Origin of the sequence: Blautia sp. OM06-15AC (assembly GCF_003481425.1) — a bacterium.
GTDB lineage: Bacteria > Bacillota > Clostridia > Lachnospirales > Lachnospiraceae > Fusicatenibacter > Fusicatenibacter saccharivorans.
Genome location: NZ_QULD01000001.1, coordinates 546,412 through 661,754 on the forward strand (window position 1 = coordinate 546,412; position 115,343 = coordinate 661,754).

The window sequence follows — 115,343 nt, forward strand, 5'->3', positions numbered from 1 at the left end:
TTCCGCGACGCCTCTTTTATCGGTGAGGATACCTTAATTATTGTAGAAGCATCGCTGAATACTGATTTCGACTGGGCGGAGGATGCCGGATACGAAATTCTGAAGAAAAAAATCTATAAGACAAATGTCCATGTATTCCTTACCCCGAAAAGCAAACACGAAGGAGTAAAAGAATCATGAAGACAGCCGTATACCCGGGAACTTTTGACCCTGTAACGTATGGTCATCTGGATGTCATTCTGCGTGCATCCAAGCTTTTTGACTGCGTAATCGTGGGAGTTTTACATAATTCCTCAAAATCTCCGTTGTTTTCTGTGGAAGAACGTGTTAATATACTAAAGAAAGCGACCCAGGACATTCCAAATGTCGAAGTCCGTTCTTTCAGCGGGCTCGCTGTTGATTTTGCGAAGGAATGCCAGGCGCATACGATCGTCCGCGGACTCCGCGCGATCACAGACTTTGAATATGAACTGCAGATGGCACAGACGAACCGCGTTCTGGAACCGGAAGTAGATACCACGTTTCTGATTACCTCGCTGGAGTATGCGTACCTCAGCTCCACGGTAGTAAAAGAAGTAGCTGCTTTTGGCGGCGACATTCACAAATTTGTTCCGGATTTTGTGGAAAAAGAAATCCGCGCAAAATATGCCGCCCGAAATTCAGAAGGAATGCCGCAGGATAAAAGATAAGGAGAATTAAAATGAGCAGCAGAATTGAACAGATCATCGAAGAAATTGAGGAGTATGTAGAGAGCTGTAAATATCAGCCGCTGTCTACCACCAAAATCGTTGTAAATAAAGAAGAATTAGAAGAGCTTCTCCGTGAGCTCCGTCTGAAAACACCGGACGAGATCAAACGGTACCAGAAGATCATCAGCAACAAAGATGCGATTCTGGCAGACGCACAGAACAAGGCAGATGCCATCATTGCAGAGGCACAGGCAAAGGCAAGAGAGATGGTAGAGCAGAGTGAAGTGATGCAGACAGCATACGCACAGGCAAATGAGACCGTCAACAATGCAAACCAGCAGGCACAGGAAATCCTGGATGCTGCAACCAACGATGCCAACAGCATCCGTCTCGGTGCCATCGGATATACCGATGATATGCTTGCCAACTTAAGCAATATTATGACGACTGCATTAAACGATGCAGGAGAGAAATACAACAGCTTTGTAGAATCCCTGACAAGCTGCTACAATACCGTTGTTCAGAACAGAAGTGAGCTCTCCCCGCAGGGTGCTCCGGAAGAAGAGCAGCCAGAGGAAGAAGTTGTCGTACCGGAATATGATCCGGCATCAGAAGAGGAAAGCGAAGAGGAATAAACCAAGCGTTCCTGCGAAAGCAGCACAGCAGAGCTTCCCGGCAAGATAAGGCCAGAGGGGCAGACCGCTGTTATGGATCATACAGTTTGTCTGGGCAGCGACAGAGAGACCGCCGAAGGCGGCGCAGGTAAGGATAGCAGAGACTTTTCCGGCGTAAGGAAGAGAGGACGCGGCAAGCTGTGCGATTCCCGTCGTGATTTCCAGCACGCCGCAGAGCAGGGGCGAGGCGGAACCAAACGGATGCAGATCCATCAGAAGTCCGGACAGAATGGAAAACAGGATGATGTATCCGCCAAGCTGTGTAATGATTTCAAATCCGTTCATGATAGAGGTGTCCAGCAGGTTTCCTTTGGAAGTCTGTTTTGACATCTCTTTTTTTTCCACGGAATGTGTCCGATGGGCGGTGTGCCGGTGCAGGCGGAAGCGGCGGAAAACAAGCCGGAACAGAAAACCAGTTAGAAAATTGGAACCGTAGAGCACGCCGAAGACGAACCCGGGATGGATCTGTCCGGAAAACGCAGTTAAGATAACATAGGAAGACAGAAAAGCAGGACTCGGACTGCTGCAGAAGGTTAAAAGATAGCACGCTTCGTTCCGGTCAATTTCTTCTGCCTCATAGAGCTGGGCAGTGATGCGCGCTCCCATGGGAAAACCGCAGAAAAGACCGAGAAAAAGTGCATAAAACCCAGCCGGGGAAAGACCGAAAACCGTTTGAAAAAAAACTTCTGCACGGGCAGAGATCCGCCGCGCGGCTCCTGTTTCCAGAAGAAGAGATGTCAGAATCAGAAACGGCAGAAGTGACGGAAGAATGGTATGAAACCAGAGATTGACACCCTCGCAGGCATAGAAAAAAGTCCGCGCGGGAAAGATAAGAAGACAGAAAAAAAGAAGCAGGGAAGAGAGAAATAAAAGTGATTTTTTCATGACGTTCGAACCTCCTCCCGCTTTCTAAAATAGAGTATGATGAAGCTTTGAAAAAAAGAAGATGGGAGAAGAAAAAATGAGCGTATTAGCAGGATTAAAACCGGAACGGGTATTTTATTATTTTGAAGAGCTCTGCCGCATTCCGCACGGCTCCGGAAACACAAAAGAAGTGAGCGACTATCTGGTTCAGTTTGCAAGGGACCATGAATTATCCTGGTATCAGGATGCGTCCAACAACGTGGTCATCCGCCGCCCGGCATCGAAGGGATGTGAATTGGCTCCGACCGTGATTCTGCAGGGCCACTGCGATATGGTCTGCGAGAAGAAGCCGGGCAGCAGCCACGATTTTACGAAGGACGGCCTTGAGCTTCACATCGACGGCGATGAGATTTATGCCAGGGACACGACGCTTGGCGGAGACGACGGAATTGCCGTTGCCTATATGCTGGCTGTGTTGGAATCGGATGATCTGCAGCTTCCGGCCATCGAGGCACTGATTACGACGGATGAAGAGATCGGACTGCTCGGCGCAGCAGCATTAAACGGGAATGAATTAAAGGGAAGAACACTGTTAAATATGGATTCTGAAGAGGAAGGCATTCTCACCGTATCATGCGCAGGCGGTATGACAGCCATGATGGATCTGCCGGTGCGCAGAAGCGAAGTGATGGGTGAGCAGATGGAAGTGACGATTTCCGGTCTTGCCGGTGGCCATTCCGGTACGGAAATCCACAAAAACCGTGCCAACTCCAACATTCTGGCGGGCCGTTTCCTGTACGAACTGGCAGGAAAGATGGATTATGCCCTGATCGAGCTGGAGGGCGGTTTAAAAGACAACGCCATTCCGCGGACAACCCGCATGCTTCTTGCCATCGACGGCGGAGAGAAAGAGATCTTAAAAGAGGAAGCATCACGCTTCACCGAAAATCTTTGCAGAGAGTACAGCGGAACAGATGACGGTATTACCGTTACGGTAGAGAAAACAGGCGAGGGCGCTGCACCGGCGCTTCATCCGGTCAGCCTGCAGAAAACCGTCTTTTTCCTGATGAATCTTCCGAACGGGGTACAGAAGATGAGCGGCCAGATCCCGGGACTGGTGGAAACATCCCTGAACCTCGGTATTCTGAAATTAGAGCCGGATCACCTGCATGCGTGTGCAAGTGTGCGGAGCTCCGTGGGAAGTGCAAAGGAAGCCCTTTCCGACAAGCTGGAGTATCTGATCGGTTTCCTGGGCGGTGAGTTCCACGTAGAGGGCGCGTACCCGGCATGGGAGTATAAAGAGGATTCTGCCCTCCGCGATCTGATGGTGGCGGAATATGAAGCCATGTATGGACAGAAACCGGCAGTGGAAGCGATTCATGCCGGACTGGAATGCGGTCTGTTCTATGAAAAGCTTTCCGGTCTTGACTGTGTATCTTTCGGCCCGAACATGAAAGCAATTCACACGACCGAGGAGCGGCTTTCGATTTCCTCCGTGGAGAGAACGTATCAGTACCTGTGCCGCGTTCTGGAGCAGCTTTCGAAACGGCAGGCATAAAAAACTGCCCGTGTCTATTTCAAAAAAGTTTCTGAAAAACAGTCATAAAACAGAAAAGACAGGCATAAAGTAACAGGGTGGGGATTGAATTTCCAAAGCGTTTACCATCCGATAAGAAAAATGGCTGAAAGCAGGAGCAAAAAAGGAGATTAGGGGACATGGATATACTGTTATGGCATGAGATTCTGGAACCATACGAGCTGGCTGTCAAGGAATTACAGGTGAAATTCCGGCATCTGATCAAGGAGCACCACGGAAAAGGGCTGTACTCACCGATCGAGAGCGTGAGCGGCCGTGTGAAGAGTGTTTCCAGTATTCTGGAAAAAATGCAGAGAAAGGGCATTGTGCCCGAAGAGATGGAGGAGCAGGTGGAGGATATCGCGGGCATCCGCATCATCTGCCAGTTCGTTGAAGATATCGAAAAGGTTGCCGACCTGATCCAGAAGCGGTCGGATATTGAGATTAAGAGCGAGAAAGACTACATCCGCCACATGAAGGACAGCGGTTACCGGAGCTATCACCTCATTGTTTACTATACCGTGGAGACGATGAACGGCCCGAAGCGCATCCAGGTGGAAATCCAGATCCGCACGATGGCGATGGATTTCTGGGCGACGATTGAGCACTCGCTGCAGTACAAATATAAGGCAAACATTCCGGATCACATCCGGGAGCGCTTAAGCGCAGCTGCAAAGGCGATTATTGTGCTGGATAATGAGATGTCCTCTGTGCGGAGTGAGATTATGGATGCACAGAATTCCTCCCAGATACAGCGGAATCTGATCACGGATATCCTGAATAATATCGAGAATCTTTACAAGGTGACGAACAAACGCGAAGTAGAAAAAATTCAGGATGAGTTTTATCACATCTATGCGCAGAACGATCTGCAGGAGTTAAAACGGTTCCACAAAGAACTGGATCTGATTGCAGAGGGATACCGCGCACAGGCAATTACAGACGAACTTTAGAACAAAAGGGGATAAACGGATATGATCACACTGCCGGAAGCCTTTGAGCAGGAGATGAAACAGCTGCTCGGTGAGGAAGAATATGAGGCATACCGCAAGACATTTGACGAGGCGGTACATAGAGGACTGCGGGTAAACAACGGAAAAATTTCGACAGAAGAGTTTCTTAGGCGGACCGATATTCCGCTTAAGAAGGTTCCGTGGATCCCAAATGGATTTTATTACGATGAAGAGAGCTGCAATCCGGCAAAGGATGCCGATTACTATGCGGGCCTGTATTATCTGCAGGAGCCGAGTGCGATGACACCGGCATCCCGCCTTCCAATTGAGCCGGATGACCGTGTGCTCGATCTCTGTGCGGCACCGGGCGGAAAGGCAACGGAGCTGGGAAGCCGGATTGGTGAGGGCGGCATGCTGCTGGCAAACGATATCAGCAATTCGCGGGCGAAGGCGCTGCTGCGCAACCTGGAAATCCAGGGAGTTGGACGTCTTCTCGTGACGAGCGAGGATCCGGAAAAACTAGTAACCTTGTATCCGGCCTTTTTTGACAAGATCCTTCTTGACGCGCCGTGCTCTGGGGAGGGCATGTTCCGAAAAGAGAGCTCAATGCTGCGCTACTACAGTGAAAATGGGCCGGAGCATTATGTGCCGATCCAGAAAAAACTGATCGAGCAGGCGTATCAGATGCTTGCAGAGGGCGGAGAGCTGCTGTACTCTACCTGTACGTTTTCTGTAAAGGAGAACGAAGAGGTCATCGCAGGGCTGCTGGATGCGCATCCGGATATGGAAGTGCAGGAAATTACCCCGGGTTACGAAGGGTTTGCGCCGGGAGTATCCGTGAATGGCCGCGATCTTTCCCGGTGCGTTCATATTTTCCCGCAGCGGATGGAGGGAGAAGGCCATTTCGTGGCGCTCCTGAAAAAGCAGGGAGAGAGCCGGAAACGGCAGCCTTCCCGCCTTTTGGAAACGACAAAGAAGCTGCCGAAAGAGGCGGAAGAGTTTCTTGCTGGCGTGCGCATGGACTGGAAGAATGGTTCGTTTGCCCTTGTGAAAGACCAGCTCTATTTTCTGCCGGAAGGTGTCTGTGCGGCAAAGGGTCTGCGCTATCTGCGGACCGGACTTTCGCTTGGCACCGTTAAGAAAAACCGCTTCGAGCCGTCCCAGGCGCTGGCGGCGTATCTGAAAAAAGAAGAATACGTTTCGTGTTTGACCATTCCCAAGGGAGATGACCGTGTCATGCGCTACTTAAAGGGTGAGACACTCTCGTTTTCCGAGGAAGAGTGTCAGGGGAAAAAGGACTGGGTGCTTGTGTGCCTGGATGATTTCCCACTTGGCTGGGGAAAAATAAACAACGGAACGTTAAAGAATAAATATTATGCAGGATGGCGGATGGTATGAGTAAATTACGACTCGATAAATATCTGGCGGACATGGGTGTGGGAACACGCCAGGAAGTAAAGGCCCTGGTCCGGAAGGGACGGGTGGCCGTAGACGGAATTACGGCAAAAGCCCCGGAACTGAAAGTCGACCCGGATGAAGCGCAGGTGACTGTGGACGGAAACAGCATTTCCTATGTGAAAATGGAATACTGGATGCTCCACAAACCGGCGGGTGTCGTCTCTGCGACGGAGGACCGCCGTGACCGGACCGTACTCGATCTTTTAAGTGGTGCGGCAAGAAAAGACCTCTTTCCGGTCGGACGGCTCGACAAGGACACCGAAGGGCTGCTGCTGATTACGAACGACGGAGCCCTTTCCCACCGGCTGCTCTCTCCGAAATCGCATGTCTCGAAAGTGTATGAGGCCGTGATTGACGGAAAAGTGACAGAAGAAGATCGGCAGGCATTTGCCGAAGGGCTCGACATTGGGGACGACAAACCGACACTTCCGGCCGAGCTTACCATTCTGGAAACGACAGAAAAAGAGCCTGGCATTTTTGAAAGCCGGATCCGCATTACCATCTGTGAGGGCCGCTTCCACCAGATCAAGCGCATGTTTGAGAAGGTCGGAAAAACGGTCGTCTATTTGAAACGGCTGTCGATGGGGAGCCTGGAACTTGATCCGGCGCTGCAAAAGGGCAGTGCCCGTCTCCTGACGCAGAAAGAAAAAGCGGCGCTTGGCATAGCGGACGCCGAAACACAGAAAGGAAAGTAAAGCATGCCTTTTTTACCAATTACAAGAGAAGAGATGAAGGAACGGGGAATCGAACAGTTTGACTTTGTCTATGTCATCGGAGATGCCTACGTGGACCATTCCTCGTTCGGCCCGGCAATCATCAGCCGTGTGCTCGAGGCGAACGGCTATTCCGTCGGCATCATCTCACAGCCGGACTGGAAGGACGAGAACAGCATTTCGATTTTCGGTGAACCGCGTCTTGGCTTTCTTGTCTCTTCCGGAAATATGGATTCCATGGTCAACCATTATACCGTGGCGAAAAAGCACCGAAAAACAGATGCCTTTACGCCGGGCGGTGTCATGGGAAAACGGCCGGACCGCGCGGTTACCGTGTACGGCAATCTGATCCGGAGAACGTATAAACATACACCGATGATCCTCGGCGGCATCGAGGCATCGCTCCGGCGCCTTTCGCATTACGATTACTGGTCTGACCAGGTGCGCCGCTCCGTCCTTCTCGATTCCGGTGCGGATCTGATTTCGTACGGAATGGGAGAACTTTCGATCGTAGCGATTGCAGATGCACTTGCGGCCGGCATTGACGTTCATGATGTCACCTTTATTCCGGGAACCGTTTATCGGAGCAAAACGCTGGATCACCTGATTGACCCGGTGGTGCTGCCGTCATTCGAGGAGGTGCGGGAGAGCAAGCGGACGTATGCGGAGAGCTTTGCGATTCAGTATAAAAATACCGATGCCATCAATGCGAAGCCGATGGCAGAGCCGTATGAGGGCCAGGGCTACATTGTACAGAATCCGCCTTCCCGTCCTTTGACAGAGCAGGAGATGGATGATGTCTATGCGCTTCCATACATGCGCGCCTATCACCCAAGCTATGAAAAAGACGGCGGTGTGCCGGCGCTTGGAGAAATCAAATACAGTCTGACGAGCAACCGCGGCTGCTTTGGATCCTGCAGTTTCTGCGCGCTGACGTTCCACGAGGGACGCGTTGTGCAGACAAGAAGCCACGAATCCATTCTGGCGGAAGCGCGGCAGATGGTTCAGGAAAAAGAATTTAAAGGCTATATTCACGATGTCGGCGGCCCGACGGCGGATTTCCGCGGTCCGGCATGCAAAAAGCAGCTCACCAAAGGCGCCTGCCCGAACCGGAACTGTCTCTTCCCGGAGCCGTGTAAAAATATGGTGGCAGATCACAGAGATTATGTGAAGCTGCTGCGGGAATTAAAAGACATTCCGGGCGTGAAGAAAGTCTTTATCCGCTCCGGCATCCGTTTTGACTATGTCCTGGCCGATAAAGACCAGACGTTCCTTTCCGAGCTGGTAAAGGATCACGTCAGCGGTCAGCTCCGCGTTGCGCCGGAGCACGTTTCGAACCGTGTGCTTTCCTATATGGGAAAACCGCGCCACGAAGTATATCAGGAATTTATCCGCCGCTTCGATGCGTGCAACAAAAAGACGGGGAAGCAGCAGTACGCACTTCCGTATTTTATGTCGTCCCATCCGGGGTGTGACTTGGAGGATGCGGTGGAGCTTGCCGAGTACATCCGCGATATGGGATTTATCCCGGAGCAGGCACAGGACTTCTATCCGACGCCTTCCACACTTTCCACCTGTATGTACTATACCGGTCTTGACCCGCGGACGATGGATCCGGTTTACGTGCCGAAATCGCCGCATGAGAAGGCGATGCAGCGTGCGCTGATTCAGTACCGGAATCCGGAGAACTATGAGCTCGTCTGCGAGGCACTGCGCCGGACACACCGGGAGGATCTGATCGGATTCGGACCGAAATGTCTCGTACGACCGAGAAAGATGGCCGGGGAGGCAGGAAAACCGTCAAGAGGAAAAGGGTCCAACGGAAAAGGCTTTGGCCAGAAGACGGCGAATGACCGTTCCGGACAGGGAAAAGCCAAAACAGGCGGACGGCCGAAAAAGACGCTCCGCAACGTGCACAAAAAGAAATAAACACGCAGAAGATGAGCGGGGATCTTATCGAAGAAGGGAAATGACAGAAGAATGAAGATCAGAAAAGGGGATTACGGCTATATCCGCCGGGAAAAGAAAAAAAGACTGCTTGTGACACTGGGACTGTTCGTCCTTCCGGCCATCGTTTTTATTGTCGGGCTTGTGCTTGCAGACGGAAACAAGAGCAACATTTTTACGGTTGTCGCCGTAGTAGGCTGTCTGCCGGGCTGCCGCGCCGCCGTCGGTTTTATCATGATGGTTATGCAAAAGCCAGTGGACAAAGCAGTGTACGATGCCATTGAGGCAAAAAAAGGAAAACTGCTGATGGGATATGAAATGTATATCACACAGGAAAAATCGAGTCTGATGATCGAAGCAGCGGCGTTCTGCGGTGAGGAGATCGCCTGCTACACCACGCGCGCCAAAGACCAGAAACAGATCGAGGACTGCACTACGTATCTGAACAAGATCATCCGTGCCAACGGCTACAAATGCCATGTGAAGATTTTTGATCGGGAAAAAGCATTTCTGGAGCGCCTCGATTCCCTGAACCGCAACTACGATGAGCTGGAAAAGAGCGCCAGTGAAAACTTCAAACCGGATGAGCGGTACCCGGATCTGTCCCGCACGGAACTGGTGAAACACACGATGCTGGCGCTGGCACTGTAGGAGACCATTGCTATGAGAGAACTGACCGTGACAGAAAAAGACTGCGCGCAGCAGCTCATCAAATATCTGTCCAAATATATGGAGGAGGCGCCAAAGAGTTTCTTCTATAAAATGCTGCGAAAGAAAAACATTGTGCTGAACCAGAAAAAGGCGGACGGCAGTGAAAAGCTGAAAACAGGCGATACGATCCGGCTGTATCTGGCGGAAGAGACCATCGAAAAATTTCGGAAAACACCGGAAAAACCGGCGGCTGGAAAACAGGTAAAGTATCCGAAGCTGGATATCGTCTATGAAGACGAAAAAGTAATTTTCCTGAACAAGCCGGCAGGTGTCCTCTCACAGAAGGCGAAAGAGACGGATGTGAGCCTTACCGAAGCGCTCGGCGCCTATCTTTCGGAAAAAAATGCCGGGGAGGAGACCATGTTCCGCGCCGGACTCTGCAATCGTCTGGACCGGAACACCAGCGGTCTGATTCTTGCCGGAAAAACCGTTGCGGCGACGCAGCAGCTTTCAGAACTGATCGCAGAGCGGGCTGTTGGAAAATACTATCTGACGGTTGTAAAAGGAACCGTGACAGAGACAGAGCGGATACGCGGATATCTCACAAAAAATGAGAGGACAAACCGTGTTTCGATTCAGAGAGAGCAGCAGGGAGATGCTGTTTACATAGAAACCGCATACCGGCCGCTCTGTGCCGGAAGAGGCTGTACGCTGCTGGAGGTTGAGCTGGTGACCGGAAAGAGCCATCAGATCCGCAGCCATCTCGCGAGCATCGGTCATCCGCTTGCGGGAGATACGAAATACGGGGATGCGGAGTTTAACCGCCGCTTCCGGGAAAAATACGGACTGAAATACCAACTTCTCCATTCGTGGAAGGCGGTATTTCCAGAGCTTACGGGCACCTTATCGGATCTGTCCGGAAAAACCTTTACAGCGCCCCTGCCATCATCCGTGCGCCGGATTTTACAGGGAGAACATTTGACGGGAGAAGGATTATGAGCCGAAAAGACAACGAAAAGAAAGAAACAAAACCAAGAAAAACGGAGGAGACGAGCATCGGACGGGAAATCTGGGAATATGTAAAAATGATCGCTATTGTCGTGGCAGTCGTTGTTTTTGTGGAGCAGGTCATTGTCATCAACGCAAGAATCCCATCTCCTTCCATGGAAAACACGATTATGACCGGAGACCAGATCTTCGGTAACCGCCTTGCTTATGTAAAGAGCGATCCGCAGCGGTATGACATCGTTATTTTCTATTATCCGGACGACGAGAAGCAGAAGTTTATCAAGCGCGTCATCGGACTGCCGGGAGAGACGGTTACGATCCGCGACGGAAAGGTGTATATCAACGATTCCACCGATCCGCTGCGCGATGATTTCTGCCCGGAAACACCGGTCGGCGATTTCGGACCGTATGAGGTGCCGGAGGGCTGCTACTTTATGCTCGGCGACAACCGGAACGTATCAAAGGATTCCCGCTACTGGCTGAATCCGTACGTAGAGAAAGACAAGATCATCGGCAAGGCCTTTCTGCGCTACTGGCCGCTGAACAAAATTTCTCTGATTGAATAAGAACAGAACAAAGACGAGGACAGGAATTATGGCATGGACATCGAGGGGACTCCGCGGATCAACGCTGGAGGAAATGATCAACCGCACAAACGAGCAGTACCGTGACAAGCATCTGGCACTGATCCAGAAGGTGCCGACGCCGATCACCCCGATCAAAATAGATAAGGAGAGCAGACACATCACGCTGGCTTATTTTGAAAAGAAGAGTACCGTTGATTACATCGGCGCTGTACAGGGCATTCCCGTCTGCTTCGATGCCAAAGAGTGCAAAACGGATTCCTTTCCGCTCGCAAACATCCACGAGCACCAGGTCACGTTTATGAAAGATTTCGAGCAGCAGGGGGGGATTTCCTTCCTGCTGCTGTATTTTACGGCGCGGGACGAATATTATTACCTGCGGTATGAGACGATGAAAACCTTCTGGGACCGCGGACAGAACGGCGGAAAGAAGCATTTTTCCTACACCGAGCTTGAAACGTCATTCTTCCTTCCCAGAACGGGAAGCAGCGTTCTCGTCCCGTACCTGAACGGAATCCAGAAGGATCTGGAGATACGGGATTCGAAAGCGGATTAAAATTTTGAGTTGACAGGGAAAATGTTTTCCGATATACTAACCATAGTTTTAAATTCAATATGGTAATATGGTAGTGGACTAAAGCGAAAAAGTGAGGACAACAAAACATGGATCGATTAATTCATACCCCGGAAGGCGTCCGGGATGTCTACAATCAGGAATGTACGAAAAAATTATACATGGAGAATCAGATTGAGCAGGTATTTCATGCGTTTGGATATCAGGATATTGAAACACCGACGTTCGAGTTTTTTGATGTATTCGGAAGAGAAGTGGGAACAACACCGTCCCGCGAGCTCTACAAATTCTTTGACCGCGACGGCAACACCCTTGTGCTCCGTCCGGACTTTACCCCGTCGATTGCACGCGCAGCCTCCATGTATTTCATGGAAGAGACGATGCCGATCCGCCTTTGCTACAGAGGAAGCAGCTTCGTCAACAGCAGCAGCTATCAGGGCCGCTTAAAAGAGTCCACCCAGATGGGCGTCGAGCTCTTAAACGATGATTCCGCAATGGCAGACGCAGAGATCATTGCGATGACCGTAAAAGTTATGCTGGATGCCGGTCTTACCGATTTCCAGATCAGCATCGGCCACGTAGGTTTCTTCCAGGCGCTCGCCGAGGAAGCTGCGCTCGCCGAGGATGTTCTGAACGAATTAAAAGAACTGATTTCCATTAAAAATCATTTTGGCGCCGAGGAGCTGCTGGCAAAACAGAACCTTCGAAGTGATCTGTTTGAAGCACTCCGTGATGTTCCGCAACTGTTCGGAAATGCAGAGATTCTCGAAAAGGCAAAAGGCCTTACAAGAAATCCGGCGGCAAGAGAGGCACTCGATCGTCTGGCTACGATCTATGAGATCGTTAAAGATTACGGCTATGAAAAATACGTCTTCTTCGATCTCGGCCTTTTAAGCAAATTCCATTACTACACCGGTATTATTTTCCAGGCCTACACCTACGGCACCGGCGAGCCGATCGTAAAAGGCGGCCGCTACGATGCACTGCTGCAGCACTTCGGAAAGAAAGCGCCGGCGATCGGATTCTGTACTGTCATGGAATCTCTGATGAATGCACTGGAGCGCCAGAAAATTTCTCTTCCGATTGCCAATACGAAAACGATGCTACTCTACCCGGATTTTCTTCAGCCGCTGGCCGTAAAACTTGCTAACGAGCACAGAAGCAAGGGCATGGATGTCGCGCTGGTCTGCTTTGCAAGGGACAAGGTTCTTGCAGATTATGAAGAATACGGCAGAAAGAACCAGTTCGGCGGCATTGTCTATATTCAGAAGAGCGATTCGGTGCTTGCTATCGATTTGTCGACAGGAGAAGTACAGCCGGTGGAGCTGTAGGAGAGGAAGGGTACGAAAAAGATGAGATATTTGACCATTGCACTGACAAAAGGACGCCTGGCGTACCAGACGCTGGAGCTGCTGGAAAAAGTCGGCATCACCTGCGATGAAATGAAAAATAAAGATACGAGAAAGCTGATTTTCACGGACGAAGAGCATAAGCTCCGTTTCTTCCTCGCCAAAGGTCCGGATGTGCCGACCTATGTGGAGTACGGCGCAGCGGATATCGGAATCGTCGGAAAGGACACGATTCTGGAGGAAGGAAGACGCCTCTACGAGGTATTGGACCTTGGCTACGGCAAGTGCCGCATGTGTGTCTGCGGACCGGAATCCGCGCGTGAGCTGCTGCAGCACAACCAGCAGATCCGTGTGGCAACGAAGTACCCAAACATTGCCAAGGATTACTTCTACAACCGCAAGCACCAGACCGTTGAGATGATCAAGCTGAACGGCTCGATCGAGCTGGCACCGATTGTCGGACTTTCCGAAGTGATTGTGGATATTGTAGAGACAGGAAGCACTTTACGGGAAAACGGCCTGACCGTTCTCGAGGAGGTCTGCCCGCTGTCTGCGCGCATGGTTGTCAACCAGGTGAGCATGCGGATGGAAAATGAGAGAATTACCAAATTAATTCAGGATCTGAAAGGAGCACTGGTATGAGAATCGTAAAACTGACAAAAGAGACCACAGAAAATATTCTGGAGAATATGCTGAAACGAAGCCCGACACAGTACGGAACGTACGAGGCTTCCGTGCAGGAGATCATTGAGAATGTAAAAACAAGAAAAGACGCAGCCGTTTTCGAATATACCGAGAAATTCGACCACGCGGTACTCGATGCTTCTACCGTAGAAGTAACACAGGAAGAGATTGATGAAGCGTACAATATCGTAGATCCAGAGCTGATCGGTGTCATCCGCAGATCCATGAAAAATATCCGTGAGTTCCACGAAAAACAGAAACAGAACAGCTGGTTCACCTCTACCGAGAACGGAACGATGCTTGGCCAGAAGCTGACCGCCCTGAACCGTGTCGGCGTATACGTTCCGGGAGGAAAGGCAGCGTATCCGTCCTCCGTTCTGATGAACATTCTTCCGGCAAAAGTGGCAGGAGTCAAAGAAATCTGCATGACAACGCCGTGCGGCAGAGACGGAAAAGTCAACCCGGTTGTCCTTGCGGCAGCAAAAGAAGCCGGTGCGGACCGCGTCTTTAAAATCGGCGGTGCACAGGCAATTGCAGCCCTTGCTTACGGAACCGAGAGCATTCCGAAAGTCGATAAAATCGTAGGACCTGGAAACATCTACGTTGCCCTTGCAAAGAAAGCCGTATACGGAAATGTCAGCATCGACTCCATCGCAGGCCCAAGTGAGATTCTTGTCCTTGCTGATGAGACTGCAAATCCGCGGTTCGTGGCAGCCGATCTCTTAAGCCAGGCTGAGCATGATGAGCTTGCAAGTGCGATTCTCATTACCACCTCCCAGGAACTGGCAGAGAAGGTAAGTGAAGAGGTAGACGGTTTCTTAAAAGTCCTCTCCAGAAGCGACATCATCTCCAAATCACTGGACAACTTCGGCTACATCCTTGTCACCGATTCGCATCAGGAAGCGATCGACACCGTAGATGCCATCGCACCGGAGCACCTCGAGATCGTGACGAAGAACCCGTTTGAGGATATGATGAAGGTACATAACGCCGGTGCTATTTTCCTCGGCGAGAACTCCAGCGAGCCTCTCGGTGACTATTTTGCCGGCCCGAACCATATCCTGCCGACGAACGGAACCGCAAAATTCTTCTCACCGCTGTCCGTAGACGATTTCGTGAAGAAATCCAGCATCATCTATTATTCCAGAGAAGCCCTTTCCGAGATCCACGAGGATATCGAGAGCTTTGCAAAATCAGAGAGCTTGACGGCACACGCCAATTCGATTGCCGTCCGTTTTGAGGGGGAAGAGTAAGTGGAGAACAGAACAGCCAGCGTAGAACGCGTGACAAAAGAAACAAAGATCCGCATGACATTAAATCTGGATGGAACGGGAAAGAGCGACATCCACACCGGCATCGGCTTTTTTGACCATATGCTCGACGGCTTTGCCCGCCACGGTCTTTTCGACCTTTCCGTTTCTGTAGACGGAGATCTTGATGTAGACGGCCACCACACGATCGAGGACACCGGTATCGTGCTCGGAACTGCAATCCGCGAGGCAGTCGGCGACAAACAGGGCATCCGCCGCTACGGCGACAGAATCCTTCCGATGGACGAGACACTGGTGCTCTCGGCCGTTGACCTCTGCGGCAGACCGTATCTCTCTTTCCAGGCAGAATTTACACGGGAGAAAGTAGGAGAGATGGAGACCGAGATGGTAAAAGAATTCTTCTACGCCGTTTCCTATGCGGCGCAGATGAATCTGCATATCAAAGTGCTTGACGGCGGAAATAACCACCACATCATCGAGGCGATGTTCAAAGCATTTGCGAAGGCACTCGATGAGGCAACTTCCTTCGATCCGAGAATTGCCGGCGTGCTCTCGACCAAGGGCAGCCTGTAAGAGCAGAAAAAGAGGAGAACAAGAGATGAAACAAGCATTAAAATGTGATTTTACCTGGGCGGATTTTAAGACAAACAGCGACGGCATGGTTCCGGTTGTTGTACAGGATGCGGAAAATGACGAAGTGCTGATGCTCGCCTACATGAATGAAGAAGCGTTTGAGACGACACTGCGCCTTGGAAAAATGACGTACTGGAGCAGAAGCCGCAATGAGCTCTGGACGAAGGGACTGAGCTCCGGCCATGTGCAGTATGTAAAACAGCTTCTGATCGACTGCGACAACGATACAATTCTTGCCAAAGTAGAACAGGTCGGCGCAGCGTGCCACACCGGAAACCGCACCTGCTTTTACCGGACCCTGGCAGAATAAAAATTTTTGATCCAGAGCATAAAAAGAGCTCCTGTTTCACAGAATAAAATCTGTGGGACAGGAGCCTTTTTATGCGGTTCTGTATCGTTAAAAAGCCATTACAGAAGAAGGTATTTTAAGATAAACAGAACAGCCAGGATGTACATGATCACGCTGATCTTTTTTTCTTTTGCTTTTCCGCTCAGGATCTGGATTGCAACGTAGGAGATAACTCCCATGGCAATACCTTCGGAAATGCTGTAGAAGAACGGCATAGCTCCGATGCAGATGTAGCACGGAATCGCCTCGGAAAGATCGCTGAAATCAATGTTGACTACGTTGGTCAGCATGTAGAAGCCTACCACGATCAGTGCCGGAGCCGTTGCAAAGGACGGGATGGCAAGGAAGATCGGGGAGAGGAACAGAGCGAGGCCGAAGAGGATTGCAGTGGTAACAGCGGTAAGACCGGTACGGCCGCCTTCGGAAACGCCGGAAGCACTCTCAACGAAAGTTGTTGTGGTAGAAGTACCAAGAACAGCACCTGCGCAGGTAGCAACAGCATCTGCCATCAGCGCGCCCTTGATGTGCGGAAGTTTTCCGTTTTTGTCGAGCATGTTTGCCTTGGAAGATACACCGATCAGAGTTCCGATGGTATCAAACATATCGACAAACAGGAATGCAAACATGATCACGAAGAACTCGCCTGTTTTCAGAATGGAGAAATCCAGTTTTCCGAAAATCGGGGCAAGGCTTGGAATGGAAAGTCCGTTGGAAAAATCCGGGAACAGGCTGTAGAAGCCGTTTGCCGGGTTCGGAACGTAGAGACCGCATGCCTGGCAGATCATGCCGAGGATCCAGGTTGCAAGAATTCCCCAGAGGATGTTTCCTTTTACATTGCGTATGACAAGAACGGCGGTGAGGATAACACCGATGACTGCGAGCAGAACGGTGATTCCGACATCGTTAAACGTTCCTGCCACATACTCTGTTCCGTTTAATGTGGCTGCAGACTGCAGGTTGGCATTGTAGGAAGACAGGGAATAGAGGCCTGCCACGGTTGAAGAGTTCGGCAGTACAATTTTTGCATTCTGAAGTCCGATGAATGCGATGAACAGACCGATGCCGACGCTGACTGCAGATTTGAGGCTGACCGGAATGGAGTTGAAGATCGCCTCACGGACGTTGGTCAGAGAAAGTACAATAAAGATGATACCTTCTGCAAAAACGGCGGTCAGGGCTGCCTGCCAGCTATATCCGTAGCCGAGAACAACGGTGTAGGCGAAATAGGCGTTGAGGCCCATTCCTGGTGCCAGAGCGAATGGATAATTGGCGAAAAGTGCCATGAGCAGGGTGCCAAGGAAGGCTGCCAGAGCCGTTGCGGTAAAGACAGCGCCGTGGTCCATGCCGGTGGAGGAAAGGATGTTCGGGTTGACGGCAAGAATGTACGCCATCGTCATGAACGTGGTGACACCGGCGATGATCTCGGTTTTGACCGTTGTTCCATTTTCCCGCAGCTTGAATGTGTTTTCCATCAGCTTGCTAAACTTTTCCATAGTTTTCTCTCCTTTTGAATTTTGTAGGCGGAAATGTCGCCTCATAATATGGAAACATCCTAAATGTTACAATATTATCAAGTAGAATGCAAGAAAGAAACGAAAAGAATCTGAAAATTTCTTGTCGAAATTTTTAATTTTTCTATAGACAAATGTCATGATTTCTTTTATGATAAAAAAGGTGTCTTGTAAAATCTGCGTTAAGTAAATGTAAAATATTGAGACCAAAACACGAAAATACTTTGACAGGGATTTTGAAAAGACATCAGAAAAAGACAAGGAAGAAAAAAGAATATGAGTGTAATAGTGTCTTTGATGGGCGGTCTGGGCTTCTTCTTATATGGAATGAAGCTGATGAGTGAAGGACTGCAGAAGGTTGCCGGATCCAAGATGAGAAGCATTCTGGAGGTATTTACGAAGAACCGTGTGATCGGTCTTCTGGTCGGTATTTTCTTTACCGCACTGATTCAGTCCTCCAACGCTACAACCGTTATGGTGGTCAGCTTCGTAAACTCCGGTCTGATGAAACTGGCACAGGCTCCTGGAATTATCCTCGGAGCAAACATCGGTACGACAGTTACCGGACAGCTGATTGCGTTTGACCTTGCGGATATCGCGCCGCTGTTTGTCATCATCGGTGTTCTGATGGTTATGTTCGTAAAGAACAATCTGACGATCAGCCGTCTCGGCGAGGTTATCTTGGGATTTGGTATTCTGTTTATGGGTATCTCCGGTATCTCAGGAGCCCTGAACGAAGCAAAAGAGATCCCGGCAGTCGTCAACGCCCTTGGATCCCTGACGAATCCGTTTCTTGCGTTCTTAGTCGGCTGGGTGGCTACCGCGATTCTGCAGAGTAACTCTGCAACGGTCGGAATCATCATGCTTCTTGCAAGAGAGGGCTTGATGGGACTTCCGATCTGTCTGTTTATGATGCTTGGATGCAACATCGGATGTACGATGTCCGCTATTCTTGCCAGCTTCGGCTGCAAAAAAGATGCAAAACGTGCGGCATGTGTCCACCTGTTGTTCAACATCTCCGGAACGATTGTCTGCTCCATTATTTTCCTGTTGTTTGGGAATCAGGTAGTTGACTTCTTTATGGGTATTTCTGGAAACGAAGCAGGCCGTATGATCGCAAATGCAAACTCGATCATCAAAGTATGCCAGGTACTCCTGATGCTGCCGTTTACCCCGCTTCTGGTGAAGGCAACGTACTTTATCATCCGCGGAAATGACGAGGAAGACAAAAAGTTCGAGCTTGCCTACATCAGCTCGAAACATGCGATGTCCCCGACGACTGCAGTTCTGCAGGCTGTCCGTGAGATGGAGCGTATGGCACAGATGGCAGAGACCAACCTGATTCGCGCGATGAATACGCTGGTGACCCGCGATCAGAAAGAAATCGACGAGGTCTACCGTGTCGAGGAAAATATTAATTTCCTGAACAAAGAGATTACGAACTATCTGGTTCACTTAAATCAGGCATCGCTGCCGACATCAGACGTTATGCGCATCGGTGCGCTGTTCCATGTGGTCAATGATATCGAGCGGATTGGTGATCATGCCGAGAATGTCGCAGATTCTGCTGTGCAGATGACGAATGACAATGTGACCTTCAGCAAACAGGGCGAACTGGATCTTTCCGAGATGCTGGATATGGTATTAAAAATTCTCGATGAGTCGATCGAAATGTTTGCAAAGAATGATCTGCAGCACCTGCAGGAGATCATTGATATTGAAAATTCCATTGATCAGGAGGAGCGGGATCTGCAGCAGAAGCATGTAGAGCGTCTGACCCGCAACGAATGTACGCCGGAAGCCGGCATGATCTTCTCCGATCTTGTATCCGGACTCGAGCGTGTCGCGGACCATGCAACCAATATTGCATTCTCCATTCTGGATGAAGACCCGGAAGAGAAAGCAGCCCGCGAGGCAGTTGCAGGAGCAGAAAAATAAGAAATGGATTAAGAGAATAGGAGAAAGGCCCCGAAACATTGGAGTTATGTTTCGGGGCCTTTCTTTCATGCTTATGATGTTTTTTATTTATGGATTTCTTTCACGGGAGAGCGGGCAGTCAGATCGAAGGAGTAGCGGAGGTCAGGGTATTTCCACCCTCTGCAGAGCGGGATGAACCCGCATTCTGCTGGGAATCGCTCTGCTGATCATCTGAAGAGCTGGTGCTCGTTCCGAGGGTCAGGGAGAAGGTCTTTGTCTCATAGGATCCGTTGTCTGGAACCTGTACTTCCACCTCGACGGTTTCGCCGGCAGAGTAATACTGCAGCAGGGATTTCAGCTCGCTGGTGGAGGTGATGGAATGTCCGTCAAAGCTGGTCAGAACGTATCCTGATTTCAGACCTGCATTTTCAGCGGCACTGCCGGAGGTTACTTCGGAGATATAGATGCCGGCCGGCATATTGTATGCCTGCTGGATCTGGCTGCTGACATCGAGGCATTTGATGCCGATCGTTCCCTGATCTTCTGCGGCAACCTTTGTTCTGGTCTGCTCATTCATCAGATTTTCAATGATATCGGAAACACGGGAGACCGGGATTGCATAGCCCATGCCCTCTACCTCTGTAGAAGCAAGTTTTGCGGAGTTGATACCGATGACCTCTCCGTTCATGTTCAGAAGAGCGCCGCCGCTGTTGCCAGGGTTGATGGCTGCATCGGTCTGTAAGTAGGTCTTTCCGGTTGTATCGGTGGAAGAAGTATCTGCCGTTGTTCCATCGGAGCTTCCGTCAGAAGAGGAATCGCTGTCGATCACACGGTTTGCAGCACTGATGATACCGGTCGTAACGGACTGGCCGTAGCCGAGTGCGTTGCCGATCGCAACGACCTGCTCGCCGACCTCAACGGAATCAGAATCGCCCATCGTGGCAACAGCGATGCTGCTCATCGTGTCATCCGGGATCTCGGAGAGCGGAACGGCGATGACGGCAAGATCGTTATCGGCATCGGTACCTTTGATATTTGCTTTGCAGACCTGATTGTTTACAAAACTAACAGAAAGAGTATCGGCATCTTCTACTACATGGTTATTGGTGACGATCAGAAGCTCGGTGTCATTCTTTCCGATGATGATACCGGAACCGCAGCTTGTGGTCTCCTCGGTCTGCGGAGTCTGGGCACCGTAACCGAACATGCTGAAGTAGTTCTGTACTTCCTGTACGGACTGGTTTGTGATGGAGACGATCGACGGCATTGCGTTTTTCGCAATCGTGGAAACATCCATCGTTCCGGTGGAAGTGGAGCTTGAGGATGTGGCAGCGGCTTTTAAGAGGCTGCTGTTGGAAGTCGTCTGCTGTGCAGTGGTTGTTGTTGCAGTGGCTGTCGTGCTTCCGGCAAAGTGGTTGACTGCCTGGAAGGTACCGCCGGCAACACCGCCGAACAGAACTGCGCTTAAGGCGATGGCTCCGATTTTTTTTGCAAGCTTAGCAGCTTTTTTATTTTTGGAAGAAGGTTTCTTTCCGTTGAAGCTGTTCTGCTCTGCTGCCATCATGTTCTCATTATTGGTTTCGTTTTCGTTATTGTAGTTGTTTCTGTAGTCCATCATAATAAATACTTCCTTTCTGGTATCTGTATTTTAAACTGTGTTCCGGAATCAGCTTCCGGTTTTGTTTGCTTCCTTTTTTGTTTCTATGCTTTGCAGTATAATGGGAATCTGTGATGGAAATGTAGTAAAAATGTGAAAAAAATAAGTTCTCTGGAAAAGAGAAAAGTGCTACAATAAGAAACAGAAAAATGATCAGGAAATGAGGAAGTAATAATGAATAGAGGAATAACACAGAAACAGTATCTGGAGTTGGTCCCGCCGACGGAGGAGGACGCCCGCTCCAGCCAGATGCGGATACTGGATGCATTAAAAGAGAAAGGAATCACCGCATCATTTACCCTTCCAGCGCTGCAGAAACTGTATCCCATCTGCGATGAGGCAGACTATAACATAACGGTTTCCCTCGCATGGAATGGAAGCATCTGGCAGGCGGTTGATCTGGAAGCGGGCGATACAGCAGCAGAGCATTACGGCTATGCCGCTGATCTTGGAAGTACGACCGTCGTTGTGCGCCTGGTAAACTGCAGCGACGGTACCGTGCTTGCCGAGGAGAGCGAATACAACCGCCAGACTGCCTATGGAACCGATATTCTGACGAGAATCTTTGCCTGTAAGGATAAACCGGAGGTACTGCAGGACATCCGTGCGTGTACGATGGAGACATTTACACTGCTCTTTGAAAAACTTCGCCAAAAGACAGGAATTGTGCCGTCGGATGTTCTCTCAATGGTCGTATCCGGCAACACAACGATGATCCATTTCCTGCTGGGACTGGATCCGTTCTGCGTCTTTTCATCCCCGTACGCCGTGCGCGCGGACCGCGTCGGATTCCTTCCGGCGAAAGAGATGGGATTTCCCATGAAGGGATGTGTCTACTGCGTGCCGGGAAAATCCAATTACCTGGGCGGTGATATATTAAGCGGTATGATCGCAACGGAACTCTATAAAAAAGAAACGATCAGCGTTTTTTTTGATATCGGAACGAACGGCGAGCTTGTCGTCGGAAACCGGGAATTTCTGCTCTGCGGCGCAGGCGCTGCCGGTCCGGCGCTCGAGGGCGGCGTGGTCAAAACCGGCATGCGAGCTGCAGAAGGCGCTGTTGATACGGTAAAAATAGAAGACGGGAAAATCCAGTGCCATGTAATCGGAGAGGGTAAGCCAAAGGGCATCTGCGGTTCCGGCATTATCGATCTGCTCGCGGAATTATTCCTAAATGGATGGATCAACCTGTTCGGCACCCTGCAGCCGGAGCGGTCAGAAAAGATCAAAGAAGATCCGGAGACGGGAGAATGGTGTGTCGAGTACAGGGAAGGACTGAACTTTTATCAGAGCGATATCGCCGAATTTCTGCGGACGAAATCGGCCGCCTACACGATGGTTGAGTACATGATGCGTGAATCCGGCATTTCCATGGAAGAGATTGACCGGTTTTACGCGGCGGGCGCGTTTGGAAAACACGTCTCGAAGGAGTCTGCCATCACAATCGGCATGTACCCGGATATGGACCGGGAACGCCTCATCTGTGCTGGAAATACGTCGTTAGAGGGAGCGGAAAAAATTCTGCTGGACAGAACCCGAATCGAAGAGATTGACCGGATTCTCGAGGAGATGGTTTATATTCAGTTTGGTCAGGTCTCTGACTTTATTTCCATGATGGCAGCCGCCCAGGCAATTCCACACACGGATCTCGAGCGGTTTCCAAGTGTACAGAAAAAACTGGAAGAAAGAAAACAGTAAATAGCGGCAGGCGCTTGACCGCAGTCGAATCGTGTCATATACTTGTTAATGATAATGAGAATCAACAAGGAGAGACAGATATGACATTGAAAGAACTGCCGATCGGAAAAACGGCGACTGTCCGTACCGTAGGAGGAGAGGGTGCGCTGCGGCAGCACTTCCTCGATATGGGAATCATTCCAGGTGCGGAGGTAACAATGGTAAAGTATGCACCGATGGGAGATCCTGTGGAAGTACGGATTCACAGCTATGAGCTGACACTTCGCCTTGACGATGCCGGACGGATTGAAATTGATGAGGTGCGGGATACCGTAAAAGAAAAGGAGCAGCCGGATGCCAGAGCGATTCCGCATCCCGGCTTTGGAGAGGGCGGAAAGTACCACAATAAGGCAGAGGAGCATCCGCTGCCGGAAGGAGAGCTGTTGTCCTTTGCGCTGGCCGGAAACCAGAACTGCGGCAAGACCACCCTGTTCAACCAATTAACGGGATCCAACCAGCACGTCGGAAACTTCCCCGGCGTGACCGTAGACCGGAAGGACGGTGAAATCCGCGGCCAGAAAAACACGCTGGTCACCGATCTTCCCGGCATTTATTCGATGTCGCCGTATTCAAGTGAAGAGATCGTCACCCGGAATTTCGTTCTGAACGAGCATCCGCGCGGCATCATCAATATTGTAGATGCGACAAATATCGAACGAAACCTGTATCTGACGATGCAGCTGATGGAACTCGACGTTCCGATGGTACTGGCCCTCAACATGATGGATGAGGTACGCGAAAACGGCGGTTCTGTGCTCGTGAACCAGATGGAAGAGAGACTTGGCATCCCGGTTATCCCGATTTCCGCTGCAAAAAACGAGGGAATCGATGAACTGGTTGCCCATGCTGTTCATGTGGCCAAATACCAGGAAAAACCGGGCAGAAAGGACTTCTGTGAGGCGAATGACCACGGCGGTGCCGTCCACCGTGCGTTGCATGCGATCATGCATCTGATCGAGGATCACGCCGCAAGGGCGGATATTCCGGTGCGGTTTGCGGCGAGCAAGCTGGCAGAGGGCGATGCGCTGATCCTGGAGCAGCTGGCCCTCGATGAAAACGAGAAAGAGATGCTCGAGCATATCGTCTGTCAGATGGAGACGGAGCGCGGCCTGGACCGCGCGGCGGCGATTGCGGATATGCGTTTTAATTTTATTGAAAAAGTCTGCCGTGAGACCGTGGTAAAACCAAAAGAGAGCCGCGAGCATGTGCGGAGCACAGAAATTGACCGTGTGCTGACCGGAAAATATACGGCTCTGCCATGTTTTGCTGGGATTATGGCGGCTGTCTTTTTCCTGACCTTCCATGTGATCGGAGCATCGCTGCAGAGTGTGCTGGAGATTCTGATCGGAAAACTGACCGAGCTCGTGGACAGCGCCATGAAAGCATGGGGCGTCAATCCGGTGCTTCATTCCCTTGTGATTGACGGTATTTTTAACGGCGTCGGAAGTGTCTTAAGCTTCCTTCCGATCATCGTCACCCTGTTTTTCTTCCTGTCCATTCTGGAAGACAGCGGCTATATGGCGCGCGTGGCATTTGTGATGGATAAGCTGCTCCGGAAAATCGGCCTCTCCGGCCGCAGTATCGTGCCGATGCTGGTCGGTTTTGGCTGTACCGTGCCGGGCGTCATGGCGAGCCGCACCCTGCCTTCCGAGCGTGACCGGAAAATGACGATCCTATTAACTCCGTTTATGAGCTGTTCGGCAAAACTTCCGATTTACGCGTTCTTTACCGCCGCATTCTTCCCGAAATACAGTGCCCTTGTGATGGTTCTTCTGTATTTCGGTGGCATCTTCATGGCTGTCCTGATGGCGATGCTGATGCAGGGAACTTTATTCCAGGGGGAAGCCGTTCCGTTTGTCATGGAGCTTCCAAACTACCGCATGCCGGGGGCAAAAAATGTCGGACAGCTTTTGTGGGATAAGGCAAAAGACTTCCTGCAGCGGGCATTCACCGTCATTTTTGTTGCCACGATTGTGATCTGGTTTTTACAGACCTTTGGAACGCATCTCAATGTCGTGGAGGACTCCAAGGACAGCATTCTCGCCGTTGTCTCCGGCCGTCTCGCCCCGGTTTTTCGGCCGCTTGGATTTGGAGACTGGAGAGTATCGACCGCCCTTCTAACCGGATTTATGGCAAAGGAGAGTGTCGTCTCGACACTTTCCGTACTGTTCGGCACAACCGCGCAGCTGACCGAAATCCTGACACCGGTTTCCGCATTAAGCCTTCTGGTTTTCTGCCTCCTCTATACGCCGTGTGTGGCGGCAGTCGCTTCCATCAAGCGGGAGCTTGGCGGCAGATGGGCAGCCGGTGTTGTCGTTTCACAGTGTGTGATCGCCTGGCTGGCAGCTTTTGTCGTACATGGCTTTGCACTGCTGTTTGGCATGTAAAAAAGAACGTTAAATAAGAAAAGCTCTGCAGAACAGAAAATGCAAAATTCTGATCTGCAGAGCTTTTGATATATGGCTGGTAAAAAAATGCCGGTTTTAAATTTTTCGTATCACATGCTTTAAAATTCCTGTCTTGTGGAGCAGAAAGATCGAGCAGTCCATAAACAGATGGGCAAGAAAGGTGCTCAAAATGACACCATTTGATTTCAGCAGAAAGCCGACATGGAACCCATACCAGCACACGAAACCGGAGTAGGCGCTCATGATGACAAGAAGCGGTAGATTTTCCAACACGCCCCGCATCGTTTCAAGAAAACTCTTGACCGTAAAGTCGAAATACAGGAAGCGGCCGACCGTCAGTGTCAGGAAATAGAGAATCAGGCCGTCGTAATTCGTGTCCTCGTAGATAAAGCGGATGTACAGAAGAATCAGTACAATATAGAAGACCGAAATCAGCCGCACCGACGCCTTCTGCTCCGGGTCAAGGTGCGTGAGCTTTACCAGAACCACATCGAGCCAGCTCGTCAGAAAGACGGAGAGCACGATAAAGACAAGAAGCACCACATCCTGATATTTCTCCCAGTACATCGAAATCTGCGGCAGACGCTCATCGATAATGTAGTAGAGGGAGAGGAAGAGAAGAATCGAAGTGCCGGAGAAAACCAGCTCATAAAAGCTTTCCACAACTTGATACTGCCTGCGCTGGTGTTTCTTCCGGCGTATTTTTTTCGCTTTTTCCTCTGTCTCCTCTTTTAGCTGCCGCTGAATCTGCAATTTTGCAATCAGAAGCACAAGGGTAAGCACCAGAATCAGGCCGAGCAGTGAGACAAGCAGAAAACTGCCCACATTGGCGGGATCAAAATAGTGAAGAATATAGTATCGTTTCAAATAAAATCACCTCTTCTGGAAATTCTTTTTTTAGTTCTCTTCACTTTAGTACCAAATCCGGAAAAAGTAAAGTACAAAAATGAGAACAGAAAGAAAGTGTCTGATAAAAAATGACCGAAATGGAGAGAATAAAGTGATCGATGCGTGACAAGGAAGAAAAGATGACAATCAGTCAAACTCGGTCAAAACAGGGCGATAAAACGGGGAAATCCGTCATAAAACTCTAAACTTATGCAAATGCGACAAAAAGAGAAGGTAAAATTCATGAAATATTGATGATTGATTTTGAATGAATATGACGATATAATAAGCTCATCAAAGCAAACACGATCAAAATAAAGCAGGAGGGAAATATGATTTACACAGTGACATTCAATCCGTCTCTGGACTACATTGTATCGGTGGAAGACTTCAAGCTCGGCCTTACCAACCGCACAAGCTCCGAGCTGATGCTTCCGGGCGGAAAAGGAATCAACGTATCGACCGTACTTGGAAACCTTGGAATTGAGAGCACAGCGCTCGGATTTCTGGCAGGCTTTACCGGAAAAGAAATCGCGGGACGGCTCGACCAGATGGGAATTAAAAACGGCTGCATCTGGCTGGAAGAAGGATATTCCCGCATCAACGTCAAATTAAAGAGCATTGACGGAACTGAGATCAACGGACAGGGACCCGAAATCCCGGAGAAAAAAGTGGAAGAGCTGATGAAACAGCTTTCCGCACTCGGCGAGGGCGACGTTCTCTTCCTCGCAGGCAGCATCCCGTCATCCATGGCAGATGATGCCTATCAGAAAATTATGGAAATGCTCGACGGCAAGGGCGTCCGCATCGTCGTAGACGCGACCCGTGATCTGCTGATGAAGGTTCTGCCGTACCACCCGTTCCTCATCAAACCGAACAATCACGAGCTCGGTGAGATTTTCAGTGTGGAATTAAAGACAAGAGAGTCGGTTGTTCCGTATGCAAAACAGCTGCAGGAAAAGGGCGCACAGAACGTTCTGGTTTCCATGGCAGGCGAAGGAGCCGTTCTCGTTGCCGCATCCGGTGAGGTCTTTGAAGCTCCGGCCCCGAAAGGAAAGCTCATCAACGGCGTCGGCGCAGGCGATTCGATGGTAGCCGGATTCATGGCAGGCTACATGGAAAAAGAAGATTACCTCCATGCGTTCCATATGGGAATCGCAGCGGGAAGTGCAAGTGCTTTTTCTGAAAACCTTGCAACCCGGGAGGAAATTGCATCTGTCTACGAACAGATTACAAAATAAAAGGGAGGACGTCTCATGAGAATCACAGAGTTGCTGGACATCCGCAGTATTGCACTGGATGCCGCACCGAAAAGCAAACAGGAAACGCTTGACGCAGCCGTAGCGCTGATGGTCAAAAGCGGAAAGATCACAGACGAAGATGCGTACCGTGCACAGGTTTACGCAAGAGAAGAAGAGAGCACCACAGGAATCGGAGAGGGAATTGCGATTCCGCACGGAAAATGTGATGCAGTAAACAAACCGGGCCTTGCAGCCATGGTGATCCCGAACGGCGTTGATTTTGATTCTCTCGATGGAGAGCCGGTCACCCTGCTGTTCCTCATCGCAGCGCCGAACACAAAAGACAACGTTCACCTCGACGTCTTAAGTAAACTTTCCATGATGCTGATGGATGAAGAGTTCACCAAGAGCCTTCGAAACGCAAGAACACCGGAAGAGTTCCTTGCCACTATCGACCGCGCCGATGAAGAGAAAAAGAGCGTAGATGAGCGTCTTGCAGAGCCGGTGGAAGCAAAAGAAAATCAGGTGAAGATTCTCGCCGTTACTTCCTGTCCGACCGGTATTGCCCACACTTACATGGCAGCCGAGGGAATCGAGAAAGCAGCGAAAGCAAAAGGATGCTTCGTAAAAATCGAGACACGAGGCTCCGGCGGAGCGAAAAACGTGCTGACTGCACAGGAAATCGCCGATGCGGACTGCATCATCGTTGCAGCCGACGCACAGGTTCCGATGGATCGTTTCGACGGAAAGAAAGTCATCCAGCGCCAGGTATCCGACGGTATCAGCAAAGCAGATGAGCTGATCGAGCTTGCGATGTCCGGAAACGCACCGGTTTACAAGAGCGGCAATGCGCAGACAGCCGCAGCAAGCACGAAGAAGAACAGCGGCGGTATCGGCCACCAGCTGTACACCCAGCTGATGAATGGTGTTTCCCATATGCTTCCGTTCGTTGTCGGCGGCGGTATTCTGATCGCAATTGCATTCCTGATCGACGGACTTCTTGTTGATATGAACTCCCTTGATGCCGCAGCCAGATCAAACTTCGGTACGATTACCCCGGCTGCAGCGATGTTCAAACAGATCGGCGGCGTGGCATTCGGCTTCATGCTCCCGGTTCTTGCAGGCTACATCGCCATGGCAATCGGCGACCGGCCGGCACTTGCCCTTGGTTTTGTCGGCGGTATGATGGCATCGAGCGGAACCTCCGGTTTCCTTGGAGCACTTGTTGCCGGTTTTGCAGCAGGCTACATTATCCTTGTCCTCCGCAAAGCATGTGAGAAACTTCCGGAAGCACTCGAAAAGATTGCGCCGGTTCTGATTTACCCGGTAGTCGGCATCCTTGCGATGGGACTTCTGATGCTCTTCATTGTAGAGCCGATCATGGGAACCGTCAACACGGTACTGAACAATGGTCTTGCTTCCATGGGCGGATCCAGCAAGCTGATCCTTGGCATGATCCTCGGCGGCATGATGGCCATCGACATGGGCGGCCCGTTCAACAAAGCAGCTTACGTATTCGGAACAGCAGCCATCGCAGCAGGAAACTACGACATTATGGCATCCGTTATGATCGGCGGTATGGTTCCTCCGTGTGCGATTGCACTTGCAACCCTGCTGTTCAAAGATAAATTTACAAAAGAAGAAAGAGAATCCGGTCCGACCAACTTCATCATGGGACTCGCCTTCATCACCGAGGGTGCGATTCCATTCGCAGCAGCAGACCCGATCCACGTTCTTCCGGCCTGCATCATCGGCTCTGGCCTCGCAGGTGCGCTCTCCATGGCATTTGGCTGTACCTTAATGGCACCGCACGGCGGCATCTTCGTTGTACCGGTTATGGGAAATGCGCTGCTTTATCTGGTGGCAGTTGTCATCGGAACAGTGGTATCCGCAGTTCTGCTTGGAGTTTTAAAGAAAAAAGTTGCATAAAAGAGTAGAAAAAAGACAGAAAACAAAGTAAAATAAAAATATCAAAGATCCTATGGGAGGAAAAAATCATGAAAGAATTTAAGTATGTTGTAACAGATCCAGAAGGAATCCACGCTCGTCCGGCAGGAATGCTGGTAAAAGCAGTCAAAGAATTTTCCTGTGATATCAAGATCGCAAAAGACGGAAAAGCCATGAACTGCAAAGCCATCTTCGGCATCATGGGACTGGCTGTAAAACAGGGCGAAGAAGTTACCCTGACCTTCGATGGAGCAGATGAAGATGCTGCATACGAAGCAATCAGCAATTTCATGAAAGAGAACTTGTAATTCTACAGAGCCATGCGGAATGGAAGAAAAAAGTGCGAATCATGCTTGCATGAATGAGTGCTTTTTTCTGGAATTCCATATGGCGAGAAGCCACATCGAAATGGAGCGTAAGCGGAATTGAGATGGGGCTCTGGAGAATTACAATATAGTAATCGGCAGGAGCGTGTTTGAAAAACTTTCTGAAACTAAGAAATCCTTTTTGAACACGCTCCGGCTGTCTGGACAGAAAATTCGGATATCGAGAACAAAGGTGGAGAAAACTTATGCAGATTTATCAGGGAAAAAGCGTATTTTCCGGCACTGCGATCGGAAAGATCCGCGTATACAAAAAGAATGAGCGTCAGGTAAAACGTGTGAAAGTAGAAAATCCGGATGCGGAGATGGCACGGTTTGAGGAAGCAAAGGCAAAAGGAATCGCACAGCTTGGCGTTCTGTATGAAAAAGCATGCAAAGAGGTTGGCGAGGCCAATGCAGCGATCTTCGAGGTACATCAGATGATGATGGAGGACGACGGCTACAACGAGTCCGTCGAGAATATTATCAAGAGCCAGGGCGTCAACGCTGAGTATGCCGTTGCAACGACAGGCGACAACTTTGCGCAGATGTTTTCTGCCATGGACGATGATTACATGAGAGAGCGCGCGGCAGACGTAAAGGATATTTCCGAGCGTCTGATCTCCATCTTAAACGGAGACGACACCGACGCATCCTTAAACGACGAACCGGCGATCATCGTGGCAGATGACCTTGCGCCGTCTGAGACGGTACAGATGGATAAGGACAAAGTTCTTTCTTTTGTTACCGTACACGGTTCTTTAAATTCCCACACCGCTATCCTTGCAAGAACCATGGCGATTCCGGCACTGGTCGGAACACCGCTTCCGCTGGATGAGAGCGTAGACGGAAAGCTCGGCATCGTGGACGGATCCGATGGAACCATCTATGTTGATCCGGACGAGGAGACTCTTGCTGCCATGCAGAAGCGTCGCACCGAGGAGGAGGAAAAGAAAAAACTGCTCCTCACCTTAAAGGGAAAAGAAAATATTACACTGGACGGACAGAAAATTCTGCTGTATGCTAATATTGGAAACATCAAAGACCTTGCGGCTGTCATGCAGAACGACGCGGGCGGCATCGGCCTGTTCCGAAGCGAGTTTATCTATCTTGAGCAGGATCACTATCCAACAGAGGAGGAGCAGTTCCGTATCTACAAACAGGCAGCAGAGACGATGGCGGGAAAACGCGTCATCATCCGTACCCTCGATATCGGTGCCGATAAACAGTGCGATTATTTCGAGATGGAAAAAGAGGAGAACCCGGCACTTGGCTGCCGTGCGATCCGCATCTGCCTGACGCGGCCGGAGATCTTCAAGACACAGCTTCGCGCGCTGTTCCGCGCAAGCGCATATGGAAAAATTGCCATTATGTATCCAATGATCACAAGTGTCGGCGAGGTTCGCCAGATCAAAGCGATTGTGGAGGAAGTAAAAGCTTCTCTCGCTGAGCAGGGCATTGAGTACGGAAATCCAGAGCAGGGTATCATGATCGAGACCCCGGCGGCTGCCATCATCAGCGATGAGCTGGCAAAAGAGGTTGATTTCTTCAGTATCGGAACGAACGACCTCAGTCAGTACACCCTCGCGATCGACCGCCAGAACACAAAGCTGGATCCGTTCTTTGATCCGCATCACCCGGCGATCCTGCGCATGATTCAGATGGTTGTGGAGAATGCACACAAAGCCGGCATCTGGGCCGGTATCTGCGGCGAACTCGGCGCTGACCAGGAGCTGACAAAAGAGTTCCTTGCGATGGGCGTAGATGAACTTTCCGTTTCTCCGGGAAGCATCCTTCCGCTCCGCAAGATCATTCTGGAAACAAACGTGGCAGAATATAAGGCAGGAAAGAAATGTTAACACAGCAGAGACATGAGATAATTTTGAAACTGTTAAAAGAAAAGGGAAGCATCACCGTGACGGAAGTCCGGGATCTTCTCGATACATCGGAGTCCACGGTACGCCGCGATATCACAGCGCTCGACAAGGAGGGCAAGCTGGAAAAGGTATTCGGCGGCGCCGTGGAAGCCGGCCAGAAGGTGACGGCACACGAGTACACCGTTGCACAGAAAAATGAGCTGAACTGCGATGCCAAACGGAAAATCGCAGAATATGCGGCATCCCTCATCGAGCCGGACGATTTCGTCTTTCTCGACGCGGGAACGACAACGGCGCATATGATCGATTTCATCCGGGCAACCTCCGCCGTTTTCGTGACAAACGCCGTTGACCACGCACGGCGGCTGGCATCACGCGGGTTTAAGGTCATTCTGGTAGGCGGCGAGCTCAAAAGCTCCACAGAAGCCGTCGTCGGAAACCAGGCAATCCGCACGATTCAGGAATACCACTTCACCAAAGGCTTTTTCGGCACCAACGGTGTCACAAGAAGAAGCGGCTGCACAACGCCGGATGTCAATGAAGCAGTAATCAAAAAGACCGCCATGGAGCAGTGCCGCCAGTGCTACGTCCTCTGTGACGCAAGCAAATTTAACAGCATCAGTTCCGTTACCTTCGCAGACTTTGAAAAACCGATTTTTATCACGGACCGGAAAGTTCCCGGGTATGAGAAGAGCAAACATATCATCGTATGCGAGACGGAGCGAAAATAAAAAGCCAACATCTTACACGCACATAAATTGCAAAGCGCCCCGGCCCTGCAGATCATTTGGATGCAGGACCGGGGCGCCGTTTACAGACTTATTCTTTGATTTCCGCCAGCGTTACATCTGGATGATGATACTGCGGACGATGTTTCAAAAATGGAACTTTAAGCAGGGTAGCATTCTTGGGACACCAGTGAAGACAGGCATAACAGGCTGCACAGGAATGTCCTCCATAAAAATACGATGCAGTAACAAAATCTTCTTTTGGCAGACTTCCGTCAGATGTAAAGTTTGTTTTTTGTTCTTTTATAAAAGATATGATAGATTTTAACCGTTCCGGTGCTTTTTTCAGTCGTTCCAGATTTTCCTGCTCTGAGCTGATTAAACAGTTGCCTGGCATCTGCAGATCAAAGACAGCCGACAGGTTTGCACCGCTGCGGGAAAGTGCCTGACTTAGGCTGACAAAAGAATTTCCGCTTTTTCCATTGTTAGAAGTCATGACGACAAAAGTATAGCAGTCAGGATTGACCGTTAACTTCAATAAAAATTCTTTTACAATCCATGGCAGATCGCTCATGTAGGTAGGAAAGACAAAACCGATTATATCGTTTTTGCAGAAAAAATTGCTTTCTGTTTTATAATATTCTCAACAGGCTGATTCAGCTCTTTTCCAATTTCTTTTGCAGCCCAAAGCGAATTACCAGTTCCGGTAAAATAAAAAATCATAAGTTTTTCCCTCTCTTTTTGAAGTTTATGACGGAGAAAATATTTTTATCCGTTTGCTTTATATTATTTTAAAACTATGATGTTGGGGTCAAAAGCCCCTCTATAGTACCTTGAAAAGTTCATATATTTTGTAGTAAATACAAGCCTAAATGGTTTACTTGCTGTATAATAGAGATATCTTAGTAGGAAAGAAGGCAATCTCTATGTCATTCAAAGAAAATACTTACCAGCAAATGTCATTTACAGATAGTTTTTCTGGATTAACTGCCAGAGAACAAAAAGCATTGGAAAAATCCTGGGCAAAAGTCTTTGCCGATGAAATATTTCCTGCCATTGATGAAAAGCGTTTTTCTGTCTTATACAGCGATAAGGCATCCAGACCGAATACTCCGGTCAACGTGATTGTTGGTGCGCTCATTATCAAAGAGCTTTTTGATTATTCCGATGACGAGATGGTCGAAAATCTTATGCTGGATTTTCGAATTCAGTACGCACTGCACACAACAAGTTTTGAAGAACAGCCTTTGAGTGACAAGACCTTAAGCCGTTTCCGCAAGAGGTGCTATGATTATGAAACACTTCACAACAAGGATCTTTACCATGATTGTGTGAAAGATTTAAGTGCTTCGATTGCAAAACTGATGGGAATCAGCGGTAAAGTCAGACGTATGGATTCCATGATGATCGAATCCAACGTCCGCAGGCTCAGCCGAATGGAACTGATATACACCTGCATTGTAAAGCTGGCGATGTATGTGAATAAAATCAATGGTTCCGTTCTGTCTGACGATTTAAAACATTATATCGATCCTAACGATTTTAACAGAGTGATTTATCATCAGCGCAGTACCGATGCAGATGAGCGCATGAAGCAACTCTTAACGGATGCGGATAAACTTCTTGCCCTGTGTGAGTCTGATTACAATGATTCAACAGAGTATGATCTGTTTGTCAGATGCCTGTCAGAACAGACCATTGTTGAAAATGAAAACCGAAGACTCCGCACGAAAGAAGACGGCGGCATGAAATCAACCATGCTGCAGAATCCTTCTGACCCTGAAGCGACATTCCGGAATAAAGCAGGAAAAGAGCATCGAGGATATGCTGCTAATCTTGAAGAATCCGTTGGAGCCGATGGTTCTGTTGTAACAGAGTACCAGTATGAGCAAAACAACCATAGTGACAGTCAGTTTATCCAGGAGCACCTTGCGCAGATGGATAACCAGGAAGAACGGACTGTTATAGTCACGGATGGAGCATATAGTGGAACAGAAAACACACAACTTGCAGCTCATAAAAACGTAGAACTGATTACCACAAGTCTGACGGGGAAACCGGCTCCGGATATCCTTGCTGATTTTGAATTCAACGAAGAGGGAACAAAAGTCCTCCGATGTCCAGCCGGCCATGCACCGAAAAGCTGTTCTTATATGAAACCAAGCAATCAGTGTGCCGTTTCCTCTCTGCATGAGCAGTGTGCCAACTGTCCGTAGCAGGATCAATGCAAGCCGAAGATCTTTAAGAAGGTTGCAAAAATAGTAACATCCAAAGCAGCGCATGAACGTGCGAAAATCCAACGGAACATGAATAGCAAAGAATTCAAAAATTATGCAAGGCTGCGTAATGGAGTGGAAACTGTTCCATCGAATATACGCAAGAATTACCACTTGGAAAAGATACCTCGTGGGAAACAGCGGGGCAAGTTCTTTTTCGGTTCCAAGATAGCAGCATTGAATTTCAGAAAACTCTTTATAGAAATAGAGGACAAAGTTATTTATGGTTTTGCCCCCAACATCAAAACTATTGTAGTATAACATAGAAAGAAAAACTTACGGTAAACGACGCAGATAAATCAATTTTTATATATTGTACGAGGAGCACGAATATGGAAAAAGAAACCGTCATTTTGACTTGCAGTTCGCTGGAACGTTATGTGAAACGGGCACAGGAGAAGATGCATACCAATTATCCGATTATAGTCATTGATCGGATCTATCACGTAGAGCCGGCGACTATGAAAACGGTGATCTGGCAGGAACTGGAAAAAAGAAAAAGGAAGCCGGATACGATTCTGGCTGCCATGGGATTTTGCGGAGGAGTTTGGGACCAGGTGCGGGCACAGGTAAGGACTGTGATTCCAAGAGTAGATGATTGTGTGTCCCTGCTTTTAGCCACAGATGACCGGTACATCCCCAACCGCAAGGAGAGCGGGCATCTGTATCTTTATGAGGATGAGCCCGAAAAATTTTCTGTGTTATCACTATTGAAAGATTATCGGAAAGCATCCAAGGAATTTCAGGGACTAGATGAAGAAACGTTGTTCCACATGTGGTTTGACCAGTATTATTTTCTGGATATCATTGATACCGGGTATAATGATTGTTATGAACTTGCGTATGCGGAGCAGGCGCAGAAAAATGCAGATATGATTCATGCAGCGTTGGACTATGTGCAGGGAAGTAACCGAATCCTGGAAAAACTGGTGTCGGGAGAATGGGATGAGCAGTTTCTGGTAGCTGAACCCGGGCATTTGATCCGGCATGGGGATTTTTTCTGAGTGGAAAAGGATGTTCCAGCCCAGAGATCTGGCATTTTTGGAAGGTCTTGTACTATTTTTATGTAAAATGGAAAGATGCTGAGAAATTAGTTTGGCATTGACAGATCAGCAAATCTGTGATATTGTCCAACTATGCATAGAGCATATTTGAAAAATGCTTTTCGAAGACGCTTTAAAGCATGAATAGAAAAAAGAAAGAACATGAACGTGTAAAGGTGAGGGAATGTATCTGAAATAATTTAAGCTGGAAAACACAATTGTATTTTGGTAAGACCTGTTTGAAACGGGTTATTTTGTGTACGCTTAAATTAGATACTTAGACGATTCGTTATGTTCCGACACCAGTGCCATGCACGCTGTGTCTGTTTAGGATGCGGGTCTGTTTTGCGTACGCAAAGCGGGCTCGCTTTTTAAATACTCTAGGCAGAATTTTTTATGCCGTGAGAAAAAGAAAAACAGGCAGAAGGGAGTTTTTATGGCACAGATCAATGTCAGTAATCTAACCTTTGGGTATGAAGGAAGTTATGATACAATCTTTGAAAATGTATCGTTTTCAATCGACACCAGCTGGAAGCTTGGTTTTGTGGGAAGAAACGGAAAGGGAAAGACAACGTTTCTTCAGTTACTCCTGGGAAAATACGAATACCAGGGAGCGATCACCCGATCGGTTGTCTTCGATTATTTTCCGTATCCGGTGAAACAAAAAGATCTGGAACGGACAGCAGCGGAGCTGATGGAAGACTGGAAAGCGGGAGTAGAGAGCTGGAGAGTTCTTTGTGAATTGGAAAAAGTGGATATGGACGCAGAACTTTTGTACAGACCATTTGGTACGTTAAGCTTTGGGGAGCGGACCAGGGTCATGCTTGCAGTCCTTTTTTCCGGTGAAAATGATTTTCTGCTGATCGATGAACCCACCAACCATTTGGATCAGGACGCCAGAGAGATTATCAAAAAATATCTGGCGTCAAAAAAAGGATTTATTCTGGTATCCCACGACAGGGATCTGCTGGACGCCTGTATCGATCATGTGCTGGTTTTAAACCGGGCCTCGATCGAAGTGCAGAGCGGCAATTTTTCCAGCTGGTGGGAAAATAAGGAAAAAGCAGACAACTTCGCCAGAATGGAACATGAAAAACATGTAAAAGAAATTGGAAAACTAAAGGCAGCCGCCGACCGTTCTTCGCGCTGGGCAGAAAAAATGAAAATACCAAGATTGGGTATGATCCAGCCAAAGAACATGACAGATCGATATCGACACGATCGTATATCGGAGCAAAGACGAAGAAAATGCAGTCGCGCGTCAAAGCGTACGAGGAGAGAATGGACCGGGAGATCGAGAAAAAGGAAGGGCTGTTAAAAGATATCGAAACGGTAAAAGATTTAAAGATTATGCCGCTTTCCCATTACAAAGAACGGCTGATCGAATGCAGGGATTTTTCCTTAAAATATCGGGATGGAAAAGAACATGTGATCACCGGATTGAATTTTGAACTGAAACAAGGAGACCGTGTTTTTCTGAAAGGAAAAAATGGCTGTGGAAAATCCAGCCTGATCAAGTATATTCTGACGCAGAACCTGCAAAATTCTTCCAATGGCGGAATCGAAAAGCGGAAAATTACGATGTCCGGATGCGAAAATCTTTCCGGCGAAAATATAATGGCAACGGGTACCTGTTCGATTGCCTCAAATCTCGTTATTTCCTATATCAACCAGGATACCTCGCATCTGTCCGGAACGCTGAAAGAATTTGCCAAAAAGCAGGAAATTGATGAGCCAATGCTCCTTTCCATGTTGCGCAGCCTGGATCTGGACAGAGAACAGTTTGTAAAAAACATGGAGGAATTTTCCGAGGGACAGAAGAAAAAAGTATTGATTGCTGCCAGCCTTTTAACACCTGCGTATCTCTATCTGTGGGATGAACCGCTGAATTATATTGATGTATTTTCACGGATGCAGATTGAGAAACTGATTGCGCAGTTCCAGCCAACGATGCTGATCGTGGAGCATGATGCAAGGTTTGCCAAAAAGCTGGCAACGAAAGTGGTAGAGCTTTGACCAGAAGAATAAACGGAAAGGTTACGACTGAAAAAAAACGAGACTTCTTATGGAGGTCTCGTTTTGCTATGATTAAAAATAGTAAAAAAAGGAGGAATTCACATTATGACAAAAAGAAAAATAATGCTGCTTACGGTTTGCTTTGCTATTTTTGCTATATCGCTTCTGCTATCCAGACAGTTTTTTAAAAGCGCTGGAAAAAGGAATATGGATGTTCCGGCAGCGGGATCTGAACAGATAGAGGATTCAAAGGATACAGAAGAAAAAAGAAACACAGAAGAAATGACAGAGCTGGAAGAAACAGAAAGAACAGCAGCATCAGAAGGGGCAGCAGAACCGGAAAAAGTATATAGTAACGGCTATTCCGGCGGAGGAGAAACGCTGGCGCTGATCCTGGGGAAAAAGCCGGAACTGTTTACTGCAGCGCTCATGTGCAGCTCCAAATGGGATGGAGCATATGAACCGGTGACAGAGGCAAAAACACCGGTCTATTTTGTGATTGGCGAAAGTGATGAATATTATGGATCAGAACCGTTTAAAGAAGCGTATCAGATTTTATATGAGCTGTATGCAGAGCAGGGTTTAGCAAAATCCGAAATAGACAATTTGCTGGTACTGGATATAAAAGAGAAAAATTACTTTGCAGGAACGAAAGTGACTTATCAGCACGGAGGCGGTTATCTGTTCTGTCGGGATGAAAAAATTATGGGATGGCTGTTTGGACATTAAGAGTCATGGAAAAATATATTGCAAAATTCCAAAGAAGTCTATGGTATGATAGTAGAGCGCGTTTGAAAAATCATTTCCGCATTCTGTGCGTTCCATTTTGCGGTATGTTTCACTCTTTTGCCGGCATGATGGCAGCAAAAAGATAAAATAAAAAAGGAGTCGACATGGAAAGAAAAAATCGTGGCATCTTAAAAAACAAGTTGTTTTTGTATCTGACAGAATTTTTTTCAGGAATGTCTGTGATGGCGGTAGAACTTGGTGCGAGCAGGCTTCTGGCACCATATTTTAGTTCTTCACAGATTGTATGGACGATCATCATAGGAACCATCATGATCGCTATGGCACTGGGAAATATCTATGGAGGCAGAACGGCGGACAAGTCACCCAATCCGGACAAGCTTTATGGCCGTATCATCGTAGCTGCTTTATGGATTGCGTTGATCCCTGTGGTTGGAAAATATATCATTGTTGGCATTTCTGCGGTTCTGATTTTTTCTGTAAATAACAATTTTCTGATCCTGGCTGCGTTTGTGGCCTGTATGGTAATTTTTGTGTTCCCATTGTTTTTACTGGGCACGGTAACTCCGTCACTGGTCAAATATTCGGTGAGCAATCTGGATGATAACGGAAAAACGGTGGGAACACTGGGAGCATTCAATACGATCGGCAGCATTATTGGTACCTTTGTGCCGACGTTTGTTACGATCCCTGCGGTTGGAACATCGATCACTTTTCTGATCTTTGCGGGAATTTTACTTGCGTTATCCATCGTGTATTTTGTGATGGAAAAAGCAGGGAAAAAGAAAGTGATTGCATCGGTACTTATTTTCGCGTTCTGCTGTGGAACAGGTTATTCCGATTCCTTCGCATTCTGGGAAAACAACCTGACATATGAGGGAGAGTCTGTATACAACTATCTTCAGGTGTACGAAAATGATAAGAGAGTAGCATTGTCTACCAATGTTCTGTTTGGCGTACAGTCTGTCTATATGAAGCAGGATGAACTGACCGGAATGTACTATGATTATGCGATGGCGGCGCCGCTTATGATCAAAGACAAGCCGACAGATCAGATGGATGTGCTGATCCTTGGCATGGGTACGGGAACCTACGCCACACAGTGTAAGAAATATTTTGGGAACATGAACATTGAGGGTGTAGAGATTGATGAAAAGATCACGGATCTCTCGCGGAAATATTTTTCACTTTCCGAGGATATTCCGGTGACTACTTACGATGGAAGAGCGTTTTTAAATGCATCGCAGAAAACGTATGATGTGATTATGGTCGATGCATATCAGGATATCACAATTCCATTCCAGATGTCCTCCAAAGAGTTCTTTGAACTGGTCAAATCACATCTGAAGGACGATGGCGTTATGGTGGTAAACATGAATATGCGTGGAATGAAGGAAGGAAACATCAATCAGTACCTTTCGGATACGATTGGAAGTGTCTTTGATACAGCGGTTACAGTGGATGTGGCAGGATCGTCCAACCGGGAACTCTTTGCGTCGGACGATTCGGACATCGTAAAGAATCTGACGAAACATACGGGGGAACTTACAAACGTAAACCTGAAAAATATGATGCAGGAAGTTACGTCAAATCTTACAGAATATCAGAAAGGAAATTATATCCTCACAGATGACCAGGCACCGGTGGAGCTGCTTGGCATGCAGGTGATCGATGAGCTGATCAAGGATGAAGTCCAATACTATAAAGATATCTATAAAGAGCAGGGAATCAAAGGACTGATCGAGTCTCTCTGAGCTCTGGAAAAAACATAAATCATGGGAATGAGAAAGAGGAACAGATACACCATCACAGTTTTAAAAAAAAGTTGTACGAAATAACATGGTTATGTTAGCAAATGATATACAGAAAAAATGGTTATAAAGGAGAACTAAAAATATGAAGCTACAATCTATTTTTGACCAGACAGATTTTGTACATGCAAGCGGTACAAAAGAAGAATTGCAGGTTGCAAACTATTTAAAGGAGCAGTGTGAAACATTAGGAGTCCCGGCAAAACTGGAAGGTTTCCGCGTTGCGATGGGCGAAATCGAAGAGGCACATTTGTATGCAGACGGGATGGAAATTTCATGCAAAGCTCTCACATGCTGCGGAAGCGGAAGTGTCGAAGGCGAACTCTACTATATGCCGGGAACCGATCCGGTTTCCGTTGCCGGTGCAAAAGATAAAATTGTGCTGATGGATACGCAGGGAATCGGATTTTTTGCGTACCAGGATTTGATGAAAGCAGGCGCGAAAGCGATTCTGTTCCAATATGGAAACAGCTATTACCCACATACAGACATTGATCAGAGAGATCTTCGGGAAGCCGTTGTCGGAGAGGAAAAGAAAGTGCTCTGCGCTATGATTCACTCCGCACAGGCAGTAGAACTTGTGAAAAATAAAGTAAAACAGATCCGTCTGGAAATCCGGCAGAAGGAATACGATGGAGAATCCCATAATGTGATTGCAGAATTGCCGGGAAAAAGAGAAGAATGGATCGTTTTAAGCGCGCATTATGATACGACATCGCTTTCGCATGGTGCATATGACAACATGAGCGGATGCGCAGGGCTTCTTGGAATCATGGAGCAGATGAAAGGGAAAGAGCTGAATTATGGTCTTCGGTTTGTATTCTGCGGAAGCGAAGAAAGAGGACTTTTAGGATCGAAAGCGTATGTCAGAGATCATGAAAAAGAACTGAGACAAACAGTACTGAACATCAATCTGGACATGATCGGAACGTATATGGGAAAATTTATCGCCTGTGTATCGGCAGAAGAAAAGCTTACCCATTACATCAGCTATATGGCTGCAGAAGTTGGATTTCCAATTGCGGCAGAAAACGGCGTCTATTCCAGTGATTCCACACCATTTGCCGATCATGGGGTTCCGGCTGTTTCGTTTGCGCGTATTGCCAACGGAAATGTCGCCCCGATTCACTGCCGCTACGATGTCAAAGATGTGATGTCGATGGAGCAGCTGCAAAAAGATATTGATTTCCTGACAGTATTTACCGGAAGATTCGCAAACGCAGCGGTCTGCCCGGTGGCAAGAGAAATACCGGAAACGATTCGGAAACAATTGGATGAATATTTGTTTCGCAAGAGAAAAGAAGCCTGATATACTTCGATCACGGATATGAGCAGCGAGACGAATTGCAAATAGGAAAAAGAACGACAGTGGCAGGAGAGAGAAACCATGAAAAAAATAGAACTGGTAGAAATCAGGCAGGTAAACGATGCCCTTGCAGAAATGGTTGCGCTGTTTCGAGTAGAACTGCGTTCCTATAAAGGAATTGCATCAAAACCGAACGTGGAAGACGGACGGGAAGAAATGAAGGAATACCTTTTAGCAGGATTTCCAGTGTTTGCCGCCACGGTGCATGGCGAATACGCAGGTTATGTTGTCTGTCGTATTGAGAGCGAGGTGGTGTGGGTGGAATCCATCTTTGTCAGAGAAGAGTACCGCCGGCAGGGAGTTGCTGCCGCACTGCATGGCAAGGCAGAAGAAATTGCAGCTTCTTATGGAAACGATACGGTTTACAACTATGTCCATCCCAATAACCACAGGATGATTGAATTTTTGAGAAAGCGTGGTTACACCGTTCTGAATCTAATTGAGATCCGTAAACCGTATCTGAATGAAAAACTGACGCAGACGATTACGGTTGGGGAACATGAATTTGATTATTGAGGGAGTCATTTTTATCCCACAATTCCAGAAAAGCCCGAAGTTCAGACGGAAGGCGCCCCTTGCGCCAGGCAAGCAGGATTTCGGTTGTAAGGTCTGCATCTGTGATGGTGCAGGCCTTTAATTTATGGGTAAGATTCAGCATGGAGGCCGGCAGAAGAGCGATGCCAAGGCCTTTTTCTGCCATTGTCATTGCCGTGCGGGCGTCCTCGCAGGTGAGATAGATATCGCAGAACAGACCTGCCTGCTCGAAAGCGGAGAGCATGTATTTCCGGTAGCGGTTCGACAGAATCAGCGGCTGCTCGGCAAGTTCTGTAAGCGAAAGGGTTTCACGCCCGGCAAAAAGCGGGTGAGAAGGGAGTGCCATGGCGGTGATGCTCTCTTTTAAAAGGGTCTTCGTCTCACAGCCATTTAAAACGATTGGCGTACGGAGCGTGGTGAGATCCACCATGTGATTTTCGAGCTGGTCTTTTAAAGCAAAGGTAGAACCCTCGTGGACATCGAAATGGATGTGCGGGTATTTCCGGGAAAATCGCAGGAGATAGTCGGCGAGCAGTGAAACGGTGGATGGCGTCATGCCGATGTGGAGTGTCGCAGACTGACTGGATTTTACGACTTCGCGCCTGGTGAGATCCGCAAACATCAGAAGCGTTCCTGCCTGTTCATACAGTGTTTTTCCTGCCTCGGTCAGAGTGATTTTCTTTGTGCCGCGGATGAGAAGAGGCACCTGAAGCTCTTCCTCCAGCATTTTGATCTGATAACTTAACGGCGGCTGTGTCATATGCAGCACCCGTGCCGCCCCGCTGATGGTTCCCGCGTCCACGATGGCGCGGAAGTATTCGAGTTGTCGAAGTTCCATAAAAATCCTCCTGAAAAAACTATATAAAAATTATTTAATATCAATATAAAAACAATAATTTACATATAGAATACGCCATGCTATACTGAAAAGCAAGTGAAAAAGAAGGGAATGAGGGAACAAATGAAACGAATTGATTTCGAACATGGAACCGTAACCGGAAACATCCTCGGGGCAGCGCTCCCAATGCTGGTTGCTCAGATTTTGAGTCTGCTGTACAATATTGTAGACCGCGTCTACATCGCGCGGATCCCGGAGGTAGGAACGGCGGCACTCGGTGCAGTCGGTCTGTGCTTTCCGCTGATCGTTATCATCACAGCATTCAGCAACTTGTTTGGAAGCGGCGGCGCTCCGCTGTTTTCGATTGAGCGTGGAAAGAATGATCAAAAAAAGGCGGAACGTATTATGAATACGTCGTATTCCATGGTATGTGTCTGTGCTGTCATACTGATGGTGATCGGCTTTTTGTTTGCCCGTCCACTGCTGTCACTGTTCGGTGCATCGGCAGATGCGATGGTATACGCGTATCCTTATATGATGATTTATCTGATCGGAACTTTGCCGTCAATGGTGGCAACCGGCATGAACCCGTTCATCAACGCGCAGGGCTACTCGACCGTTGGCATGCTTTCCGTCACGATCGGAGCGGTCGCAAACCTGCTGCTTGACCCGCTGTTTATCTTTGTGTTTGGCTTTGGTGTGCAGGGGGCTGCGATTGCAACTGTGATTTCCCAGACACTTTCCGCAGTGTTCGTTCTGTATTTCCTGACCCGGAAATCGGAACTGAAAGTGCGCTTTGTGCGGAAAGATGAAATTTCTGAGTGTGCAGGCTATGCGAAAAATATTGTCAGTCTCGGTACCGCCGGATTTATCATGCAGCTGACCAACAGCCTTGTCACGATCTGCTGCAACAATGTACTTTCTGTGACCGGCGGTGATATTTACATCTCTGTTATGACGATCGTATCGAGCGTGCGTCAGCTCGTCGAGACACCGATCTATGCAATGAATGAGGGAACTTCTCCAATTTTGAGCTATAATTACGGTGCACGCCGTCCGGCCCGCGTGCGCAAGGCGATGTGTGTCATGAGTGCGATGATCCTCGGCTATACCGCAGTGATGTGGAGCGTGATTGTTCTGGCGCCGCATGCGCTGATCGGTATTTTCAGTTCGGATGCGGTACTGACCGCAGATGCGGTTCCGGCTCTGAAGCAGTACTTTGCAGCATTCATTTTCATGGATCTGCAGTACATTGGACAGACCGTATTCAAATCTCTGAATAAAAAGAAACAGGCGATCTTTTTCTCCCTGCTCCGAAAAGTCTTCATTGTTGTACCGCTCACCTATCTGATGCCGTACGTACTCCACATGGGAACGGACGGTGTATTCCTTGCCGAACCGGTATCAAACGTAATCGGCGGAAGTCTCTGCTTTATCACCATGCTGATTCTGGTTCTGCCGGAATTGAAGCGAATGGAGCAGCAGAAGTAATAGTTTTGAAAAGTTTTTGGAAAAAGTACAGGAAGATATTTACCGAAACCGTTTCGGCAGATATCTTTCTGTTTTTGTTGCGATACATACGATAAAAAGGGTTAGATTCCCCTTTTTCGCTGCGCTGCATTCGAAGAGAGCTGCCGGTGGCAGTTTCTGCAGGTGAAAAAATTATAAAGTATAGCTAAAAACTATTTTGTTGTATCGAAGATAAGTATTTGATCTTTCCGGAAATTCACGCTACACTGGAAACAGAAAAAACAAAAGAACAGGAGAGGGTTTTTATGGAAGAAAACAAAATGGGAACGATCCCGGTCAGCCGTCTGGTGATTTCCATGGCGCTGCCGCTGATGCTGTCACTTCTGATTAATTCGCTTTACAACTTCGTAGATTCCGTGTTCGTTGCGCGGGTTTCTGAGGATGCACTGACGGCAATTTCCCTGGCGGCTCCGATGCAGCTCATTGTATCATCGCTCGGTCTTGGAAATGCGGTCGGCCTGAACGCCGTCATTTCCCGGGCACTTGGAGAAAAGAATCAGAAAAAGGTAAAAGATGCAGCGAGCGCCGCGCTTTTTCTTGCATTCTGCTCGTGGATTTTAAACAGTATTTTATGTATCGCATTTGCCCGGATCTATTTTGAAAGTCAGTCCGGCGGCAATGAAGCCATCGCAGCGTATGGCATCCAATACTTAAGTATCTGTATGATCGCGTCTCTCGGCCAGATGGGACAGTGGGTCTTTGACCGGTTTGTTATGGCAAGCGGAAAAGCGCACCTTTTTATTTTTACACTTTCCGCCGCATCGCTGACAAATCTGATTCTCGATCCGATCTTTATTTTCGGCTGGTTCGGCCTTCCGCGGATGGAGACGGCCGGAGCTGCGCTGGCAACCGTCATCGGCCAGTTTGTGGGCTGTCTTGCCGGAATGATGATTAATAAAAAGTGGAACCCGGAAATCCCGTTTGCCTTTACGCTGAAACCGGACTGGGTGAGTGTGCGTGAGATCATAAAAGTCGGTTTTCCGTCCACGCTGGTACAGATTCTGACCTCGGTTGTCAACATGGCGATGAATGCGATTATTATTACCTTTTCTTCGACGGCAGTTGCTGCTTTTGGTGTGTGCACAAAGATTCAGAATATTACAACCGTCGGTGTTCACGGTATCACAAACGGTCTGATTCCGATTGTAGCGTACAATTACGGCGCAAAGCAAAAAGAAAGAATCCGTCAGTCGATCCGGTACGGCATTCTTTACGGCGGCGGACTGTTTCTTATCTTTTTTGCCGTGCTGGAATTCTGTCCTGGCGTTGTACTGAAACTTTTTGATGCCTCGGACAATCTGATGCGCATCGGAGTTCCGGCGCTCCGCATTCTGGCAGTGGCCTATCTGCTTTCGATTCCAGGCCTGATCTATCAGGCGGCGTTGCAGGGACTTTCCCTTGGAAAAGAAAGTATGTACATATCCATGACACGCCAGGCGATTCTGCCGCTGGTGTTTGCATTTCTTCTCAAAGGATCTGGAAACCTGAATCTGATATGGGGCGCCTTTGTCCTGGCTGAGCTCTGCGGCATCCCGCTTGCAGCAGCTCTCTGGAAACGGAAAGGGGAAAAGCAGATTCAGTTTTAAGTATAGAAAAGAAAAACAAAAAGGCTGTTCTTTGCGAAAGGCAGCCTTTTTTGCATACCATAAGATAAGAATACACAGGGGCTTATGGATGAAAGAGCAGGAAAATCTGACAGGAAAAGGAATTACAGCCGCCGTGCTGGATACAGGGATTTTTCCCCATATGGATTTTGACGGCCGGATTGTAGCCTTCCGGGATCTTGTGTACGGGCGGGAGACGCCTTACGATGACAATGGACACGGAACGCATGTCTGTGGTATCCTTGGCGGAAGTGGAAGAGCGTCCGGCGGAAAATACCAGGGTGCGGCACCGGGATGCCGGTTTGTCGTAGTGAAGATTCTGGACCGAAGGGGAAATGGAAGAAAGCAGGATATCCTCGCGGCGATTGACTGGGTGTGCAAAGAGCGAATAAGACTTAATATCCGCATTTTAAATATTTCAGTGGGAACAACAGAGCAGGAAAAAACGGTGGATGATCTGCTAGTACAGGCGGTGGAGCGCGCCTGGGATGACGGGATCACTGTTGTGACAGCGGCCGGAAATCTGGGGCCCGCTCCGGGCAGTATTACGGCGCCGGGGAACAGCAGAAAAGTGATCACCGTGGGAGCGGGCGATCTGCTGGAGCCAAGAAGAGGAATCTCCGGATGCGGCCCGACACGGGACTGCGTCTGCAAACCGGATCTTGTCGCGCCTGGAAAACGTCTCATTTCCTGCGCGCCTGGAAGAAGCAGGAAGGAATATGTGGTGAAGAGCGGCACCTCGATGGCGGCACCGCGGGTGTCCGGAGCCGTGGCTTTGGCACTTGAACGGGTTCCGGATCTTACAAATGTCCAGGCGAAAATGCTGCTTTGCGAATCGGCGAGAGACCTTGGCCTTCCGCGCAACCGTCAGGGGCATGGGATGCTTCAAACAGACCGTTTTCTGTCTCTTCTGTGAGACACTGTGCGGCAGCATAAAAAAAGAAAAATGAAGGAAAACACCTCTCATCCTGCAAAAATTGTGTGAATTTATGGGAAAATGCCAAAAAATCAGGCGAATTTTGACTTGACAAGCTATAGGATACTTTATACAATAAACGGGAATAGAAAAAGGAGGCCTACTATGGAAAAAATTCAGATGACCACTCCTCTGGTAGAGATGGATGGAGATGAGATGACCAGAATTCTCTGGAAAATGATCAAAGATGAGCTGCTTCTCCCGTTTATTGACCTGAAAACGGAATATTACGATCTGGGACTGGAACACAGAAACGAGACGAACGATCAGGTAACCGTAGATTCCGCAAACGCTACCAAGAAATACGGTGTAGCAGTCAAATGTGCCACCATTACGCCGAATGCAGCGCGTATGACCGAGTACAATCTGAAAGAAATGTGGAAGAGCCCGAACGGAACGATCCGTGCCATGCTCGACGGAACCGTTTTCCGTACCCCGATTGTCGTAAAAGGCATCGAGCCGTGCGTGCGCAACTGGAAAAAACCGATCACGATTGCCCGTCATGCATACGGAGATGTCTATAAAAATGCAGAAATGCGCATTCCGGGACCGGGAAAAGCAGAGCTGGTTTATACGGCTGAGGACGGCACCGAGACAAGAGAGCTGATCCACAACTTCACCGGCGCCGGTGTCATTCAGGGCATGCACAATCTGGATAACTCCATAGAAAGCTTTGCGAGAAGCTGTTTCGAGTACGCACTGTCCACGAAACAGGATCTGTGGTTTGCAAGCAAGGATACGATTTCCAAGAAGTATGATCACCGCTTCAAGGATATCTTCCAGGAGATCTTCGATGCAGAGTACAAAGAGAAATTTGCAGAAGCAGGCATTACCTACTTCTACACTCTGATCGACGACGCCGTTGCCCGCATCATGAAAGCAGAGGGCGGCTTTATCTGGGCCTGCAAGAACTACGACGGCGATGTCATGAGCGACATGGTATCCTCCGCCTTCGGTTCCCTTGCGATGATGACTTCTGTTCTCGTATCCCCGCACGGATATTACGAGTACGAGGCTGCGCACGGAACCGTACAGCGCCACTATTACCGTCACTTAAAAGGTGAGGAGACATCCACCAACTCCGTGGCCACCATTTTTGCATGGACCGGCGCACTCAGAAAACGCGGGGAAATGGATGGAAACGCAGAACTTTCCGCATTTGCAGACCGTCTGGAAAAAGCAACGATCGCAACGATCGAGAGTGGAAAAATGACAAAAGACCTTGCGCTGATCACCACCATGGAAAATCCGACCGTATTAAACAGCCGTGATTTCATCCTGGCCATCCGCGAGGAGCTGGAGAAATAATTAAACGAAGCAAAAAAGAAAGCCGATCCGGCATTCCCGCAAAAAGGGATGCGCCGGACCGGCTTTTTCTGTTTTGAATTTTTCCGGGGAAAACCAGGTCTATTCGGCAAGCTCTTCCCATTTTTCATACAGCTCTTCGAGTTCCGCGGCAATCTCTGCTTTCTCTTTGCTTAATTTCACACACTCTGCCACATTCGTTGCGACTTCCGGTTTCGACATTTCCTCATCAATTTCCGAATCGCGTGTCTCAAGCTCTTCAATTCGTTTCTCCGTCTTTTTCAGCTCGTTTTCTTTCTTGCGGAGACGTGCCTGTTCTTCTTTCTGCGCTTTCCAGTCCAGCTTTGTGGAGGAGGCTTCGGAAGGAGCCGCTGTTTCTTCCGGAGCGGCGGCATCGGCAGCAGGAGCATAGATGCGGGTCAGCTCTTCTTTTTTCTCCAGATAGTAATCGTAATTTCCGATATAGTTGACGAGTGTCTGTCCCGTCAGCTCCAGAATCCGGGTTGCGGTCTGGTTAATAAAATAACGATCGTGGGAGACATATAGCACCGTTCCGGTGTAGTCCTTCAGTGCATTTTCCAGAATCTCTTTAGAGACGATATCGAGGTGGTTGGTCGGCTCGTCGAGGATCAGGAAGTTGGCGTTCGAGAGCATCAGCTTGGCAAGGGAAATTCGTCCGCGCTCACCGCCGCTCAAGGTATGAATCGGTTGGAAGACATCGTCGTTTGTAAACAGGAAGGCGGCCAGCACATTTCGGATTTCGGTGTTTGTCAGATATGGATACGCGTCGGAAATCTCCTGGAAAATGGTCTTTTCCATGTGGAGCACCTGATGCTCCTGATCGTAGTAACCGATCTGTACACGGCTTCCAAGTGTAAAAGAGCCGGCATCCGGGCGGATGACTTCGTTTAAGATCTTTAAGATCGTCGTTTTTCCCGTTCCGTTGTTTCCGATGATTGCCACGCGCTCGCCGCGCTTGATTTCGAAATTCAGATCCTGGAAAAGCGTCTGTCCCGGGAAGGCTTTGGAGAGGTGCTCGACGGTCAGCACATCGTTTCCGCTTGTGATGCGCGGTTCCAGACGGATCCGCATATCGGAGCGTACTTCGGTCGGCTTTTCCAGCACATCCATTTTGTCCAGCATTTTTTCACGGCTCTCGGCGCGTTTGATGGATTTCTCGCGGTTGAAAGATTTCAGCTTTGCAATGACTTCTTCCTGATGGTGGATTTCCTGCTGCTGGTTGACCCAGGCATGGTAAGCGGCTTCACGGAGCATTGCTTTTTTCTGACTGTAGGCGGTATAGTTTCCCTCAAAAGTTGTTACTTTTTTATTGTCCACTTCAACGACTTTTGTGACAACGCGGTCGAGAAAGTAACGGTCATGGGAGACGATCAGGACGGCTCCGCTGTAATTTAAAAGATACGTTTCGAGCCAGGAGATCGAGTCCATATCGAGGTGGTTGGTCGGCTCGTCGAGCAGAATGATGTCCGGTTTGGTAAGCAGCAGTTTACCAAGTGCCACGCGGGTCTTCTGACCGCCGGAGAGGGAGTCCACCTGTTTTTCAAAATCGCTCTCGGAAAAGCCAAGACCTTTTAAAACACCGACGACTTCACTGCGGTACGCGTATCCGTTTTCCAGTTCAAAGGTATGGGAGAGGCGGGTGTAGGTGGAAAGAAGTTCATCCAGCTCTGCACCGGATTTTGTATTCATATCACTTTCCATCTGACGGAGGCGTTCCTCCATATCGATCAGATTCTGTTTCGCGGTCAGCACTTCCTGGTAAATGGAAAGGTGTCCGGTCAGATCCTGATGCTGGGCGAGATAGCCCATCGTCTTTCCTTTGGAGAGGATGACCTCTCCCTCATCGGCCCTCATTTCGCCGATGATGATTTTTAACAGCGTCGATTTTCCAGCGCCGTTGATGCCGACCAGTGCGGCTTTTTCGCGTTCTTCTATATGAAAAGATGCATTTTTGATAATTTCCGTTGTCCCGAATGCTTTCGAGATATTCTGACATGCAAGAATCATGTGGTTCCTCCAGATAACATATTTCTGTATTTTGACATAACACACCATCCTTATTATAGAGAGTAATACACAAAATTTCAAGAAATCTTTGACAATTTTCTATCAACCATATATAATATGAATATATGCAGGTGTAAATAAGGAGGAATTTATCTTGGAAGAAAAAGGAATTTCGCGGGCAGTTATCAAAAGACTTCCTAGATATTATCGTTACCTGGGCGAATTGCTGGAGGACGGAGTAGAACGGATCTCTTCCGGTGAGCTGAGCGAGCGGATGAAAGTGACAGCTTCCCAGATTCGCCAGGACTTAAATAATTTCGGCGGCTTTGGCCAGCAGGGGTATGGTTATAACGTGCGGTATCTGTACAGCGAGATTGGAAAAATCTTAGGTCTGGACAGAGTCCACAATATGATTTTTGTCGGAGCCGGAAATCTGGGACAGGCGCTTGCCAATTATGCGGCCTTTGAAAGAAGCGGATTCAAAACGGTCGGTATTTTTGACGTCAACCCGGTATTAAAAGGAATCTCCGTGCGCGGAATTGAAATCCGCATGGCGGACGAGCTTCCGGAATTTATCAAGGAACACCATGTAGAGATTGCGGCTTTGACACTGCCAAAAGCAAAAGCGGTAGAGATGGCAGAGATTCTCGTGGACAACGGTGTAAAAGCAATCTGGAATTTTGCACATACCGATCTAAACTTAAAACTTCCGAAAGATGTGATCGTCGAGAACGTCCATCTTTCCGAAAGTCTGATGCGTCTCTCCTACAATCTGACCAGATATGAGGCGGAGCATCCAAAGAACAATTAAGAAACCAAAACAAAAGCAGGAGAGTCTTCGGGAAACCGGAGACTTTTTCTGTTCACTTTCCGGATAAGGAAGGAAAAGGAGGAAAAGCGATGAAACGGATTCTTACAGCAGCACAGATGAAGCAGGCAGACCGCAATACGATCGAAACCATGGGGGTACCGTCCCTGGTACTGATGGAGCGCGCAGCGCTGTCCTGCGTGGAGGAGCTTCAAAATGGAACATGGGATACAGGAAAAGTCCTTGCTGTGTGCGGTCCCGGAAATAATGGAGGGGACGGTGCGGCAATTGCACGGATTTTAAAGACGAAAGGGGTGGATGCGGAACTGTTCTGTCTTGGAAATCCGGAAAAATACAGTGAAGGCATGAGAGCACAGAAGAAAATTGCGGAAAATTATGGGGTCCGTGAGGTTAAGAATCCGGATTTCCGGGAATATACTGTTATCATAGATGCCATCTTTGGAATTGGCGTATCCCGTCCGCTGGCAGGGGAGTACCGGAGGGCAGTGGAAGCAATCTGCGCAAGCGGTGTTCCTGTTCTTGCCGTGGACATCCCTTCGGGGATCCACACGGATACCGGAGAGGTCCTTGATGCGGCGGTGAAAGCCAGAGCCACGGTGACATTTGCCTGTGCAAAGCCAGGGCTTCTCTTTGATCCCGGAAAACGATATGCCGGAGAGGTCCTGGTCCGTGATATCGGAATCGGCTTTGATGCAGGAGAAGAGGAGACGCCCTGGTACGGTTCAGTGGAAAAAGAAGATCTGGACCGGTTTCTTACCCGCACGCCGATGGGAAATAAGGGAACCTTCGGAAAGGTGCTGGTACTTGCCGGTTCCGGTGCCATGTGCGGAGCCGCTGTTTTGTGTGCCAGGGCAGTCCTTGCATCCGGTGCCGGCATGGTAAAGGTTGTGACAGAGGAAAGAAACCGTACGCCGCTTTTCTGTGCCCTGCCGGAAGCAATGGCGGATTTCTGGAAGGAGGATGAGCCGCTTCCGGAAGAAGCCCTGCTGCAGGATCTCGCCTGGGCGGACGCTGTTGTTGCGGGACCGGGACTTTCCAAAAGCCGGACGGCAAAAGAACTGCTCGTTTTTACGGTGCAGCACACAGAAGTTCCTCTTGTTCTGGATGCAGATGCGCTGAACCTGATTGCAGAAGATGCAGAGATTCTTTCGGGCTGCCGGGCAGAAAAAATTTTAACGCCTCATGTAGGAGAGCTTGCACGGCTGCTGCACATGACCATTGCAGAATGCCAGCGTGACCCGGCAGGAAGCGCCGGAAGGGCAGCCGAAAAATACCAGGCCTGCTGTGTACGAAAGGATTCCGTAACCGTGACAGCAGAGGAAGGGCGTGAGCAGTATTACATAAACACAAGCGGAAGCAGTGCGCTTGCGACGGCGGGAAGCGGCGATGTGCTCGCGGGAATCACAGGCGCCTTTGCAGCAAAACGTCAGTGTGAAAAAAACGAGAAAAAAATCAGCCTTGCCAAAACAGCGGCACTGGCGGCATATGCGCATGGAAAGGCGGGAGAGGCTGCGGAAGAAAAAAGCAGTGCTTCCTATGTAACAGCATCCGAGATTATCAGAGGATTGCAGTCAATCTGAGCAAAGCAGATCAGAATCACGGGTTCCCAAAAAAACTCCGGGCGGACTTTTTTGAAGCGCCGGATGAAATTTGTGAATACCTCCGGAAAAACAGGCAATATTAAATACATGGAAACGATTTTAAAAGGCGTAAAACGCCGGATCGTTATCGTATGGGAAAGCAAAACGGAAAGAATCGGAGAGTGAGCACAAGTGGTAATCAAGCGTGGCGATGTATATTATGCCGACCTGCGGCCCGTTGTGGGAAGTGAGCAGGGCGGTGTCCGTCCGGTGCTGATCATTCAGAATGACATCGGCAACCGGCACAGTCCGACGGTGATCTGTGCGGCGATTACATCGAGGATGAATAAGGCGAAGCTGCCGACGCACATTGAGATCGAAGCGTCCGCCTATGGGATTGTACGGGATTCTGTTATTTTACTGGAACAGCTTCGGACGATCGATAAGAGAAGGCTGAAAGATAAAATCTGTCATCTGACGCCGGAACAGCTGGCCCTTGTGAACGAAGCACTGAAAATCAGCCTGGATCTGCCTACATAAGGGGTATTTTTGGCGCGGTTCACGGTTGACGAATGAGAAAGATCGTGCTATATTCTATATTATATGGGCTTCTGCCGTTTTTCGGGGAAACCTTTTTACAGAAAAGTAATACTTTAAATAAAGGAGACAAAAGAGGTATGTCAGGACATTCAAAATTTGCCAATATTAAGCATAAGAAAGAAAAAAACGACGCAAAAAAAGGTAAAATCTTTACCATCATCGGCCGTGAGATCGTAATCGCTGTCAAAGAGGGCGGACCGGATCCGGCAAACAACAGCAAGCTGCGTGACGTTATCGCAAAAGCAAAAGCAAACAACATGCCGAACGATACCATCGACCGCGGTATTAAAAAAGCTGCCGGAGATGCAAACGCAGACAACTACGAGCGTATCACCTACGAAGGTTATGGCCCGAATGGTATCGCGATCATCGTAGAGACTCTGACCGACAACAAGAACCGTACCGCAGCAAACGTAAGAAGCGCTTTCACCAAAGGAAACGGAAGCGTTGGAACACCGGGATGCGTATCCTACATGTTCGACAAAAAAGGCCAGATCATCATCGACAAAGAAGAGTGCGAAATGGATGCTGACGATCTGATGATGCTTGCTCTGGATGCAGGCGCAGAAGACTTCGCAGACGAAGAGGACAGCTACGAAATCATTACCGATCCGGATGACTTCTCCGCAGTACGTGAGGCTCTGGAGAAAGACGGTATCGCCATGGCAGAGGCAGACGTTACCATGATCCCACAGACCTACGTAGAGCTGACCGATCCGCAGGCATTAAAAGATCTGAACCGTACCCTGGATCTGCTGGATGACGACGACGACGTACAGTACGTATACACCAATCTGGACGAGTAATTTCGCTGGAAATTACATAGAATCATAAGAATCTGCGCATACTGATGAAGCTATTTTGGAATAGCAGAAAAGAGGAAATCCGTATGGCAGAATCACAGAAAAACCAGACAGAAAAAGAAAATATTGTAGAACTGAAGACCAACATTTATCTGCTGTCCATCATCGGCGAGGTGGAGGGGCATGAATCACTCGGCGAGCGCACGAAAGCGACGCGCTATGAGCACATTCTCCCTGCTCTTGCCCGTGCCGAGGAGGACAAAAGTATTGATGGTCTTCTGATTCTCCTGAATACCGTAGGCGGAGATGTGGAGGCCGGTCTTGCAATTGCAGAGATGATTGCGTCCATGCGAAAGCCTGCGGTATCGCTCGTTTTAGGGGGTGGTCATTCGATCGGTGTCCCGCTCGCCGTTGCAGCAGACTATTCGCTGATCGTGCCGAGTGCCACCATGGTCATTCACCCGGTGCGTACAAACGGCATGTTCATCGGTGTTGCACAGACGTACCGTAATATGGAAAAGACGCAGGATCGGATCACAGGTTTTGTATCGGCCCATTCTAAAATCACCAAGGAACGGCTCGAGGAGCTGATGCTCGATACGAAAATGCTGGTCAAGGATGTCGGAACAATGCTGGACGGCCCGCAGGCAGTGGAAGAAGGCCTGATCGACGAGGTCGGCGGCATTGCCCGCGCGCTCGAAAAGCTGAATGAGCTGATGAAAAAGGCAGCAGGGACAGAAAATTGACTTCACGGCGCGGCTTGTGTTTCAGGGGATTTTGTGTTAGAATGAGTTCGCTGTGAAAATTCGAACGGAAGTTTTGTCCGGACTTTCACAAAAGAGAAAAATAAGGGAACAGGATAAAAAAATGACAGTAATAGAAGCTTTATTTCTGGGCCTGATCCAGGGAATCACGGAATTCCTGCCGATCAGCAGCTCCGCACATCTGATTATCTTCCGTCACTTTATGAAGATCGAAGATACGCAGACGGTGTTTTTCAATGTGCTTTTGCACTTTGGCTCCATGATTGCAATTCTGCTCACATTTTCGAAGGAATGGAAACGTCTCTTCCTCGCGCTGTGCGGAATCATAATCGATCTGTTTCATAATTTAAAGGAACACTTTTCCAGTCAGCATCAGGAGAGAAAGCAGTACCGGAAGGTACTCGGCAGCAACTACCGTATGCTTGCTTTCCTGCTGATTCTGACCACCATCCCGACTGCTGTAATCGGCGGCATGATTCAGAGCCTTGTCACACTGACCTCCTCGAATCTGCTGGCACCTGGCGTTGGTCTGTATCTGACGGCGATTCTGCTTGTGGTGGCAGATATGCTTCCGGAGGGAGAAAAAACGCAGAAAAATTTGAAGCCGAAAGATGCACTGATTGCCGGATTCTTCCAAGGCTTTTCCACGATTCCGGGTCTTTCCCGTCTTGGTTCGACTATTTCTGCGTGTGTGATCGGCGGCATGACCCGTTCGTACGCTGTGAAATACTCTCTGATTGTGAGTGTTCCGGCGATTATCGGGGCAACGATCGTTGAAATTGCGACCATGGGAAAAAATAAAATTGTTTTTCATCCGGTATATCTGGTCGGCGTTTTCATGGCGGCACTTGCCGGTTACTTTACGATCCGCATTCTGATGCGTGTGGTGAAAAAACGGAAACTGAAATATTTTGCTTTGTACTGTCTTCTTGTCGGGACATTCTCCATTGCAGGATATTTTCTGCTGTAATACGAGAAAGGGGAGAAGTTCTGCATGGCAAATACAACAAAGGGAAGCGGGAAGACAAAGAAAAAAACTTCTGCTTCCGGAACAGCAAAAAAGAAACAGACCCAAACAACGGCCAGAAAAACAACGGCGAAAAAGAGCAGTACCGCAAAACGTACCTCCGGCACAAGGAAAAACACAGTCCGTGAGCCGATGGACGAGGGAGTGCGCGCAGAAATTATTCTGCTTTCCGTGCTTGCTGTTTCGATTCTGCTGATGCTCAGTAATTTCGGTATGGGCGGCGTGATCGGACAGGCTGTCTGCGACTTCTTTTTCGGCCTTTTCGGCGTGACAGAGTGGGCAGCACCGGTTCTGATCTTCTTTGGAACAGCATTTTACATAGCAAACAGACAGAACTTTTTAATTGTGCGGAAAACCGGGGGAGCGATCAGCTGCTTCGTCTTTTTCTGCGCTTTTATGCAGCTTCTGGCGTCCGGCTATACGAGAGATACGACATTTCTGGATTACTATTTTGACAGCGCCTACGATCATCTCGGCGGAGGAATCTTAGGAGGGTCTGTCGTGAAAATTCTCGGCATGGGATTCGGCCAGATCGGTGCGTGGGTGATTATTGTGATCGCCATCGTGATTTCCGTGATCGTGATGACGCAGAAGCCGATTCTCGCGCCGATCCATGAAAAGACGAATGACCACCGCCGGATGGCGGAGGAGCGCCGCCAGGAGCGTCTGGCGCGCCAAGCTGCGATGGAGGAAGAGGAAGGAAAAGAGCTGATTCTTGAGCCAGTGGAGGAACCGAAAAAAGCCGGGAAGAAAAAGAAATCCCGCCTTCTTTCTCATGTGGAATCGAAGGCTGATTTAAACGAAAACGACGATACCCATCAGATGGAGATGCCGGAGCTTTCGATTCACCGTGGTTCTGTGCCGGCTGAAGAGCCGGAAAAGACAGGACCGGAGATGACACGGCAAGCTGCAGAAGAGGCGAAAAAAGAGAAAACGTCTGCGGATCATACGAGAAATCCGCGGTCTTCCTGCGAAGAGATCGAGGCGGATATAGACGGCATTCGTCAGGAAATCGGGAAAAAAGCAGAGGAAAAGCGGCCGGAGTACAAAACACCGCCGATGAATCTTCTGAAAAAAGGGATGCGCGGTGCCATGGGCGATTCCGATGCGCATTTGCGGGAAGTAGCGCGGAAACTGGAGGAGACGCTGGACAGCTTCGGTGTCAAAGTTACAGTCAATAACGTAAGCTGCGGACCGACCGTCACACGGTATGAGCTGATGCCGGAACAGGGCGTGAAAGTAAGCCGGATTGTCGGATTGACCGACGATATCAAGCTGAGTCTTGCAGCAGCAGATGTCCGCATTGAGGCACCGATCCCGGGAAAATCCGCAGTCGGAATCGAGGTTCCAAATAAGACGAACACGGCCGTGATGCTGCGTGATCTTCTTGAAACACCGGAGTTTAAGAACTTTTCTTCGAATCTGGCCTTTGCTGTCGGAAAAGACATCGCCGGTCAGCCGGTCATCGCAGATATCGCGAAAATGCCTCATCTTCTGATCGCCGGTGCGACCGGTTCCGGTAAATCGGTCTGCATCAACACACTGATTATGAGTATTATTTATAAGGCAAAACCGGAAGACGTCAAACTGATCATGATCGACCCGAAGGTCGTTGAGCTTTCTGTTTATAACGGCATTCCGCACCTTTTTATTCCTGTTGTCACAGACCCGAAAAAGGCTTCCGGAGCTCTGAACTGGGCGGTTGCGGAGATGACAGACCGTTATAACAAATTTGCGGAATTCAACGTGCGCGATATGAAAGGCTACAATGCGAAAGTTGCCGAGCTGCCGCCGGATGAAAACGGCAAAAAACCGGAAAAACTGCCGCAGATCGTCATTATCGTGGATGAGCTTGCCGACCTGATGATGGTTGCGCCGGGAGAAGTGGAGGATGCGATCTGCCGTCTGGCACAGCTTGCCCGTGCGGCCGGCATCCATCTGATTATTGCAACACAGAGACCTTCCGTCAATGTCATCACTGGTCTTATCAAGGCAAATATGCCGTCCCGTATTGCATTCTCGGTTTCTTCCAGCGTAGATTCCCGTACGATCCTCGACATGGGAGGTGCGGAAAAACTGCTTGGAAAAGGCGATATGCTCTACAAGCCGCAGGATTACCAGAAACCGGCCCGTCTGCAGGGATCCTTTGTTTCGGATAAAGAGGTCAGCGATGTCGTTGCCTACTTAAAAGATCACTACGGCGAGAACGCTTATGATCCGGATATCGAAAAACGGATTCACACCGTAAGCCTGGATGGCGGTTCTGCCGCAGGCGGCGGAGATAACCGCGATAATTACTTCGTGGAAGCCGGAAAATTTATCATCGAAAAAGATAAGGCATCGATCGGCATGCTCCAGAGAGTGCTGAAAATCGGTTTCAACCGCGCGGCCAGAATCATGGACCAGCTCGCGGATGCCGGTGTCGTAGGACCGGAGGAAGGAACCAAGCCGAGAAAAGTTCTGATGTCCATGGAACAGTTCGAAAATTATCTGGAGGAACACGGATGATGGGAAAAGATGTTGTCCGTTGTTTACAAATAACCGGAAACGTGATAAAGTATTAACATAAAATGCGCGAAAATCCAAGTCGTGCTTTTGTTAAAATATTTCTAACAAGATTAGGAGGATATTATGTACAAGATTCAAGAAGCGGAAATGCTCGCGAATAATATCTACCGTATGGTAGTAGAAGCACCGCGAGTAGCACAGCACTGCCTCCCTGGACAGTTTGTTATTGTCAAGGCAGATGAAGAAGGAGAAAGAATTCCTCTGACCATTTGTGATTACGATAGAGAAGCAGGAACTATCACCATCGTATTCATGCCGATCGGAGAATCTACCAAAAAAATGAAAGATCTCAAAGCGGGAGATGCTTTCATGGATTTCGTAGGACCTCTGGGGCAGCCGTCCGAGTTCTGCAGCGAAGATATCGAAGAACTGAAGAAAAAACGGATCGTATTCGTAGCCGGCGGTGTTGGAACTGCACCGGTTTACCCGCAGTTAAAATGGCTGCATGAGCATGGAATCACTGCTGACGCCATTGTCGGAGCAAAGACAAAAGATCTCGTTATTCTCGAGAAAGAAATGTCTGCTGTCAGCAATCTGTACATAACCACAGACGATGGTTCTTACGTAAGAAAAGGTATGGGTACCGATGTACTCCGCGACCTTGTACAGAATCAGGGCAAACAGTATGATGTCTGTGTTGCCATCGGACCGATGATCATGATGAAATTCGTATGTCTTCTGACAAAAGAACTGAACATCCCGACCGTTGTAAGCATGAACCCGATCATGGTAGACGGAACCGGTATGTGCGGTGCCTGTCGTCTAATGGTAGGCAATGAAGTAAAATTTGCCTGCGTAGACGGACCGGAGTTTGACGGTCATCTGGTAGACTTCGACCTGGCTATGAAACGTCAGCAGATGTATAAGACAGAAGAGGGAAGAGCTCTCTTAAGATACCAGGAAGGCGCAACCCATCACGGTGGATGCGGCCAGTGCGGAGGTGACAAATAATGGCAAAGGGATTAAACAGAGTACCGGTACGTGAGCAGGAGCCGAAGGTACGTGCCACAAATTTTGACGAGGTATGTCTTGGATACAACAAAGACGAAGCAGTAGAAGAAGCACAGCGCTGCCTGGGCTGTAAAAATGCAAAATGTATCACAGGATGCCCGGTTAATATCAACATTCCGGCATTCATTGCACAGGTAAAAGAAGGAAACTTCGAGGAAGCATACAAAATTATCGGTGAGTCCAGTGCACTCCCGGCAGTCTGCGGCCGTGTATGTCCGCAGGAGAGCCAGTGCGAGGGCAAATGTGTCCGCGGAATCAAAGGCGACGCTGTTTCCATCGGTAAACTGGAGCGTTTCGTTGCTGACTGGGCAAAAGAAAACGGTATCAAACCGGTTCCGGCAGCAGAGAAAAACGGCCACAAGATCGCGGTTATCGGTTCCGGCCCTGCAGGTCTTACCTGCGCAGGAGACCTTGCAAAACTTGGCTACGATGTAACCATCTTCGAGGCACTTCACAAAGCCGGCGGTGTATTAAGCTACGGTATTCCGGAGTTCCGTCTTCCGAAAGACAAAGTAGTTGCCGCTGAGATCGAGAACGTAAAATCTCTCGGTGTTAAAATTGAGACCAACGTTATCATCGGAAAATCCGTTACCATCGACGAGTTGTTAAAAGACGAAGGATTTGAAGCAGTCTTCATCGGTTCCGGTGCAGGCCTTCCGATGTTCATGGGAATCCCGGGTGAGAACGCAAACGGCGTATTCTCCGCAAACGAGTTCCTGACCAGAAACAACCTGATGAAAGCATTCCGCGATGATTACGATACCCCGATCGCACACGGCAAGAAAGTTGCTGTAGTCGGCGGCGGCAACGTAGCTATGGACGCTGCAAGAACCGCACTTCGTCTCGGCGCAGAGGTACACGTTATTTACCGTCGTTCTGAGGCAGAGCTTCCGGCCCGTGCAGAGGAAGTTCATCATGCAAAAGAGGAAGGTATCATCTTCGACCTTCTGACCAACCCGGTAGAAATTCTGACCGACGACAAAGACTGGGTAACCGGTATCCGCTGCATCCGTATGGAACTTGGCGAGCCGGACGCTTCCGGAAGAAGAAGACCGGTTGAGATTCCAGGATCTGAGTTCGAAATTGAAGTAGACGAAGTTATCATGTCTCTTGGTACTTCCCCGAACCCGCTGATTTCTTCCACCACCTACGGTCTGGATGTCAACAGAAGAAAATGTATCGTAGCTGAGGAAGAAACCGGAAAGACCAGCAAAGAGGGCGTTTACGCCGGCGGTGACGCTGTAACAGGTGCAGCAACCGTTATCCTTGCTATGGGTGCCGGAAAAGCCGGAGCTAAAGGAATTGATGAGTATATCAAAAGCAAAAATGCATAAGGCATTGCTTTTCTAAACTAAAAGCCATATAGACGCGGACAAGAAGTGATCTATATGGCTTTTGGTGTTTTTGACAGATATCCGAAAGGGTTTTAAGATTACAGAATGAAAATTACAGTATTGACAGTAGGAAAAATCAAAGAAAAATATCTGCGGGATGCGATTGCCGAGTATTCGAAGCGCCTCAGCCGCTATGCAAAGCTGGAAATTATCGAGGTGGCGGATGAAAAAACGCCGGACAACGCGAGTGAAACCGTAGAGACAAATATCAAAAACAAAGAAGCAGAGCGCCTTCTCAAATATATCCGGGATGACGCTTATCTGATTACATTGGAAATTAAGGGAAAACAGCTCACATCCGAGGAGCTGGCCCAGAAAATAGATACGCTCGGCGTGCAGGGAACGAGCCATATTATTTTTGTGATCGGTGGTTCCTTAGGGCTTGGCGAGGAAGTTCTGAAGCGTTCGAACTATGCGCTCAGTTTTTCGAAAATGACATTTCCGCATCAGTTGATGCGGGTTATTCTGCTGGAACAGATTTACCGGAGCTACCGCATTAACTGCGGGGAGCCATATCATAAATAGCTGCGAATAAGAGAGGTGTGATTGCGATGCGTGAAATGCGTTTAAAAAAGCGGGAGATTACAGATCCTGAAATTTTAAGAGAAATTCTGGAAAGCTGCGAGGTTGTGCGGATCGGGGCGATGGATGAGGAAGGCATGTTTATCGTGCCGATGAATTATGGATATGATGTCCGGGAAGAAGATGGAACTCTTCACGTCTGTCTGTACCTGCATGGGGCAAAAGAAGGGCGGAAGGCGGCTGCATTTGCAGCGGATCCGCGCGTGGCGGTGGAGATGGATTACAACCATGAAGTGATTACAGGTGACTATACGTGTGCGTATTCCTATGCGTACCGCAGTATCATGGGAAACGGAACCATCACGGAGGTGACAGATCCGGAGGTAAAGAAGAAAGGCCTGGAAAAAATCATGGCGCATATCGCACCGGAGGCGAAGATCGCTTTTCTGCCGGAGATGGTGGAGCGCGTTGCCGTATGGCGCATAGACATCGATACATTTACCGGCAAAGAGCGCAGACGAAAATAGAGTGTTCGAAGCTCCGCAGGCGCAGACGGAAAAAGACAGCAGAAAGGACAGCAGAAATGATTAAAATTGATCTGATTACAGGCTTCCTTGGCTCAGGGAAGACGACTTTTTTGAAACAGTACGCAAAGTATCTGATGGCACAGGGAAAGAACATCGGCATCCTGGAGAATGATTTTGGGGCAGTCAATGTGGATATGCTGCTTCTGCAGGAACTGCGCGGCGATCAGTGCGAGCTGGAGATGATTTCCGGCGGATGCGACAAAGAGACACACCGCAGACGGTTCCGCACAAAACTGATCTCGATGGGCATGAGCGGCTACGACCGCATTCTCGTGGAACCGTCGGGGATTTACGATGTGGATGAGTTCTTTGACACGCTGTACGACGAGCCGTTGAACCGCTGGTATGAGGCGGGAAGCGTCATCACGATTCTGGATGCCGGGCTCGATGAGAAGCTGTCGGAGGAAGAAGAGTATCTGCTGGCTTCCGAGGCGGCGAACGCTGGTAAAATCGTGCTGAGCAAAGTACAGAATGTTTCGGAGGAAAAGAAAGAAGAAACGATTGCCCATCTGAACCGCACGCTCGAGCAGGCAGGCTGCAGAAGACAGTTTTCTGATGCAGAAATTTTACAGAAAAACTGGGATGATCTGACAGAGGATGATTTCAAAATGCTCTCCGAATGCAGTTACCGTTCGGAGGATTACCGGAAGCTGGATTTCGGCGAGCAGCAGACATTTGATTCGCTCTGCTTTCTGGAGCCGAAGATTACGGAAGAAGCGCTGAAAAAGGCAGCAGAAGCAATCTTTGCGGATCCATCATGCGGCAATGTATTCCGGATCAAAGGAATTGTAAAGACGGGCGAAACTGTGTGGAGCGAAATCAATGCGACGCGGGAACAGATGACATTCCAGGCAGTGCCGGAGAGCCAGGAAGTGCTGATTGTAATCGGCGCGGGGCTTTCGAAAGAGCGGATTAGTGGAATTCTCGGAATTAAGTAAAAAATGGAGCATGACGGAAAGGGGTATTTTCCATCATGCTCCTGCTGGTTTGGCTAAATAGCAGTTACTGTGAAATGCGCTGCCGTTCTGACAGTGTGGGGAACGGAATGATTTTGGAATCCCGTGCATCATCCGGTGTACAAAGAGCAGTCAACGGCTGCGGCTGATTTTCCATGGTCTGGAAGGAGAGAATGCCATCTTTCCATAAAACGACATCATCCGGTGAATGGACGGCAAAATAGCGGTGCAGCACATCGAAAAGAGAGGATGGAACTGCCGCAAGATCGTGCTCGGGATCGCTGGAATATAGAAAGATCCGGCTTCCCGGAAAACGACGGGAATGGATACCGGCAGAGGGAGCGGTAAAATCCGGGTTTTCGGTAAAATATAAGGATCTTTCTGCAGGTCCGGAAAACGGAATAGACAGCGTTGTGGAAACAACTGGCGCTTCTTCTGCAAGGGCTGGCTGCTTCTGAAATTTGCACAGGAATGGTATATTTTGAAAAAATGTATATTTCTTTCTCATAAGACTCACCTTTCAGCCGGAAAAGATCTGGCATTTGGCAGGGTGGATGTTATCGTTTACTTTAATTTTATCTTATCAGAAGTGCAGAAATAACAGGGTTAAACATTTGTAAAAAGCGTGTAAAACATCTTAAAGAGAAAGAAAAGAGAGGGGGAATCATATGGAACAGGAAGTAATGCAGGCCATTCGGGCAGAACTGGAAAGCAATATAGATGCAAAATACCGGGAATTTCACAGCTCTCTTGTTCCGGGACAGAACTGTCGGATTCTTGGTGTCCGCATTCCGGTTTCGCGACGGATTGCAAAAGCGACAGCAAGAGACCACTATGAAGTTTATACCGAACAGTTTAATCCGGAAGTCTATGAGGAGCTTCTGATCCGCGGAATGATGATCGGCTACGGAAGGCTGACCCGTGAAGAACAGACGGCAGAACTGGACCGCTTTGTGCCGATGATCAACAGCTGGGGAATCTGTGACAGCTCCTGTGCAACGTGCCATTTTATGAAGAAAGACCAGGAGTATTGGTATGGATATCTGCAGAAATGGCTGAAAAGCAGCCGGGAATATGAAATCCGGTTTGGTGTTGTGTGTCTGCTGGACTTTTTTATCAACGAAGCGTATATCGATGCTGTGCTGGAGGAGATGAAAAAGATTCATCACGATGGCTATTACGTAAAAATGGCCGTCGCCTGGGCAGTATCGATCTGTTATATTCATTTTCCGGAAAAAACACAGAAACTGCTGAAAGAAAACAGTCTCGATGACTGGACACATAACAAAACAATTCAGAAAATCAGAGAGTCGCTGCGGATCAGCAAAGAAGAAAAAGAGATGCTGAAAACCTGGAAGAGATAAAAAGAAAACCGTATCGCCGCGTTTCGAATATCGCAGCAATACGGTTTTCTTTCTCTTTTTTGAACTTATTCGTCCCATCCCTCAAAAAGCCGGATGTTGACGGCAATATTTCTTGCAATTTCACCTTCGCTTTTCCCGAGATCTGCCACATCCGATACCGGCGGAAAATCAGGTTCTTCTTCCGTCAGTTCCAGAGAGATCCAGTCATAGGCGGAGTGAATGGCATCTTCCAGCGCCTCGTCGAGGGTATCCCCTTTTGCATAGCAGCAGGCGAGATCTGGAAAATAACCTTCGTAGGTTCCCTGTTCGGTTTTATGAAAAACGGCTGGATAAGTAAATTTCATAGTGTTTCTTCCTTCTTCCTTTTCTTTTTCACGGAAATTCTTTTTTATCGTAGCACTTTTTCTCAAAAGATACAATGCCTAAAATACAATTGATCGTATTTGTAATCTATGCTAGAATGAAAAACAGATAATTGGAAAATACAAATGAAACCAAGGGAGGATTTCTCTTTGATAAAAGTAATTTTGTGGGACATCGATGGAACACTTCTGAATTTTAAGATGTCGGAACGATATGCAATTGAGTACTGTTTCAACAAGTTTCATATGGGAACCTGCACGGACGAAATGCTGCAGCGCTACAGCGTGATCAACCGCGGTTACTGGGAGCGGCTGGAGACGGGAGAGCTTACAAGAGAACAGGTGATGCTTGGACGATTCCATGAATTTTTTGAATCGGAAGGACTGCCGACGGATCAGGTAAAGGTATTCAATGATGAATATCAGATCCGCCTCGGCGATAAGGCTTTCTTCTGCGATCACGGAGATGAACTGGTAAAACAGCTGAAAGCTACCGTAAAACAGTATGCAGTAACAAATGGAACCACTGTTGCACAGGAGCGTAAACTCCGCTTTTCCGGGCTTGATCAGCTTCTGGACGGCGTTTTTATCTCGGAACAGGTCGGTGTGGACAAGCCGCAGAAGGCTTTTTTTGATGCGGTATGGAACGAAATCGGAAGTTATGCACCGGATGAGGTTGTGATCGTCGGCGACTCCCTCACAAGTGATATCCGCGGCGGAAAAAATGCAGGAATCCTGACCTGCTGGTACAACCCGGATCATCTTCCGAACAAAATTGAAGTTACACCGGACTGTACCATCGACAATCTTCAGGATATCCTTTCGTATCTGGATGAAAGCAGGTGATTTGCTAATGAGAACACGCGTATTACAGGAAAAAAATTATGCGGAGCGGATGCAGAATGGTGTGGAGCCTTACCTCGCCGCTCATGCAGAAGAATTTTACTGGGAAAGGGAGAGCGGTCATCCGATTCATGTTCTTCGTTACCGCGCATTCCGCCCGAGAGGTGTTGTTGTAATCTCACACGGTTTTACGGAAAATGCAGAGAAATATAAAGAGATCGTGTATTATTTTATCAAAGAGCATTTTCATGTTTATCTGCCGGAACACTGCGGCCACGGAAAGAGCTACCGTCTGGTGGATGATCCGTCGCTTGTTTATGTCGATTCCTACCATCGTTATGTAGAAGATCTGCTCTTTGTTGCACGAAAAGCAAAAGCAGAGGCATGCGGTCTTCCGCTCGTTCTCTATTCTCACTCGATGGGCGGCGGAATCGCAGCAGCAGCGGCCGCCAAAGCGCCGCATCTGTTCCGGAAAGTGGTCTTGAGTTCGCCGATGATCCGTCCGCTGACCGGAAAAGTGCCGTTCGCCGATGCAAAACGGATCGCAGCTTTTGCCTGTGCCACAGAACGAGGCACACAGTATGTGGTAGGACAGAAACCATACCAGGGAATCGAAAGTTTTAAACAAAGTTCGTCCCTCTCCCGTCCGCGCTTTCTCTATTACCAGCAGAAGCGGGAAAAAGAGCCGCTGTATCACCTAAATGCCGCTTCTTACGGATGGCTCCATGCCGCCGCACATCTGTACCGCGATCTGATGCGGAGCGGATGGAAACGGATCGAGGCTCCTGTCCTTTTATTTCAGGCGGAGAACGATCATCTTGTGTCCAACCGTGCCCAGGAGCGGATGATCCGGAAAATGGCAGAACGCCGTCCCGGCATGGCAAAAATGGTAAAAGTACCGGGCGCAAAGCATGAATTGTTTGGAACCAGAGGGCGCATGCTCCAGACGTACTGGAATATGGTATTTGCTTTTCTGGAAAAAGATCTGTAACAAAAGAGAAGGGATGACAAAATGACACAGACAGAAATCGAAGAATATATTACCCAGTTTCCTATCTATCAGTATGCATTTGTAAAACCGGAGGACATCGAATTCAATGACCGGGTCCGCCAGATCTGCAAAAAGGAGTGCTCCCGCTACGGAGCCTCCTGGTCCTGCCCGCCGGCGGTCGGCACTGTTGAAGTCTGTAAGGAGCGTTGCATGAACTACGATCACGTTCTGTTCTTCTCCAGCATCGCAGAAGTGGACAACATCATGGATATGGATGAGACATTAAAAACAAAATCGGAGCACGAAAAAATCACACGCGAAATCGAGCAGCATTTAAAAGACAAAACCCTGCTCACCTTCGCCCTTTCCTCCGATTCCTGCCAGCTCTGCGATAAATGTACCTACCCGAGAGGCGGCTGCCGCCATCTTGAACTGATGCATCCATGCATCGAGAGCCACGGCATCGTTGTTGCAAACCTGATTGAAAAAAACATGATGGATTATTACCTCGGCGAGCATATGGTCATATGGTTCAGCATGATTTTCTATAAAGAATCGTAATCTGTGATGTAATTTTCCATTCTTTCAAACGTATTTACAGTAGAGGATTTCGCTGTAAGAAATTCAGAAAATACACAAGAGGGGGAATGAAATATGCTGAGAAAGGCAGGAAATTTTCTCAGGTATCTGTTCGGTATTCTGATGATGCTGGCGGGAGCCGGTTACTGGAAAGAGGAGAAGGCATATGCATTGTCACTGCTGCTGCTTGGAATCTTTTTGCTTCCGGTTACCTGGAATACGATAAAGAAACGGTTTCATGTGGCGAAAGCACTTCCTGTGCTGCTTCCTGTGCTGCTGCTGGTTTCCGCCTGTGCGCTGACACCTGTGACGTACAGCAGTAAGGAAACACAGAAGGCATCTGCAGAGTCTGTTTCCGTCAGCGTTACGGCAGCGCCGACGAAAAAAGCGACGCCGACCCCGACTGAAACATCAACACCAACGCCGACAGCAACACCGACCGAAACACCAACGCTGACCGCTACCCCGACTCCGACTGCTACCCCAACTCCAACGGCTGACCCGACCGAGACGCCGACACCTGAGCCAACCATAGAAGCTGCGGCGGAAGAAACCGTCGAAACGCAGGCAGCGGAAGAATCACAGCCGGCAGTGACTGCCGAAGAACCGCAGGTAACGGAAGCACCGCAGGAATCGGATCCGTATGGAGGACAGCTCGTGTGGATTTCAGAGACCGGATCGAAGTACCATAACAAAAATAACTGCGGCAGAATGAATCCGGATCGGGCATATCAGATGACGAGAGAAAATGCAGAAGCCCAGGGGTATGAACCCTGCAAAAAATGTTTTTAAAAAAGAGAAATGAAACCCCGCAGCCTGATCGGGCAGGAAACCCCAGCGGCTGTGGGGTATTTTTGTGCTTTTTTCTGCATAAAATAGCGATAGAACAAAAAGCAGACCCGCAAAGCGGAGGAGGTTTTGGATGCGAAAAAAGAAAAAGCAGAAAAAATCACTCCATCCGCCGGGCGGGGAGCTGCTTTCGGCGATGCAGGTTCCGTCAGATCTTGCTTTTGGCGAGCCGGTTGTGACGTTTTACGGCGGGAGAGAAGTGCAGATTGAAAATTTCCGCAGGATTCTGGAATATAATGCGTGCCGCCTCTGTGTGCTTACACAATATGGCAGGCTGCTCCTTGTGGGAGAGGGAATCCGGATTGTTTCGTATTCCGGGGAGGAGATGCGGGTGGAAGGGAGAATCGATCAGGCGACGTTTCAATAAGTGTAATGATTCCAATCATTCCAATGCTGAAAAGGGGGTGTGCGTTTGCAGAGGGGAAAGGTTTTCTGGAAAGGCAGTGTGCGGATTCGTGTGACGGGCCGTGAACCGGAGCGTTTTTTCAATCTGTGCGGGCACCATAACATCACACTGTGGGACGTGACAGAACATCAGGGCTGCTTTGAGATGAGCCTTCTGCCGGAAGATTTTTTCCGCCTCCTGCCGATCCGCCGCAAGAGCGGTGTGCGCATCCGAATACAGAAAAAACAGGGACTGCCTTTCTTTTACCGGCGAAGTTTAAAAAGAAAGGCATTTTTTATTGGTATTTTTCTCTGCCTGGCGGGACTTTACACGCTGTCGCAGTTCATCTGGAATATTCATGTGGAAGGAAATTACGCGAACAGTACGCAGACGATCTTAAACAGCCTTGACGCGGCCGGGATTCATCATGGAAGCTGGAAAAAACGTGTGGACTGCAGCCAGACCGCATCGTATTTGCGGGAGCAGTTTCCGAATCTGACCTGGGTGTCCGCAAAAATAGAAGGGACGCAGCTTGTCCTTGCGGTAAAAGAAAACGTAGACGGCTATGTGATCGAAGAAAAAGCAGATGATCCGCAGAATCTTGTGGCGAAAAAAGAAGGGACGGTCGTGCGTATTATCACACGGAACGGCATTCCGCAGGTGCTCCCCGGTGATACATGTCAAGCGGGAGACATTCTTGTAAAGGGCGAGATTCCGCTTGTGAATGACAGTGGGGAAACGTATGATTATTCTTATGTTCACGCAGACGCGGATATTGACCTTGAGACGACGTGGTACTATTATGATACCTTTCCGCTTTCCCATACGGTACGGACATATCAGAAAGCAGAGAAAAAAACGCCGGTATTCCAGATTTCTGCTTACCGATTTTTCCTTGGAAATCTGCTGCCGGAGAATTTTGTGGAGAGTTTGCGGAGCATGACCGGAACGGCGGATCAGAAAACAGAGAAAAGGGAAAATGGAGCAGACGAGGAAGTGTCCCTTCAGCAGCTTTATCTGACAGAAAACTTTGCCCTTCCGTTTTATTTCGGCTACCGTCAGAAATTTCCTTTTGAAGTTCAGAAAGAAACCTACTCAGAACACGAGGCAAAAGAAAAAGCCTCGCAGAATTATCAGAAATTCCACAGAAATTTATCAGAAAAAGGACTTCAAATATCGGAGAATCATGTTACAATAGAACTTAACGATACGTCATGTATCACAAAAGGGACACTTCGCGTGATAGAACGGGCCGTAGAAGCACAGCCCTGCGAAATGCAGAAGATGTCGGATGGAAAGGAAACAATGGTAGATGAACAGCAATAACAACATGATAGAACTGCAGATGGAACTGCCCATCGAACATGAAAAGAAAGTATTCGGCCAGTTTGATGAACACATCAAAATCCTGGAGAGATCCCTGGCGGTTACGCTGATCTCCCGGGACGGCGTTTTAAAAATTGTGGGCCCGGCATCGAATGCAGCGCGCGCAAAGGAATGTCTGACACAGCTTCTGGAGCTCTCACGCCGCGGAAATGATATCAACACACAGAACGTCAATTATGCAATCTCACTTGTTATGGAGGACAGCGGAAGCAGCCTTGCTGAAATCGACAGTGACTGCATCTGCCACACGGTCGCAGGCCGTCCGGTCAAACCGAAAACACTCGGTCAGAAAGCGTACGTGGATGCGATCCGGGAAAAGATGATCGTCTTCGGCGTCGGCCCTGCCGGAACCGGAAAAACGTACCTTGCGATGGCGATGGCGATCACGGCATTCCGAAACGATGAGGTAGGCCGTATTATCCTGACGCGTCCGGCGATTGAGGCGGGTGAAAAACTCGGTTTCCTGCCTGGCGACCTGCAGAGTAAAATTGACCCGTATCTGCGGCCGCTCTACGACGCGCTGTATCAGATCATGGGAGCAGAGAGCTTCCAGAAAAACATGGAAAAAGGCCTGATTGAGGTTGCGCCGCTCGCGTACATGCGAGGCCGTACGCTCGACAATGCGTTTATTATCCTTGATGAGGCACAGAATACGACACCGGCGCAGATGAAGATGTTCCTGACCCGTATCGGTTTCGGTTCCAAAGTCATTGTAACCGGAGATGCCTCTCAGAAGGACCTTCCTTCCGGTACACGCTCCGGCCTTGATGTGGCAATGCAGGTACTGAAAAAAGTAGACGGAATTTCCTTCTGCGAGCTGACGAGCAAGGACGTTGTCCGTCATCCGCTGGTGCAGAAGATTGTACAGGCTTACGATGAATATGAAAAGAAAGCAAAGCCGGAAAATCACAGCGGCAGAGCAAAAAGTACGACGAGAAAACGGAGGGAAAATAAATGACACTGACGTTTGAAAATGAACAGGATTTTGACCTTGGATTTGATCCGGAAGAGGTTGCAGCAGCGGTAATCAATGGTGTGCTGGATCAGGAAGCGTGCCCGTATGAGGCAGAAGTAGAACTGATTCTGACTGATCCGGAAAATATCCGCACCATGAACCGGGAACACAGAAACATTGACCGGGAGACAGACGTGCTTTCTTTCCCGATGGTAGATTATCCTTCTCCGGCTTCGTTCGATTTTCTGGAGACGGAAGAGGGAGATGACTGTTTTAACCCGGACAGCGGTGAGCTGATGCTGGGTGATATTGTGATTTCTGTTGCGCGCGCAAGAGCGCAGGCGGAGGAATACGGTCATTCTTTAAGACGCGAATTTGCTTTTCTTGTTGCACACAGTATGCTGCATCTTCTGGGTTATGATCATATGACACCGGAGGAAGCAGCCGTGATGGAGGCAAAGCAGGAAGAGGTGCTGCAGCGTCTCGGTATCACAAGAGACTGATTGAAAGAAGAAAAGGAGGGGTCTTTATCAAAAAGAGAGGGTTTTACACATTGGGGATTGCTCTGCTGGGAAGCATGATGCTGTTCGGATGCCGGAAAATTGGGGAAACGGCACCGGAAACTGCATCGGCAGGAACTTCTTATGTCTCAGAAGAGACAGCAGGGGAAAGCAAGACAGAAACGAAAGCTACGGAACCACCGGCCCCGACCGAAGATCCGGCACCGGAACCGCTGGTTCCGGAAGCGATTGAGCCGACACCCGCGGAGGATGCGCTGCCGGAAGGTATGGTGAAAAGTTATCTGACAGGAGAACCTGTCGCCGAAGTACAGGGAAGAAGGCGCCCGGTGGCGGTTATGCTGAGCAATATCATCAGCGCCTGCCCGCAGAGCGGTATCAGCCGTGCGGGAGTGATCTATGAAGCGCCGGTCGAAGGCGGCATTACGCGCCTGATGGGGCTGTTTGAAAACTATGATGATCTCGAAAAGATCGGATCGGTGCGGAGTTGCCGCGAATATTATGTGTATCTGGCAGCGGGATTTGACGCTCTGTATTACCACTATGGACAGGCGGCGTATGCGATTCCGCTGCTCGAATCGGATCACATAGACAATGTGAACGGCATGGAGTATTCGGAACAGGTGTATTACCGGACGTCGGATCGTCCGTCGCCGCACAATGCGTATTTGGATGCGGCCGGGATTGCAGCGGGAATCGATCTCTGCGGCTACCGGACATCTTACAAAGACGGTTATGACGGATTTTTCCAGTTTGCATCCGAGACAGAACCGGAAACGCTGGAACAGGGACGAAATGCCGCCTATGTGGCACCGGGCGGATATTTCCACAACAATCCGTGGTTTTCGTACGATGAGGCGAGCGGCACGTATTTGCGTTATCAGTTCGGGGAACCGCAGATCGATGAGATGACACAGGAACAGCTTGCGGTGAAGAACATTATCGTGCAGTACTGTTCCTGGAAAAAGTATGATGACAATGCGGAATATCTCGATATCGATGTGGTAAACGGCGGAACGGGAACGTATATCACAAGCGGAAAGGCCATCGACGTGACATGGAGCAAGGATGATCCGTGGGGCGTCACAAAATACCGGGATGGGAATGGCGATGAGATTAAGTTGAATCCTGGAAAAACATGGGTTCTGATTGTACTGGATAATTATACAGACGAGACTGAAATCCGGTGATTGAAAACCGGATTTCAGATTTTTCGCGGATCTGCTGGACAGATACCGTGTTTTGCGGTAAGATAAAGAGAAAATTCCGGTAATTTAAAGGAGCGAAATACAGAAAATGGAAATTAATATACAGAGAATTAACGAACTTGCCCGCAAGGCGAAAGCAGAGGGGCTGACACCGGCGGAGAAAGAAGAGCAGCAGAAGCTGCGGAGAGAATATATTGCAGCCGTGAAAATGAACCTCCGTACCCAGCTCGACAATATTGATATGCAGGAGAAAGACGGAACAATCGTAAATCTGGGGGAGCGCTATGGAAGCAAAAGGAAACATTAGAAAAGAAGTTTTTGCCCGAAGAAGAGCAGCCACACAGGAAGAAATTCAGGAAAAGAGCCGTATGATTTATGAAAAAATCACGGCTCTGCCGGAGTTTCTGGATGCGGACTGCTTTTTTGCGTATATGGACTTCAAAAAAGAAGTCATGACACGGGATCTGATCGAGAAGGCCCTGCAAATGGGAAAGACGGTCGCTGTGCCGCGCGTGGAAGACGATGATATGGTTTATTATGAGATCAAAGATTTCTCCACGCTGAAATCCGGCTATTTTGGCATTATGGAGCCGGACGGCGGAAAGGTCTGCACGCGGGAAGAGGGCTTTCTGCTGGTACCCGGTGTGGCCTTTGATCCGGCGCGCCACAGAGTCGGATATGGAAAAGGATTTTATGACCGCTTTCTTGCCGCACATCCAGGGTTTACAACGGTTGCAGCGGCGTTTGAGTTTCAGCTGTTTGATGCGGTGCCGTTTGAAGAGACGGATGTTCTGCCGCAGATGCTGGTGACAGAGCAGAAGATTTACCGTTAAGCCAATTACGATAAGACAACACGAGGAGGAGACGAGTATGATGAAGCTGGAAGAAATCGGAACGAGAGCCCGCCAGGCGGAGCCTGTGCTTCGAATCATGGAGACGGAGAAGAAAAACCGTGTGCTGAAAAAAGCAGCGGAAAACCTTGTGGCAGACGCCGAAACGATTATCGCGGCCAATGCGCTGGATATGGAGCATGGAAAAGAAAAAGGCATGTCTCAGGGACTTCTGGACCGGCTCTTTCTGGACAAAAGCCGGATTGAAGCAATGGCAGAAGGCATGTGTCAGGTATCCGAACTGGACGACCCAATCGGGGAAGTGCTGGGAATGAAAAAACGCCCGAACGGTCTTCTGATCGGACAGAAACGTGTTCCGCTCGGTGTTGTCGGCATCATCTACGAGGCACGCCCAAATGTGACGGCGGATGCATTTGCACTCTGCTTCAAAACGGGAAATGTCGTGATTTTAAAAGGCGGAAGCGATGCAATCCACTCGAATACGGCGATTGTTGCCTCTCTTCGGAAAACACTGAAAGAGGAGCAGGTGCCGGAAGACGCCCTGCTTCTGATCGAAGATACCTCCCGCGAGACGACGGCGCAGTTTATGAAGATGAACCGCTATGTCGATGTTCTGATTCCGCGCGGCGGTGCCGGACTGATCCGCGCTGTCGTGGAAAACAGCACGATTCCTGTCATTGAGACAGGAACCGGAAACTGTCATATCTACGTGGATGAGACAGCCGATCTTTCCATGGCAGTGGATATTATTCTGAACGCAAAAACACAGCGCGTCGGCGTATGTAATGCGTGTGAATCGATTGTGGTACACGAAAATGTACGTGAAAAACTGCTCCCGGTTCTGGAGGAACGATTAAAAGAAAAACATGTGGAAATGCGCGCAGACGAAAAGGCAAGAGAATACATGCCGGAAGCAGAAGAAGCGACAGAAGAGGACTGGGGAAAAGAGTATCTCGACTATATCGTATCCATTAAAACGGTTTCCTCTATCGACGAAGCGATCGCGCACATCAACCGCTACAACACAAAACACTCCGAAGCAATCATCACCAACAACTACACCCACGCCCAGAAATTCCTGGACGAAATCGATGCAGCTGTAGTCTACGTCAACGCCTCCACCCGCTTCACCGACGGCTTCGAATTCGGCTACGGCGCCGAAATCGGAATCAGCACCCAAAAACTTCACGCCAGAGGCCCAATGGGACTGCTGGCGCTGACGTCGATTAAAAATATCGTATACGGAACGGGACAGATCCGAAAATAAAAGAAGAAAGATCTTGTGTCAAAGGGCAACCCAATTGATCCTCAAAAGGGCAAAACAGTTGATCCAGTGACCGAGTGCTAATCACCCATCACCCGATCACTGACCAACTCCCAACTGTCCCTTTTCCGGATCAACAGCCCAGACACAAGCCGAATCATTCATAAAACACAAAATGAAGACCTTGTAATCATAAAAATGTGGTTATGAGGTCTTTTTTTACGTTAATATCAAATTATACATAGATAAAAAGGCTTAAATACTGGGTTTTTGGGATGTGCAATTTTGAGATTTTCCGATAAAATTCGAGTTTCATCTGCTTTCGTTTGTTCCTAATCATTTTCATTCGCCCTCTTCAAATATAGAGTCAATCTTTAAGTCGAAAAAGTCTGCACGAAAGTGCCGTATTCCAGAATTAAAATCGACTTCGATGTGACCTGCCTTATGGTAACCGCATTGCTCACCTTCTTCGGACTTGGAAGAATCGAAGGTCTTGGAATCGGAACGGTAGCAGCTGCTTTTACGATGGGAAAAGGCATTGTGCTGATGGGAAAACTGCTGGATAAAAAGTTTGCGTTTGTCTCCGTTTTATCACCGGAAAGACCGTAAAATGCAGGGCTGATATTTGATCGTAAAAAATTAGAAAAAAATGTAAAATCCTCTTGAAACCAAGGGGATTTTACTATATAATGAGCAGGACAAAAACAACTGCAGAGTAAGTTCATATGCGTAAAGTGCTCCCGGGATAGAGAGTAGCCAGGGAGACGAAAAGAGAAAATCTTGCGGTATATGAATTGCATCTCGCTGCAACAGAAGATAGAGACAAGAGATTATCTCCTATTGTAGTCAGATATCTGTAAAGGAGGTAATTTTTTTATGCAGAAAAATGCAAATGAAACAGCAAAAGAAACAAAAAACATGTTTCTGCAGTCAGCAAAAGAGCTGAAAGCAGTCACAACCCTTGCAGCCTGTGCCATGTTCGCAGCGCTGGCGATGATTCTGAACCAGGTAGCATCGATTGATATCGGACCTTATGTCCGCATCGGATTTTCCGGAATCCCGAACCGCCTTGTCGATTACCTGTTCGGACCAGTGACAGGATGTCTTTTCTCCGGCATTCTTGATGTCGTAAAATATTTCCTGAAACCGAGCGGCCCGTTCTTCTTCGGATTCACCTTTAATGCGATGCTGGCATCTTTTATGTATGGATGCTTCTACTATCGCAAAAAACTGACCATCAAACGTGTGCTTGCAGCCAAGTTCATCGTTATGCTGACTGTCAACGTACTGCTGAACACCCTGTGGATCAGCATGCTGTATGGAAAAGGAATCATGGTGCTTCTTCCGGCACGTGCCTTAAAGAACCTGATTATGTGGCCGATCGATTCCATCATTTTCTACAGCCTGACGAAGTTGATCGAGCAGACCGGCGTCTTCCGCATGTTCCATGCAAGAACCGCTGCACAGGCACAGAGATAAAGAAAAATTCAGACACCATCAAAACGATACATTTACCAATCTGCAGAAAAGGTACTGTCCGCCAGAACAAAAAGGAAGCGGATGGGTTTTGTCGGAAAAGAAAAGCGAAAAAGAACTGCGGCAGGAACTTCCCCAAAAGGAAGCCTGCCGCAGTTCTTTTTGTATGAAAATCCCATCAGGCGGACAGCGATTTTACCGATATCCGTGATCTGACCAGTCATGGTTTTTGATCCGCTCGTAATCCTCCTCTGTAATCGGAAGAATCGTTCCATGCTTGTAGCCGTATGGGAACGAGAAGGAAGCATCAGAACGAACAAATTTTCCGGAAGCAAGGCTGTCTGCAACAAACGGCACATATCCCTGGCCGGCACCCGGAACGCCGTAGTAGTCAAGGAACAGACACCATCTGCTGTCATCAAGCTGTACTGCGGTCGGAGCCTCATAGAGACCGCTCTCTACATCTTTCATGCTCTCATCGAAGCTTTCCATCCGCACATACGGGCCGGCCGCATGGTCGGAGCGGAGCAGAATAATTTTCGCCGGATTGCTTTCACTCTTTACGAAAAGATAATAAACCCCATTCTCTTCATAGATCGCCGAATCAATCACGCCGCTGTCCTCTTTTTCGTACAGAACCTGCGGAGCTGAAAAATGAACAAAATTCTTCGTTGTGCTGTAATAGATTTTTTTGGGACCGTAATCGTTTGCTGCATGGGAAGAAGACCAGTGCAGAACGTACTCACCGTTTTCTTTATCGTAAATCAGATCCGGTGCCCAGAGGCAGCCGAAGTCATCATCACCGATTTTTACAAGACGCTGGTCGCTCCAGTTTACGAGATCCTCTGATTCCCAGACGGAGAAATACTTGCTGCCGTTTCTGCCGATCTCATCCCAGGAATTGTGATACTGATTCCGCATACCGTAAGAAAGACTCAGGTCAGTGGCGAAAATATAATATTTCCCGGTTTCTATGCTGTGAGTGATAGTAAAGTCGCGTACACCCTTATCTCCATAATACGCCCAGAGAACAGGAGCGCCGTCGTTGACAGCTTCCCAGTGGAAACCATCGCGGCTGATGCCGAAATAAACCTGTTCGCCGTCTGGTGTTGTTTTTTCCCGAAAATGAACAAATAAATATGCCTGTGCCATAAAATAAAACTCCTTTATGCATATGTTTGGATGAAAAATTCAGATGTTCTGTTTTTCAGGCCATACCTTATACGGTTCCATTATTTTGTAAGACGGATCACATTCCAGCTGTGTTTTCCAAGAACGGTGTGCATTTTTCCATTCTCCAGTTTGGTAGCATCGGAATGGGTCGGAGCAACGTGGTTCGGATCTGCTTCGGTGTTGACCGCTTTCATATCGTCGTTTGTCAGCACGATGTGCTCAGCCAGACGACATCCTTCGAACTGACGCAGATCGCAGGAAACCTCCATATCCTCATCCAGGCTCTTGTTGACTGCAAAAATGGTCAGTGCATCGTTTTCCTCATCCCAGATGCAGACAGAATCGAGATACGGAGCTTCGCCGTACGTTTTGCTCTCGTAAACCGGTGTCAGAACCTGTGTATTTAAGACGGTTCCGCGGCCGTATACGCTTGCATGCATGTATGGATAGAAGATCGTCTGACGCCATGCACCGGTATCGGATGTCATGATCGGAGCGATAACGTTGACAAGCTGTGCGAGGCAGGCAATCTTGACACGGTCTGCGTGGCGCAGGAGTGTGATCAGCATGCTTCCGACGAGAAGTGCATCCTCAAAGTTGTAAACATCCTCAAGCTGATGCGGTGCGCGTACCCATTTCTCCAGCTTCTGATCCTGCTCATTGCTGTGATACCATACGTTCCACTCATCGAAGGAAAGGTTAATCTGCTTTTTGCCGTGTTTTTTCGCTTTGACTGCATCACAGATCGCAACTACACCGGAGATGAAATCATCCATGCCCTTGGAGCTTGCCAGGAAATCGACAGTATCATTTGCATAATTTCCGTAGTACTGGTGTAAAGAAAGGTAATCCACCTCATCATAGCATTCGTCCAGAACCGTATATTCCCAGGAACCGAAGGTTGGCATCGTAAGATTGGAGCTTCCGCAGGCAACAGTTTCGATCGTCGGATCCATGAATTTCATTAGACGGGAAGTCTCTGCTGCAATACGTCCGTACTCAGAAGCGGTCTTATGTCCCATCTGCCACGGTCCGTCCATCTCGTTGCCGAGGCACCAGAGTTTGATGTTGTGTGGATCTTTGTAACCGTGGGATTTTCTCAGATCACTGTAGTAGGTGCCGCCCTTGAAGTTGCAGTACTCCAGCACATTTTTTGCATCTTCCGGTCCGCGGGTTCCGAGATTGACGGCCATCATGATGTCACTGCCGGCTTTTTTCGACCAGTCCGCAAACTCATTCAGACCGAATTCGTTTGTCTCAATCACGCCCCAGGCAAGATCCGGTTTTGCAGGCCGTTTGTCTTTCGGACCTACGCTGTCTTCCCAGTGATAGCCCGAGACAAAGTTTCCGCCCGGGTAACGGACGATCGGTACCTGAAGCTCTTTGACAAGATCCAGGGTATCTTTTCGGAAGCCCTGCTCGTCGGAGAGAGCACTTCCTTCCTGATAGATGCCTTCGTAAACGGCGCGTCCCAGGTGCTCGATAAAGGAACCGAAGATTCGTTTGTCAACTTTTCCGGTAAGAAAATATTTGTCAATGATAATCTCTGCTTTTTTCATACTTAAAAATCCTCCTGTTAAAAGAAATGTTCGTTTTCAGACACGATCCAGAAAAACAAAGGATCACCGGCGTGTCTATGATTTTATTCCACCGTTTCGCTTTCGCTTTGGATAGTTTCAATTTTAGCAGGAAGATAGAAAAAAACCAGAGATTTTTGTCCGGCAAATTTGACTTTTTTTCCGGTTTTGCGGTAAAATAGGGAGAAGAAAAGAAAAGGGGAAACGAGAAGAATGGAATTTTCAGTTCATATTTGTGAATATAATAGATCCAACGCCGATTATGAGACTATATATCGGCCGGAGGGCAGCGGGGACTATCTGTTTCTGTTGTTTAAAACGCCGATGAAGGTGTATGACAGAACTGCGTTTTTCATTGCACAGGAAAATGCCTGCCTTTTTTACACGCCGGATCACGAGCAGCATTATCAGGCTGTTCAGAAGTTTCGCAACAGCTATGTCCATTTCTGGTGCGGTGAGAATCTGGGTGAAACGTATGGAATTCCGCAGAATACTGTTTTTTATCCGCAGAACACGGAAGCAATTGATGAGCTGATTCGCCTTTTGCAGAGGGAATACATTGTGAAAGATCCATACGCAGTGGAATATGAGGAAGCACTGGTTCGTCAGATGATGATTACGGCATCGCGTGGTATGCGGCTGTACAAGAAAGCGGCAGAGGAGCCGGCCGGACTGTATCAGGAATTCCAGGAGCTGCGCCTTAAGATGTTGAGCCATTATGAGAAAGACTGGACGACAGAAAAGCTTTGCCAGATGGCCAATATGGAAAAAAGCCAGTTTTATTCTTATTATAAACAGTTTTTCAGCAGCACCCCGCACAGCGATCTGATTGAAGTACGGCTCGACAAGGCGAAAAATCTTTTGACAAATCAGGCACTTTCCATCGGACAGACCGCGGAAATCTGCGGTTTTTCCAATCTGTCTCATTTCAGCCGCTATTTCAAACGCCACTGCGGATGTTCTCCGCGGGAATGGCAGCAGCAAGGCGGAAAAAGCATAAAATATAAAGTGAAGTTGCAGGAAGATGAGAAATGCTATAGCTTTTCCCAATAGCTTATGCTAAAATATTCAGAAGATGTTGGAGTCAAAAGGTACTTTGGCCATGATATCTTCAGAAAAAGTAAGAAAAAGGGAGAGCAGTATGAAAAAGAGAGAGTCATTTAACAGTCGGTGGGGATTTATCCTGGCCTGCATCGGTTCTGCAGTTGGAATGGGCAACATCTGGATGTTCCCTACCCGGGTTTCCTTGTACGGAGGAGGTTCCTTTCTGATTCCGTATTTCCTGTTCGTTGCACTGATCGGCTTTACCGGTGTGAGCGGGGAGATGAGTTTTGGCCGTGCCACAAGATCCGGTCCGGTTGATGCGTTCGGTTTTGCATGTGAAACGAAAGGAAAACGAAAAGCCGGAGAGGCGCTTGGTCTGATTCCGGTGCTGGGTTCCCTGGCAATGGCGATCGGTTATACGGTTGTCATGGGGTGGATTTTCAGGTACATGATCGGAACCTTTACTGGAAAGACACTGTCAGCTGTGAGCGTAGAGGATTTTGCCGGAGCGTTTGAATCCATGGCATCTGCGTTTGGAAACAATTTCTGGCAGATCGTAGCTCTTGTGGTTGCGATGGTCATTCTGGCATTTGGTGTTGGTAAGGGAATTGAGAAGGTCAATAAGGTGCTGATGCCTGTTTTCTTTCTCCTGTTTGTTGCACTTGGTATCTATGTTGCCTTTCAGCCCGGTGCAGCGGATGGATACCGTTATATTTTCCGTGTGGAACCAAAAGCACTTGCAGATCCGAAGACCTGGATTTTTGCACTTGGTCAGGCATTCTTTTCCCTGTCTGTAGCCGGAAACGGAACACTGATCTATGGTTCCTATTTGTCAGATGGAGAAAATATTCCGGCCGCCGCCGGAAGAGTAGCATTTTTTGATACGCTCGCTGCTATGCTTGCTGCGCTGGTTATTATCCCGGCGATGGCAACTACGGGAGCACAGTTAAATACAGGAGGACCTGGACTTCTGTTCATTTTCCTTCCGAATTTGATAAAGTCTATGCCGGGTGGCGCGCTGATCGCAATCGTTTTCTTTGTCGCTGTCTTTTTTGCCGGCCTTACCTCTCTGATTAACCTGTACGAAGCACCGATTGCAACGGTACAGGAAAAATTTCATCTCGGAAGAGTAGCAGCCTGCGGTGTGATCGGGGTTATCGGTGTGGTCGTATCTCTTCTGATCCAGGGCATTGTATCCCAGTGGATGGATGTTCTGTCGATCTACATCTGCCCGCTCGGCGCCGGCCTTGCCGGAGTCATGTTCTTCTGGATCTGCGGAAAGAAGTATGTGCAGTCCCAGGTAGACAAGGGAAGAAGCAGCAAATTCACGGATCTGTATTATCCGATCTGCAAATATATCTACGTGCCGATCTGTGTGCTGGTTCTGATTCTCGGAATCGTGCTTGGCGGAATCGGCTGAAACGATGTTGATAGAAAACGCGCCTGTCGTGCGGAAAAAAAATCCGGCGGCAGGTGCGTTTTTTGATAAAATTTTTCAAATATATAAATCCGATTGAAATACTCGGAAAAAAGGTCTACAATCGGAGGCGAAAACAGAGATTTTAACCTCGAAGCAAAATAAGGAGGATATCAATATGGGAAAAAATCTTTTAACAGTGAAAGATTTAACGGTAAATGTAGAAGAAAAAGAGATCCTGCACGGCGTAAATCTTACGATTGGAAAAGGGGAGACGCATGTGCTGCTTGGACCGAATGGTACCGGAAAGTCGACGCTTGGCAATACGCTGCTCGGCAATCCGAAATATAACGTGACACGCGGCGAAATCTGGTTCCAGGGAAAGAACATCACAGAAGAGCCGGTCAATGAACGCGCCAAAATGGGACTGTTTCTCTCGTTTCAGAATCCGCTTGAGGTGCCTGGCGTAACCTTAAGCTCTTTTATCCGCAGCGCCGTCGAGTTAAAAACCGGCAAACGGATGCGTCTGTTTGAGTTCCGGAAAGAACTGGAAAAAGCAATGGAAGTTCTGCAGATGGATCCGTCGTATGCAGACCGTGATCTGAATGTCGGATTTTCCGGCGGTGAGAAAAAGAAAGCCGAGATCTTGCAGCTTCTGATGCTCGAGCCGTCCCTTACCATTCTCGATGAGACCGACTCCGGCCTGGATGTCGATGCGGTCCGCACCGTTTCTGCCGGAATTGAGGCATACCGCAGAAAATGCGGAGGAAGTCTTCTGATCATCACGCACAGCACGAAGATTCTGGAATCACTGATGGTGGATCAGACCCACATCATGGTGGAAGGTGAAATCGTCAAAACCGGCGATGCATCTCTTGTAGAGGAGATCAACCGGGACGGATTTGGAAAATACGAAAAGTCACTGGCGTAAAACCGAAGGTACAGAAAGGATGAAAACGCTGTGAGAGAAAAAAAGTTATGTAGAGGATATTGACCGAAGCATCTATGATTTCAAAGACGATGAAAAGGATGCCTATAAAGTAAAAGCCGGCCTGACGCCGGAAATTGTACAGAAAATTTCGGATGAGAAGAAAGACCCTGCCTGGATGCAGCTGTTCCGTCTGCGTTCTTTACAGATCTACAACCAGATGCCGATTCCGGATTGGGGTCCGTCGATTGAGGGTCTGAACATGGATGACATCGTAACGTATGTCCGCCCGAATACGAAAATGAAAGCAAAGTGGTCCGATGTGCCGGATGACATCAAAAATACGTTTGAGCGTCTTGGCATCCCGCAGGCAGAGCGGAAATCACTCGCCGGCGTGGGCGCACAGTATGATTCGGAGCTGGTCTATCACAACGTCCGCGCGGAAGTTGCGGCGCAGGGTGTTGTCTATACCGATATGGAGAGTGCGCTGCATGGTGAGTACGCGGATATGGTGCGGAAACACTTTATGAAACTGGTGAAACCGACCGACCACAAATTTGCCGCACTGCACGGAGCCGTCTGGTCCGGCGGTTCGTTTGTCTATGTGCCGAAGGGGGTTTCCGTGGAAATCCCGCTGCAGTCGTATTTCCGCCTGAATGCGCCGGGCGCAGGCCAGTTCGAGCATACGCTGATTATTGTCGATGAGGACGCGGACCTTCACTTTATCGAGGGCTGTTCCGCACCGAAATACAATGTGGCCAACCTCCATGCCGGATGTGTGGAGCTGTTTGTCGGAAAGAATGCAAGACTCCGTTATTCTACGATTGAAAACTGGTCGAAGAATATGTACAACCTGAACACGAAGCGCGCGCAGGTCGAGGAGGGCGGAAAAATCGAGTGGGTTTCCGGTTCATTCGGCTCCCACGTTTCCTACCTGTACCCGATGAGCGTGCTGAAAGGAAGAGGCGCAAAGATGGAATTTACCGGCATCACGTTTGCCGGTAAGGGCCAGAATCTCGATACCGGAGCGAAGGTTGTCCACAGCGCGCCGGATACGAGTTCCTATATTAACACGAAATCGATCTCGAAGGACGGCGGCATCAGCACCTTCCGTTCGTCAGTCTCTGTAACAAAAGCGGCAAAGAACACGAAATCAGCCGTTTCCTGCCAGTCTCTGATGCTCGATGATATCTCCCGGTCGGACACGATTCCGGCGATGGATATCCGTACAAAAGATGCGAACATCGGCCATGAAGCACAGATCGGAAGCATCAGCGATGAAGCCGTCTTTTATCTGATGTCGCGCGGCATGACGGAAGAGGATGCGAGAGCGTGCATCGTCAGCGGATTCGCGGATGATGTTTCAAAAGAACTGCCGCTGGAGTACGCGGTGGAGATGAACAATCTGATCCGCCTCGAGATGAAGGGCAGCATTGGATAAGGAGGCCAGACACATGGAAGAACAGAACAGCATGAAAATCAACCAGCTTCCATCGAAAACATGGTACTGGCTGGGATTAAATGATACAAAAGTAAAATGGGCGGCGGGTGCGCCGTGTGAAATCTGCGCGGAAGAGCCGTCTGCGGATGATGAGATAACGGGTTTTCCGGAAGCTATGAATACCGGGGCAGGAAAAGAGACGGATGTCCTTTTTGCACCGGAGCAGACGAAAAACTGGAATGTCTCTGCAAAGGAGGGGCAGACGAAACAGGTCACGCTTTCCATCGGACAGGGAAAAGAGACGGTTTCATCCGGAAAGATCCGCGCGGTGGCAGAAGAGGGAGCTTCCCTTACCGTTTTCGAGGTATTTGAACCGGCACAGGCAGCGGGACAGCTCGCGGTGCGGACAGAACTTTACGCGAAAAAAGACAGCCGCATCCGGCTCGTGCAGGTGATGATGCGCGGTGAGGGACAGGAGCTTTTAAATGATGTCGGATGCATCTGCGAGGAAAATGGTGCACTGGATCTTTTACAGGTCGTTGTCGGAAAAGGCGATGTCTATGACGGTATCTGGACCGAACTGCAGAAGGATCACGCATCACTGCAGGCAGAAATCGGCTATCTTCTGCAGAATCAGCAGAAATTTGATGTCAATCTGAATGTGCGCCACTTCGGAAAAGTAACCGAGAGCACGATCCAGGCAGACGGAACGCTGATGGATGCGGCGGAAAAGATCTTCCGCGGCACAATCGACTTTGTGCGCGGTTCGGCAGATTCCGTCGGAGCAGAGACAGAACAGGTATTGCTGCTCGGCGATGATGTAGTCAACAAGACGATTCCTGTGATCCTCTGTGCAGAGGAAAACGTACAGGGAAGCCACGGCGCGGCAATCGGAGAACTCGATGAAGAGACACTGTTTTACTTCGGTGCGCGCGGCATGGACCGTACACAGGCAGAAAATACGATGGCGCGGGCGAAACTGGAAGCAAAAATCCAGAAGATCGGCGATGCGGACATCGAACAGAAAGTAAAAACACAGCTTGCGGAGGTGCTTGACCGTGACAACAGATAACATCAGAAAAAATTTCCCGCTTCTGCAGCAAATGGACACGATCTATCTGGACAACGCGGCGACGGCACAGCGCCCGTCATGCGTTCTTGTTGCAGTACAGGAATTTTACGAACAGAAAAATGCAAATCCTCTGCGAGGATTCTATCCTTTAAGCCTGGAGGCGACGGAGAGCTATCAGGAGGCAAGAAAGACCGTACAGGAGTTTATTCATGCAGAAGAGCCGGAGGAGATTATTTTTACCCGGAATACAACGGAAAGCCTGAACCTTGTGGCATACAGCTATGGCCTGAACTTTTTAAAGGAAGGCGACGAGATCGCTGTAACAATCATGGAGCATCACAGCAATCTGCTTCCGTGGCAGATGGTGTCGCGTATGACTGGGGCAAAGCTCCATTATCTGGAATGTACCAGTGAGGGCGAGCTGACCGATGAGGAGCTCCAAAAGGGCATTAATGAGAGAACACGTCTTGTGGCTGTTGCGCAGGTATCGAATGTGCTCGGCTGCGTGAATCCGATCCAGAAAATCACGGAGATGGCGCACCGCGTGGGAGCCGTTGTCGTTGTGGACGGCGCCCAGAGCGTTCCGCATATGCCGGTCGACGTACAGGCGCTGGATGCAGATTTTCTCGCCTTTTCCGGCCATAAGCTGATGGGCCCGATGGGAATCGGCTGTCTGTATGGAAAACGGGAACTGCTGGAAAAAATGCCGCCGTTTTTAACCGGAGGCGAGATGATCGATTCCGTTTACCGCGACGGAGCCGTTTTTGCACCGGTTCCGCAGAAATTTGAGGCGGGAACGGTAAATGCAGCCGGTGCGGTGGGGCTGGCCGCAGCGATCCGGTATCTGCAGGAAAAAGGATTTGATTATATCCAGAAAAAAGAGCTGGAACTGACGCAACGTGCTATGGAAGGACTCGGCGCGCTGCCGTACGTTCATATCCTCGGTTCCAAAGATCCGGCCAACCACACGGGCATCGTTTCGTTTACGATTGACGGCGTGCATCCGCACGATGTGAGCGAAATTCTTTCTTCTGACGGCATCGATGTGCGGGCAGGCCACCACTGTGCACAGCCGCTTCTGGAATATCTTGGCGTCCGAAGTTCGACAAGAGCCAGCATGATGTTTTATAATACACCGGAAGAGATTGATGCACTGATCGAAAGTGTATCCACAATCAGAAGGAGAATGGGCTATGGAGAGTAGAGGATTTTATAACGAAATTTTGACGGAGCACAATCTGCGTCCGGAATTCAAGCATGATCTGCCGGATGCGGACATCGTACTCGAGGGCGTCAACCCAAGCTGCGGCGATGATATCTGGCTGAAATTAAAAGTCGACGGCGATGTGATCACGGACGGTGCGTTCGTGGGCGACGGCTGTGCGATTTCGCAGGCATCGGCGGACATTATGCTCGGCATGATCATCGGAAAGACGAAGGACGAGGCACTGCGCCTGGGAAATCTGTTTCTGCGCATGATCAAAGGAGAAGCATCCGACGAGGAGATTGACGAACTCGAGGAGGCTGGTGCACTGAAGGACATCTCCCACATGCCGGCAAGAGTGAAATGTGCAGTGCTTGGATGGCATACGCTGGAAGAGGCATTTAAACAGGAAAAATAAGAACAGAAAAACTTTTTGCATTTCTGAGAAAAAGTATCACTTTACCCACTTGCAATTTTTAAAAAATTAGTTATAATGAATTATAGTTAGTAAGGGCTAACCAAAGTGAATCAATCATTGTTATCTCCCGTCTGCGGATCCTGGACACTTCGCAGGCGGGAAACTCCAGAAACAAACGAGAAAGGAGCACACGAAAAGTGAAGAGCCTGAAAATTGAGGAAGTAAAAGGAAGAGAAATTCTGGATTCCAGAGGAAACCCAACCGTAGAAGCTGAGGTTGTTCTTGCAGGAGGCGTTGTAGGACGCGGCATGGCACCAAGCGGCGCATCTACCGGTGAGTTTGAGGCACTGGAATTACGAGATGGAGATAAAGCAAGATACCTTGGAAAAGGTGTGCAGAAAGCAGTAGAAAACATCAACACCGTCATCAACGATACCTTAAAAGGTATGGATGCATCCGATACCTACGCTGTAGATAAAGCTATGATCGATGCGGACGGAACAAAGGATAAATCCCGCCTGGGTGCAAACGCCATTCTGGCTGTATCCATTGCCTGCGCAAGAGCAGCAGCAAACGCACTTGAGATTCCGCTGTACCGCTTCTTCGGCGGCGTTTCCGGAAATCGTCTGCCGGTTCCGATGATGAACATCATCAACGGCGGATGCCACGCACTTTCTTCCGGCCTGGATGTACAGGAGTTCATGATCATGCCGGTTGGAGCATCTTCTTTCAAAGAGTGCTTAAGATGGTGCGCTGAGGTCTTCCATGCACTGGCTGCCATCTTAAAAGAGCGCGGACTGGCAACATCGGTTGGAGATGAAGGCGGTTTTGCACCGGCTCTGAAATCCGATGAAGAAGCCATCGAGACCATTCTTGAGGCAGTGAAAAAAGCAGGCTACGAGCCAGGCAGAGACTTCAAGATCGCGATGGATGCTGCTTCCTCCGAGTGGAAGACAGGAACCAAGGGTGAATACAAACTGCCGAAAGCCGGCACTGTATTTACTTCCAAAGAGCTGATCGCTCACTGGAAAGCACTGGTAGAGAAATATCCGATCATCTCCATCGAGGATGCTCTGGATGAAGAAGACTGGGAAGGCTGGAAAGAGCTGACCGCAGAGCTTGGCGGAAAAGTACAGCTTGTCGGTGACGACCTGTTTGTAACCAATACTGAGCGTCTGGCAAAAGGTATCTCCCTTGGCTGCGGAAATTCCATCCTGATCAAACTGAACCAGATCGGTTCTGTATCTGAGACCCTTGAGGCAATCAAAATGGCTCACAAAGCAGGCTACACCGCAATTTCCTCCCACCGTTCCGGTGAGACCGAGGATACCACCATCGCAGACCTGGCTGTTGCCCTGAACACCTGCCAGATCAAGACCGGTGCACCGAGCCGTACCGAGCGTGTTGCAAAATACAACCAGCTTCTCCGAATCGAAGAAGAACTTGGAACGGCCGCTGTATACCCTGGTGCAAGAGCATTTAATGTGACACAGGACTAAGCAGTAAATAACATAATACCATAAAAAAAGACAAGATCCTTCCTCTTAAAACCAACCATAAATAAGTGTCCCCGGGGCCGTTGAAAAACGTGTTTCCCGGGGATTCTTGCATGCGGGGGAGGGGTATATGAAAAAACACTTGACTTGAAGCGGACTTGAAGTGTTATCCTATCTAGGAAAATGTAAAAATAAGGGGGATATATCGAAATGAGCGAAAGATTATGGAATATTCTTCTGGATTCTTTCTGGAAAATCTTTCTGCCGGGCCTTAAGGTGACGATTCCGCTTACTGTAATCTCGTTTTCCATTGCACTTGTAATTGCGACGGCAATGGCTATGGTACAGTTTGCAAACATCAAAGGCCTTCGTCAGATTGCACGTTTCTATATCTGGATTTTCCGCGGAACCCCGCTTCTGGTCCAGCTTTTCGTTGTGTTTTACGGACTTCCGCGCGCCGGTATTCTGATCGATCCGTTTCCGGCGGCAGTTCTCGTCTTTTCCCTGAATGAGGGCGCCTACAGTGCCGAGACGATGCGTGCGGCCCTGGAAGCCGTTCCGGCAGGCCAGCTCGAAGCCGGCTACTGTGTCGGCATGTCGTATCTGCAGATCATGCGGAGAATTATCCTTCCGCAGGCGATGCGCACCGCTTTCCCGCCGCTTTCCAACTCTCTGATCGCCATGGTAAAGGATACTTCCCTTGCCGCAAATATCACCGTAACGGAGATGTTTATGGTAACGCAGCGGATTGTAGCGCGCACCCATGAGCCGCTGGCACTGTATATTGAAGTAGGACTGATCTACCTGCTGTTCTCCACTGTGCTCACGAAGCTGCAGGGAATCGGAGAGAAGAAACTGAGTACATATCAGAAAAAAGGGGAATAAGCCATGCTGGAAATTAAAGGATTAAAGAAAGCGTTCGGCAGCCTGGAAGTATTAAAAGGTGTAGATTTAAAAGTAAAACAGGGCGATGTTGTTGCAATCCTCGGTCCGAGTGGTTCGGGAAAAACGACGATGCTGCGCTGTGTCAACTTTCTGGAGCATGCGGACGGCGGCAGCCTGATCTTTGACGGGAAAGAATATCCGTTCCACAACATCAGCAAAAAAGATATCGCGGCGATCCGTCAGAAAACCGCATTTGTATTTCAGAACTATAACCTGTTCCTGAACAAAACAGCCCTTCATAACGTAACCGAGGGCCTGATCATCGGCAGAAAAATGCCAAAAACCAGGGCGGAGGAAAAAGCGCGTGCAGCGCTTGAAAAAGTAGGCATGCTGGACCGTGCGGACTACTATCCGCATCAGCTTTCCGGCGGACAGCAGCAGAGGGTGGCAATCGCCCGTGCACTGGCAACCGATCCGGAAATTATCTATTTTGATGAGCCGACCTCAGCACTCGACCCGGAGCTGACCGGCGAGGTGCTTGGTGTTATGCGCCAGCTTGCCAAAGAGGGAATGACAATGCTCGTTGTCACGCATGAGATGGGCTTTGCAAGAAACGTTTCGAACAAAGTTGTCTTTATGGAAAACGGCGTTGTCGTTGAGGAAGGTCCGTCGAAGGAATTTTTCGCAAATCCGCGGGAAGAGCGGACGAGAACATTTTTGCAGAATATTGAACAGCATTACGAGTAAGGTATCCCGCAAAGCGGCAAATCCTGCCCGGAGCACGGAATCCGGACAGTTTGCAATAAAGAAAACAGAAGAAGCAAAGGCAGCTTCTTCCAGAACAAAACAAAAAAGGAGTGGCGAATATTATGAAAAAGAAAATGGCAGCAGTATTTCTGGCAGGTATCCTGACATCATCCTTTTTACTGACCGGATGCGGAAACAGCACGGCAGATAACAGCAGTGCTTCTTCCTCTTCATCAGCATCTTCTGCAAGTGCGTCTGGGGATCTTTTAGAGCAGATCCAGAGCAAGGGTGAGATCGTTGTGGCAATGGAAGGAACCTGGGCACCGTGGACGTATCACGATGAGGACGACAACCTGGTCGGCTATGACGTAGAAGTGGCACAGCAGATCGCAGAGAAACTCGGCGTGAAAGCAACCTTTGTAGAGGGTGAGTGGGACGGCCTTCTTGCAGGAATCGATTCCGGCCGGTACGATATCATGGTAAACGGCGTAGATATCACAGAGGAGCGCGCTGAGAAATACAGCTTTTCCGATCCATACGCATACAACCGCACCGCTGTTATCGTAAACTCTGCTAACGATGAAATCCAGTCCATGGAGGATCTCGACGGAAAGAGCACCGCGAACACCATTTCCAGTACGTATGCAGAAGTTGCCGAGAAATATGGCGCAGCCGTTACCGGTGTTGACGATCTGGAGCAGACTTTCGAGCTTCTCTTAAGCGGCCGTATCGATGCAACTCTGAACGCAGAGGTAACGTATTACGATTATATGAAAGCACACCCGGATGCAGAGATCAAAATTGCATGTCTCGATCCGGAATCCACAAAAGTCGGTATTCCGATGAAAAAAGGCGATGAGACCAAGACGCTGCTTGAGGCAGTCAACAAAGCACTTGGCGAGCTCGCAGAAGAAGGAACACTGACAGAGCTTTCGGAAAAATATTTTGGAACGGATATCTCCAAAGAAGCAGCAGAATAAGATACAAAATAAAGAAGGTTACAGATCATGATTGCAAATTATCATACCCATACATGGCGGTGCCGCCATGCGGACGGAACGGAGCGGGAGTATGTGGAGCGCGCGATTGAGGGCGGCCTTAAAATTCTCGGTTTTTCCGACCATTCGCCTTATCCGTTCCCGGACGGCTACGATTCCGGCATGCGGATGCGGCTCGATCAGGTGGAAGGCTATGTAGACACCGTGCTGGCATTGAAAAAAGAGTATGACAAGGATATTGAAATCCATCTCGGACTCGAAACAGAGTATTTCCCGAGATTCTGGGATCAGCTGATTGATTTTTTGTCGGACTATCCGTTTGAGTACTTTGTGCTTGGCCAGCACAGCCTGGGAAATGAGATCGAAAAGATTCTCTACAGCGGCCATGGAACAACAGACGGAAGCTACCTGAAACAGTATGTGGACCAGTGCCTGGCAGGCATCGATACCGGAAAATACCTGTATCTGGCACACCCGGATCTCTTTTTATTCAACGGCGACGAAGCAGTGTTCGACCGGGAATACCGGAGACTCTGCCGTGAGGTGAAAAAGAGAAACATTCCGCTGGAGATCAATTTCCTTGGTCTGATGGAAGAAAGATGGTATCCGAACGAGAAGTTCTGGAAGATCGCCGGCGAAGAAGGAAACACCGCCGTTTTCGGCTGTGATGCCCATACGCCGAAAGCCGTCTGGAATCCGGAGACGGAACAGAAGGCACTGCAGCTGGCAGCAAAATACGGTCTGAAAGTACAGGAAACCGTTCCGATGCCGAAGACATTTTAACAGAAGCAGAAAAAGCTGTTCTTTTCTGGTGAGAGTTTTGAAAACTCCGCGGAAAAGAACAGCTTTTTTGATATGAGATTTTTTATGCTTTTTTTGTGTGCATCAGCCGTACCGCCTCTTCCCGCTGTTTCAGAATCTTCTGAATCGAAGTCCAGTAAACAATCATTGAGACAACCGGCCCGATCAGGTCGGAAATAGGTTCCACGTAGAAGATGTTTTCCAGTGCAAAGAACCGCGGCAGAAGAAACAGAGCGGTAAAGTAGACGAATTTCCGGAAGAAGGAGAGTGCAAACGAATAGCGCACGCAGCCCATTGCAGTAAAGCCGTCTACAATCTCGTACTGAATGCCGAGCGGAATGACTGAGAGTGTCGAAATATGAATCGCGCGGACCACCATCGAGACGATCTGCGGATCGGAAGTAAAAAGCTGCGCAAACAGTGTTCCGGCGGCATTGGAGACGAGGAACATCAAGGTCGTAAATCCGGCACAGAGTGCGATGATGGTTTTCTGTGCCTCAAGAATACGCCTGGAATTTCCAGCTCCATAATTGTATGCGAGGATTGACTGCGTTCCGCCACTGATTCCGCCGAGCGGTATCGTAATAATCAGCATAAAGCTCTGAACGATCGTTGCACAGGTGATGAAGCTGTCTCCCTGTCCGGCGGGTGCATATTGCTGCAGGACGGCGTTCATCGCAATGATCATCACATTGTCGATGGCAATGATTAGAAACGGAGTAAAACCGACTGTCAGAATGCGTTTCATGATCGCAAATGAATACCCGCCGAAGGTGATGCGGATCGGAATCGTCTTTCCGAACAGAATATGCAGCACATACAGACAGCTTGCGATCTGGGAGAGCACGGTTGCAATTGCTGCGCCGCGCACGCCGAGATGCAGAACGAAGATAAACACAGGGTCCAGCAGCAGATTCAGGACGGCGCCTAGCAGAACAGATTTCATTCCCTCACTGGCAAAGCCCTGGCAGATCACAAACTGGTTCAGGCCGGTCGATAAAAGCGCAAACACAGAGCCGGAAACGTAGATCATAAAATAGGCTCTGGCGTAAGGATACGTAACGGTGCTGGCTCCGAATGCCATCAGCATCGGGCGGGTTAAAAAAAGCGCCGCGGCTGTCAGAACGAGGGACAGGGAAACAAGCATCAGAAACGCATTAGCCAGGATGCGGGATGCCTCTTTTTCATTTTTCTCTCCGAGCCGGATGCCGAGCAGCGGTGCGCCGCCGACCCCGATGAGGGAGGAGAACGCGCCGATCATGGTGAGAATGGGACCGCAGACGCCGACACCCGCGAGCGCCAGATCACCGACAGAGGCAATGTGGCCGATGTACATACGGTCTACAATGCTGTACAGAACACTCACGAACTGTGCCAGCATGCTCGGAAAAGCAATACGGGGAACCAGTTTTCCGATCGGGTCGGTTCCGAGATGGTTTACAGTTTTCATAGAAAAATACCTTGTCGTTTTTTAGGTTTGGGAACAGACAGCAAAAAACATGCCCGAAACAAAATCCGGAAGACTTTGTTTCGGACATGCCGCTTTTGGTCTGTTCTGATAGATCAGCTGACAGAAAAATTATTCAGCAAGAGTGGTCAGATCTACTTTGAAATCGTCAGATCCCTGTCCGTCTACGGTGTAGTAAGCGGCTCTCTGCTCTGCGTTCAGGTAGATTTTGATCTCGCCTTTTAATCCGTTTGCTTTTACTTCTTTTTTGATGACTGCTTCGAGGTCTTTCATAGATACTTTTGTCTCGAAGATCTCAAGAACGGTATCAGATACTTTTGTCATTTTACGTGGGGTTTTGGTTGCTTCTGCCATGGTTTCCGTGGTCTCCTTTTTTACTGTTTTTTTAACGGTTTCTTTTTTGGTTGCTTTTTTCGGCTCTTTTGCAGCTTCTGCTTTTCCTTCTGCTGCTTCTGTATGTAAGGTTTTTTCAGTCGTTGGTTTTACTTCTTTTGCCGGTGCCGCTGTCTTTACAACGGTTTCCGCTGTTTTTGCAGCTTCTGCAGCCTGCTGTTTCGCTTTGGCCATTTTTTTCATGGTTCTTTTATTCATTTTATTCACTCCTCTATGCGATATCTCTAATAAATTACCATGTTTTTTGCGTTCTGTCAAATTTAAATTCGAGAAAACAGCGGCTTTAGGATTGTACACGGCGGAGCACAGAAAAGATTTTTTCAGAATCCCAGATCTGCGGAACAGGGTAGGTGGGATTTGCTTCTTTTAAAGCACGGCGTGCTATTTCTGTGTAATCATTCGGCGAAAGGTGCGGCAGAGTGGATGGAATGTCAAACGAATCGCGCATAGCCTCGATAGCTGCAATCATCCGCTCAGCCTTTTCAGAAACGGTATCTCCGCCGAGAGAAAGCGCATCGGCGAGAACGGCAAGTTTAGGCGCAATGCAGGAACCGTATTCGCGCAGAACAGCAGGCAGCAGAACCGCGTTGGCTCTTCCGTGCGGAATGTGGTACAGTGCACCGACGGCGTGGGCAATGGCATGGACGTAGCCGACAAAGTTGTTGGTAAAAGCGAAACCGGCCAGATACGATGCATGAAGCATTTCCTGCCGTGCGGCAAGACGGGAGCCGTCACGCCAGGCTTCGGGCAGGGCATGGAAATTTTCGCAGACTGCCTCGATGGATGCATTCTGCACGCTGCGGGAGGCGAAGAGGTTCAGAAAAGCTTCCATGGCATGGGTCAGGGCATCCATACCGGTATCTGCGGTCATAGAGGACGGGAGGCTGATCGTAAGACGCGGATCGAGAACTGCCGTATCCGGGATCAGACAGAGGTCATTGACGGCGTATTTGTATGGTTTCCCGTCGATACAGTCTGTGATGACAGCTGCCGCCGTTGCCTCCGAACCGGTTCCGGCTGTCGTCGGCACGGCAAACAGCGGCGGAAGTTTCCGACGGACTTTCAGGAGGCCCCGCATCGCAGGAACCGTCTTTTTCGGACAGCAGACGCGGGCACCGATCAGCTTTGCTGTATCGAGAACGGATCCGCCGCCGATGGCGAGGATAGCCTGAGCCTGAATCTGCTGATAAAGACGGAAACCCTGTTCCACGCTCTCAATCTGCGGATCCGGGGCGATTTCGGAGAAAATGGTGACGGAAATGTTTTCTTTTTTACAGCCATCCAGCAGAGACGTCAGTGTTCCGCGGCGGACAAAGCCGGGGGTAGTCACCAGGAGAATCCGGGAGATCCGGCGTTTCCGGAATAACGCGGGGAGCAGCAGAACGGCATCCGGTGCTGCAAGGAGTGTCTGTTTCTTATGCTCTGTCAGATGAAGAACGCGGCTCAACACCCACTGCCGGGTGCGGAACCAGAAAATGGAATGCATCAATCAAGTACCTCCATAAAAAATCGTGAGAATCGTATATCTCTTATTGTAACAGTGCACGGCAGGTTTTTCAATTCGTATAGGAATTTTGAATCTTCCGTGAAAAGAATTGACAGTGTAAAAAATGCGTGTTATAGTACAAATAGAACAGATAAAGAGAGCCAGGAATTGTTCACCTGGGAAATCAGGAAAAGGCTTGACTGGAGGTGCCTGATGATGGAAACAAAAAGAGATTATTATGAAGTATTAGGCGTCAGCCGGAATGCAGACGAGAAAGAAATCAAGCGTGCATACCGGAAACTGGCGAAAAAATATCATCCCGATACGAATGCGGGAAACCCGGATGCGGAAAAGAAATTTAAGGAAGTGACAGAAGCGTATTCTGTCTTAAGCGATCCGGAAAAGAAGAAAATGTACGATCAGTTCGGATTCGCGGCGTTCGACCAGGGAGCCGGCGCGTACAGCCAGCAGGGCGGTGGAAATCCGTACGGCAGTGCGTATGGAAACCCGTTCGGCGGAAGCGGAAACAACGGCGGCTATCACGAATTTCACTTTGAAGGAAACGCGGACGATATGTTCGGCGATTTCTTTGATCAGATGTTTCATGGCAAAAGCCGTGGATTCGGAAGCGAGCGGTATACGCGTTCGGGAAGCAGCAGACATCCGTTTGAGGATGCATTTTCCGGCCGCGGTACGGCAGAGGATCTCGATCTGCACGCTGAGGTTTCGATCCGCCTGGAGGAAGCGGCATCGGGCTGTGAAAAACAGATTACCCTGCGGAACCCGGATGGAACGACCAATACGCTGCTGGTTAAAATCCCGGCCGGTATCGAGAACGGAAAGAGCATCCGTCTGCGCGGCAAAGGCCATACAGGATCAAACGGCCGCCGCGGCGATCTGCTTTTGAAGGTCAATGTAGAAGAAAAGAAAGGTTTTGAACGGCGCGGAATGGACATCTACACGACGATTCAGATTCCATACACAACGGCAGTCTTTGGCGGCGAAGCGCGTGTCTCGACACTGTACGGAGATGTGGTCTGCAAAATCAAGGAAGGAACACAGTCCGGCAGTAAGCTCCGTCTGCGCGGCAAGGGCATGGTATCGATGAAAGATGCGAACGTGCACGGTGATCATTATGCGACGATTGAGATTGCTGTACCGCGCAGTCTGAACCGCACAGCACGCCAGAAACTGATGGAATATAAGGAAGCGTGCTGAAAATGTGAAGAAACTGTGAAATCGGAAAATCCGGGTTGACAAATTGTGTTCGTGGTATTATATTACAACTAGAACAAAGAAAAGGAATCAACAAGAAACCAATTCTTCCTTGCATGTTCCCAAACATCCTGTTCCAAGAAACTTATTCATAGCCACAAGGCAAAGCAAACTTAACACCCTTCACAAGATAAGAAGCCTGCTAAGAATCAGATTTTTGGAGGAAAAGGTAAATGAATACTTTAAAAGCTGAAAAGAGAAGTTTGGATGTAAAAGCAAAAAGACTCAGAAGAGAAGGATACGTTGTCGGCAATGTATTCGGCAGAGAGATGAAAGAATCCATTCCAGTTAAGATGGTAAAAAGAGATGTCGAGAAACTGCTGAAGACAGACCACAAAGGCAGCCAGATTATGCTGGATGTCGACGGAACCGCATACGATGTCCTGATCAAAAATGTTGATTATAACCCGGTAGCCGGACAGATCGATTCGATCGAGTTCCAGGCACTGGTCAGCAACGAGAAAGTTCATTCCGTTGCAGAGATTGTCCTTGTAAACCATGAAAAGATCGCAGAAGGCGTTCTGCAGGAGGATCTGAACGAGGTTGCCTACATGGCATACCCGGCATCCCTGGTCGATCAGGTAATGGTCGATGTCGGAGAGATGAAGATCGGTGATGTCATCCGCGTCAAAGATCTGTCCCTGGCCGCTGACCCGGATATCACCATAAAGACCAATCCGGAATCCATTGTCGTAAGTCTGATGGCTTCCCACAACGTAGAAGCACCGGCAGAAGATACCGAAGCAGCAGAAGAGAAATAAACAGAATAAGCACATACAAAGAAATCCGAAGGCGTCAAAAACCTTCGGATTTTTTGCGTAAAAAATATGGTTTGAATCGATCAGACATAACTCATGAAGCCTTTTCCGATAATTTCGCTGCTCTTTGTGATCGCAATAAACGCGGTCGGCTCGGTATCATGAATAAACCGCTGAAGATAGACGGCCTGCTTGACATCCACAACCGTGAGAATGACTGTCCGCTGCTGGTCGGAGTAAGCGCCGACGGCGTCGTAAAGGGTTGCGCTGTGATTGAGATCCTTTGTGATGAAATCGCAGATCGGCTGCGGATTGTTGGAGATAATCGTAAAAAATTTATTCAGCTTCATCCGCTCAATCGTTTTGTCAATCAGCAGTGTTTTCGCCATCAGACCGAGAACCGAACAAAGTCCGGTTAAGGTATCGAAAATCAGGAAAGCAAGGATGACAACGATGAGGTCGGTCACCAGCAGGGCAGTGGAAATATTCATTGTAGAATATTTTTTAATAATCATGGCGATGATGTCTGTGCCGCCGCCGGAGGCATTCTCAAAAAACAGCAGTGCTGCCGCCAGTGCCGGAAGAATAATGGCAAAGCAGAGCTCCAGCATGATCTCATCGGTAAGCGGATGTGCCATCGGAAACAGCTTTTCAAAAATGTTCAGAAGAACCGAGGAAAGCACGGTCACGTAGGCTGTCTTGACGCCGAAGTTCCGCCCCAGCACAGCAAAACCAACCAGCAGAAGCAGCAGGTTGATAAAAAGGTTGATCTGTGAGGCAGTGAACGGAAGAAACCGGCAGATGACAACGGCCATACCGGATACACCGCCGAAAGAAAAATTATTAGGGAATTTAAAAACATAAATTCCAATGTCCATGATCAGAACAGCTGCGGTAATGACAGCATATTCTTTTAACGTTTGTAATGCAGGCTGCGATGCCTGTTCTTTTGTGTCCATTTTTTTGCTCCTTTATTTGAATTTGAGGCGACCTTTATTTTATTATAGAAGAAACTTTTTTGAATAACAGCTAATAATGTATCCCCCTCTTCAAACATAGCATGGCATAGGGTAGTTTGTCCAGTTACATTTTCCTTATTTCCATTTTTCCGTTTTCCGATGGTTGTATCCAATTTATTTCTGTGGTATGATGAAGGGCAGGATCTTTTTTCGGAAAGAAAAAAATCTGCAGTTTCTGTTTCAAAATGTTTCGAAAAAAGAAGAAAAAACAGAAACAAAAATGGAGGAAGAAACATGAAAAATACAAAGGTTTATGTTGATTTTATAACAGAGAAACTGAAAAAACTGCTCTCCATCGACAGCCCGACCGGCTACACGAAAGATGCCATTGCATGGCTGAAAGCAGAGTACGAAGCGATGGGCTATGCGCCGGTGATCACCACAAAGGGCGGCCTTCTGGTGCAGCTTGCCAAAGGCTGTGAAGGAAACGGCGGTGTCCTTGTGGAGACACATACCGATACGCTCGGCGGCATGGTAGCGGAAGTGAAAGGAAACGGCCGTCTTCGTCTCACCGCGCTCGGCGGTATGAATCCGAACAATGCGGAGACGGAAAACTGCGTTGTCATCACAAGAGACGGAAAACGGTACGAGGGCTGCTTCCAGATGAACAACCCGTCGATCCATGTCAACGGTTCCTACGACCAGCAGGACCGCACCTACGACAATATGGAGGTCGTTCTGGATGAGATGGTCTTCTCCAAAGAGGAGACAAAAGCGCTCGGCATCGAGACCGGTGATATCGTCTGCTTTGAGACGAGAACCCGCATCACCGAGAAGGGATACATCAAGAGCCGTTTTCTCGATGATAAACTGAGCGTTGCAATCCTGCTCGGCTATGCGAAGTATTTAAAAGAAGAAAATATCACACCGTCCCGTCCGGTTTATCAGCACATCACCGTGTACGAAGAAGTCGGCCACGGCGGATCTGCTTCCGTGCCGGAGGGTGTGACGGATATCCTTTCTGTTGATATGGGCTGTGTCGGCGACGGACTGGAGTGTAAAGAGCATCAGGTATCCATCTGCGTCAAAGACAGCGGCGGCCCTTACAGCTACGATTTTACCGGTGAGCTGATTGCGGCGGCAAAAGCAAACGGAATCGACTATGCGGCGGATGTTTACCCGCACTACGGCTCTGACGTGGAGGCAACGCTCCGCGGCGGCGCAGACGCACGCCATGCCCTGATCGGCGCCGGTGTGTACGCATCCCATGGATATGAGAGAAGCCATGTGGACGGCGTGAAGAATACGCTGGAACTGCTTGCGGCGTATCTGGACAAATAAAAATAAGAACAAGTGAGAGAATTGCATGAGAAAATTAGCATTGCCAGAAGAAGTGCTGCTCCAGATTGAGCAGCCTGCGCGATACATTGGAAATGAATTCAACAGTGTCGTAAAAGACAAAGAGAAAGTAGCCCTGCGCGGCGCATTCCTGTTCCCGGATGTGTATGAGATCGGTATGTCCCACCTTGGCATCCAGATCCTGTACGATATGTTTAACAAACGTGAGGACATGTGGTGTGAGCGTGTCTATTCCCCATGGCCGGATCTGGACCGCGTGATGCGGGAACAGAGCATTCCGCTGTTCGGCCTGGAATCCCAGGAGCCGGTGAAAAACGAGGATTTCCTGTTTATCACCCTGCAGTATGAGATGTGTTATACGAACGTTCTGCAGGCGCTCGACCTTGCCGGAATCCCGCTGCATGCGGTGGAGCGTACCGACGAGGACCCGATCGTTATCGGCGGCGGCCCGTGTACGTACAATCCGGAGCCGATCGCTCCGTTCTTCGATCTGTTTTACATCGGAGAGGGCGAGGTTGTGTACGACAAGCTTTTTGACACGTATCTGGAAAATAAAAAGAACGGCGGAACCCGTCAGGATTTCCTGAAAAAGGCATGCCGGATCCCTGGTATTTACGTACCGCAGTTTTATGAAGTAACGTACCACGAGGACGGAACGATCGCGGCCTTTACGCCGTCCATTCCGGAAGCACCGGAAAAGATCAAAAAACAGCTCGTCATGGATATGACCGAGGCAACGTATCCGGAGAAACCGGTCGTGCCGTTTATCAAGGCAACACAGGACCGTGTCGTTCTGGAGATCCAGCGCGGCTGTATCCGCGGCTGCCGTTTTTGCCAGGCGGGTATGGTGTACCGTCCGACAAGAGAGCGCGATGTGGAGAAGTTAAAAGAACTTGCGACCCATATGCTGCGCAATACCGGCCACGATGAGATTTCGTTGAGTTCTTTGAGCTCGAGTGATTACAGCCATCTTCCGGAGCTTGTCAACTATCTGATCGACAGCTGCCCGGAAAAAGGTGTCAATATTTCCCTTCCGTCTCTTCGAATCGACGCATTTTCCCTCGATGTCATGAGCAAGGTACAGGATATCAAAAAGAGCAGCCTGACCTTCGCACCGGAGGCGGGAAGCCAGCGGATGCGGAATGTTATTAATAAAGGTCTGACCGAGGAAGTCATTCTCGACGGAGCCGGAAAAGCGTTTGAGGGCGGCTGGAATAAAGTAAAACTGTATTTCATGCTGGGCCTTCCGACCGAGACCGAGGATGATATCAAAGGAATTGCGCATCTGGCGGAAAAGATCGCAGAGCGTTACTATGAGATTCCGAAAGACCAGAGAAACGGAAAATGCCAGATTACGGCAAGCTCCTCGTTCTTTATCCCGAAGCCGTTCACCCCGTTCCAGTGGGCACCGATGAACACGGAGAGGGAGTTTCTTGACAAAGCGGCGATTGTAAAGGCAGAGGTCCGCGCACAGCTGAATCAGAAGAGCATCCGTTACATTTATCATGAGGCAGATATTTCCCTTCTGGAGGGATTCCTTGCACGCGGTGACCGGAAATGTGCCGAAGTTATTGAAAAAGCGTACAGAAAAGGTGCTATTTTCGATGCCTGGTCCGAGTATTTCCGGAAAGATGCCTGGGAAGAAGCGTTTGCAGAGACCGGCATTGACGTTTCGTTCTATGCCTGCCGTGAGCGCAGCACCGATGAGATCCTTCCGTGGGATTTCCTTGATATCGGCGTGACGAAAAAATTCCTGATCCGCGAATGGGAGCGGGCACAGAAAGAAACCGTTACCCCGAACTGTAAGATGCAGTGTTCCGGCTGCGGAGCAAAATCATTCGGAGGAGGTGTCTGCTATGAAAATCAGAATTAAGTTTGCCAAAACAGGTGTGATGAAATTTGTGGGTCATCTGGATGTGATGCGTTACTTCCAGAAAGCAATCCGCCGTGCAGAACTTCCGATCGCTTATTCCGAGGGCTTCAGCCCGCACATGCTGCTGTCGTTTGCTTCTCCGCTCGGTGTCGGCATCAGCAGCACCGGTGAATATTTCGATATGGTGCTCGCGGAAGATATGAAAACCGACGAGATTGTAAAACGTCTGAATGCGACGATGGTTGAGGGAATGGAAGTGCTTTCCGCCCGCCATGTGCCGGATGGAAAAGCAAGCAAGGCAATGTCTCTCGTAGCAGGAGCCGATTATCTCGTGCAGTTCCGCGAGGGAAAAATGCCGGAGATTGATCTGGAAACGAAAGTACCGGTGTTTTTTGCACTTCCGCAGATTGAGATCATGCGAAAGACAAAACGAAGCGAAAAGCTGACCGATATCCGCCCATGGATTTACGATATGAAAGCAAAGAAAAGTGGTGTCTGGATGCAGCTCTCCACCGGAAGTGTTTCGAACCTGAAACCGGAGCTCGTGATGGAAGCGTTCTGCAAATGGTGCGGGGTTGAACTGCCGCCGTTTGCATACACGATTCTGCGCGAGGAAGTTTACGCAGACATCGGAACGGAAGAAGAGCGAAAGCTGGTTCCGCTGGAAGCATTAGGAGAAGAAGTTGAGTAAACGAGTTGTCATTGCCCATCTGCCGTGGGAGGGAAAAGATTACCTGGTACACACGCTGGTGGAAGGAGAAAAACCGGTCGAACTGACGGCCCTCTGCAGGGAGAAGGAAACGCTGCTTGGCAATATCTATGTCGGCCGGGTGGAAAAACTGGCGCCCGGGATCCGCGGGGCATTTGTCTCGTTTGCGGAGCAGCAGAGCTGTTTTCTTGATCTGTCCCGTGTAAAAGAAGGGTATCTTCTGAAAAAAGCACCGGGAACGGAACTGCATGTCGGAGATGAAATTGTCGTGCAGATCCAGCGGGAAGCGCAGAAAACGAAGCTTCCGTCGGCGACAGCAGAACTTTCTCTTTCGGGAAGTGCCCTGGCGCTCTATTATGGAAAGCCGGAAATCTCATGCTCGGGACGCCTTCTGCCGGAGCAGAAAAAACGGTTAAAAGAACTGGGAAGCCGGATGTTTCCAGAGCTTTCCGGCGGAAGCCTTCCGTTTGGCGTGATCTTCCGCACCGCATCCGCTGATGCTTCGGAAGAAGAGATCCGGCAGGAATATCTCGAGCTGTCCGAAAAACTCGCGCGGATTGTCCAGTATGGAACGATGCGGAGCCTGTACTCCTGCCTGTATCGGGCGTCAGATGCCGTGCCGGAGCTCGTCAAACGGTATGCACCGTCAGTTTCAGAACTTGTGACAGATGACAGAGAAACGTATGAGATCTGCAGAGAATATCTGGAGCGCCATGATTTTCACGACTGCCGCCTGACCTGGTATGAGGATCAGCTTACCACACTGACAAAGAAAGAAAATCTCGAAAATCACGTAAAACAGGCACTCGACAAACGTGTGGATCTGCCTTCCGGCGGATTCCTCGTGATCGAACCGACCGAAGCGCTGACCGCGATCGATGTGAACAGCGGAAAGCAGCTCGGCGGACGGAAAAATACGTTTCTGTACAGCGTAAACCAGGAGGCAGCCCGCGAAATCGCCCGCCAGATCCGCCTGCGCGGGATTTCCGGTCTGATCCTGGTTGACTTTATCAACATGCCGGAAAAAGAGCAGGAGGAGCGCCTTCTCGGCTTCCTGCAGGGTCTTGTGCGGGAAGATCCCGTTCCGACCAAAGTTGTGGATATGACGGTGCTTCATCTCGTGGAACTGACGAGAAAGAAAATCCGCCGGCCGCTGGCAGAACAGATGAAATGACAGTGACCTTACAAAGGAGGAATGAATATGGAACCACAAAAGAAACCGATTCACCTCAATGAAAATGATACCCCATATCTTTACGAACCCTTTCGAAACCAGATGCCGGCAAAACGGCCGCATCCGGCGGAAAAAGAAAAGATACTGAAACCATGGCAGGGCCTGCTGGTGTTTGCCTTTCTGATGGTTCTTTTTAATCTCGCCGGAATCCCGCTGGTTCTTGCAGGCGGGATGTATGGAAATGCGCTGGACGAGATCATTGTATTCCTGATCGGATCCATTCTCGTCGTACGGGCACTTCATATTCCGTTAAAAGAAGTGTTCCCATTAAAAAAGCCGGATGGAGCCGGAATCCTCGGAACCATTCTGATGTGGTATGTGACGTACCGCGGTGTGCTTGCCCTTTTCCTTCTGATGGAATGGATTTTCCCGCAGGAATACGCAAGCCTCTCGGAATCCATGGACAGCAGTATGGCGGGCCTTTCCTATTTCGGCGAGCTGCTTGTCGTTGCGCTGACACCGGCCATCTGTGAAGAAGCACTGCACCGCGGTCTTCTGCAGTACAGCCTGCGCGGAATCAAAAAGAAATGGGTGATGCTGCTTCTGATGGGCGTTTATTTTGGCGCTTTCCACATGAGCATCGTCCGTTTTCTTCCGATGATGATGATGGGAATCGTTCTCTCGTATGTGCGGATGAAGACCGACAACATGTTTTACAGCTCGCTGTTTCATTTCGTCCATAACGCATCGACGATTGTGGCGAGCATTGCGGCAAGCTTCCTCTATATGTTCTCGCAGGGGAACGCAGCAGCAGGCAGCGGATACGCAACGGAAACGTACATCGGCATGTATCTGATCGAAGCGGCGCTGATGCCGATCGGTCTTTATATGGGAAGCCGTCTTCTGATGTACCAGCAGACAAAAAGCGAAGGATTTTTCCCGAAGGAGAGAAGAAAAAAGACCATTGCAAAAATCGTAATTCCGACCATTCTGCTGATCCTTGGCGGACTGTTTTTCCTTGGTATTGGTATGATGTAAAAAGAATCAAAAGCAGTTTGGGCAATTTTGCAGAAATGTCCAAGCCGGGTAGAAAACAGGTACGATTTATGATAGAATAACAGCAAATCAAGCGTTACACGATATTACAGAAAGGAAAAGCTGTTTCTCTAACAAGAGACAGCAGGAATAAGAACTATGGCAAGAACAGCTATTGCTACCGACAGCAACAGCGGTATTACACAGAGTCAGGCGAAAGAGCTGGGCGTTTTTGTCCTTCCGATGCCTTTCTTCATGCGCGGAAAAATCCAGTTTGAGGATATCGACCTGACACAGGAACAGTTTTACGAGATTCTGGCAGAGGATGCGGCTGTTTCCACATCTCAGCCGTCTCCGGGAGATCTGATGGATTTTTGGAACAAAATTCTCGAAGAGTACGATGACATTGTTTACATTCCGATGTCAAGCGGCCTTTCCACCTCCTGTGATACAGCGACCGTGCTGTCCGAGGACTACGAAGGAAAAGTGCAGGTTGTCAACAACCAGAGAATCTCCGTTACGCAGCAGCAGTCTGTTCTGGATGCAAAGAAAATGGCAAACCGCGGCGTGGCAGCGAAAGACATTAAAGCAATTCTGGAAGAGGATGCGCTGGATGCAAGTATCTATATTATGGTAGATACGTTAAAATACCTGAAAAAAGGCGGCCGCGTTACGCCGGCAGCAGCCATGATCGGAACCGTTTTAAATATCAAACCGGTGCTGACGATCCAGGGAGAGAAGCTTGACGCGTTTGAAAAAGCGCGCGGTGTGAAACAGGCAAAGAAAGCCATGATCAAGGCTATGAAAAAAGATATGGACAAACGCTTCGCAAAAGAGCGTGCAGCCGGCATCATGGGACTTCACATTGCCTATACCGCAAACGACAAAGAAGTAATCGATGGATGGATTGCCGAAGTAAAAGAAGCCTTCCCGGATTTTGAAGTCGATGCGCATCCGCTGTCCTTAAGCGTTGCCTGCCACATCGGACCTGGCGCACTGGCAATTGCATGCGAAAAAAAATCTGCAATTTCCTGAAAAATACTATTGACAAACAGCAGACGTGATGATATATTGTAGAAGTATGCCGCACAGAGAGGTAAAAGAGTCGAAAGACCACCGAATCTGGCGAGTAATTGATAGGGAGGTGCCATATGTACGCAATTATTGCAACAGGTGGTAAACAGTACAAGGTAGCTGAAGGCGATGTTATCCGAGTAGAGAAACTTGGCGTTGAAGCTGGAGAAACCGTAACTTTTGATCAGGTACTTGCAGTAAGCAATGACGGACTGAAAGTTGGCGAGGACGTTAAAAATGCATCCGTAACCGCATCTGTAGTTGGAAACGGTAAAGGCAAAAAAGTTATCGTTTACAAGTATAAGAGAAAAACTGGTTATCATAAGAAAAACGGTCACAGACAGCAGTACACTGAAGTGAAGATTGAAAAAATCAACGCTTAAGTCTTATGATTTGTATAACCGTAACAGAGTCTGACGGCGAGTACATCTCCGTGGAGTCAAACGGTCATGCAGGCTATGCAGAGGAAGGGCAGGATATCATCTGTGCCGCTGTCTCCGCATTGATTGTAAACACCGTAAATTCCGTGGAAACATTGACAGAGGATCTGATTATAAGTGAGGCTGGAGATGGATACGTGTATTTTTCATTCCCGAATGGGTATTCTGAAAGTACCGCACTTCTTGTAAAATCACTTTTGCTGGGCCTCGAAAGTATCCGCCGCGATTATGGAGCACAATACTTAGAGATCGCATTCAAGGAGGTGTAATACCATGTTAAATATGAACCTTCAGATTTTCGCTCATAAAAAAGGAGTTGGTTCTACCAAGAACGGTAGAGATTCCGAGTCCAAGAGATTAGGAGCAAAAAGAGCTGACGGACAGGTTGTAAAGGCTGGAAACATTCTTTACAGACAGCGTGGAACCAAGATTCATCCAGGCGTGAACGTAGGAATCGGAAAAGACGATACCTTATTCGCTATGGTTGACGGACGCGTAGCTTTCGAAAGAAAAGGACGTGACAAAAAACAGGTTTCCGTATATCCGGTAGCAACAGAAGAGTAAGACAAAGGTGCGGCTTCAAATCTTAAGAGGTTTGAAGCCGTTTTTGTTAATAATAATTAAAGGTCCAACAGACCGATTTGGATTTAGATAAAACAAGACAGGAGAATACCATGTTTGCAGACAGAGCAAAAATTCTGATCCGCTCCGGTAAGGGCGGAGACGGACATGTCAGTTTCCGCAGAGAGCTTTTTGTACCGAACGGCGGGCCGGACGGCGGCGATGGCGGCAAAGGCGGAGACGTTATTTTTGAAGTTGACGAAGGACTGAATACACTGGTTGATTACCGCCACAGAAGAAAGTTTTCTGCTACCGACGGCGAGCCGGGCGGAAAACGCAGATGCCATGGCGGAAACGGCGCAGATATTGTCCTGAAAGTACCGGAAGGAACCGTCATTATGGACGCTGCGAGCGGAAAAGTCATCGCAGATATGTCCGGTGAAAACCGCCGTCAGGTTGTATTAAAAGGCGGAAAAGGTGGAAACGGAAATATGCATTACGCAACCGCTACCATGCAGGTTCCGAAATACGCCCAGCCAGGCCAGCCGGCACAGGAGCTGGAAGTAAGAATGGAACTGAAAGTCATCGCGGACGTCGGACTCGTCGGCTTCCCGAACGTTGGAAAATCGACCCTGCTTTCCCGCGTGACAAATGCAGAACCGAAAATTGCAAATTATCACTTTACCACGCTTTCCCCGAACCTCGGTGTCGTAGACCTTGAGGGCTGCAGCGGATTTGTTATCGCAGATATCCCGGGACTGATCGAGGGTGCATCGGAAGGAGTCGGCCTCGGCCATGAATTCCTGCGCCACATCGAGAGAACCCGCGTGATGATCCATGTAGTAGACGTTGCATCGACCGAGGGAAGAGATCCGGTGGATGATATCAACAAGATCAACAAAGAGCTCGAAGCCTATAACCCGGAGATCGCAAAACGCCCGCAGATCATCGCGGCCAATAAGACCGATGCGATCTATGTAGAAGAGGGCGAAGAGGATCCGGTGGAACGTCTGAAAAAAGAGTTCGAGCCGAAAGGCATCCCGGTTTATCCGATTTCTGCCGTCAGCGGAAAAGGCTTAAAAGAGCTTTTATATGCCGTACAGAAAAAACTCGATGAGCTTCCGAAAGAGCGTATGGTCTTCGAGCAGGAATTCTTCCCGGAGGATATGCTTCTTGCCGAGAACCTGCCGTACACCGTCGAGCAGGACCCGGAGGACGAGCACCGCTTCATCATCGAGGGACCGAAGATCGAGAAAATGCTCGGCTACACCAATCTGGATTCCGAGAAAGGTTTTGCTTTCTTCCAGCGGTTCTTAAAAGATACCGGTATCTTAGACGAACTCGAGCAGGCCGGCATCCAGGAAGGCGATACCGTCAAGATGTATGGATTTGAATTTGATTATTATAAATAGAACGAATAAATAACGAAGGAGGAGACGTATGACCAGCAAGCAGAGAGCATACCTGAAAGGCCTTGCCATGACCATGGAACCGATCCTGCAGGTAGGAAAAAGCAGCATCACGCCGGAGCATACCGCTGCTGTAGCAGAGGCACTTGAGGCGAGAGAACTAATTAAAATCAATGTACTGCAGAACTGCCTCGATGATCCAAGAGAGATCGCAGAAGTTCTGGCAGAACGCACCAATTCCCAGGTCGTACAGGTGATCGGCAAAAAGATCGTGCTGTACAAAGAGGGCAAAAAAGAGAAAAAGAAAATTCAGCTTCCGAAATAATCCGCAGGAAAGAACCGCCGGGACCGGAGCATACCGCTGCAGTTCCGGCGCTTTTTGAGGAAAACGTATGGAAAAGAAAAACAGAAAAATTGGCATTATGGGAGGCACATTCGATCCCATTCATATCGGTCATCTGATCCTTGGCGAGGCGGCGTACGAGCAGTTCGGGCTTGATGAAGTCTGGTTCCTTCCGGCCGGAAATCCGCCACATAAACGGAACCGGGCGGGACGGGCAAAGAATGCACAGCGTGTCGAGATGGTGCGCCGTGCCATCGCATCCAATCCGCATTTTGTGCTCTGCACCAAAGAGATGAAAGATGAGGGCTATACCTACAGTTATCGGACGCTTGAGGCGATGCGGAAGGAACATCCGTGCACGGAGTTTTACTTTATCATTGGAGCGGATTCCCTGTTCTATTTTGATGAGTGGAAAAATCCAGAGCGGATCTGCGCCGCGGCAAAGATCCTTGTGGCGACTAGGGATCGGGCAAAAGAGAAAGAGCTTCTGGCCTGTATGGAACGAAATGCAAAAAAACTTCACGGTACCTTTCTGAAACTCGACACACCGAATCTGGATGTTTCTTCCCACGAACTGCGGGAATGGATCCGGGAAGGAAAATCCGTGAAATACTATCTGCCGGATTCTGTGATTTCCTACATTCAGGAGCAGAAAATCTATCAGGATTAGAGGAAGAGCAGGATGGAACAGTACGATTTATGGAAACTGGACAAAAAACTCCAGAAGGAAGTCGATGAAGACCGCTATCATCACACGCTCGGTGTGATGTTTACCGCAGCATCCATGGCGATGGTATGGGGCGAGGATCTCGAAAAAGCCCGTGTCGCGGGACTGCTTCACGACTGTGCAAAATGCATTCCGAATAAGAAAAAAATCACCATGTGTGAGAAAAATAAGATTGAAATCACTGAGTTTGAGCGGAACAATCCGTTTTTGATCCATGCCAAGCTCGGTGCATTTCTGGCGAAGGACAAGTATAAGGTGGAAGATCCGGAGATCTTAAGTGCCATCACCTGGCATACGACAGGAAAAGAAGATATGACATTGCTGGAGAAGATCATCTATATCGCAGATTATATCGAGCCGGCACGAAACAAGGCACCACACCTTACCCGCCTTCGGAAGCTGGCATTCACCGATATCGACGAATGCATGTATGAAATTTTAAAAGACAGTATGGCGTATCTGTCGGAAAACCCGAAGACGATGGACCCGATGACGGAGCAGGCGTATCAGTTCTATGAGGCACTGCACCGGGAACGGACGGCAAAGGAGGAAGCATAAATGAGCGAAGCAAAACAGACTGCAAAACTTGCACTGGAAGCACTGGAAGATAAAAAAGCAATGGATGTCCGCATTCTGGACATTACCCATGTTTCGACTCTGGCAGATTATTTCATGATCGCCAGCGGAAGCAACCGCAACCAGGTACAGGCGATGGCAGACAACGTAGAGGAGGTACTCGGAAAAGCCGGCGTACATCCAAAACAGATCGAAGGCTATCAGACCGCAAACTGGATTCTGATGGACTACGGCGATGTTGTCATCCACATCTTTGATGAGGAGAACCGCCTGTTCTACGATCTGGAGAGAATCTGGAGAGACGGTAGAGTCGTAGAAAAAGAAGAGATTATGTAAGTTAGGTGGAAAAAGGCGCAGAAAATCCGGAACCGTGCAGAGAAAGGCGGACGGGTTCTCTGCGCCTTTCTGGTGTTTGGAACGCATATGATAAAGAAAAAGGGGAATATCACACGATGAAAAAAATAGAAAGCGGATCGCTTGCTGTGATGCTCGATGAAGAGACGCTGGGACTTAGGATCGAAAAAGACGGCGTTGTCTGGAATACGGATCCGAAAAAGACACCGGAACTGATTTTTGCAGAGGGAACATACCGTTTCCTGGATGCAGAGGAGATTTCCCATGAGGTCTATTCCTTCGGCGTCGGATGCGGCATCCGGAGCCGTTATGCGGGATTTGCGGGAACACCGTATGCCTTCGAGACGATTATCTGGATCGAAGCTGTGGATGAAACATTTTGGATGGAGTGGATTCCGCTCTGCGAGGAGGGACTGCATCCGGTAAAGGTGCTGTGGCCGACGGCAATGGAGTTTACAAACGGGCGCGATGACTGGTATACACTCCTTACCGAGGGACAGGGACTTCTGATTCCGAATACCTGGAAGACGGAACTTGGAAAGCTTTCGTTTGACGGCAGATTTGAGACCTCCGGCGGCTATATGCCGTGGTTTGGCCAGGTGAAGGAAAGATGCGGCTATACAGCGATCTGTACAACACCGTGGAACGTCGGTTATCAGGCAGAGCACCCGGCAGGCGGCCCGTATACCAGCGTGGGGGCATGGCTGGAGCCAAGCCTTGGAACAATGAATTACCGCCGCGTATTCCGTTATACGTTTTTAAATAACTGCGATTATAACGACCTCTGCAAAACATACCGTCAGTATGTACGGGAACAGGGCCATCTGCGCACTTTGAAAGAAAAGGCAGTACAGAATCCGTCCATTCACGATCTTGTGGGAACGTGTTTTGTTCATACGGGAATCAAGACGGTTGTGCAGCCAGAGTCCGGCTTTTTCGATCCGCAGAATCCGGAGAAAAATAACCGCGTAGTGCCGTTTTCCGTGCGCGAACAGCAGATCCGCGAAATTCATGATCTCGGCGTAGAGAAAGTCTATCTTCATCTGGACGGCTGGGCAGAACCGGGGTATGACAACCAGCATCCGGACTACACACCGGCATGCCAAGCGGCCGGCGGATGGGAAGACATGAAATCGCTTGTCGATACGATGCATGATTTCGGCTACAAATTCGGTATTCACGACCAGTACCGCGATTATTACCATGCAGCGCCGAGCTACGATGAAAATTATGCCTGCCGCCTTCCGGATAGAACGATACCGGGACACAGTTACTGGGCGGGCGGACCGCAGAGCTATCTCTGTGCAACGCAGGCACCGTTCTATGTGAAACGGAATTTTGCCGAGCTGAAGAAAAACGGAATCCGGCTTGACGGTGCATACCTCGATGTGTTTACGTGCAACGAGGGCGACGAGTGCGCAAATCCGGAGCATGTGATGACGAGAAGAGACTGCTATACGTACCGCGGAAACTGCTTCTCCTGGCTGCTATCACAGGGGATTCTCTCAAGCTCCGAGGAGGTCAGCGACTGGGCCGTTCCGTATCTGGTATTCTGCCATTATGCGCCGTACGACTTTATGCTGCGCCCGGCAGAGACACCGAAAAAAGGAATCCCGGTGCCGCTCTTTAATCTTGTGTATCATGACTGTGTGATCGAGCCGTGGATGATGGACCGTGTTTCAAAAGACGAGGACTATATGCTGTATGCGCTTCTTGCAGGCGGTGCACCGTATCTTGTACGGGACGGCGCATATCCGAATACAGATGGTGCATTTGACGGGGAGAAAATCAGTCTGGAAGAGATGACAGAAAGATGCCGCGTTGTAACGGAGCTGCATGAAAAAACGGCACTCCTGGAACTGGTACGCCACGAGTGTATGACGGTGGACGGAAGCGTACAGAAGAGTGAATTTTCCGATGGAACATATGTTATTTGTGACTTTGCAGAGCAGATATATGAAATCGGATACGGGGCATAAAAGAAAAGCGCCACATGTAGATTTTGTTCTTATAAAAATACAAGATTTTGTGGTTTTCCTTGTATTTTTTCAAGTGCATATCTTGCGCGGAAAGCAGAGATTTGTTATATTATGCATGCGGAGGTGTTCATGCCCGGTGCAAAGAAGATGCCGGAGCGTGACGAAACAAAATAACACCAGAAAGGAACAAAGCAAATGAGAGAATTTGAACAGTGGGATGGCTTTACCGGAAGACTCTGGAAAGAAGGCATCGACGTACGTGACTTTATTCAGAACAACTATACTCCATATGACGGAGATGAGAAATTCCTGGAGGGACCAACAGAGGCTACAGACCGTCTGTGGGGCAAATTACAGGAACTCCAGAAAGAAGAGCGTGCAAAAGGCGGCGTTCTGGATATGGAGACAGACGTTGTAAGCGGAATCACAGCTTACGGCGCAGCATATATCGATGACAGCATGAAAGATCTGGAGCAGGTAGTTGGTCTTCAGACAGACAAACCGCTGAAACGTGCATTTATGCCGTATGGTGGAATTAAAATGGCTGAGCAGTCCTGCGAGACTTACGGCTACAAACCAAGTGAGAAGCTTCATGAAATTTTCACTAAATATCACAAAACACATAACCAGGGTGTATTCGACATCTACACACCAGAGATGATGAAAGCCCGTCATAATAAAATCCTGACCGGTCTGCCGGATACCTATGGCCGTGGCCGTATCGTAGGCGACTACCGTCGTGTTGCTCTGTACGGTATTGATTACCTGATCGAGCGCAAAAAAGCAGACTTCGCTGCAACCAATCGTCAGGGAATGCGTCGTGGTGACTTCCAGTTAAGAGAAGAGATCGCTGACCAGGTCAGAGCACTGCAGGATATGAAAGTTATGGCACAGTCCTATGGCTATGACATTTCCGAGCCGGCTAAGAACGCAAGAGAAGCTGTTCAGTGGCTGTACTTCGGATACCTTGCAGCTATCAAAACTCAGAACGGTGCTGCAATGAGCGTTGGCCGTGTATCTACTTTCCTTGACATCTACATCGAAAGAGATATCGAAAAAGGAATCCTGACCGAGAAAGAGGCTCAGGAGCTGATCGACCATCTGGTAATGAAATTCCGTATGGTTAAATTCGCAAGAATTCCGTCTTACAATCAGCTGTTCTCCGGTGACCCGGTATGGGCTACTCTGGAAGTTGCCGGTATGGGAATCGACGGACGTTCTATCGTTACAAAGAACGATTTCCGTTTCCTGCATACACTGGAAAACATGGGACCGTCCCCAGAGCCGAACCTTACTGTTCTGTACTCTGAGAATCTTCCGGAAGCTTTCAAGAAATATGCAGCTCATATTTCTGTACAGACAAGCTCCATCCAGTATGAGAACGATGATGTAATGCGTCCGGTATGGGGCGATGATTACTCCATCTGCTGCTGTGTATCTGCTACCGAGACCGGTAAGGAGATCCAGTTCTTCGGCGCTCGTGCAAACCTTGCAAAATGCCTTCTGTACGCGATCAACGGCGGTAAAGACGAGAAGACAAAACAGCAGGTTGCTCCGGAATATCAGCCGATCACTGCTGAGTATCTGGACTATGATGAGGTTATGAAGAAATACGACGTTATGATGGACTGGCTGGCTCATCTGTACGTTGGAACTCTGAACATGATCCACTACATGCATGACAAATACTACTATGAGGCAGCAGAGATGGCTCTGATCGACACCGATGTAAGACGTACCTTTGCAACCGGTATCGCAGGATTCTCTCACGTAGTAGACTCCTTAAGCGCAATCAAATACGCTAAAGTTAAAGTTATCCGTGACGAAGAAGGAATGGCTGTTGACTTCGAGACAACCGGCGACTTCCCAAGATACGGCAACGACGATGACAGAGCAGACGAGATCGCTGTATGGCTGCTTCGTACCTTCATGGACAAACTGAAATACTGCCATACCTATCGTGATTCTGAGCCGACTACCTCTATCCTTACCATTACTTCCAACGTTGTATATGGTAAAGCAACTGGTTCTCTGCCGGACGGAAGAAAAGCCGGTGAGCCTCTGTCTCCGGGAGCTAACCCGTCTTACGGCGCAGAGAAGAGCGGACTTCTTGCTTCCCTGAACTCTGTAGCAAAACTGCCGTATGAGGACGCTCTGGACGGAATCTCCAACACCCAGACCATCAACCCGGGCGCACTTGGCCACAACGACGAAGAGCGTACCGAGAACCTGGTACACGTTCTGGACGGATACTTCGAGCAGGGTGCACATCACCTGAACGTAAACGTATTCGGAACCGAAAAACTGATCGACGCAATGGAGCACCCGGAGAAACCGGAGTATGCAAACTTCACAATCCGTGTATCCGGCTATGCAGTTAAATTCATCGACCTGACAAAAGAGCAGCAGATGGACGTAATTGCACGTACCTGCCACGATCATATGTAATTTCTGAAAATGTTATTTCTAAAGCCCCCGCGGCCGCAGCAATGCGGCTGTGGGGGCTTTTTGTATATCGCTGCTTGAATTCCAGTAAAATCCACTTGATTTAGAGTACATAAAATGAGAAAATTTATCAGATGCAGAACGCTAATTGAAAAACTTTTATCAAGTAATTCATAGCGTAAGTTACGAGTTAATGTTATAATACCAAAGTTAGGATTTCCTAACATAAGAAAAAATGGAGTTTTATTTATGAAAAAGAAAATTGTTGCAGCATTTTGTCTTGCCATGGTGATGACGGTCGGCGGATGTTCCGGTGCGGGGACAGCAGCGCAGCCGGAGAGCAGTGAAAGTCAGACACAGCCGGCGTCTGTTTCGGAGTCTTCGAGCAGTTCTGACGCTTCGGAAGAGAATTCCACGCAGAAATCCGCATCATCCACAGCTTCTTCCGATGCCGCAGATGCATCGAGCAGCCGAGATATTTTTGCTATGGATACGTACATGACGGTCACTGCCTATGGTCCGAATGCAGAAACGGCGGTGGATCAGGCACAGCAGGAGATTGAGCGGCTGGATGCACTTCTGTCGACCGGAGAGGAGACGAGTGAAGTAGCGCAGATCAATGCAAACGGCGGCGGAACCTTATCGGAGGATACCACCTATCTGCTGGAACGCTCGCTGGATCTGTATGACAGCACAAACGGCGTTTTCGACATCGCAATTTATCCGATCATGGACGCCTGGGGTTTTACAACCGGAAATTATACGATTCCTTCGGATGAGACGATCGAAAGCCTCCTTCCGCTGACCGATGCCAATGATATCCTTTACGACAAGGACAGCGCATCCATCAGCTTTGCCAAGGACGGCATGAAAATCGACTTCGGCGGAATTGCAAAAGGCTATACCTCCGGCAGAATCGCCGATATTTACCGGGAATGCGGTGTGACGAGCGGGCTCATCAACCTCGGTGGAAACGTTCAGGTTGTCGGCACGAAAACGGATGGCAGCAAATGGCGTGTTGCCGTGCAGAGTCCGGAAGCGGAGGATGATTATCTCGGCATTCTCTCGACGGCCGACCGGGCGGTTATTACTTCTGGCGGCTATGAGCGGTATTTCGAACAGGACGGCATGAAATATCATCACATCATCGACCCATCGACCGGTCATCCGGCAAATAACGGTCTGGTGTCGGTGACGATCGTAAGTGCTGACGGAACACTGGCGGATGGCCTTTCTACTTCTCTTTTCATCATGGGAAAGGACAAGGCGGCCGAATACTGGCGTGCACACAGCGATGAATTTGACACCATTCTGGAGGATGAGGACGGAGTTCTGTATGTAACCGAAGGAATTGCCGATGATTTCGCATCCGATCACGAGACAAACATTATCAGGAAAGACGGTGATACATAACCATGGGAAAATGGAAAAAACTGACAGCATTTGCACCGGCTCTCGCGGCAGTTATCGTAGCAGCCTGCGCCGGTATTTCGCTGAATGGCTACACTGCACCGGTTTACGCCGTAGAGCAGCCGGAGGCACTGGTGACACCGGAGCCGGAACAGGATACCGATGCAGCGGAAAAGAAAGATGATACAAAAAAGAAGGACGATACCAAAAAGACAACCGATACCGAAGCAGAACTTGTCGCAGCCGTCGGTTCCGGCAGCTTTGAGCTGGCGGACGGAACGTACGAAGGAAGCGGAACAGGTTTTGGCGGTACGATTACAGTCTCTGTCGTATTGAAAG

At 49.0% G+C, this 115,343-nt stretch carries 109 protein-coding genes, 3 pseudogenes and 1 riboswitch (1 of these 113 running past the window's edge); of the genes and pseudogenes, 95 read left to right on the forward strand and 17 right to left on the reverse strand.

Translation table 11 applies throughout. The features are described 5' to 3' along the window. From DXB83_RS16760 to DXB83_RS02685, 3 genes and pseudogenes are all read left to right on the forward strand, one after another. Positions 1 to 180, forward strand: a pseudogene (locus DXB83_RS16760) (hypothetical protein); the annotation flags it as partial. Then, a complete protein-coding gene (gene coaD, locus DXB83_RS02680; protein WP_022461888.1) occupies positions 177 to 689 on the forward strand; it encodes a pantetheine-phosphate adenylyltransferase in 513 nt (170 codons plus the stop codon). The pseudogene DXB83_RS16760 and the gene coaD, both read left to right, overlap by 4 nt. Positions 690 to 700: 11 nt before the next feature. Then, positions 701 to 1,324 (forward strand): ATPase, encoded by a 624-nt coding sequence (locus tag DXB83_RS02685; protein WP_117508991.1) that lies wholly within the window; start codon positions 701 to 703, stop codon positions 1,322 to 1,324. Here DXB83_RS02685 and DXB83_RS02690 read toward each other — a convergent pair. Next, positions 1,298 to 2,248 (reverse strand): nucleoside recognition domain-containing protein, encoded by a 951-nt coding sequence (locus DXB83_RS02690; protein WP_055265191.1) that lies wholly within the window; start codon positions 2,246 to 2,248, stop codon positions 1,298 to 1,300. The genes DXB83_RS02685 and DXB83_RS02690 overlap by 27 nt on opposite strands. Before the next feature lie 76 nt (positions 2,249 to 2,324). Here DXB83_RS02690 and DXB83_RS02695 point away from each other — a divergent pair, with 76 nt between their 5' ends. The 14 genes and pseudogenes from DXB83_RS02695 to hisI all read left to right on the forward strand — a co-directional run. After that, complete coding sequence (locus DXB83_RS02695; protein WP_082424449.1) at positions 2,325 to 3,785, forward strand: aminoacyl-histidine dipeptidase; 1,461 nt, start codon at positions 2,325 to 2,327, stop codon at positions 3,783 to 3,785. A gap of 158 nt (positions 3,786 to 3,943) precedes the next feature. Then, positions 3,944 to 4,756 carry a GTP pyrophosphokinase gene (locus tag DXB83_RS02700; RefSeq protein WP_055218019.1) on the forward strand — a complete coding sequence of 271 codons (813 nt, stop codon included), beginning with the start codon at positions 3,944 to 3,946 and terminating at the stop codon, positions 4,754 to 4,756. A 24-nt stretch (positions 4,757 to 4,780) separates the two neighbouring features. After that, the gene (locus DXB83_RS02705) at positions 4,781 to 6,154 is read left to right on the forward strand and encodes an RsmB/NOP family class I SAM-dependent RNA methyltransferase (protein ID WP_117509156.1); all 1,374 of its coding nucleotides are present in this window, start codon (positions 4,781 to 4,783) and stop codon (positions 6,152 to 6,154) included. Beyond that, positions 6,151 to 6,909 carry a pseudouridine synthase gene (locus DXB83_RS02710; RefSeq protein ID WP_117508990.1) on the forward strand — a complete coding sequence of 253 codons (759 nt, stop codon included), beginning with the start codon at positions 6,151 to 6,153 and terminating at the stop codon, positions 6,907 to 6,909. Before DXB83_RS02705 ends, DXB83_RS02710 begins: the two co-directional genes overlap by 4 nt. 3 nt (positions 6,910 to 6,912) lie before the next feature. Next, positions 6,913 to 8,856, forward strand: coding sequence for a YgiQ family radical SAM protein (locus DXB83_RS02715; RefSeq protein WP_055226360.1), 1,944 nt, complete (start codon positions 6,913 to 6,915; stop codon positions 8,854 to 8,856). A gap of 51 nt (positions 8,857 to 8,907) precedes the next feature. Then, a complete protein-coding gene (locus DXB83_RS02720) occupies positions 8,908 to 9,525 on the forward strand; it encodes a DUF4191 family protein (RefSeq protein ID WP_022461880.1) in 618 nt (205 codons plus the stop codon). Positions 9,526 to 9,537: 12 nt separating this feature from the next. Next, positions 9,538 to 10,524 (forward strand): RluA family pseudouridine synthase, encoded by a 987-nt coding sequence (locus tag DXB83_RS02725; protein ID WP_055226359.1) that lies wholly within the window; start codon positions 9,538 to 9,540, stop codon positions 10,522 to 10,524. Continuing rightward, complete coding sequence (lepB, locus tag DXB83_RS02730; protein WP_055265187.1) at positions 10,521 to 11,099, forward strand: signal peptidase I; 579 nt, start codon at positions 10,521 to 10,523, stop codon at positions 11,097 to 11,099. The genes DXB83_RS02725 and lepB overlap by 4 nt, the downstream gene beginning before the upstream one ends. A gap of 25 nt (positions 11,100 to 11,124) precedes the next feature. After that, the gene (locus DXB83_RS02735; RefSeq protein ID WP_117509155.1) at positions 11,125 to 11,673 is read left to right on the forward strand and encodes a Holliday junction resolvase RecU; all 549 of its coding nucleotides are present in this window, start codon (positions 11,125 to 11,127) and stop codon (positions 11,671 to 11,673) included. Positions 11,674 to 11,780: 107 nt separating this feature from the next. Continuing rightward, positions 11,781 to 13,022: an ATP phosphoribosyltransferase regulatory subunit gene (gene hisZ, locus DXB83_RS02740; RefSeq protein ID WP_117508989.1), complete on the forward strand. Its 1,242-nt coding sequence runs from the start codon at positions 11,781 to 11,783 to the stop codon at positions 13,020 to 13,022. A 21-nt stretch (positions 13,023 to 13,043) separates the two neighbouring features. Beyond that, positions 13,044 to 13,682, forward strand: coding sequence for an ATP phosphoribosyltransferase (gene hisG, locus DXB83_RS02745; protein ID WP_022461875.1), 639 nt, complete (start codon positions 13,044 to 13,046; stop codon positions 13,680 to 13,682). After that, positions 13,679 to 14,977, forward strand: a complete 1,299-nt coding sequence (gene hisD, locus DXB83_RS02750; protein WP_055226357.1) for a histidinol dehydrogenase — start codon at positions 13,679 to 13,681, stop codon at positions 14,975 to 14,977. The genes hisG and hisD overlap by 4 nt, the downstream gene beginning before the upstream one ends. A 54-nt stretch (positions 14,978 to 15,031) precedes the next feature. Continuing rightward, positions 15,032 to 15,568, forward strand: a complete 537-nt coding sequence (gene hisB / locus DXB83_RS02755; protein WP_055218350.1) for an imidazoleglycerol-phosphate dehydratase HisB — start codon at positions 15,032 to 15,034, stop codon at positions 15,566 to 15,568. Positions 15,569 to 15,623: 55 nt separating this feature from the next. Next, positions 15,624 to 15,935: pseudogene (gene hisI, locus DXB83_RS02760) on the forward strand (phosphoribosyl-AMP cyclohydrolase); the annotation flags it as partial. Positions 15,936 to 16,036: 101 nt separating this feature from the next. On the opposite strand, the gene DXB83_RS02765 reads toward hisI, so the two are convergent. Further along, positions 16,037 to 17,452, reverse strand: a complete 1,416-nt coding sequence (locus DXB83_RS02765; RefSeq protein ID WP_118697252.1) for an NCS2 family permease — start codon at positions 17,450 to 17,452, stop codon at positions 16,037 to 16,039. A 312-nt stretch (positions 17,453 to 17,764) separates the two neighbouring features. On the opposite strand from DXB83_RS02765, the gene DXB83_RS02770 reads away from it, so the two are divergent. Then, positions 17,765 to 19,426 (forward strand): Na/Pi cotransporter family protein, encoded by a 1,662-nt coding sequence (locus tag DXB83_RS02770; RefSeq protein ID WP_117508987.1) that lies wholly within the window; start codon positions 17,765 to 17,767, stop codon positions 19,424 to 19,426. Positions 19,427 to 19,544: 118 nt separating this feature from the next. Here the strand turns inward: DXB83_RS02770 and DXB83_RS02775 are convergent, their stop codons facing one another. Next, positions 19,545 to 21,023 carry a S1C family serine protease gene (locus tag DXB83_RS02775; protein WP_118697230.1) on the reverse strand — a complete coding sequence of 493 codons (1,479 nt, stop codon included), beginning with the start codon at positions 21,021 to 21,023 and terminating at the stop codon, positions 19,545 to 19,547. A 213-nt stretch (positions 21,024 to 21,236) separates the two neighbouring features. Here DXB83_RS02775 and DXB83_RS02780 point away from each other — a divergent pair, with 213 nt between their 5' ends. Together DXB83_RS02780 and feoB are read left to right on the forward strand one after the other, a co-directional pair. Beyond that, complete coding sequence (locus DXB83_RS02780) at positions 21,237 to 22,760, forward strand: ASKHA domain-containing protein (protein WP_118697231.1); 1,524 nt, start codon at positions 21,237 to 21,239, stop codon at positions 22,758 to 22,760. Positions 22,761 to 22,840: 80 nt separating this feature from the next. Next, entirely contained in the window at positions 22,841 to 25,186 is a 2,346-nt protein-coding gene (gene feoB, locus DXB83_RS02785) for a ferrous iron transport protein B (RefSeq protein WP_118697232.1), read from the forward strand. A gap of 96 nt (positions 25,187 to 25,282) precedes the next feature. On the opposite strand, the gene DXB83_RS02790 is transcribed toward feoB, so the two are convergent. Further along, a complete protein-coding gene (locus DXB83_RS02790) occupies positions 25,283 to 26,074 on the reverse strand; it encodes a hypothetical protein (RefSeq protein WP_118697233.1) in 792 nt (263 codons plus the stop codon). A gap of 353 nt (positions 26,075 to 26,427) precedes the next feature. Between DXB83_RS02790 and pfkB the strand changes: the two genes are divergently transcribed. From pfkB to DXB83_RS02815, 5 genes are all read left to right on the forward strand, one after another. After that, positions 26,428 to 27,336, forward strand: coding sequence for a 1-phosphofructokinase (gene pfkB, locus DXB83_RS02795; protein WP_117804080.1), 909 nt, complete (start codon positions 26,428 to 26,430; stop codon positions 27,334 to 27,336). A 15-nt stretch (positions 27,337 to 27,351) separates the two neighbouring features. Then, on the forward strand, positions 27,352 to 29,265 hold the full coding sequence (locus DXB83_RS02800) for a PTS fructose transporter subunit IIABC (RefSeq protein ID WP_118697234.1): 1,914 nt from the start codon (positions 27,352 to 27,354) through the stop codon (positions 29,263 to 29,265). A 68-nt stretch (positions 29,266 to 29,333) separates the two neighbouring features. After that, the gene (locus tag DXB83_RS02805) at positions 29,334 to 29,591 is read left to right on the forward strand and encodes an HPr family phosphocarrier protein (RefSeq protein WP_022463097.1); all 258 of its coding nucleotides are present in this window, start codon (positions 29,334 to 29,336) and stop codon (positions 29,589 to 29,591) included. A 263-nt stretch (positions 29,592 to 29,854) separates the two neighbouring features. After that, the gene (gene ptsP, locus DXB83_RS02810) at positions 29,855 to 31,504 is read left to right on the forward strand and encodes a phosphoenolpyruvate--protein phosphotransferase (RefSeq protein ID WP_118697235.1); all 1,650 of its coding nucleotides are present in this window, start codon (positions 29,855 to 29,857) and stop codon (positions 31,502 to 31,504) included. Continuing rightward, positions 31,498 to 32,253 carry a DeoR/GlpR family DNA-binding transcription regulator gene (locus DXB83_RS02815; protein ID WP_055265168.1) on the forward strand — a complete coding sequence of 252 codons (756 nt, stop codon included), beginning with the start codon at positions 31,498 to 31,500 and terminating at the stop codon, positions 32,251 to 32,253. The genes ptsP and DXB83_RS02815 overlap by 7 nt, the downstream gene beginning before the upstream one ends. A gap of 88 nt (positions 32,254 to 32,341) precedes the next feature. On the opposite strand, the gene DXB83_RS02820 is transcribed toward DXB83_RS02815, so the two are convergent. Next, positions 32,342 to 32,788, reverse strand: a complete 447-nt coding sequence (locus tag DXB83_RS02820; RefSeq protein ID WP_117760316.1) for a hypothetical protein — start codon at positions 32,786 to 32,788, stop codon at positions 32,342 to 32,344. 59 nt (positions 32,789 to 32,847) lie between these two features. After that, positions 32,848 to 32,973, reverse strand: a complete 126-nt coding sequence (locus DXB83_RS17000) for a hypothetical protein (RefSeq protein ID WP_256359687.1) — start codon at positions 32,971 to 32,973, stop codon at positions 32,848 to 32,850. 203 nt (positions 32,974 to 33,176) lie between these two features. On the opposite strand from DXB83_RS17000, the gene DXB83_RS16765 reads away from it, so the two are divergent. From DXB83_RS16765 to DXB83_RS16770, 4 genes and pseudogenes are all read left to right on the forward strand, one after another. Continuing rightward, positions 33,177 to 34,466: a transposase gene (locus DXB83_RS16765; RefSeq protein WP_226906315.1), complete on the forward strand. Its 1,290-nt coding sequence runs from the start codon at positions 33,177 to 33,179 to the stop codon at positions 34,464 to 34,466. Positions 34,467 to 34,858: 392 nt separating this feature from the next. Further along, positions 34,859 to 35,530, forward strand: a complete 672-nt coding sequence (locus DXB83_RS02835; RefSeq protein WP_055227877.1) for a DUF1638 domain-containing protein — start codon at positions 34,859 to 34,861, stop codon at positions 35,528 to 35,530. A 475-nt stretch (positions 35,531 to 36,005) separates the two neighbouring features. Next, positions 36,006 to 37,585, forward strand: a pseudogene (locus DXB83_RS17325) (ATP-binding cassette domain-containing protein). A gap of 105 nt (positions 37,586 to 37,690) precedes the next feature. Further along, on the forward strand, positions 37,691 to 38,314 hold the full coding sequence (locus DXB83_RS16770) for a prolyl oligopeptidase family serine peptidase (protein ID WP_118697236.1): 624 nt from the start codon (positions 37,691 to 37,693) through the stop codon (positions 38,312 to 38,314). 38 nt (positions 38,315 to 38,352) lie between these two features. On the opposite strand, the gene DXB83_RS17330 is transcribed toward DXB83_RS16770, so the two are convergent. After that, complete coding sequence (locus tag DXB83_RS17330; protein ID WP_442857707.1) at positions 38,353 to 38,427, reverse strand: DUF6783 domain-containing protein; 75 nt, start codon at positions 38,425 to 38,427, stop codon at positions 38,353 to 38,355. Positions 38,428 to 38,478: 51 nt separating this feature from the next. Here DXB83_RS17330 and DXB83_RS02850 point away from each other — a divergent pair, with 51 nt between their 5' ends. The 3 genes from DXB83_RS02850 (at position 38,479) to DXB83_RS02860 (ending at position 42,025) form a co-directional block, all read left to right on the forward strand. Beyond that, positions 38,479 to 40,086, forward strand: coding sequence for a spermidine synthase (locus DXB83_RS02850; RefSeq protein ID WP_117804095.1), 1,608 nt, complete (start codon positions 38,479 to 38,481; stop codon positions 40,084 to 40,086). Positions 40,087 to 40,228: 142 nt separating this feature from the next. Next, the gene (locus tag DXB83_RS02855; RefSeq protein WP_117804096.1) at positions 40,229 to 41,452 is read left to right on the forward strand and encodes a M28 family metallopeptidase; all 1,224 of its coding nucleotides are present in this window, start codon (positions 40,229 to 40,231) and stop codon (positions 41,450 to 41,452) included. Between the two features lie 78 nt (positions 41,453 to 41,530). Continuing rightward, entirely contained in the window at positions 41,531 to 42,025 is a 495-nt protein-coding gene (locus tag DXB83_RS02860) for a GNAT family N-acetyltransferase (protein ID WP_117804097.1), read from the forward strand. On the opposite strand, the gene DXB83_RS02865 is transcribed toward DXB83_RS02860, so the two are convergent. Next, positions 41,994 to 42,881, reverse strand: a complete 888-nt coding sequence (locus tag DXB83_RS02865) for a LysR family transcriptional regulator (RefSeq protein ID WP_117804098.1) — start codon at positions 42,879 to 42,881, stop codon at positions 41,994 to 41,996. The two genes, DXB83_RS02860 and DXB83_RS02865, sit on opposite strands and share 32 nt — an antisense overlap. Positions 42,882 to 43,004: 123 nt before the next feature. On the opposite strand from DXB83_RS02865, the gene DXB83_RS02870 reads away from it, so the two are divergent. From DXB83_RS02870 to DXB83_RS02885, 4 genes are all read left to right on the forward strand, one after another. Further along, complete coding sequence (locus tag DXB83_RS02870) at positions 43,005 to 44,372, forward strand: MATE family efflux transporter (RefSeq protein WP_055227883.1); 1,368 nt, start codon at positions 43,005 to 43,007, stop codon at positions 44,370 to 44,372. Positions 44,373 to 44,656: 284 nt separating this feature from the next. Next, positions 44,657 to 45,997, forward strand: a complete 1,341-nt coding sequence (locus DXB83_RS02875) for an MATE family efflux transporter (RefSeq protein ID WP_117804170.1) — start codon at positions 44,657 to 44,659, stop codon at positions 45,995 to 45,997. Between the two features lie 88 nt (positions 45,998 to 46,085). After that, the gene (locus DXB83_RS02880; protein ID WP_117508976.1) at positions 46,086 to 46,931 is read left to right on the forward strand and encodes a S8 family peptidase; all 846 of its coding nucleotides are present in this window, start codon (positions 46,086 to 46,088) and stop codon (positions 46,929 to 46,931) included. A 165-nt stretch (positions 46,932 to 47,096) separates the two neighbouring features. Beyond that, complete coding sequence (locus DXB83_RS02885) at positions 47,097 to 48,299, forward strand: NADP-dependent isocitrate dehydrogenase (protein ID WP_055217983.1); 1,203 nt, start codon at positions 47,097 to 47,099, stop codon at positions 48,297 to 48,299. Positions 48,300 to 48,398: 99 nt separating this feature from the next. Here DXB83_RS02885 and DXB83_RS02890 read toward each other — a convergent pair whose 3' ends face one another. After that, complete coding sequence (locus DXB83_RS02890; RefSeq protein WP_117508975.1) at positions 48,399 to 50,324, reverse strand: ABC-F family ATP-binding cassette domain-containing protein; 1,926 nt, start codon at positions 50,322 to 50,324, stop codon at positions 48,399 to 48,401. A 154-nt stretch (positions 50,325 to 50,478) separates the two neighbouring features. On the opposite strand from DXB83_RS02890, the gene DXB83_RS02895 reads away from it, so the two are divergent. The 12 genes from DXB83_RS02895 (at position 50,479) to DXB83_RS02950 (ending at position 62,947) form a co-directional block, all read left to right on the forward strand. Further along, positions 50,479 to 51,135: a redox-sensing transcriptional repressor Rex gene (locus tag DXB83_RS02895; RefSeq protein ID WP_022462574.1), complete on the forward strand. Its 657-nt coding sequence runs from the start codon at positions 50,479 to 50,481 to the stop codon at positions 51,133 to 51,135. Between the two features lie 89 nt (positions 51,136 to 51,224). Next, entirely contained in the window at positions 51,225 to 52,733 is a 1,509-nt protein-coding gene (locus DXB83_RS02900; protein WP_022462573.1) for a bifunctional ADP-dependent NAD(P)H-hydrate dehydratase/NAD(P)H-hydrate epimerase, read from the forward strand. A 192-nt stretch (positions 52,734 to 52,925) separates the two neighbouring features. Continuing rightward, complete coding sequence (locus tag DXB83_RS02905; protein ID WP_022462572.1) at positions 52,926 to 53,273, forward strand: type II toxin-antitoxin system PemK/MazF family toxin; 348 nt, start codon at positions 52,926 to 52,928, stop codon at positions 53,271 to 53,273. Between the two features lie 137 nt (positions 53,274 to 53,410). Then, on the forward strand, positions 53,411 to 54,139 hold the full coding sequence (locus DXB83_RS02910; protein WP_022462571.1) for a YebC/PmpR family DNA-binding transcriptional regulator: 729 nt from the start codon (positions 53,411 to 53,413) through the stop codon (positions 54,137 to 54,139). A gap of 83 nt (positions 54,140 to 54,222) precedes the next feature. Further along, positions 54,223 to 54,882 (forward strand): ClpP family protease, encoded by a 660-nt coding sequence (locus DXB83_RS02915; protein WP_022462570.1) that lies wholly within the window; start codon positions 54,223 to 54,225, stop codon positions 54,880 to 54,882. Between the two features lie 121 nt (positions 54,883 to 55,003). Next, positions 55,004 to 55,870 carry an undecaprenyl-diphosphate phosphatase gene (locus tag DXB83_RS02920; RefSeq protein ID WP_022462569.1) on the forward strand — a complete coding sequence of 289 codons (867 nt, stop codon included), beginning with the start codon at positions 55,004 to 55,006 and terminating at the stop codon, positions 55,868 to 55,870. A gap of 24 nt (positions 55,871 to 55,894) precedes the next feature. Next, the gene (locus tag DXB83_RS02925) at positions 55,895 to 58,435 is read left to right on the forward strand and encodes an FtsK/SpoIIIE family DNA translocase (RefSeq protein WP_022462568.1); all 2,541 of its coding nucleotides are present in this window, start codon (positions 55,895 to 55,897) and stop codon (positions 58,433 to 58,435) included. Positions 58,436 to 58,558: 123 nt separating this feature from the next. After that, positions 58,559 to 59,446 (forward strand): sulfide/dihydroorotate dehydrogenase-like FAD/NAD-binding protein, encoded by an 888-nt coding sequence (locus DXB83_RS02930; RefSeq protein WP_055217977.1) that lies wholly within the window; start codon positions 58,559 to 58,561, stop codon positions 59,444 to 59,446. After that, positions 59,446 to 60,840 carry an NADPH-dependent glutamate synthase gene (gene gltA, locus DXB83_RS02935; RefSeq protein WP_022462566.1) on the forward strand — a complete coding sequence of 465 codons (1,395 nt, stop codon included), beginning with the start codon at positions 59,446 to 59,448 and terminating at the stop codon, positions 60,838 to 60,840. Before DXB83_RS02930 ends, gltA begins: the two co-directional genes overlap by 1 nt. Positions 60,841 to 60,945: 105 nt before the next feature. Beyond that, positions 60,946 to 61,425, forward strand: coding sequence for a 23S rRNA (pseudouridine(1915)-N(3))-methyltransferase RlmH (gene rlmH / locus DXB83_RS02940; RefSeq protein ID WP_117508974.1), 480 nt, complete (start codon positions 60,946 to 60,948; stop codon positions 61,423 to 61,425). Positions 61,426 to 61,451: 26 nt separating this feature from the next. Next, a complete protein-coding gene (locus DXB83_RS02945; protein ID WP_022462564.1) occupies positions 61,452 to 61,949 on the forward strand; it encodes a pyridoxamine 5'-phosphate oxidase family protein in 498 nt (165 codons plus the stop codon). Between the two features lie 56 nt (positions 61,950 to 62,005). Then, entirely contained in the window at positions 62,006 to 62,947 is a 942-nt protein-coding gene (locus tag DXB83_RS02950) for a GTP-binding protein (RefSeq protein WP_118697237.1), read from the forward strand. 64 nt (positions 62,948 to 63,011) lie between these two features. Here the strand turns inward: DXB83_RS02950 and DXB83_RS02955 are convergent, their stop codons facing one another. Further along, complete coding sequence (locus tag DXB83_RS02955; RefSeq protein ID WP_055217971.1) at positions 63,012 to 63,473, reverse strand: hypothetical protein; 462 nt, start codon at positions 63,471 to 63,473, stop codon at positions 63,012 to 63,014. Positions 63,474 to 63,633: 160 nt separating this feature from the next. Here DXB83_RS02955 and DXB83_RS02960 point away from each other — a divergent pair, with 160 nt between their 5' ends. Next, the gene (locus DXB83_RS02960; RefSeq protein WP_117805403.1) at positions 63,634 to 64,329 is read left to right on the forward strand and encodes a DNA alkylation repair protein; all 696 of its coding nucleotides are present in this window, start codon (positions 63,634 to 63,636) and stop codon (positions 64,327 to 64,329) included. A 65-nt stretch (positions 64,330 to 64,394) separates the two neighbouring features. Here DXB83_RS02960 and DXB83_RS02965 read toward each other — a convergent pair whose 3' ends face one another. Beyond that, entirely contained in the window at positions 64,395 to 64,673 is a 279-nt protein-coding gene (locus DXB83_RS02965) for a type II toxin-antitoxin system HicB family antitoxin (protein ID WP_055228190.1), read from the reverse strand. 168 nt (positions 64,674 to 64,841) lie between these two features. Here DXB83_RS02965 and DXB83_RS02970 point away from each other — a divergent pair, with 168 nt between their 5' ends. The 14 genes from DXB83_RS02970 (at position 64,842) to DXB83_RS03035 (ending at position 75,999) form a co-directional block, all read left to right on the forward strand. Beyond that, complete coding sequence (locus tag DXB83_RS02970; protein WP_055217965.1) at positions 64,842 to 65,537, forward strand: YjjG family noncanonical pyrimidine nucleotidase; 696 nt, start codon at positions 64,842 to 64,844, stop codon at positions 65,535 to 65,537. 7 nt (positions 65,538 to 65,544) lie between these two features. Beyond that, a complete protein-coding gene (locus DXB83_RS02975) occupies positions 65,545 to 66,525 on the forward strand; it encodes an alpha/beta fold hydrolase (RefSeq protein ID WP_055267855.1) in 981 nt (326 codons plus the stop codon). Between the two features lie 21 nt (positions 66,526 to 66,546). Then, positions 66,547 to 67,086 carry a DUF2284 domain-containing protein gene (locus DXB83_RS02980; RefSeq protein WP_055217961.1) on the forward strand — a complete coding sequence of 180 codons (540 nt, stop codon included), beginning with the start codon at positions 66,547 to 66,549 and terminating at the stop codon, positions 67,084 to 67,086. 93 nt (positions 67,087 to 67,179) lie between these two features. Continuing rightward, positions 67,180 to 67,896 carry a hypothetical protein gene (locus DXB83_RS17095; RefSeq protein ID WP_055217959.1) on the forward strand — a complete coding sequence of 239 codons (717 nt, stop codon included), beginning with the start codon at positions 67,180 to 67,182 and terminating at the stop codon, positions 67,894 to 67,896. 130 nt (positions 67,897 to 68,026) lie between these two features. Further along, positions 68,027 to 68,320, forward strand: coding sequence for a YabP/YqfC family sporulation protein (locus tag DXB83_RS02990; RefSeq protein ID WP_055267857.1), 294 nt, complete (start codon positions 68,027 to 68,029; stop codon positions 68,318 to 68,320). 45 nt (positions 68,321 to 68,365) lie between these two features. After that, entirely contained in the window at positions 68,366 to 69,664 is a 1,299-nt protein-coding gene (locus tag DXB83_RS02995) for a sporulation protein YqfD (protein ID WP_055267859.1), read from the forward strand. Continuing rightward, entirely contained in the window at positions 69,651 to 70,682 is a 1,032-nt protein-coding gene (locus DXB83_RS03000; RefSeq protein WP_055267861.1) for a PhoH family protein, read from the forward strand. Before DXB83_RS02995 ends, DXB83_RS03000 begins: the two co-directional genes overlap by 14 nt. Then, entirely contained in the window at positions 70,679 to 71,182 is a 504-nt protein-coding gene (gene ybeY, locus DXB83_RS03005; protein ID WP_055228185.1) for an rRNA maturation RNase YbeY, read from the forward strand. Before DXB83_RS03000 ends, ybeY begins: the two co-directional genes overlap by 4 nt. Before the next feature lie 50 nt (positions 71,183 to 71,232). Continuing rightward, positions 71,233 to 72,387, forward strand: a complete 1,155-nt coding sequence (locus DXB83_RS03010; protein ID WP_055217951.1) for a DUF3048 domain-containing protein — start codon at positions 71,233 to 71,235, stop codon at positions 72,385 to 72,387. 106 nt (positions 72,388 to 72,493) lie between these two features. Further along, positions 72,494 to 72,712, forward strand: a complete 219-nt coding sequence (locus DXB83_RS16780; RefSeq protein ID WP_022462552.1) for a DUF896 domain-containing protein — start codon at positions 72,494 to 72,496, stop codon at positions 72,710 to 72,712. Next, positions 72,690 to 73,238: a 5-formyltetrahydrofolate cyclo-ligase gene (locus DXB83_RS03020; protein ID WP_117508969.1), complete on the forward strand. Its 549-nt coding sequence runs from the start codon at positions 72,690 to 72,692 to the stop codon at positions 73,236 to 73,238. Before DXB83_RS16780 ends, DXB83_RS03020 begins: the two co-directional genes overlap by 23 nt. Before the next feature lie 40 nt (positions 73,239 to 73,278). Further along, complete coding sequence (locus DXB83_RS03025; protein WP_117760579.1) at positions 73,279 to 74,523, forward strand: glutamate-5-semialdehyde dehydrogenase; 1,245 nt, start codon at positions 73,279 to 73,281, stop codon at positions 74,521 to 74,523. Positions 74,524 to 74,919: 396 nt separating this feature from the next. Continuing rightward, complete coding sequence (locus tag DXB83_RS03030) at positions 74,920 to 75,129, forward strand: DUF6198 family protein (RefSeq protein WP_117761479.1); 210 nt, start codon at positions 74,920 to 74,922, stop codon at positions 75,127 to 75,129. Between the two features lie 100 nt (positions 75,130 to 75,229). Next, a riboswitch (THF riboswitch) is annotated at positions 75,230 to 75,329 on the forward strand. Positions 75,330 to 75,396: 67 nt separating this feature from the next. After that, positions 75,397 to 75,999: a folate family ECF transporter S component gene (locus DXB83_RS03035; protein WP_022461732.1), complete on the forward strand. Its 603-nt coding sequence runs from the start codon at positions 75,397 to 75,399 to the stop codon at positions 75,997 to 75,999. A 192-nt stretch (positions 76,000 to 76,191) separates the two neighbouring features. On the opposite strand, the gene DXB83_RS03045 is transcribed toward DXB83_RS03035, so the two are convergent. Both DXB83_RS03045 and arfA read right to left on the reverse strand, forming a co-directional pair. Beyond that, positions 76,192 to 77,148: a glycoside hydrolase family 43 protein gene (locus DXB83_RS03045; protein WP_117801106.1), complete on the reverse strand. Its 957-nt coding sequence runs from the start codon at positions 77,146 to 77,148 to the stop codon at positions 76,192 to 76,194. An 80-nt stretch (positions 77,149 to 77,228) separates the two neighbouring features. Continuing rightward, complete coding sequence (gene arfA / locus DXB83_RS03050; protein WP_117801108.1) at positions 77,229 to 78,728, reverse strand: arabinosylfuranosidase ArfA; 1,500 nt, start codon at positions 78,726 to 78,728, stop codon at positions 77,229 to 77,231. Positions 78,729 to 78,959: 231 nt separating this feature from the next. Between arfA and DXB83_RS03055 the strand changes: the two genes are divergently transcribed. The 12 genes from DXB83_RS03055 (at position 78,960) to DXB83_RS03110 (ending at position 91,179) form a co-directional block, all read left to right on the forward strand. Then, complete coding sequence (locus DXB83_RS03055; RefSeq protein ID WP_055217931.1) at positions 78,960 to 79,799, forward strand: helix-turn-helix domain-containing protein; 840 nt, start codon at positions 78,960 to 78,962, stop codon at positions 79,797 to 79,799. 88 nt (positions 79,800 to 79,887) lie between these two features. Then, positions 79,888 to 81,210, forward strand: coding sequence for a sodium-dependent transporter (locus DXB83_RS03060; protein ID WP_055217929.1), 1,323 nt, complete (start codon positions 79,888 to 79,890; stop codon positions 81,208 to 81,210). A 175-nt stretch (positions 81,211 to 81,385) separates the two neighbouring features. Beyond that, positions 81,386 to 82,138: a Fe-S cluster assembly ATPase SufC gene (gene sufC, locus DXB83_RS03065; RefSeq protein WP_055217927.1), complete on the forward strand. Its 753-nt coding sequence runs from the start codon at positions 81,386 to 81,388 to the stop codon at positions 82,136 to 82,138. 58 nt (positions 82,139 to 82,196) lie between these two features. After that, complete coding sequence (gene sufB, locus DXB83_RS03070; protein WP_118697238.1) at positions 82,197 to 83,576, forward strand: Fe-S cluster assembly protein SufB; 1,380 nt, start codon at positions 82,197 to 82,199, stop codon at positions 83,574 to 83,576. A gap of 13 nt (positions 83,577 to 83,589) precedes the next feature. Beyond that, positions 83,590 to 84,648 carry a SufB/SufD family protein gene (locus DXB83_RS03075; protein ID WP_117761484.1) on the forward strand — a complete coding sequence of 353 codons (1,059 nt, stop codon included), beginning with the start codon at positions 83,590 to 83,592 and terminating at the stop codon, positions 84,646 to 84,648. Continuing rightward, complete coding sequence (locus DXB83_RS03080; RefSeq protein WP_117761485.1) at positions 84,635 to 85,852, forward strand: aminotransferase class V-fold PLP-dependent enzyme; 1,218 nt, start codon at positions 84,635 to 84,637, stop codon at positions 85,850 to 85,852. Before DXB83_RS03075 ends, DXB83_RS03080 begins: the two co-directional genes overlap by 14 nt. Beyond that, positions 85,842 to 86,270 (forward strand): Fe-S cluster assembly sulfur transfer protein SufU, encoded by a 429-nt coding sequence (sufU, locus tag DXB83_RS03085; protein WP_055217922.1) that lies wholly within the window; start codon positions 85,842 to 85,844, stop codon positions 86,268 to 86,270. The genes DXB83_RS03080 and sufU overlap by 11 nt, the downstream gene beginning before the upstream one ends. A 197-nt stretch (positions 86,271 to 86,467) precedes the next feature. After that, positions 86,468 to 87,769, forward strand: a complete 1,302-nt coding sequence (eno, locus tag DXB83_RS03090) for a phosphopyruvate hydratase (protein WP_055217920.1) — start codon at positions 86,468 to 86,470, stop codon at positions 87,767 to 87,769. 207 nt (positions 87,770 to 87,976) lie between these two features. Continuing rightward, positions 87,977 to 88,651, forward strand: coding sequence for an amino acid ABC transporter permease (locus DXB83_RS03095; protein WP_022462789.1), 675 nt, complete (start codon positions 87,977 to 87,979; stop codon positions 88,649 to 88,651). Positions 88,652 to 88,654: 3 nt separating this feature from the next. After that, the gene (locus tag DXB83_RS03100; RefSeq protein WP_055267879.1) at positions 88,655 to 89,398 is read left to right on the forward strand and encodes an amino acid ABC transporter ATP-binding protein; all 744 of its coding nucleotides are present in this window, start codon (positions 88,655 to 88,657) and stop codon (positions 89,396 to 89,398) included. Between the two features lie 122 nt (positions 89,399 to 89,520). Continuing rightward, positions 89,521 to 90,378, forward strand: coding sequence for a transporter substrate-binding domain-containing protein (locus DXB83_RS03105; RefSeq protein WP_055217916.1), 858 nt, complete (start codon positions 89,521 to 89,523; stop codon positions 90,376 to 90,378). Positions 90,379 to 90,405: 27 nt separating this feature from the next. Beyond that, positions 90,406 to 91,179, forward strand: coding sequence for a histidinol-phosphatase (locus DXB83_RS03110; RefSeq protein ID WP_055217914.1), 774 nt, complete (start codon positions 90,406 to 90,408; stop codon positions 91,177 to 91,179). Positions 91,180 to 91,261: 82 nt separating this feature from the next. On the opposite strand, the gene DXB83_RS03115 is transcribed toward DXB83_RS03110, so the two are convergent. The 3 genes from DXB83_RS03115 to DXB83_RS03125 form a co-directional block, all read right to left on the reverse strand. After that, the gene (locus tag DXB83_RS03115) at positions 91,262 to 92,647 is read right to left on the reverse strand and encodes an MATE family efflux transporter (protein WP_117761486.1); all 1,386 of its coding nucleotides are present in this window, start codon (positions 92,645 to 92,647) and stop codon (positions 91,262 to 91,264) included. 129 nt (positions 92,648 to 92,776) lie between these two features. Further along, on the reverse strand, positions 92,777 to 93,256 hold the full coding sequence (locus tag DXB83_RS03120) for a DUF6465 family protein (protein WP_055267883.1): 480 nt from the start codon (positions 93,254 to 93,256) through the stop codon (positions 92,777 to 92,779). Positions 93,257 to 93,341: 85 nt separating this feature from the next. Further along, positions 93,342 to 94,544: an iron-containing alcohol dehydrogenase gene (locus DXB83_RS03125; protein WP_117761487.1), complete on the reverse strand. Its 1,203-nt coding sequence runs from the start codon at positions 94,542 to 94,544 to the stop codon at positions 93,342 to 93,344. Positions 94,545 to 94,760: 216 nt separating this feature from the next. Between DXB83_RS03125 and DXB83_RS03130 the strand changes: the two genes are divergently transcribed. Together DXB83_RS03130 and DXB83_RS03135 are read left to right on the forward strand one after the other, a co-directional pair. After that, a complete protein-coding gene (locus DXB83_RS03130; RefSeq protein WP_118697253.1) occupies positions 94,761 to 95,762 on the forward strand; it encodes a DnaJ C-terminal domain-containing protein in 1,002 nt (333 codons plus the stop codon). 230 nt (positions 95,763 to 95,992) lie between these two features. Then, complete coding sequence (locus DXB83_RS03135) at positions 95,993 to 96,580, forward strand: 50S ribosomal protein L25 (protein ID WP_117508954.1); 588 nt, start codon at positions 95,993 to 95,995, stop codon at positions 96,578 to 96,580. A gap of 80 nt (positions 96,581 to 96,660) precedes the next feature. On the opposite strand, the gene DXB83_RS03140 is transcribed toward DXB83_RS03135, so the two are convergent. Beyond that, on the reverse strand, positions 96,661 to 97,536 hold the full coding sequence (locus DXB83_RS03140; RefSeq protein WP_117508953.1) for a YitT family protein: 876 nt from the start codon (positions 97,534 to 97,536) through the stop codon (positions 96,661 to 96,663). Positions 97,537 to 97,830: 294 nt separating this feature from the next. Between DXB83_RS03140 and DXB83_RS03145 the strand changes: the two genes are divergently transcribed. The 18 genes from DXB83_RS03145 to DXB83_RS03230 form a co-directional block, all read left to right on the forward strand. Next, positions 97,831 to 98,877 (forward strand): M42 family metallopeptidase, encoded by a 1,047-nt coding sequence (locus DXB83_RS03145; RefSeq protein ID WP_117509152.1) that lies wholly within the window; start codon positions 97,831 to 97,833, stop codon positions 98,875 to 98,877. A 25-nt stretch (positions 98,878 to 98,902) separates the two neighbouring features. Further along, positions 98,903 to 100,768 carry a TIGR03960 family B12-binding radical SAM protein gene (locus DXB83_RS03150; protein ID WP_117801112.1) on the forward strand — a complete coding sequence of 622 codons (1,866 nt, stop codon included), beginning with the start codon at positions 98,903 to 98,905 and terminating at the stop codon, positions 100,766 to 100,768. Beyond that, entirely contained in the window at positions 100,752 to 101,459 is a 708-nt protein-coding gene (locus tag DXB83_RS03155; protein ID WP_117508951.1) for a TIGR03936 family radical SAM-associated protein, read from the forward strand. Before DXB83_RS03150 ends, DXB83_RS03155 begins: the two co-directional genes overlap by 17 nt. Continuing rightward, the gene (locus DXB83_RS03160; protein WP_117801115.1) at positions 101,452 to 102,651 is read left to right on the forward strand and encodes a ribonuclease E/G; all 1,200 of its coding nucleotides are present in this window, start codon (positions 101,452 to 101,454) and stop codon (positions 102,649 to 102,651) included. The genes DXB83_RS03155 and DXB83_RS03160 overlap by 8 nt, the downstream gene beginning before the upstream one ends. Before the next feature lie 27 nt (positions 102,652 to 102,678). Next, positions 102,679 to 103,689 carry a type II CAAX endopeptidase family protein gene (locus DXB83_RS03165; RefSeq protein ID WP_055267901.1) on the forward strand — a complete coding sequence of 337 codons (1,011 nt, stop codon included), beginning with the start codon at positions 102,679 to 102,681 and terminating at the stop codon, positions 103,687 to 103,689. A 156-nt stretch (positions 103,690 to 103,845) separates the two neighbouring features. Further along, positions 103,846 to 104,721: a DegV family protein gene (locus tag DXB83_RS03170; RefSeq protein ID WP_117804981.1), complete on the forward strand. Its 876-nt coding sequence runs from the start codon at positions 103,846 to 103,848 to the stop codon at positions 104,719 to 104,721. 116 nt (positions 104,722 to 104,837) lie between these two features. Continuing rightward, positions 104,838 to 105,143, forward strand: coding sequence for a 50S ribosomal protein L21 (gene rplU / locus DXB83_RS03175; protein WP_022462906.1), 306 nt, complete (start codon positions 104,838 to 104,840; stop codon positions 105,141 to 105,143). 5 nt (positions 105,144 to 105,148) lie between these two features. After that, a complete protein-coding gene (locus tag DXB83_RS03180; protein WP_055228163.1) occupies positions 105,149 to 105,469 on the forward strand; it encodes a ribosomal-processing cysteine protease Prp in 321 nt (106 codons plus the stop codon). A 4-nt stretch (positions 105,470 to 105,473) separates the two neighbouring features. Beyond that, positions 105,474 to 105,764 (forward strand): 50S ribosomal protein L27, encoded by a 291-nt coding sequence (gene rpmA, locus DXB83_RS03185; protein WP_022462904.1) that lies wholly within the window; start codon positions 105,474 to 105,476, stop codon positions 105,762 to 105,764. A gap of 110 nt (positions 105,765 to 105,874) precedes the next feature. Then, positions 105,875 to 107,173, forward strand: a complete 1,299-nt coding sequence (gene obgE / locus DXB83_RS03190) for a GTPase ObgE (protein ID WP_022462903.1) — start codon at positions 105,875 to 105,877, stop codon at positions 107,171 to 107,173. A 28-nt stretch (positions 107,174 to 107,201) separates the two neighbouring features. Next, a complete protein-coding gene (gene yhbY, locus DXB83_RS03195; RefSeq protein WP_022462902.1) occupies positions 107,202 to 107,495 on the forward strand; it encodes a ribosome assembly RNA-binding protein YhbY in 294 nt (97 codons plus the stop codon). 67 nt (positions 107,496 to 107,562) lie between these two features. Beyond that, positions 107,563 to 108,183 (forward strand): nicotinate-nucleotide adenylyltransferase, encoded by a 621-nt coding sequence (nadD, locus tag DXB83_RS03200; protein ID WP_055267905.1) that lies wholly within the window; start codon positions 107,563 to 107,565, stop codon positions 108,181 to 108,183. 12 nt (positions 108,184 to 108,195) lie between these two features. Continuing rightward, the gene (yqeK, locus tag DXB83_RS03205) at positions 108,196 to 108,798 is read left to right on the forward strand and encodes a bis(5'-nucleosyl)-tetraphosphatase (symmetrical) YqeK (protein WP_055217892.1); all 603 of its coding nucleotides are present in this window, start codon (positions 108,196 to 108,198) and stop codon (positions 108,796 to 108,798) included. Further along, entirely contained in the window at positions 108,799 to 109,152 is a 354-nt protein-coding gene (gene rsfS, locus DXB83_RS03210; RefSeq protein WP_055267907.1) for a ribosome silencing factor, read from the forward strand. Positions 109,153 to 109,268: 116 nt separating this feature from the next. Continuing rightward, entirely contained in the window at positions 109,269 to 111,149 is a 1,881-nt protein-coding gene (locus tag DXB83_RS03215) for a DUF5696 domain-containing protein (RefSeq protein WP_055267920.1), read from the forward strand. Positions 111,150 to 111,344: 195 nt separating this feature from the next. After that, positions 111,345 to 113,597 (forward strand): formate C-acetyltransferase, encoded by a 2,253-nt coding sequence (gene pflB / locus DXB83_RS03220; protein ID WP_117508947.1) that lies wholly within the window; start codon positions 111,345 to 111,347, stop codon positions 113,595 to 113,597. A gap of 246 nt (positions 113,598 to 113,843) precedes the next feature. After that, the gene (locus DXB83_RS03225; protein WP_055267911.1) at positions 113,844 to 115,007 is read left to right on the forward strand and encodes an FAD:protein FMN transferase; all 1,164 of its coding nucleotides are present in this window, start codon (positions 113,844 to 113,846) and stop codon (positions 115,005 to 115,007) included. A 2-nt stretch (positions 115,008 to 115,009) separates the two neighbouring features. Further along, positions 115,010 to 115,343 carry the 5' end (the start) of an FMN-binding protein gene (locus tag DXB83_RS03230; protein WP_118697239.1) on the forward strand. It continues 1,691 nt past the right edge of the window, so the window shows 334 of its 2,025 coding nt (coding positions 1-334); its start codon is at positions 115,010 to 115,012; the stop codon falls past the right edge of the window.

Coding starts and splice junctions, on each gene's coding strand:
- coaD (WP_022461888.1), top strand. CDS start 177: ATGAAGACAGCCGTATACCCGGGAACTTTTGACCCTGTAACGTATGGT.
- DXB83_RS02685 (WP_117508991.1), top strand. CDS start 701: ATGAGCAGCAGAATTGAACAGATCATCGAAGAAATTGAGGAGTATGTA.
- DXB83_RS02690 (WP_055265191.1), bottom strand. CDS start 2,248: ATGAAAAAATCACTTTTATTTCTCTCTTCCCTGCTTCTTTTTTTCTGT.
- DXB83_RS02695 (WP_082424449.1), top strand. CDS start 2,325: ATGAGCGTATTAGCAGGATTAAAACCGGAACGGGTATTTTATTATTTT.
- DXB83_RS02700 (WP_055218019.1), top strand. CDS start 3,944: ATGGATATACTGTTATGGCATGAGATTCTGGAACCATACGAGCTGGCT.
- DXB83_RS02710 (WP_117508990.1), top strand. CDS start 6,151: ATGAGTAAATTACGACTCGATAAATATCTGGCGGACATGGGTGTGGGA.
- DXB83_RS02715 (WP_055226360.1), top strand. CDS start 6,913: ATGCCTTTTTTACCAATTACAAGAGAAGAGATGAAGGAACGGGGAATC.
- DXB83_RS02720 (WP_022461880.1), top strand. CDS start 8,908: ATGAAGATCAGAAAAGGGGATTACGGCTATATCCGCCGGGAAAAGAAA.
- DXB83_RS02725 (WP_055226359.1), top strand. CDS start 9,538: ATGAGAGAACTGACCGTGACAGAAAAAGACTGCGCGCAGCAGCTCATC.
- lepB (WP_055265187.1), top strand. CDS start 10,521: ATGAGCCGAAAAGACAACGAAAAGAAAGAAACAAAACCAAGAAAAACG.
- hisZ (WP_117508989.1), top strand. CDS start 11,781: ATGGATCGATTAATTCATACCCCGGAAGGCGTCCGGGATGTCTACAAT.
- hisG (WP_022461875.1), top strand. CDS start 13,044: ATGAGATATTTGACCATTGCACTGACAAAAGGACGCCTGGCGTACCAG.
- hisD (WP_055226357.1), top strand. CDS start 13,679: ATGAGAATCGTAAAACTGACAAAAGAGACCACAGAAAATATTCTGGAG.
- hisB (WP_055218350.1), top strand. CDS start 15,032: ATGACATTAAATCTGGATGGAACGGGAAAGAGCGACATCCACACCGGC.
- DXB83_RS02770 (WP_117508987.1), top strand. CDS start 17,765: ATGAGTGTAATAGTGTCTTTGATGGGCGGTCTGGGCTTCTTCTTATAT.
- DXB83_RS02775 (WP_118697230.1), bottom strand. CDS start 21,023: ATGATGGACTACAGAAACAACTACAATAACGAAAACGAAACCAATAAT.
- DXB83_RS02780 (WP_118697231.1), top strand. CDS start 21,237: ATGAATAGAGGAATAACACAGAAACAGTATCTGGAGTTGGTCCCGCCG.
- feoB (WP_118697232.1), top strand. CDS start 22,841: ATGACATTGAAAGAACTGCCGATCGGAAAAACGGCGACTGTCCGTACC.
- pfkB (WP_117804080.1), top strand. CDS start 26,428: ATGATTTACACAGTGACATTCAATCCGTCTCTGGACTACATTGTATCG.
- DXB83_RS02800 (WP_118697234.1), top strand. CDS start 27,352: ATGAGAATCACAGAGTTGCTGGACATCCGCAGTATTGCACTGGATGCC.
- DXB83_RS02805 (WP_022463097.1), top strand. CDS start 29,334: ATGAAAGAATTTAAGTATGTTGTAACAGATCCAGAAGGAATCCACGCT.
- ptsP (WP_118697235.1), top strand. CDS start 29,855: ATGCAGATTTATCAGGGAAAAAGCGTATTTTCCGGCACTGCGATCGGA.
- DXB83_RS02815 (WP_055265168.1), top strand. CDS start 31,498: ATGTTAACACAGCAGAGACATGAGATAATTTTGAAACTGTTAAAAGAA.
- DXB83_RS17000 (WP_256359687.1), bottom strand. CDS start 32,973: ATGATTTTTTATTTTACCGGAACTGGTAATTCGCTTTGGGCTGCAAAA.
- DXB83_RS16765 (WP_226906315.1), top strand. CDS start 33,177: ATGTCATTCAAAGAAAATACTTACCAGCAAATGTCATTTACAGATAGT.
- DXB83_RS02835 (WP_055227877.1), top strand. CDS start 34,859: ATGGAAAAAGAAACCGTCATTTTGACTTGCAGTTCGCTGGAACGTTAT.
- DXB83_RS16770 (WP_118697236.1), top strand. CDS start 37,691: ATGACAAAAAGAAAAATAATGCTGCTTACGGTTTGCTTTGCTATTTTT.
- DXB83_RS02850 (WP_117804095.1), top strand. CDS start 38,479: ATGGAAAGAAAAAATCGTGGCATCTTAAAAAACAAGTTGTTTTTGTAT.
- DXB83_RS02855 (WP_117804096.1), top strand. CDS start 40,229: ATGAAGCTACAATCTATTTTTGACCAGACAGATTTTGTACATGCAAGC.
- DXB83_RS02860 (WP_117804097.1), top strand. CDS start 41,531: ATGAAAAAAATAGAACTGGTAGAAATCAGGCAGGTAAACGATGCCCTT.
- DXB83_RS02865 (WP_117804098.1), bottom strand. CDS start 42,881: ATGGAACTTCGACAACTCGAATACTTCCGCGCCATCGTGGACGCGGGA.
- DXB83_RS02870 (WP_055227883.1), top strand. CDS start 43,005: ATGAAACGAATTGATTTCGAACATGGAACCGTAACCGGAAACATCCTC.
- DXB83_RS02875 (WP_117804170.1), top strand. CDS start 44,657: ATGGAAGAAAACAAAATGGGAACGATCCCGGTCAGCCGTCTGGTGATT.
- DXB83_RS02880 (WP_117508976.1), top strand. CDS start 46,086: ATGAAAGAGCAGGAAAATCTGACAGGAAAAGGAATTACAGCCGCCGTG.
- DXB83_RS02885 (WP_055217983.1), top strand. CDS start 47,097: ATGGAAAAAATTCAGATGACCACTCCTCTGGTAGAGATGGATGGAGAT.
- DXB83_RS02890 (WP_117508975.1), bottom strand. CDS start 50,324: ATGATTCTTGCATGTCAGAATATCTCGAAAGCATTCGGGACAACGGAA.
- DXB83_RS02900 (WP_022462573.1), top strand. CDS start 51,225: ATGAAACGGATTCTTACAGCAGCACAGATGAAGCAGGCAGACCGCAAT.
- DXB83_RS02910 (WP_022462571.1), top strand. CDS start 53,411: ATGTCAGGACATTCAAAATTTGCCAATATTAAGCATAAGAAAGAAAAA.
- DXB83_RS02915 (WP_022462570.1), top strand. CDS start 54,223: ATGGCAGAATCACAGAAAAACCAGACAGAAAAAGAAAATATTGTAGAA.
- DXB83_RS02920 (WP_022462569.1), top strand. CDS start 55,004: ATGACAGTAATAGAAGCTTTATTTCTGGGCCTGATCCAGGGAATCACG.
- DXB83_RS02925 (WP_022462568.1), top strand. CDS start 55,895: ATGGCAAATACAACAAAGGGAAGCGGGAAGACAAAGAAAAAAACTTCT.
- DXB83_RS02930 (WP_055217977.1), top strand. CDS start 58,559: ATGTACAAGATTCAAGAAGCGGAAATGCTCGCGAATAATATCTACCGT.
- gltA (WP_022462566.1), top strand. CDS start 59,446: ATGGCAAAGGGATTAAACAGAGTACCGGTACGTGAGCAGGAGCCGAAG.
- rlmH (WP_117508974.1), top strand. CDS start 60,946: ATGAAAATTACAGTATTGACAGTAGGAAAAATCAAAGAAAAATATCTG.
- DXB83_RS02945 (WP_022462564.1), top strand. CDS start 61,452: ATGCGTGAAATGCGTTTAAAAAAGCGGGAGATTACAGATCCTGAAATT.
- DXB83_RS02950 (WP_118697237.1), top strand. CDS start 62,006: ATGATTAAAATTGATCTGATTACAGGCTTCCTTGGCTCAGGGAAGACG.
- DXB83_RS02955 (WP_055217971.1), bottom strand. CDS start 63,473: ATGAGAAAGAAATATACATTTTTTCAAAATATACCATTCCTGTGCAAA.
- DXB83_RS02960 (WP_117805403.1), top strand. CDS start 63,634: ATGGAACAGGAAGTAATGCAGGCCATTCGGGCAGAACTGGAAAGCAAT.
- DXB83_RS02965 (WP_055228190.1), bottom strand. CDS start 64,673: ATGAAATTTACTTATCCAGCCGTTTTTCATAAAACCGAACAGGGAACC.
- DXB83_RS02975 (WP_055267855.1), top strand. CDS start 65,545: ATGAGAACACGCGTATTACAGGAAAAAAATTATGCGGAGCGGATGCAG.
- DXB83_RS02980 (WP_055217961.1), top strand. CDS start 66,547: ATGACACAGACAGAAATCGAAGAATATATTACCCAGTTTCCTATCTAT.
- DXB83_RS17095 (WP_055217959.1), top strand. CDS start 67,180: ATGCTGAGAAAGGCAGGAAATTTTCTCAGGTATCTGTTCGGTATTCTG.
- DXB83_RS02990 (WP_055267857.1), top strand. CDS start 68,027: ATGCGAAAAAAGAAAAAGCAGAAAAAATCACTCCATCCGCCGGGCGGG.
- DXB83_RS03000 (WP_055267861.1), top strand. CDS start 69,651: ATGAACAGCAATAACAACATGATAGAACTGCAGATGGAACTGCCCATC.
- ybeY (WP_055228185.1), top strand. CDS start 70,679: ATGACACTGACGTTTGAAAATGAACAGGATTTTGACCTTGGATTTGAT.
- DXB83_RS16780 (WP_022462552.1), top strand. CDS start 72,494: ATGGAAATTAATATACAGAGAATTAACGAACTTGCCCGCAAGGCGAAA.
- DXB83_RS03020 (WP_117508969.1), top strand. CDS start 72,690: ATGGAAGCAAAAGGAAACATTAGAAAAGAAGTTTTTGCCCGAAGAAGA.
- DXB83_RS03025 (WP_117760579.1), top strand. CDS start 73,279: ATGAAGCTGGAAGAAATCGGAACGAGAGCCCGCCAGGCGGAGCCTGTG.
- DXB83_RS03035 (WP_022461732.1), top strand. CDS start 75,397: ATGCAGAAAAATGCAAATGAAACAGCAAAAGAAACAAAAAACATGTTT.
- DXB83_RS03045 (WP_117801106.1), bottom strand. CDS start 77,148: ATGGCACAGGCATATTTATTTGTTCATTTTCGGGAAAAAACAACACCA.
- arfA (WP_117801108.1), bottom strand. CDS start 78,728: ATGAAAAAAGCAGAGATTATCATTGACAAATATTTTCTTACCGGAAAA.
- DXB83_RS03055 (WP_055217931.1), top strand. CDS start 78,960: ATGGAATTTTCAGTTCATATTTGTGAATATAATAGATCCAACGCCGAT.
- DXB83_RS03060 (WP_055217929.1), top strand. CDS start 79,888: ATGAAAAAGAGAGAGTCATTTAACAGTCGGTGGGGATTTATCCTGGCC.
- sufC (WP_055217927.1), top strand. CDS start 81,386: ATGGGAAAAAATCTTTTAACAGTGAAAGATTTAACGGTAAATGTAGAA.
- DXB83_RS03075 (WP_117761484.1), top strand. CDS start 83,590: ATGGAAGAACAGAACAGCATGAAAATCAACCAGCTTCCATCGAAAACA.
- sufU (WP_055217922.1), top strand. CDS start 85,842: ATGGAGAGTAGAGGATTTTATAACGAAATTTTGACGGAGCACAATCTG.
- DXB83_RS03095 (WP_022462789.1), top strand. CDS start 87,977: ATGAGCGAAAGATTATGGAATATTCTTCTGGATTCTTTCTGGAAAATC.
- DXB83_RS03100 (WP_055267879.1), top strand. CDS start 88,655: ATGCTGGAAATTAAAGGATTAAAGAAAGCGTTCGGCAGCCTGGAAGTA.
- DXB83_RS03105 (WP_055217916.1), top strand. CDS start 89,521: ATGAAAAAGAAAATGGCAGCAGTATTTCTGGCAGGTATCCTGACATCA.
- DXB83_RS03110 (WP_055217914.1), top strand. CDS start 90,406: ATGATTGCAAATTATCATACCCATACATGGCGGTGCCGCCATGCGGAC.
- DXB83_RS03115 (WP_117761486.1), bottom strand. CDS start 92,647: ATGAAAACTGTAAACCATCTCGGAACCGACCCGATCGGAAAACTGGTT.
- DXB83_RS03120 (WP_055267883.1), bottom strand. CDS start 93,256: ATGAATAAAAGAACCATGAAAAAAATGGCCAAAGCGAAACAGCAGGCT.
- DXB83_RS03125 (WP_117761487.1), bottom strand. CDS start 94,544: ATGCATTCCATTTTCTGGTTCCGCACCCGGCAGTGGGTGTTGAGCCGC.
- DXB83_RS03130 (WP_118697253.1), top strand. CDS start 94,761: ATGGAAACAAAAAGAGATTATTATGAAGTATTAGGCGTCAGCCGGAAT.
- DXB83_RS03135 (WP_117508954.1), top strand. CDS start 95,993: ATGAATACTTTAAAAGCTGAAAAGAGAAGTTTGGATGTAAAAGCAAAA.
- DXB83_RS03140 (WP_117508953.1), bottom strand. CDS start 97,536: ATGGACACAAAAGAACAGGCATCGCAGCCTGCATTACAAACGTTAAAA.
- DXB83_RS03145 (WP_117509152.1), top strand. CDS start 97,831: ATGAAAAATACAAAGGTTTATGTTGATTTTATAACAGAGAAACTGAAA.
- DXB83_RS03150 (WP_117801112.1), top strand. CDS start 98,903: ATGAGAAAATTAGCATTGCCAGAAGAAGTGCTGCTCCAGATTGAGCAG.
- DXB83_RS03155 (WP_117508951.1), top strand. CDS start 100,752: ATGAAAATCAGAATTAAGTTTGCCAAAACAGGTGTGATGAAATTTGTG.
- DXB83_RS03165 (WP_055267901.1), top strand. CDS start 102,679: ATGGAACCACAAAAGAAACCGATTCACCTCAATGAAAATGATACCCCA.
- DXB83_RS03170 (WP_117804981.1), top strand. CDS start 103,846: ATGGCAAGAACAGCTATTGCTACCGACAGCAACAGCGGTATTACACAG.
- rplU (WP_022462906.1), top strand. CDS start 104,838: ATGTACGCAATTATTGCAACAGGTGGTAAACAGTACAAGGTAGCTGAA.
- DXB83_RS03180 (WP_055228163.1), top strand. CDS start 105,149: ATGATTTGTATAACCGTAACAGAGTCTGACGGCGAGTACATCTCCGTG.
- rpmA (WP_022462904.1), top strand. CDS start 105,474: ATGTTAAATATGAACCTTCAGATTTTCGCTCATAAAAAAGGAGTTGGT.
- obgE (WP_022462903.1), top strand. CDS start 105,875: ATGTTTGCAGACAGAGCAAAAATTCTGATCCGCTCCGGTAAGGGCGGA.
- yhbY (WP_022462902.1), top strand. CDS start 107,202: ATGACCAGCAAGCAGAGAGCATACCTGAAAGGCCTTGCCATGACCATG.
- nadD (WP_055267905.1), top strand. CDS start 107,563: ATGGAAAAGAAAAACAGAAAAATTGGCATTATGGGAGGCACATTCGAT.
- yqeK (WP_055217892.1), top strand. CDS start 108,196: ATGGAACAGTACGATTTATGGAAACTGGACAAAAAACTCCAGAAGGAA.
- rsfS (WP_055267907.1), top strand. CDS start 108,799: ATGAGCGAAGCAAAACAGACTGCAAAACTTGCACTGGAAGCACTGGAA.
- DXB83_RS03215 (WP_055267920.1), top strand. CDS start 109,269: ATGAAAAAAATAGAAAGCGGATCGCTTGCTGTGATGCTCGATGAAGAG.
- pflB (WP_117508947.1), top strand. CDS start 111,345: ATGAGAGAATTTGAACAGTGGGATGGCTTTACCGGAAGACTCTGGAAA.
- DXB83_RS03225 (WP_055267911.1), top strand. CDS start 113,844: ATGAAAAAGAAAATTGTTGCAGCATTTTGTCTTGCCATGGTGATGACG.